Consider the following 115343-nt stretch of genomic DNA (forward strand, 5'->3'; position numbering starts at 1 on the left):
CCGTCGCCCGCTACCGCGAGCGCCACACGATGGCCCGCGCGAAGTCCGATCATGCCGACGCGATGACATTGGCCAACATCTTGCGCGTCGATGCCATATGCACCGAACCATGCCCGCTGACACCGAACTCGTCCAGGCTATCGCGGTGCTGGCCCGGGCCCAGCAAGACGCGGTCTGGCGCCGCACCAAAGCCAGCAACGAAGTGCGATGCCTGCTGCGCGAATACCACCCCGCGTTCCTGACGACGTTCGCCGACAAGTCCGCCACCAACCTCGCCAAACCCGAAGCCCGAGCGATCCTTGCGATCGCCTCGACCCCAGCCGCGGCGGCGAAGCTCACCAAGGCACGCGTCGCGGCCGCGCTGCGTAAAGCTGGGCGCAAACGCGGCATCGACGAACTGGCTACCGAACTCGTCGAACGTCTGCGTCGTCCCGGCCTGCGCCAACCCGAGCTCGTGGAGAAGGCGATGGGACAGCAAGCCCTCGCCCTGCTTGCCGCCCTCGACGCCGCCTGCGCCGGGGCCGACGACCTCGAACAAGCCGCCGCCGAAGAATTCCGCAAACACCCCGACTACGCGATCATCACGAGCTTCCCGGGTTTGGCTGACCTCGCCGGCGCACGCGTCCTGGCCGAGATAGGTGATGACCGAAAACGATTCGCCGATGCCCGAGCATTGAAGGCCTACGCCGGATCCGCACCGGTCACCCGAGCATCCGGGCGAACTACATCGATTACCTTTCGCCGGGTCAAGAACGACCGCCTAGCCGCAGCGGGATGGGTGTGGGCGTTCGGTGCCATGACCCACCAGGGGCCGCCTCGTGAGCATTATCTCGCTCGCCGAGCACACGGAGACCGCTACGCCGCCGCTCTACGGCATCTGTTCAACAAGCTGCTCGGTCAGCTTCATTACTGCCTCCGAACCGGCGAGTTGTTCGATCCAGCCAAGGCTTTCGCGATTCCCGTCCGTTTCACGCCAGAACCGGTCGCCGCTTGACTCTTAGCGATATCGGAGGTCTGACGGGCGACGACTGCGCGAGTAAGGCGCATCACCCGCACAACTCGCCCGGGCGCACAGCGGCAAGGGGGGAGGTTGGCGGAGACGCCAGAATCATCGGTAGGCTTCCTGCCTACGGCGGTGAGTCTGCTGATACCAGATTCTCGCCCAGGGCCTCGGCGGTGTTCGTAGCACCACCGGGGCCTGACTTGTGCGCCGACCGTACCATAGCCGTCGGCTATCCAAGAAACGTCGTCAAATCCTCAGACCACCGATCCTGGTCCGACACAGCCCTTTTCCACCCTTTGGGCGGCGGCCATGGCACATCCCACCCAGTCAACACGGCCTGCGTGAACCCGCCCTTCGGCGTCTGGTTGGCGATCAGCTCATCCGGAGAGACATACCGCGTCGGCACCCATTCGGTCACGGCGTCAAGTATGCCCAGGACGCCGGCATGGCCTGACTTCGAGCGGTATTCTTGGTCGAGTTGCAGTCATTATGACGGCGAGGGGGCGGCGATGGCGGGTGAACCAGATCGCGGTACGCACAGTTTGCTGCGGACGAATCGCCTTACCTCGGTGGAGTTTTGCGCAGGTGCCGGTGGACTTGCGCTCGGGCTGGAACAAGCCGGGTTCGATCCTGTGCTTCTGCTGGATAACCGCGACGTGGCGTGCGAAACCCTACGAGCAAACCGTCCTGGCTGGAATGTGCTGGATAAGGACCTACTCCAATTCGAGCCCAGATTCGATCTGCCGGGACACCGTGAAATCGACGTTATTGCCGCGGGACTTCCGCGGGTGAAGTCGGCGGCAACAGCGTCGAGACCCAGGGGTAGCGGCTGGGAGTTGGAACTCTTCGAGACAACTGCGCGGCTGACGGTGGAGTTGCGACCGCGTGCCCTGCTGATCGAGAACGTCCCCGACCTGCTGAAACGCGATGAGTACGAGTCGAGTCGAACCCGCGTCGCCAAGAATCTCGAGGACGCCGGATACGAGTGCTGTTGGTGGTTGGTCGATGCTTGCGATTTCGGTGTCCCGCAGCACCGCGAGTACGCCGTGATGGTTGCCCTCCGCGACGGCGGGACCGGCGACTTCGCCGAGAATCTGCATCCCATCCCGCCCGCGCCCGGTCTGACAGTCGGAGCGGTCCTCCGTGGATCGATGAGTGCCCGTGGGTGGCCGCAAGCTACGGAGTGGGCCGCGCAGGCAGGCGGGATATCGCCGACGATCGTCGGCGGTTCGTGGGATCGCGGCGGGGGCGACCTGGGCCCACAGGGTTCAGTTCGTGCATGGGCGAAGTTCGGCGTGAATGGACGCGCGCTTGCCGATGACGTGCCATCGGCCGATTTTGTGTGGGACCCGTCGCAGGGAACCGACCACATGCTGAAGCTCACCGTCGATCAGGTTGCCGCGCTCCAGGGATTCCCGCCGTACTGGACTTTCGAGGGTCGAAAGACAGCCAGGTATCGCCAGGTCGGTAACGCAACCCCGCCGCCGTTCGCGCATGCGCTCGGCATCGCTTTGAGGTCCACCCTGTCAGCTCGCTAACGGCCGGTATCGCGTACCCGTCGCGCCGGCTAAGATCTCGAGTCATGCCCACCGACCAACGCGAGCCGACGCTGCCACGCCGAGCGGACATGGTCGACCTTTTCGCCGGGCCGGGTGGCCTGGACGTAGCGGCGCGTTGGTTGGGTCTTGATGTCTACGGATTCGAGTGGGACCGCAATGCCTGCGCGACCAGGGGCGCCGCCGGCTTGAACGATCGCCCCCACGATGTGCGTCACTTCGGCCCGCAGGACGTGCCGGGAGCGTGGATTCTCGCGGGCGGGCCGCCTTGCCAGACCTTCACTGTTGCGGGTTCCGGAGCAGGTCGCAAAGCGTTGGATGAAGTCTTGACCTTCGTCGACCGCATGGGCGCAGGCGACAACGTGTCCGAGGATCTTGCCGGTCTCGAGGACGAGCGAACGGGCCTAGTTCTGGAGCCACTGCGGTGGGCGCTCGAAGCGAACCGTCGCGGAGACCCGTACAAAGTTATTGTGCTGGAGCAGGTTCCGGCCGTTCTGCCCATCTGGAGGCGGATGGGCAAGGTGCTCGAGGGCATCGGCTATCGAGTCACCGCCGACGTCCTTCGCACCGAACAGTTCGGCGTCCCGCAAACGCGAAGGCGCGCCATCCTTATCGCAAGGCTCCGAGTCGAACCCGAACTTCCGACTGTGACTCATCGTCCCTACCGCAAGGGAGTCGACCGAGCGCATGGCGAGGCGAAGCATCTGCCCTGGGAGACGATGGGCACGGCCCTGAGCCGTGGCTACGATTTTCAGGTCATCTCCAACTATGGCACCGGTGGAGACCCGAAGCTGCGTGGACGCCGCAATTCGCGGGAACCCTCGGCAACGATCACGGGGAAGGTCTCGCGAAACCAGATCGTCGACAACACCGGCTTCCCCTGCCCACGGTTCAGCCTGGCTGAGGCAGGACGGCTGCAAACTTTCCCGCTCGACTATCCCTGGTCGGGTAGCGATATCTCGCAACAGATCGGCAATGCGATCCCGCCTGTCTTGGCGCTCCATGTGCTGTCGGCCGCGTTGGGGAGTCAGGTGAGCCACGAGGAAGCGGCGAAGGTCGTCGACCGCCCGTGGGTCGACACCCGTGACTCGGCCCCGCTCGATCACCTGCAGCGGATGGGCCTGCTGTTCAGCTGACGGTGTAGCGAACCACCGTTGCCCACCGATAGCCCACATCGACCGGGTAACAACTATCGCACTCACTTCCAACTGGTCGGAACGAGCCGATACTGTTACCCACAACACGGGGGAGCGAAACCTCCCATCGTCGACCGAGGGTTAGCGCAGGTGGGAGCTTCCGATGAGTGATCTGATCGATGGGCAGTACGACGTGTTCAAGTCGTTCTTGGACAAGGACACCCCGGTCGAGGCGATCAAGAAGCTCCGGCTGTTTGCTTCCGAAGACGTGATCAAGCGGATCATGGAGCGCTACGACGAGGACATGGTTCGGATCAAGGAGATGCGCGAGCCGCACTCGGTGGTCATCGACAACTACGAAACCTGGTATGCGGGACCGCATCCGGATGACAAGCTGTGGCCTGCGATCGAGGACGATCTAATCAAGCAGGGGTGGCCGAGAGATCCGGCCATCGACAGCCTGGACGACTCGTCGACACGGATCGTGTCGTTGCTCCAGCATCCTCGGAAGAACGAGTTCTCCACTCGGGGGTTGGTGGTCGGCTACGTGCAGTCCGGCAAGACCACCAACTTCACCGCGGTGATGGCGAAGGCCGCCGACCGCGGCTACAAGCTGTTCATCGTGTTGGCCGGCATCCACAACGGCCTGCGCCGTCAGACCCAGGCGCGACTCATTCAGCAGCTGGTGGAACCGAACCCGACGCTGTGGACGCAGATCACCGACCTCGATCGCGATTTCTCGCCGACTGCCAACCCGGCCAGCTTCTTCGGGAAGTCGAACAAGACCCATGTGCTGTGCGTGGTCAAGAAGAACGCCACTGTGCTGCGCAAGCTGGTCAAGTGGCTGGGCGACGCCTCGGAGTACCTGGCGGACTGTCCCGCGTTGATCATCGATGATGAGGCCGACCAGGCGACCGTGGCGACCAAATCGATCAACCCCCTGATCCGCCAAATCCTCAACACGCTGCCCAAATCGGCCTATGTCGGGTACACAGCCTCGCCGTTTGCGAATCTGCTCATCGATCCATCCGCAGACGATCTCTACCCCGAGCATTTCATCGTGAACCTGCCCAAGCCATACGGGCACTTCGGCACCGAGGTGCTGTTCGGTCGCTACGCCCTCGACGGCGAAGATCCGACAGAAGTCGACGATGGCTACGACATGATCCGCACTGTTCCCGACGACGACGTTGCGCTCGTTCGCCCTAAGACCAAGGCAGATGCAGAGGACTTCTATCCGTCGATTACCGACACACTGCGCCAGGCGGTCCTGTACTTCTGGCTGACAACCGCCGCCCGAAGAGTTCGCGGAGGTGGAAATCCCCACTCCACCATGCTGATTCACACCAGCGTGCGGACTGCCGTGCACAACAGTTTCCGAGACCCGCTGATGCTGCTCCGCGCCAAGGTCGGGAACAACTTGTCGGACTCCGTCCTGCGCCGCGAACTCCGCGAGCTGTGGGAGGAGGAGACGTCGAAGGTTTCGGCGACCGAGTTCGATGAGAAGCCGGTCTCCTTCGATGAGCTTGCATCGGAACTGCCTGGGGTCCTGCGTGATTGCCGCATCGTGATGGATAACTCCGAGAGTACCGACCGCCTCGACTACGGGAACGGCCCGATTGTCGCTATTGCGGTCGGCGGCAACACCTTGTCCCGAGGCCTCACCCTGGAAGGTCTCTCGGTCAGCTACTTCGTTCGAGCGGTCTCCACCTACGACACGCTGCTGCAGATGGGTCGTTGGTTCGGCTACCGGACCGGATACGCGGATCTGCCGCGAATCTGGATGACCGAGGAACTCGAGGATTGGTTCCGGCACCTCGCGACGGTCGAGACCGAGATGCGCCGTGACATAGACGTTTACATGACTGAAGGCAAAACTCCGATGACATTCGCGGTGAGACTGCGGACGCATCCTTCGCTCCGGGTGACTGCCGCCGCGAAGATGAAGGACGCGGTGTCGGCGCTGTCGTCCTACGGCGGGCAACGAGTCCAGACCCGATACTTCCGCATGGAATCCGAATGGCTGCTGCGCAATCAGTCGGCTGCACAGGTGCTCGTGAACGCGGCGCTCGGGGTCAGCCGAGCCGAAGGTAACGGCGCTGACGGTCGCTACCTGATTCGCGGTGTGCAGAGTGAGCATGTCCTGGACTTCCTGCGCGACTACCAGTTTCACGAGAAGTCAACGGAGTGCGACGCGAGGTTGATGGCGGGATACATCGAGAAGCGCATCCGAAACGCGGGCACATTGCGCCGCTGGAACGTAGCGATTGTCGGCAAACCAGCTGTGGCGGAACAGGATCTGTTCGACTTCGCGCCCGGAGTCAGTGTAGGTCGTATCGTTCGTTCGCAGTTCGCGTCTGGCATCGACCACGCGGATATCAAGACGTTGATGAGTCGTCGGGATGCCGGGCTGGATCTCGACGGGATCACTTCTGCCACAACAGAAGGCGATATCGCCAAAGCCCGTAAGGCTCAGCAGCCGGATGCAGGCCTACTGGTGCTGTACCCGATCGATAAGGTATCGGAACCCGAGCCGTCCAAGGCGAAGCGTGAATCGCTGAACGCACCAGAGCATGTGATCGGCGTCGGTCTCGTGTTTCCTTCGCCGGCCAACGACGACAGCACCGTTGCTTGGGAATCCGACTACATTTCCGCTGATCTGTCCGGCGTCGAGATCGAGGAGGAGGACTTCAGCCTCCTCGACTCCGAGGACATCTGATGCTGAACGATCTGAAGAAGGTTCTCGACGATCAGTGGCGGCGGCTGGAACGGCGCCCGAGCGTCGAAGCATCCGTCGTCACCGTGTCCGACCTTCCGGTCCCGACTGCGAATGGGGTGTTGGCCGCAGGCCTGGACAGCGAAGGAAACCGCCATCTGCTCGTTCCGATCGGTGCGCACCAGATCGTGCGAAAAGGTCTCAACGGCCCGGTTCTGCGGCTGAGCAAGCGGACGTTGGAACAGGATGGGCGAGTGCAGGACTACGCGGCTCTAGCATGCCTTCGTCGGGATTTGAACGACATCTTCGCGACCGTGTGCGCCGATATTCTCGTCGCTACGGAGGAGTCGCCGGAGAACCCGGTGAAGGTTCTGCACCGCATCCTCGACCGCTGGCGTGCACTGTTTCTCAACCCGGGGCCACCGCTGGGGACGCAGCAGCTCGCCGGTCTATTCGGCGAGCTGGTCGTGTTGGAGCTCCTCCTCGAACACGACAGCGGCGCAATTCGGTTGTGGAAGGGACCGTCTGGTCACCGGCACGATTTCGCCACCGATGCGGGCGCACTCGAGGTGAAGACATCGACGAATCCGGACGGTCGAGCGGTGCGTATCCACGGACTCGACCAGCTGGAGCCACCGCTCGACGGCGTGCTCGGGTTGGTGTGGTTGCGGCTGGAAACCGATGTTCAGGGCGGCATCGGGTTCCTCGAACTGATCAAACGCGTGCTCGACCTCACTGACGACGAGAGCGAGATCCTGACGCGTCTGGCTGCCGTCGGCTATCGCTCCGCCGACAATGATCACTACGCGCATTCGCGGTACTCGATCAACGAACACCGTTGGTACAACGTCGATGTCGCCTTTCCGAGGCTCACAACCGTCGACCTGGCGGCCGCGTCGATCTCCACCAACGTCCGCAACGTCGACTACACGATCGACCTGTCCGGCGAATCACCCGCGCCGATGGAAGCCAATGATGTCGAGAGGCATATCAAAGCGATGCTCGAGGAATCCCGATGACGGCACCTGCCTGGGTCTCCCAACCATTTCCGCCTGAGGGTGCGAGCGCCGCAGAAGGCATCAGGAACCAGTTGGGGAAGCCCGAGTTGGACCATCTAACGATCCTGGTCCGTGAATCGGCCCAGAACAGTTGGGATGCTCGCCAGGCAGAAGGAATCCCCGTCGACTATCGCATCGACCTGCAGACCGTCAGTGCGGCCGACGCTCCGGCATGGCGCGACAATCTCCTACGCAAGGCACCGGCGAAGCAGCGGCTCCCACTTCGAGATGCATTGCAACAACCAACAATTCGTGTGCTGTCGATTTCCGACCGGGGTACTCGCGGGCTCGGCGGCCCGACTCGGGCCGATGCAGTCACCGACCAAGGCCGTGATTTCGTGGCATTCCTGCGCAATATCGGCGAACCTCGCGACCGGGCGTTGGGTGGTGGCACATACGGGTTCGGCAAAGGCATTCTCTACCTCGCATCGGGATCAGGCACCATCCTGGTCCATACCCGCTGTCAGTACCAGGGGAGATACGAGACTCGGCTGATGGCCGCAGCTCTGTGGAAGAGCTACGACGCCAAGGAAGAAGAACGTCGCTACACCGGTCGACACTGGTGGGGCGACGCCTCGGGCGACGTCATCGAGCCATTGGTGGGCGCTGAAGCCGATGCGATGGCGCGCAAGCTGGGTCTTCGGCCATTCGGAGCGACCGAAACCGGAACGACGATATCGATCCTCGATCCGAATCTCGACGGAAGTGAACCATCCGATATCGCGCGGTACTTGGCGGAGACGATTGTCTACCAGCTGTGGCCGAAGATGCTCCCCGACAGCAATGGTGTTCCACCGATGCGCTTCTCGGTGACTTGCGACGGCATCGAGTACCCCGTGCCCGATCCGGCCCGAATGAAGACGCTGAAACTGTTCGTTCAGGCCTACCGGAAGATGGTCGGCAGCGGTGCCGAGGAGCTCTACTGCAGGCGACCCAAGAAGCTGCTCGGGCGCTTCGGATTACATCAGTCGGTTGCGCTCCGATTCGAACCCAGCGACGCCGAACATATGGCCGGCTTCGAGACGGGCATGGTGCATCATGTGTGCCTGATGCGTCCGGCCGAGCTCGTGGTCACCTATTGGCCAGGGCCCAAACCGGCCAGCGAAATCTCAGCTTACGCAGGCGTTTTCCGTGCGGACAAAGAACTCGACGAAGCGTATGCGAAGGCGGAGCCGCCGACACATGACAATTGGAACTATCAGACGCTCGACCTACCTGAATACTCGTTCGTGAAAATGACATTCACACGAATGAAGGAAGAGATCGATAAGGTCATCGGGCCCCGCGGAAGCAGCGGAGTCGAGGTCGCGCAGGTGTCGCTCGGCGCGGCAAGTGACCGGTTGTCTCCGCTCGTCGGTGGTGCCTGGGGCATTGGCGCGGCCACCGATTACGGCAGGCCCGGCGATACCGCGCCGCCGCCTAGACCCGCGCCGAAGCGGCGACCGAGTGGCAGGCGAAACGACCCCGCTGAGTCCGACGATCTCGAAACCTCGGATGCCTTCGAGGCCGGCGGCTCGGGCGGCATTGCCTCCTCGGGCGGCGGTGCCCACGGAGGTCACGAGAGCGGCCAACCGACGGAGCAGACCACGCGGCAGGCACCTGCCCGTCGCCGCCGCCCCAAGATCGAATATGTCGGTGACCCCGAGCCGGACGAACTCTGGGGACACGGCGTTGTCATGCAGCGGTTCAAACTGCCGGTGGCGGTGCCCCAGCGGGTCAGTGCCGATGTTGCCGTTGCGTTGAACAGCGAAGGTGGGCTCGAAATGGACCCGCCCACCGGTGCCGAGATGCCGGGCCTTGTGGGATGGCAGGACCCGCACGGCGAGGTCCACACGACACCCACGTACGTCATCGAAGGTGGCGACGGCGGTGTGTGGAGGGCAGTCGTCAAACCGGCGCCGGACACGATGACCGATATAGTCCTGTACACCGAGGCGGTCGCCTGATGGCCAATCGTGTTCTGCCGTACAAGAAGCCGACTGCCGGCGTAATTCGGGCGGGGGAGTGGTTGCTGACGATCGGCGACGCGGAGATGCCGTTGCCGGAACACCTCCCACACTGGGACTACCAGACGAACTTGGCGCTGCGAAGAGTCGTACGAATCGACCTCGAGCGAGCACTGGCTGAGTCGACGCTCGCGCCCGGCACCGAGTTGGCATTGGCCGCGGTGTGGACATCCACCGGATCCAAGCTGCGCGGAACGGTGTCACGGGCAATTGTCCCCGCTAACGGTGAGGTCGAGCTGCGGGCCGATCTCGTGGGAGCAGATCTGGGTGGTGTCCTGATGCTCGACACCGCGTTGGTACTGGCTCGTCGCAGACATGGCACGGGTCGGCCCGTCGCGCCTCGCCGCGGAGGGTCCGTACTGTGGAGCGATCGCACCCAAATCCGTCTGCAGGGCGATGCTCCCCAATTCCCTATCGCCATTGTCGATTTCGAGAAAACCAACTACCCGGGTGATGCCGCCTGGCACCTCGAGATCGGCACAGACCTCGACGTCGCCACGATGGGGTCACTGCTGCTGCTCGTCAACGAGAAGAAGGCGCTGATCGCAGAAGCATTGCAGCGGGCGGGAAGTCCGCGCCTGCAAGACAAGATGGCGCTTTCGATGCTGTACGCGGACGTGGCTCGAACCATGGTCGACCACGCGCTACGCATCAGTGAATTCGACGACGACGCAACATATATCGACGAGACGCTGGGAGCCACGCTGCAGGAGCTGTTCGGCCGCCTGTTTCCTGGCCGATCCATCACCGACATCCGGCTCGCTGCGCAAGAATCCCCGAACCTCTTTGCCTCGCAATTGCAGGCAGCGGTAAAGATTTTCGAGGGGGTCGCATGACACTCCTCTATCCGCGACTCCTTCGTCACCGCGCCAAACCCCTTGCCGCGGAATACAAGGAACTCGGTCCGATCGAGTTGAACAGTCGTTGGTCGCTTGCCGACAGCTCCGCGGTGTTCGTCGCGACCGGCGGCACCCGGATCGAGCAGGCTAAGCTCCAGCTCCTGCGCGACATCGTCGTCGACTTGGCCAAGGATTCCGGGTTTCCGGAACCACCGGATACCAAGCAGAAGAACAGCTTCGACCTGCGGCTAGCCGTGGCGCTACACAGCGAGATGCGAATTTCGCCCGCCGAGGCGGCCTCCGGCGACGTCTGGGCGTTTCTTGCGCTGATCGTTCTCCCCGATGTCGCGCACTGGCGCTACCCCAAACCCCCTGGCGATCGAGTGCTCGGGTCCGACCTCACGCGCCACGTCCTCGGACGCATGTGGTGGCGAGCCCAACTCGTATACGCCCCCGCCGACTCTGACCCATACACCGCGCTCCACGTGCTCGGCGAAGCGGCATTCGACCAGATCTACGCCCGGCGCGCCGCCCTCGGCGGCAGCCCTCACCTGATCCAATCGATCCTGCGAACCTGGAAACAGATGAACTTCGCCGGCCCCGATCTCACCGAACGCGATGTCCTTCGAGACTTCCTCAAACGACTCCTACGCTTGGCACCGTTCGTCGTCTTCGAGGCGTTGGATAGTCGAGCGTTGGACGAGGAGTTGCTCGAAATCGCGAAGGAAACGGTGGTCGGCTACCTGTCAGAAGTGGGTCGGGTACCGGCGAACGAGGTGGAATCCAGGACGGCACAGGTCTTCGTTTGACTAGAGCCACGGCACCGCTAACCACCTGTACCAAATCTGTGAGGCTTCTATGAGTGACATTTGGACGGTGCTTTCACGGGCCGCCTCCCGTACGACGCCCGCGTGACTCAACGTGTCAAAATGAACCCTCTACGGGATTTATGGCCGTAGCGACCCACGATGCTGATCACGCCAGTGTTGCCGTGGATTGAACGATGAGTCTTCGTGACGTACTGGGCTGACTTGGTGGTCGTATGGCATACCGGCCCAGCGGGTGCAGAGGTCGAGCATGGCGCTGCATCTCGGCACGATCAGATTCGAATCCAGCAGTCCCGCAACAGCATTAACCGCCAAGATGGGGCACGCGAGGTCGAATGTTGATAGCGTGATGGCATCGGCTGACCGATTGTTAGACCGCGCCGCAGCCATCCGGCCGCGCGTAGTGAGGATGATGGTGGGGTTTCGCATGAAGCTACCGGGTTCTAGACTGCCTCCGGGCGGACGGCCTCACGCCAAGGGGCTTCGCTTGTTCGCGATCGCTCTTTTCTGCGGTGTGGGCGCGTACCTGTCGTTGTTCGCCGGGTCCGCTGGGCTTTCTTCGGAGGCACGCATTGTCGTCGGCGTTGCCGCGGCTCTGGTAGTCGGGTATCTGACTTCGGTCCAGGTGGTATTGGCCCTCGACGCACGGACTGGACGGCCATCGTCATCCGAGGAGCGGACACCCAACCAGTTGCCGAGGGATTTGCTCGACTTTACAGGCAGGAATCAGGAAGCGCGTGTCCTGGCGCGTGCGCTTATTCGAGCACCAAAGAGCCGCAATGCGGTGCTAATCACGGCGATCTCGGGGCGCGGTGGTGTAGGGAAGACCGTGCTTGCAGTTCATGTCGCGCATATGGTGGCGGACGCTTTTCCTGACGGTCAGATTTACATAAACCTTAGAGGTCCAGAAGCAGAGGCGCTTGATCCATATGAGGTATTGGGTTCGCTGCTACGTGAGCTGGGCGTAAGCCAGGATGCGGTGCCGATCTCGCTCGATGACCGATCGCGTTTGATGCGTACGATCCTGGGGCGACGCCGCATTCTCATGCTGCTGGATAATGCCCAATCAGAGGCTCAGGTTCAGCCATTGCTTCCAGGCGAGTCGACGAGCGTAGTTCTTATTACCAGCCGTGTACGCCTTGCGGCACTCGATGGAATCACCAGAGTTCGTTTGGATGTGATGGCGGCGGACGAGGCTATCGAGTTTCTGCGAGAGATTTTGGGTCGTGACCGTATCGATCGAGAAATAGACACGGCGAAGAAATTGGTCGAGCTGGCCGCATATCTACCACTTGCAATAAGAATACTCGGGGCTCGATTGGCAGCAGACCCGCGCCGGCCGATCGAAGATCTAGTGCAGCGACTCCTCGAACAGCAGGCGCTGCTACCCTCGCTTGTTAATGGTCAGCGGGCCGTCCGTGCGACACTGGAGATCAGCTACGTTGCGCTTTCACCACAGGCGCGGCTGCTATTCGCCTCGCTCGGAGCGCTTAGCATCAAAGCGTTTCCGGACTGGATTTTCGATCTGCTTGACAATCGCGAGACGCCGATAACCCGTACGGGCCACGACGAGCTTTCGGAAGAGGAAATGATTGAGTCGCTAGGCCCCGACCAGCTCGGGAACAATCGCTTCGGCTACCACGATATACTCCGTGAGTTTTCCGAGGAGAAGCTTGCTGGGCTACCTGATTGCGAAGCGGTAACTGTCGCGACACTCCACGCGGTCGGCGGATCGTACGCGGCAACAGCGCGCGCTGCTGACGTTTGGATTCGCAGAAGTGCGCCGCGCCACAATATTTTTCCGGTACTACAACTACCCCAAGATATGCAGTCACCAGCGGTCCCCCTTGCTTCTTATGCCCGAGCAATTTTATGGTGCGAAACGGAACTAAGGAGCTCGATCGCCCTCGCGAGTCAAATGCTGATTGACGAATGTCTACAGCACGTGACTATCTTGGCCTACTCGCTCAGTTCCTTTTGCGAGCAACATTCATACTGGCGAGAATGGGAGTCACTTGCTAAGTGTGGTTTGTCCGCCGCGATCGGACTCAATGATGGTCCTGCCCGATGTCTATTCCTTTTCCAGCTCGGTCGAGTTCACCATCTCCTCGGTGAGTGGAGCGATGCAATTTCCGAATTCGAACAATCTCTTCAGTTCGCCGAGCAGCACGGACTCCGGTCGCTGGAGGCAGCATCTCTCTGTGCAATTGGGAAAGTTTATCAACTCGGTGATATCGATGCTGCAATCCCGTTGTTCGAACAGGCACGTGCTATCTATCTCGAGGTAGGGGACGATCATGCGTGGGGATATGTAACCGCGAATCTCGCCGACATTTATCACCAGAAGTCTGATTATGATCGGTCGCTGCTTGAGTTCGACCTGGCTCTGCCGATTTTCAGGCACCACGGTGATGATTGGTGGGAGGCGAATGCTGGCGTCTGGATCGGCGACGTATATCGAGGGCTCGGCGAGTATCAAACGGCCGTTGAGCGGCTAAAGAGCAGCTTAGCAACCATGCAGAGCCTCGGCGATGAACGTCGGGGAGCAGTCGCGCGCGTTCACCTAGCCCGCACTTACGCGGACTCAGGGGATGGGCGGCGCGCGATGAGTGCGCTGGGAGCGGCAGTGCCCGTGCTCGAGCGGACTGCAGACCGCTGGTGGAGCGCGATGGCGATGATCGAGATGGGCAAGGCGCAAGTGCTCCTGCGAAACCCTGCCGAGGCATTGCGGTCGTGGAACGCTGCGCTGCCGGTCATCCAAGAACGAGCCAATCCGATCGTGCTGGAAGACCTCACTATTCGGATGGATGCAGCAAGGGCGGCCCTGGGTCACTCCCACGGGAATTGGGGGAGCTGACTTCGCTCCTCGACGACGAAATCCAAGCTGGGAACAGAGGTAGGTTGCCGATAGTACGCTGCGGTTTTCAAGACTGAGACTTGAGCAGCGATCACTGTGGCTGCGTACATCAGGCTCCTGCCGGTCTCTATCGCGTCTTCGACAAGTAGAACCTTGTCAGATGGGCGTAGGCCGCCGGCTGGCGCGTAGATTTCGGGTGTGATCCGCGAAGCGTCAGCGTAGCGGACTCCGATGCTGCCTAGACGTCTTACCTTCAACTTGGAGGCGAGTAACCTCGCAGGTACGAACCCGCCGCGAGACACCGCTACTATGTGATCGATCTCGATATTGGTTGCGTCTACTGCGTCAGCCAATGCTTTGGTGAGTACCTCAACGTCGTTCCATGTGAGTCGTTGCATGGCGTTATACTTTTGTTTCGGATGGGTTGAGTCGCAGGATACTTCAGCGCCGTTGATCTCGTCTCGCGGGGTCATCCGTGCCGCTCCGTCGAATTGTGGGGGGGATCGGTCTCAGGTATCCAACTCTCAGCGACCGAGCAATAGTTGTCAGAGTGTGGATCTCGCTGCAGCGCGTCCAAATGTTCGTGGTCGATCTCCCCGCGAGAGCTCAGTTCAGACCAGGCCTTGTGGGTGGACATGGTATGCGGGATTCGCGATCCGACAGTGCCTAGACAGGTGTAACACCTGTCTATCGGATTGGGTCGTTCGAGAAATTCCGCAAGCCTGCTCCTGAGCGTTGCGCTAGGCTCGATTGGGCAAGATACGCCATGCGGCTGGCCAATTGATATCGGCGTCGATGGGGGGCATAGGTACACGTGCCCGTCTTGGACAACGTGACAACTCTTCGAATGAGCCATCTGGCAGGTCTGGAACACTTGGCGTGCCTCGGTATTGCCTAGTCGTAGCGACGGTCGGCTTGCTCGAAAGGATATGAACCGTTCGACTAGCAATTTGGTGCCGGCAGCCGAACACTCGGTGGCGACCCGATTGAGCGTCGAATCTGAAACGACCGCCCGCGGATACACTGAAACCAGTAGTTCGTCGATATTGTGAAGCCAGTTATTGTTTACCTTGTCGAGTCGGGTGCCATTGGTATATAAACGAAGAATCGAATTCGGCATCGCCGACCTGATCGCCGCTGTCAACGCATGCAACTCTGGATGAAGCAACGGCTCCCCTCCGACGATTCGCACATACGTTGGCGCCACAACGTTGGCAAGCGCTGACAAGTCTCGGCTGACCACCGCGATGTCAGCAGAGCTGACCGCGGCCTCTGGACTTGAGTGGCTGCAACTTACGCACGACAGATTGCAATGCGTTACAGCGTTGACTTCTAGCGCCATCAAGTGCAACACAACAGATCCTCCTTATGACCGCGCGAGCGGCTGTGAGCGCCAATGTTATTGCATCAGCTCCGCCGATGCCGGAAAGCTGGCGTCACGAACAACTTTGGGGTTTCGGGCGAATATTGTGGACACCGCCGGACCTTGAGAGGATTGTTCCGCGGTGATGTTGATCATGAGCTTGCTGGTCCTGTCGAGTTGATAGTCGGTGACTCGTAGGGTTGTCTTCGCCGCGCTGGTCGCAGTGTCGGATTCGCCAACCCCGGACTGATCGACGACAACGGATCGTCCAGGTCCAGGCCCGTCATCGGCGTGCGGGGCGCTGGAGCCGTGCACGGCGTCGTAGATCGCCTGATGCGACATCGTCTGGAACCACTCGGCGGTCTTGGCGTAATCCGGATAGGTGCCCGTACCCTGCCCGGACTACGCGGCTTCGATCGACTGCCAGCGCGACCGGACCCCGCGCAGCTGTCGACACACCACCCTGCAGAATTATGTCGCTCAGCGAAGTCATCGCCACCCCCTAATCGTGGTCCCGGGGAGTATACCGAGGTTCTCGCACCGGTCGGGTGGCTCTGCCGGAAATACAGGTCTGACCACGGCCCAACCTGCCGCCGCAAGATATTGTCATTCGATCCTGAAACGCCTCTTGATCTCTTTGGCGCGAGTGAGGGTGATTCGGTTCCATGGTTCGAGGAATCGCGTGTGCGCCCGGTGGGATACTGGGTTGGATCGTCGTGGATCTGGACAAGCGGGGATCCTACGACGAGACCGAGCTCTACGCCGCCAAGCTTTGGAGCGACAAATTGGACACGGATCTTTCGTTCTTCCGTTCGGAGACGGCTCAGCGGTTGCGTGCTCAGGGTGGTGAGCGGGCACGCGTTGAGGAAGCTGCACAAGCGGTGCTGACTGTATTGACCAGTCGTGGAATCGAACTCTCCGCAGCCCAGCGAAGACTGCTTGCCGAAACCGTCGACCTCGATCGGCTTCGTGCGTGGTTGTCGGACGCGGTCACGGCAACCCGAGCGTCCGAGCTCTTCGTGCGTGAGCCGGCCTGTGAAGAGGCCTTCGAGGAGGGTTGTGCGGAGGGGTACAAGCAAGGGATCGTCGAGGGAGCCGCGCATTCGGTGCGGATCGTAAGTACAGCACGGGGAATCGAGCTATCCGCCACCCAGCAAAAGCGGCTCGCCGATACCACTGACCTCGATCAGCTCAGCGCATGGCTCTTGCGGGCATTGAACGCGACCCAAGCGGGCGAGCTCTTCGACTGAGCGATTCCCCGCGCCGACCCACCGGCCGGGAGCGTGAACTCTTGTGAAAGAAAGAGCGGCCGTCGCGCGTCCTGCTCGATCGGGCTGGGCAGACACTCGAAATGGTCCGCTAGCTCCAGGATCGCGGTGCCGATGCCACGATTGCGAGACATGGTGAGACCGCGTTCTACGCTGAGCTCATCGAGCAAGGAATTTCACACACCGGCGCGGCCCACCTATGGAGGGACAAAATGGAAGCGGATCTGTCGTTCTTCCGGTCGGAATCTGCTCAGCGGCTGCGCGCGCAAGGGCGTGAAGAGGGGCTTGAAGCCGGGCGAGCGAAGGTACGTGAGGAAGCTGCACACGCTGTCCTGACTGTGCTTACCGGCCGGGGAATCGAGCTATCTGCCGCCCAACGGGTCGTGCTCGCTGAGAGTGTCGACCTCGATCAGCTCCGTGCATGGCTGATGCAGGCGGTGACCGCGACCCGCGCGGGAGAGCTCTTCGGTTGAGTTCCAGCCTGCCGTCTGGGTGTTGAACGGCAGGGTTGGTTTGCCAGAACTAATCGTCTACGAGATCACCAGGCGGAGTGGGCCGGGAATCGTGGCCAGTACCCTGCGGCGGCGTTCACCCTCCACATCCCGCAGTAGCCACGAGTAATAGGGCCGAAGTCCGCGGAGTCCGATGCGACGGCGCATCTCTCGGTCGAGTAACGACCATTCTCGATCGTTGATCAGTGGGAGTGTTTCTTGCTCTTCGTGCCGCAGGTGGTTGTGCAATAGCTCGGACAGTGCCACGAGTATTGGTCGCGCGGCGACCGGCCCCGCAGTATCGAAGGCCTGGTTCACCTGGGCAAGGAGCGGATCGATCCGGTCGTGTTCAGCGGCCATCGCCTCGACCAACCGCGCGTCCACGCCGCGGCGGCGCAGACTCGGCCAGAGTACGACGTCCTCCGCAGTGTGGTGGACGGATAGTTGGGTGCGAAACTGCGTCCAGCGTTCACGATCCGGGGCAGTGGCGAGCGCCCGGAGATCACGCCGGAATGCGTCATGTGCTGCGTACATCATGGCCAAATCGCGTTCAGACATCTGACTTACCTTTCGTCATGCGGGTGATCCGCCTCATGGACCAATTACATCCGCGCAAGATGAGCCAGGACATCGTTCATTCGCCCAAGTCCATACGTGAGCGTCTCAGGATCGCTGGAGTGCGCCCGCAGGGACCTCGGAGTCCACAGCGGGGAACTCCCGGCGGGGGACGGGGCGTGGGTTGCCCCAGAACGTGCTGCTGGGATCTAGCGGTGACCCGCAGGCAGGGGCTTGATCGTCCGCCGCGGTCGTGACGCCTTCGGTGGGTGTATCGGCAGGACTTCGGATGCTCTAGCCCTCGGTCTGGCGGACTTTGATGGCGTCGCGGGAGATGTACACGTCGTACTCGCCGGGGGTGGCTATGACGGCATTGCCATAAGCGGAGCGGATGAAAGGGGATGTATACCAGCGGTTTTCGTTCATGTCTTCGAAGAAGTCGCGGTCGCCGCCGTTGAGGAAGGTGTGGTCTTGGGTGGGGGATTTGCCGTCGAGGCGCTGGCCGAACAGGCGGCTGATCTTGTAGCCGGAGTGGAAGCCGAGGGCGTTGACCCAGGGTTCGAGTTCGACGATGTTGGACTGTAGGGCAAACAGGTCGCCCTCGACGCGATGGGTTGTCGGCTGGCCCGCGGTTCCGTCTTCGTCGAATTGGGTGAGGACGATGTCGAGTTGGTGTTCTTGGCCCGCAACGGGTTTGGCGACTACGTGCGCGGCTTTGATTTCGCCGGTGAGGCCGAGGTAGGTCTGCAGGAGGGTGGCGATCCAGAGTAGGAGGACCGCGACCAGGAGCAGGGCCGCGCCGGGGACCGCGCGGCCGAGCACGGCCTTGGGTCCGCGGCGGCGGGTGGCGGCCAGTGCGGCCATGACCAGGAGGGCGACGGCGAGGGCGATCATGGCCAGGAGACCGACCTGGGCGAACCCGAAGGACACCGGGAAACTCATGATGTGGGTATACCCCGAAAACATCTGCGGCAGGCGCTGTCTCGAAGTTCCAGGGCGGGGAATTCGATCAGGAGGGGTGACCGTCGAGAAGTATCGGGGCCGGCGTTTTCGGAATAGGGGTGGGAATCGACTAGGGGCTGACGATCTTCGGCGGTGCGGCGCGGAGGCGCATCAGGGTCGCGACGGCAATCGTGCAGCCGAGGGCGACGACTATCGCGACCAGGCCGGGGCCAACGCCGCGATCCACGTCCGCGGTGCGGTACCAGGATGACGAATAGGCGAGGTGTCCGAAACTGCTGTCGCTCAAGGCGACTCCGATCGAGGGCACGAACAGGGTCGCCAGGCCGACGGTCCCGGACGTAGGGCTCTGCGGAACCGAAGTGCCGAGGCAGTACCCGGCGACCGCGCCGAGGGCGAGGCAGCCGAGGGCGGCGGCGAGCGTGGCGTGTGGGGCGAAGACATCGACGGCGAGAACGAAGCAGGCCAGGGCGAGCACGCTCGCCGCGGCCACCACCGGACGTGGTGTGCGCATGCCGATCAGTAGGCCGGCGGCGGTGGCAGCGAGGGTGGCGAGGTCGATCCAGCCCGAGCGCGGCAGCGTGATGACGAGACTGCCCGCGACGGAGAAACTGCTCATCAGCAGGACCAGAATGCCGTCGCGTCCCGGCAGGATCAGCGCGGCGGCGATCGCGGCCGCGATGGCGACGATCGAGGCGACGATCAGATAGGGGGCGCTGGTCTTGTGGGATGCCACGGCGAGCGCGGTGAGGATGGTTGTCGTGAAGGCGACAACGGCGGCGAACACCGGCGCCAGCGGGATGGCGGTTTCGATGGTCGAGCGCGGCGGGACCGCGGTGGTGAGCGCGAAGTAGGCGAGTGCGAGCACGGTGGCCCCGATGAACCAGAGGGGCAGTGCGCCGCCGAGTGCGCCGCTGAAACCGTCGGAGTTCGGGTCGGTGGGGGACTGGGTCAGGTCGCCGAGAATGGTGCCGCCGAGCGCGCCGAACAGGTAGACGGTTCGCAGCAGCCGTTCGTTCCAGACCGCCACCGCCAGCGCCCCGACGACAATGCCCGCGAGCAGAGCGTCGATGAAGTTCAAGGTGGGCAGCGACAGACTGTCGAGGTGACCGTCGGTGCTGTCCGGGATGAAGGCCAGATGGTTCGCCAAGATGCCGACCAGGGCGAGTAGCGCGGTCCAGCGGGCCGTTCGCACGCTGCCGATGGCCACGGTGACGGCGGCGGTGATCACCGCCATGAACGCGGCACCGGTCATCGCCCGCGGAACGTTGAACACCAGCAGGTCGACATGCAGCGACGCGGCCAACGAGGCGAAACTGATCGGCAGCATGATCGCGAGCGCCGCAACCGAGGTGGCGACGAAGATCGTGACGGTTTCGGCCGTGCAGCGAACGGTCGAAGGCTGCACCGAATCCCCGTTCTCGCGGCTGACCGGGTCCGGGCGGACCGTGTCCGGAGCATAGCCATTTCGTCGCAGCCCGATCGGCTCCTCGAACCGAATGCCGTTCGTGTCGCGGGCACCGGCGTGCGACGATTGACGAATCAGGCTGGTGGGCACAGGAGTCGGAAGGTCGGTTGATGCCAAGCGGGGTCGTGACCTGGTTCGACAGCGGCAAGGGTTTCGGATTCATCACCCCCGACGCCGGTGGACCCGACGTGTTCGTGGAGTACACCGCGCTGATCGGCGAGGGATTCCGCACGCTGCGCGACGGTCAGCGCGTGGAATACACCGTCACCGAGACTCGGCGCGGACCCGAAGCACACGATGTGCAGGCGGGTTAGTTCTGCCCGCTCGGCCAGAAGCGGCTCGCGTTCTGATTGTGGACCGGGCGGGTGAGGTTGGGGTCCTCGGCTTCGGTGATGCCGACCTGCATCAGCAGGATCATGGTCACCATGCTGATGCCGATGATCAGCGGAGTGAGCAGCTGGGCGGCGGTGGCGCCGCTGGCATGGGCAACGTGGGCGCTGGTGTGCGCGCTCATCGAGAACATGCCGACGTAGTGCATGCCGGTGACGGCCACGCCCATCAGCAGGGCAGCGCCCATGGTGGCGACGATTCCGTGGATGTGCAGGGCGAACCACAGCGCCGCGATCGAGGCGACCACCGCGATGGCGAGCGACGCGGCGACCACGACGGGGTCGTAGATGATCTCGGCGTCGGTTTTCATCGCGTACATGCCCGCGTAGTGCATGGCACCGACGCCGAGCCCGGTGATCGTGCCGCCGACCGGTAACGCGGCGCTGTCCCAGCTGCGGCGCACCACGATGGACAATCCGAGCCACACCACACCCATGGCGACAGCGGCGCTGAACAAGGTGACGGGAACGTTGTAGCGGATGGTCACGCCGCGTACCGAAAAACCGAGCATCGCGATGAAATGCATGACCCAGATACCGGTGCCACCGAGTGCGATCGCGGCCGCGGTGAGCCAGCCGCCGTGCATGCCCGAAGCGCGCGAGCGAACCATGCAACGCAGCGCCAGCATCGACCCGATGACCGACATGGCATAGGCCAGCAGGGGGGTCACCCAGCCGTAAGTGAAATGGTTGATATCCAGCACCGTCTGCTCCTAGCGTGATTTCCGGCGAGGCGTGCGATCCCTCACGAACTCGGAAAATACGCTGGTAGGGAATTTGCCGTACTAGGTTTCTCGAAAATGTATAGGGTTGCTGACGGTGGCGCGTCACTATTGCGTAGAGTTCTCGATGGTGAAGCGTGCCAGTCGGTTTGATGCGCCTGTCCAGCTAATCCGGCATCCTTGGAGCAACTATCTCGGCATACGCCGAGCATCCACCCGATAGCGGGCTGCGTCACGTCCGTGGCAGCACCGGTCGGCAGTATCCGGGGGTTGCCTTCCTCACAGTTCGCACACTTTGCACGGTGGGATGTGGCCGAATTCGTCGGATCATGGCATGGTGGACACCGAGACCAGGACCGGACTATTAGGACCTAGCTCATCTACAGAAGGTTTTTGAAATGGCACAGGGTGTTGTTAAGTGGTTCAACGGCGAAAAGGGCTTCGGCTTCATCGCCCAAGACGGAGGCGGCCCGGACGTCTTCGTTCACTACTCCGCCATCGGCGGCTCGGGCTTCAAGTCCCTCGAAGAGGGTCAGCGCGTGGAGTTCGAGGTCGGTCAGGGTCAGAAGGGCCCCCAGGCTCAGGACGTTCGCGCCATCTGATTCTGCGCTGACCAGCGTACGAATGTGAAGCTCCGCACCGGATGGTGCGGAGTTTCTGCTATCTCAGGGCCTTTTGCTATCTCAGCGCTTCGGCGCGGAAGAACTCGCCCGTGATCGCCATCGACGCGGTGAGATCACGCGGCCCGCGGGAGTCGAATGCCGTGGTGGCCCGCTCGAATTCGGCGTCGATGAACGCCGTGATCAGCGCGGGCGGTGCGGCCGAGCCCATCTCTCTGGTCTTCGACTTGAGATCTGTCAGCTCGGTGATCGCCGACACCAGGTCGGACGGCAGCTCGCACTCGGCGAGCAGCGTCGGCAGGTGCATCGGCGCTACCGCGGCGCCGGGATGCTCACGCAGCCAGCGCAGCGCCATCGCGGGTCGCAGCGCGTAGAACACCTTCTTCAAGCCGCCGTTGCGCTCGAACAGCGCCCACTGGCGCGCGCCGAGGTGCAGGTAGTGCCGGGCGATCCGGTCGCGATCGGCCACCTCCGTGGCCACCTCGCGCAGCCGGGTACGAAACGCCTCGTCGCCGCGGTAGACGATCGGCGACATCAACCATTCGACGAGCACCGCGTTGCCCGCCACTAGCAGGCGCAGCGCTTTCGCCAGATCCCACCCGTTCACGTCGAGCAGACCGATCAGCGGTGTTTCGATCACATCGCGGGTGCGCCACGGGGACAGATAGGTATCCAGGCCTGCCACGTAGACGAAACGGCAGTCGTAGTCGGAGTCCGGCGAGGGGAAACCCCAAGCACGGCTGCCGCTTTCGATAGCGAGACGGATGGACACGTTGTGCTCGGCCGCCACCTTGTCGAGCTCTGCGTCGACCGCGGCCACCACAGCCGGGTCCATCGATTCGGGGACGGTGCGCAATGACATGTGGTGATGTTAGAGGCGTCGGTGCGCAGGGTTCACCCGGTTTTCGGGCAGGGGGGTAAGGGCAGCCGAAGTTCGGGCGACTATTCTGGTTCGCGGTAACTGCCGACCCCCTTTCTTCCCCAGGAGTACCCCACAGTGAGCCAAGCAGGCCGTCCTGTAGTTCTGATCGCCGACAAGCTCGCCCAGTCGACCGTCGACGCACTCGGTGACGGTGTCGAGGTTCGCTGGGTCGACGGACCCGACCGCCCGGCGCTGCTCGCCGCGGTCCCCGAGGCCGACGCGATTCTCGTGCGCTCCGCCACCACCGTCGACGCCGAGGTGCTCGACGCGGGCAAGAAGCTGCAGATCGTCGCCCGTGCCGGTGTCGGCCTCGACAATGTCGACGTGCCCGCCGCCACCGAGCGTGGCGTGATGGTCGTCAACGCGCCGACCTCCAACATCCACACCGCCGCCGAGCACGCTGTCACGCTGCTGCTCTCGGCCGCGCGGCAGATCCCGGCCGCCGACGCGACCCTGCGTGAGAAGACCTGGAAGCGCAGCAAGTTCAACGGTGTCGAGATCCTCGGCAAGACCGTCGGCGTCATCGGCCTCGGCCGGATCGGCCAGCTGTTCGCGCAGCGTCTCGCCGCCTTCGAGACCAAGATCGTCGCGTACGACCCCTACACCTCGCCCGCTCGCGCCGCCCAGCTCGGCATCGAGCTGCTGACCCTGGACGAGGTGCTCGAGCGCGCCGACTTCATCTCGATCCACCTGCCGAAGACGCCCGAGACCAAGGGCATGCTCAACGCCGAGACCCTGGCCAAGACCAAGCCGGGCGTCATCATCGTCAACGCCGCGCGCGGTGGCCTGATCGACGAGCAGGCGCTCGCCGACGCCATCAAGTCCGGCCACGTGCGTGCCGCCGGTCTTGACGTGTTCGAGACCGAGCCGTGCACCGACAGCCCGCTGTTCGACCTGCCCGAGGTCGTCGTGACCCCGCACCTGGGCGCCTCCACCTCGGAGGCCCAGGACCGCGCGGGCACCGATGTCGCCAAGTCGGTGCTGCTCGCGCTGGCCGGTGAGTTCGTGCCCGGCGCGGTGAACGTCACCGGTGGCGCGGTCAACGATGTCGTCGCCCCGTGGCTCGACGTGGTGCGCAAGCAGGGTGCCCTGCTCGGCGCCATCGCCAGCGAGCTGCCGGTCAGCGTCGAGGTGCAGGTGCGCGGTGAGCTCGCCTCGCAGGACGTCGCGGTGCTGGAGCTGTCGGCGCTGCGCGGTGTGTTCTCGGCGCTGGTCGAGGACCAGGTCACCTTCGTCAACGCCCCGGCGCTGGCCAAGGAGCGTGGCATCACCGCCACCGTCACCACGGCCACCGAGAGCCCGAACCACCGCAGCGTGGTCGACCTGCGCGCCGTGTTCGGCGACGGTTCGACGCTGAACGTGGCGGGCACGCTGACCGAGCCGAACCTGGTCGAGAAGATCGTCAACATCAACGGCCGCAACTACGACATGCGCGCCGAGGGCCTGAACCTGGCCGTGCTGAACTACAGCGACAAGCCGGGCGCGCTCGGCAAGATCGGCACCAAGCTGGGCGAGGCGGAGATCGACATCCTGGCCGCGCAGCTGAGCCAGGACATCGACGCCGAAGGTGCCACCGTTGTGCTGCGCGTCAACGCCGAGGTCTCGGCCGAGGTGCAGACCGCGATCGCCGAGGCTGTTGGTGCGTCGAAGGTTGTGCTGGTCGATCTGGCTTAAGACTCGAAGCGCCCAGCGTCCCAGGCAGGTTTGACGCTGTGTTTATTGGCGCGCTGGCGCGCGCGTGTCCGCGGCCCCAAGGGGCCGCCGATCAGGGCTCGAGACTAGAGCCTTCGGCTCAGCGCTTTCGAGCCCTGATCGGCGACCCGGCCGCGGACCGGCCACTTCGTGGCCGCCGCTCCCTATGGGTCGCGGGTGCGGGGTTGGGAGTGCGGTCATGGCGGATTGGGGTTTGACGGTGTGGCCGGCTGAGTGTGCGGTCATGGCGGACTCGTTGCGTGGCGGTGGCGGCACGCTTTCCTTTGAACGGAGTTAGTTGATGAAGCTCGCAGTAATCGCCGGTGACGGCATCGGTCCCGAGGTCATCGCCGAGGCGCTCAAGGTGCTCGACGTGGTGTTGCCCGGTGTGCAGAAGACCGAGTACGACCTGGGCGCCGCGCGCTACCACCGCACCGGGGAGATCCTGCCGGAGTCGGTGCTGCCCGAGCTCAAGCAGCACGACGCGATTCTGCTCGGCGCGATCGGCGATCCGTCGGTGCCCAGCGGTGTGCTCGAGCGTGGGCTGCTGCTCAAGACCCGTTTCGCGCTGGATCACCACGTGAACCTGCGTCCGTCGAAGCTGCACGCCGGCGTCACCAGCCCGCTCGCGGGCAACCCGGATATCGACTTCGTGGTGGTGCGTGAGGGCACCGAGGGCCCCTACACCGGCACCGGCGGCGCGATCCGCGTCGGCACGCCGCACGAGGTGGCGACCGAGGTCTCCAACAACACCCGCTTCGGCATCGAGCGCGTGGTGCGCTACGCCTTCGCCACCGCGCAGGCCCGCCGCAAGCACCTCACCCTGGTGCACAAGAACAATGTGCTCGCCTTCGCCGGCTCGCTGTGGCAGCGCACCGTCGACGAGGTCGCCGTCGAGTTCCCCGAGGTGACCACGGCATACCAGCACATCGACGCCGCCACCATCCACATGGTGACCGACCCGGGCCGCTTCGATGTGATCGTCACCGACAACCTGTTCGGCGACATCATCACCGACCTCGCCGCCGCCGTCAGTGGTGGCATCGGTCTGGCCGCCTCGGGCAACATCGACGCCTCGGGCGTCAACCCGTCGATGTTCGAGCCGGTCCACGGCAGTGCCCCCGACATCGCGGGCCAGTCCAAGGCCGACCCGACCGCCGCCATTCTCTCGGTCTCGCTGCTGCTCAACCACCTGGGCAATACCGAGGGCGCGGCCCGTATCGAATCCGCGGTAGCCAAGGACCTGGCCTCGCGCACCGGCGCCGCCTCCACCGTGGAGGTCGGCGACCGCATCGCGGCCATCGTCTGATCCCCTCGCACGCGAAAGGCTCGCTCCGGCTGAATGCTGGAGCGAGCCTTTGTCATCGGCGCGCCGATCGAATCGCGTTCGGCGAGTGGGGGATATAGGTATTCGCCTGTGCCGGAATGCAATTCGCGGGCAGGGCTGGAACCCCTGCCGTGCAGCTACTTTCGGGATCCGCTGGGGACCAACGGCACCGCTGCCACAGCAGCGAGCGCTGCCAAGGCATACACCACGGGGAAGCCGGTCGCTGTGATGACGGCACCGAAAAGTGGTGGGACGGCGGCTATCGCGAGGTTCTGACCGGTGTTCTGGATGCCGAGGCCCCGGCCGCTCCAGAAAGGGCCCGCTATTTCGGCCACGGCCGTGAACGCCAATCCGTTGTCGGACACCGAGATCACCGACGCCGCGACCATCAAGGGGACCGCGGCCCACCACCAGTCGGTCCAGGCGGTGATCGTCAGGGCGGCCATGGCGACGGCGGCGCCGATGGCCACCTGTCGCAGGGGACCGAGGCGGGAGCCGACTCGGTCGGACCAGGCCCCCGCGCCGATTCTTCCTGCGGCGCCGAGGAATTGGGTGACGGTCATCAGCGCGCCCGCGGCGGCCAGTGACCAGCCCAGGTCGACGTGCAGCCACAGCAGACCGAAGGTCCACAGGGTGGCCTGGGGGACGACCAGCAGGATCGAGACACTGTGGATGCGCCACAGCGTGGAGTCGCCGCCGCGGTAGGGGTTGGCTCGGTCGGCCGCCTTCGCGGCTGGTCGCGGTGGGTCGATGATGCCGACCAGGCAGCCGATCGCGGCCACCCCGGCCATCAGCGCGGGCACCAGCATCGCCGCGGGAATGCCATGGTGCGCGGCCACCCAGGGGATGGTGAGCGCGGCGATCCCGACACCGAGCGGTTGCGCGGTCTGGCGGATACCCATGGCCAGTCCACGCCGGTCCGGCGGGAACCAGCCGACGATCACCCGGCCACTGGCGCCGTTGGAGCTGGCAGCGCCGATACCGCCCACGAACAGCAACACTCCGAACGCGACGGGGTTGTCCACCACGGCCGCGGCGACACCTGCCACGAACATCAGCAGCGTGCCCGCCACCAGCACGATGCGTTCGCCGATCCGGTCTACGACGTACCCCCAGGCGATCAGCGTGCAGACCAGACCTACGGTCGGTAGTGCCACCAGCGCACCGGCGGAGGCGAGCGAATCGCCACGAGCGGTGAGCGCGGGCAGCAGGAACGGGGTGCCGTGGATGAAGATCGAACTGGAGGTCTGCGCGAACACGCCGAGCGCGAGCATCAACCAGCGTCTGCCGCTACCGAGCTGCGTCACTTCGACCATCGGCCCCGCGTCTGTCACGATTCTCACCTCGCCGGATTGCACGATTTCATCTCAATATATGAGATTGATGTCTCATTGTTTGAACATCACTGATCACGCTACACCGATGACCCTCCGATGTTGCCCACCGGTGAGGTGTCTGACAGGTCACATCGCCACACACGTGAATCCCGCACGCGGGCAGTGCCTTCGAATCACATCGGTGTGAGCTTGGACGCACTTCGCCCGAGTTGCTATCGAAGGACTCCTGTCGCATCACGGGCGCGTTCGGGCAGGTAGCCCCGTCTCGATAGACTCCGGGGCATGCGCTTAGGTCGAGTTGCCAGTCCCGATGGAGTCGCTTTCGTCAGCATCGAAGGCGACGGTGGCGACGCCGTCGCCAAGGAGATCGCCGAACATCCGTTCGGCTCGCCGACGTTCACCGGGCGGAGCTGGCCGCTGGCCGATATCCGCCTGCTGGCGCCGATCCTGGCGAGCAAAGTGATCTGCATCGGCAAGAACTACGCCGCCCACGCGGCCGAAATGGGTGGCGAGGCACCGGTGGACCCGGTCATCTTCATCAAGCCGAACACCTCGATCATCGGCCCGAACGCATCGATCATCCTGCCGCCCAGCTCTTCTCAGGTCGACTACGAGGGCGAGCTGGCCGTGGTGATCGGCCGTCCGTGCAAGGACGTGTCCGCGGCGAAGGCGTCCGAGGTGATCCTGGGCTACACCATCGCCAACGATGTCACCGCTCGTGATCAGCAGCGCCACGACGGGCAGTGGACCAGGGCCAAGGGCTACGACACGTTCTGCCCGCTCGGCCCGTGGATCGAAACCACGCTGGACCCAAGCGATCTGGAGATCGTCACCGAAGTAGACGGTGAGGTCCGCCAGCGCAGCCGCACTTCGCTGTTCCTGCACGACATTCCGAAGATCATCGAATGGATCAGCTCGGTGATGACCCTGCTGCCCGGTGACGTGATCCTCACCGGCACACCGGAAGGCGTCGGTCCGCTGCGGGCCGGGCAGAACGTGTCGGTCACCGTCGAGGGCATCGGCACCCTCACCAATCCTGTTGCCACCAAGCGCTGATACCGCGAAAGAAGAGAGTCATGACTGAAGTACGGGTCCGTTTCTGCCCGTCGCCGACCGGTACGCCGCACGTCGGCCTGGTGCGCACGGCGCTGTTCAACTGGGCGTACGCGCGCCACCACGGCGGCAAGTTCGTGTTCCGCATCGAAGACACCGATGCCGCACGCGATTCCGAGGATTCCTACCGCGCGCTCCTCGACGCGTTGCGCTGGCTGGGGCTCACCTGGGACGAGGGCCCGGAGGTCGGCGGACCCTACGAGCCCTACCGGCAGTCGCAGCGGCGCGGTCAGCATCTCGACGTGGTACGCAAGCTGCTCGAGGCGGGCGAGGCCTATGAGGCGTTCTCGACGCCGGAGGAAGTCGAGGCCCGTCACCGTGCCGTCGGCCGTGATCCGAAACTCGGTTACGACAATTTCGATCGCGACCTCAGCGCCGAGCAGATCGCGGCGTACAAATCCGAGGGTCGCCCCGCCGTGGTCCGTTTGCGGATGCCCGACGAAGATCTCGGATGGAATGATCTGGTCCGCGGGGAAACTACCTTCAAAGCCGGTACCGTCCCCGATTTCGCCCTCACCCGTGGCAATGGCGACCCGCTCTACACATTGGTGAATCCGGTCGACGACGCGATGATGCGGATCACCCATGTGTTGCGGGGCGAGGATCTGCTCTCCTCGACCCCACGTCAGCTCGCGCTGTATGCCGCGCTGCAGCGTATCGGGGTTGCCGAGTTCACGCCCGAGTTCGGCCATCTGCCGTTCGTCATGGGCCAGGGCAACAAGAAACTGTCCAAGCGCGACCCGGAATCGAATCTGTTTCTGCACCGCGACCGCGGATTCATCCCCGAGGGTTTGCTGAATTACCTCGCTCTGCTCGGCTGGAGTATCGGCGAGGATCGCGATGTGTTCTCCATGCTGGAAATGGTCGCGGCTTTCGATATCTCCTCGGTGAATTCGAATCCGGCCCGCTTCGATCAGAAGAAGGCCGACGCCATCAATGCCGAGCAGATTCGCCTTCTCGAGCCCGGCGATTTCGGTCACCGCTTGCGCGAGTTCCTCACCGCGCAGGGCCACATCGGCGCCGAAATCGACGAGAAGACCTTCCTGGTCGCCGCCGAACTCGTGCAGACCCGCATCGTGGTGCTCGGTGACGCGTGGGACCTGCTGAAGTTCCTGTTCGTCGCGCCCGAGGACTTCGCGATCGACCAGGCGGCCGGCACCAAGAATCTCGGCGCCGAGGCCGATCCGGTGCTCGACGCCGCGATTGCCGCTGTGGAGCCGCTGGGCGAGTGGACCACCCCGGCACTGGAGGAAGCGCTGAAAAAGGCGCTGATCGACGATCTGGGGCTCAAGCCGCGTAAGGCGTTCGCGCCGGTGCGGGTCGCGGTGACGGGCTCGCACATCAGCCCGCCGCTGTACGAGTCGATGGAGCTGCTCGGCCGCGAGGTCTCGCTCGACCGGCTGCGTGCCGCGCGTGGTTGGGCTCCTGCCGCGCAGTAGCCGTGGGGAGCGGGTGCGGCGACTGCGCCGCATCCGCTTCGACAAGGTGTTAAATCGGCCGAAAAGCGGCTTCTGACCAGGCGATTTGTAGTTTACCCCCTAGTGTTTGGTAATCTTCTCATCGCCGCGGAACACGGCCTCGCAACACCGACAACCACTCGGTGGAGATTGCAAGGTCGGGCGTTTCGGTCTTTGGGGTATGGTGTAATTGGCAACACAGCTGTTTCTGGTACAGCCATTCTAGGTTCGAGTCCTGGTACCCCAGCAAGGTTTCACTCTGTGAGATCGTCCTGGCCCCGTCGTCTAGCGGCCTAGGACGCCGCCCTCTCAAGGCGGTAGCGCGGGTTCGAATCCCGTCGGGGCTACAAAGCAAAGTAAGGCTCCCGGTCGAATCCGACCGGGGGCCTTCTTCGTTTCTACAACCGCTTGTGCAGTGCCTCGGCGGCCGCGACCAGATCGGCGGCCCAGCGCGCGCCCGGCCTGCGACCCATCCGATCGATCGGCCCCGATACCGACACGGCGGCCACGATCACCCCGCCCGCATCGCGCACCGGCGCCGAGACACTCGCCACGCCCTGCGCGCGCTCGGCGGCACTCTGCGCCCAGCCGCGCTTGCGTACCTCGGCCAGTGCCCGGTCGCCGAACACCGCGTCGGCCAGGACCGTGCGCTGCAGCTCGGGGTCGGCCCACGCCAGCAACACCTTCGCCGCCGAACCCGCGGTGAGTGGTAGCCGCGAACCGACCGGCACCGTGTCACGCAGGCCGACCGGCGGCTCCAGTGCGGCGACGCAGACGCGCGCGTGCCCGTCGCGGCAGTACAACTGGACGCTCTCGCCGGTGATCTCACGCAGGCGGGGCAGAATGGCACTCGCGGCCTCCACCAGTGGATCGGCCGCCCCCGCCGACAACTCGGTGAGCGCGGGTCCCGGCCGCCACAATCCGTTGCCGTCACGGGCCAGCAGCCGATGCGTCTCCAGCCCGACCGCCAGCCGATGCGCGGTGGCACGTGGCAGGCCGGTGCGGGTGCACAGGTCGTTGAGACCGCAGGGCTCGTCGGCGACGGCGTAGAGCACCGCCACGGCTTTGTCGAGAACACCGATACCGCTATGCTGTCTCATAGAACGATACTAACGTCTCAAATGCTGAGATACCAAGTATGCCCGTCGAAAGGTGATCATGCAATGGCCGAGCGCGCTCGCACACTGGCCGAGAAGGTGTGGGAACAGCACGTCGTCGCCAAAGGCGAAGGCGAAGGTTCCTCCCGCGAACCCGACCTGATCTACATCGATCTGCACCTCGTGCACGAGGTGACCAGCCCGCAGGCCTTCGACGGGCTACGCGCGGCGGGCCGTCCGGTGCGCAGAACCGATCTCACCATCGCCACCGAGGACCACAACGTCCCCACCATCGATATCGACAAGCCGATCGCCGACCCGATCTCGCGCACCCAGGTGGAGACGCTGCGCCGCAACTGTGCCGAATTCGGCGTGCGCTTGCACTCGATGGGCGACGTGGAGCAGGGCATCGTGCACGTCGTCGGTCCGCAGCTGGGTCTCACCCAGCCCGGCATGACCGTCGTCTGCGGTGACAGTCACACCTCCACCCACGGCGCGTTCGGCGCGCTGGCGATGGGCATCGGCACCAGTGAGGTCGAGCACGTGCTCGCCACCCAGACGCTGTCGCTGCGCCCGTTCAAGACGATGGCCATCACCGTCGACGGTGAACTGGCGCACGGCGTCACGAGCAAGGATCTGATCCTGGCCGTGATCGCCCAAATCGGCACCGGCGGCGGCCAGGGCTATGTGCTGGAGTACCGCGGCGAGGCGATCCGCAAGCTGTCGATGGACGCGCGGATGACGATCTGCAACATGTCCATCGAAGCGGGCGCGCGCGCCGGCATGATCGCCCCCGACGAGGTCACCTACGAATTCCTGAAGGGCCGCCCGCACGCGCCGCAGGGAGCCGACTGGGATGCCGCAGTGGCCTCCTGGGACGCGCTGGTCACCGACGAAGGCGCGCAGTTCGACGCCGAGGTCCACATCGACGCGAACACGCTGACCCCGTTCGTCACGTGGGGCACCAATCCCGGCCAGGGCCTGCCGCTGGGCGCGAATGTGCCAGACCCGGCCGAGATCGCCGACGAGAACGAGCGCGAATCCGCCGAGAAGGCCTTGCGCTACATGGACCTGACGCCGGGAATGCCGCTGCGTGAGGTGAGCGTCGACACCGTATTCGTCGGCTCCTGCACCAATGGCCGGATCGAGGATCTGCGCGAGGTCGCCGATGTTTTGAAGGGCCGCCAGGTCGCCGACGGCGTGCGAATGCTGGTTGTACCCGGCTCGATGCGGGTGCGCGCGCAGGCGGAAAAAGAAGGACTCGGCGAGATTTTCACCGCCGCGGGCGCGGAATGGCGGCAGGCGGGCTGCTCGATGTGCCTCGGTATGAATCCCGATCAGCTCGAACCGGGCCAGCGCTGCGCGTCTACCTCGAACCGTAATTTCGAGGGCAGGCAGGGCAAGGGCGGTCGCACGCACCTGGTCTCGCCGCTGGTCGCGGCCGCGACGGCGGTCCGTGGAACCCTGTCCTCGCCCGCTGATCTGGCCTGAGTCACCGATCACCTACAGATCGAAAGGGAATCGTTATGGAAGCCTTCACCGTTCACAAAGGCATCGGTGTGCCGCTGCGCCGGTCCAATGTCGACACCGATCAGATCATCCCCGCCGTTTACCTGAAGCGCGTGACCCGAACGGGTTTCGAGGACGGCTTGTTCGCCGGCTGGCGTACCGATCCGGAGTTCATTCTCAACACCGAGCCGTACAACCGTGGCAGCGTGCTGGTGGCGGGCCCGGATTTCGGCACCGGTTCTTCGCGTGAGCACGCGGTGTGGGCGCTGTCGGACTACGGCTTTCGGGTGGTCATCTCGTCTCGTTTCGCCGACATCTTCCGGGGAAATGCGGGTAAGGGCGGGCTGTTGGCCGCGCAGATGTCACAGAACGATGTCGAAATGCTCTGGAAGCTGATCGAGGAACAGCCCGGCATCGAATTGGTTGTCGACCTGTCCGCACGCACCGTCACGGCGGGAACCGTCGTGTTGCCGTTCGATATTGACGACTACACCCGCTGGCGTCTGCTGGAGGGTTTGGACGACATCGGCCTCACCCTGCGACAGGCCGACGTCATCGGCGAGTTCGAAAAGGGAAGGCCGTCATGGAAACCCGTGACGCTGCCGGAGCCTATTTCGCGGGCGTAATCAGCTGGGGCGCTTAGGGGCGCATCCCGGGCGGCGGTAGCTGGACGTGTGCTAAACCACATGAATTTTGGCGTGGCACATAGACTCTTGCTCAAACTGGGTTTACCGTGGTACCTAGTCGGTCCGACGACGGGCCATTAGTCTGCGGAGGATTCAATGAACAAGGCGGAACTGATCGACGTTCTGACCGAAAAGTTGGGTACGGACAGGCGGACGGCTACCGCGGCTGTCGAGAATGTTGTCGACACCATCGTCCGTGCCGTGCACAAGGGTCAGAGCGTCACCATCACCGGATTCGGTGTGTTCGAACAGCGCAAGCGTGCCCCCCGGGTTGCCCGTAACCCGCGTACCGGTGAAACCGTGAAGGTGAAGGCCACTTCGGTGCCTGCCTTCCGGCCGGGCGCGCAGTTCAAGGCGGTCATCGCGGGTAAGCAGAAGCTGGCCTCGTCCGGGCCTGCCGTCAAGCGAGGCGTGAATGCCCCGGTGGCGGCGAAGAAGGCGGCAGCCAAGAAGACCGCGGCCAAGAAGACCGCGGCCAAGAAGGCGACGCCGTCGAAGGGTCCCGCGAAGACCACGGCCCGCAAGGCCGCCACCAAGGCACCTGCCGCCAAGAAGACCACGGCGGCAAAGAAAGTGACGGCGGCCAAGAAGGCGCCCGCCAAGAAGGTGACGGCGGCCAAGAAGGCGCCTGCCAAGAAGGTCACGGCCGCCAAGACCACGGCGGTCAAGAAGACCACTGCTGCGAAGAAGGCTCCCGCTAAGAAGACTGCTGCCAAGAAGACTGCCGCCCGTCGTGCTCGTTGATCCTGCCGCAGCGGGATCAGGTCGGGGAATGTGCACGTAACGCCGCATCACCCACCACTGGACCGAGAACGGCCCCGGGAATCCCGGGGCCGTTTCGGCTGTTTCGAGCCGGTCCGGGCGACTCAGGTGGTGACGATTGCCGTCGACAGCGAACGGTCCATATGGTTCGCCGCGACCAATCGGTCGCCGACGAACGACAATGCCCAGACGCTGCCCTTGCGATTGCGCGCCGAGGGCAGCGTGAGCCCGCCCTGCTCGGCCAGCCACTGTGTCAGATCGGGAATCACCCCGCCTTGACTACACACGACCGGCACCCCCCGATCCGTTACCAACGACAGAAATCGTTGCCGCGCCGCGCTTTTCGCTGAATCGTAACCTTGCTCGGAAAACATTGGCTCGCAATTGATTTCGGCATCGAGCTGTTCCGCCAACGGGGTCACGGTTTGGACGCAGCGCAGCGGATCGGCGGAATAGATCTCGGATGCGCCGAACGCCAACAGATTCGGCGTCAATCCCTTCGCCTGCTGTTCTCCGGCGGCCTCGAGCGGACGTAACTCGTCGGGTCCGTCGAAGCGGTGGCGCTTGCCCGCCTTGGCGTGGCGCACCAGCAGCACCGTGTTGGTGCGGGCAGGCAGTCGGGCGAAGATCCGGACGATCTGGCGATCCATCGGATACGACAACTGGTCCATCACCTCGGCGAGGGGGAACCAGCGCAACTGGTCGACTTCGTCGTTCACGGCGAAGTCGCCGTCGGCGGCCTCGGCGGCCCAGTAGTCGACCCGCTTGAGCTGACGGTGGCCCGGGATCGGATAGGTGACGTGGCCGAGATAGCGCCCCAGCGTGGCGGGCAGGCCGGTTTCCTCGCCTACCTCGCGCACGGCCGCGACCACCGGGGTCTCGCCGGGATCGAGCTTGCCCTTGGGCAGCGACCAGTCACCGTATTTCGGTCGGTGGATGACGCCGATCTCCGGGCCCGCGGCGCCCGCACGCCACAGAACCGCTCCCGCCGCATGGATGTTGGGCCGTACCCGCGGGTCGCGCAACGACTCGTCCTTGCTCTGTGCGCTCACGGCTGATCGGGGCGACGCAAACGCATCAGGAAGGCTTGGTGATCACGCACCTGGTCGGCCTCGACATCGGTCGGACTGGCCTGCCAGGTCCCGTCCGGCAGCAGGATCCAGCAGCGGGTCGCCGGGTCGAGCGCGGAATCGAACACCTTCGCGAGCTGATCGACGAGCTTGGGATCTTTCACCTGCACCATCACTTCGACGCGGCGGTCGAGATTGCGGTGCATCATGTCGGCGCTGCCGATCCACGTCTGCTCCTGCGCACCGAATTCCATGACCCGCGAATGTTCGAGGAACCGGCCGAGGATCGAGCGCACCTCGATGTTCTCGCTCAGGCCGGGCACGCCGGCGCGCAGGCCGCAGATGCCGCGCACCACGATCTGCACCGGCACGCCCGCCTGGGAGGCGCGGTAGAGCGCGTCGATGATCTGCTCGTCGACGATCGCGTTGGCCTTGATCCGGATCCGGGCAGCGCGACCCTGTCCGGCCAGCTCGATTTCGCGATCGATCCGCTCGATGATGCCCGCGCGCACACCGAGTGGCGCGACCATCAGGTTGCGGTAGTCCTCCTTGCGGGAGTATCCGGTCAGCGAGTTGAACAGGTCGGTGAGATCGGCACCGATTTCCGGTGCGGCGGTGAATAATCCGACGTCCTCGTACAGGCGCGCGGTCTTCGGGTTGTAGTTACCGGTGCCGATGTGGCAGTAGCGGCGGATCGTGGAACCCTCGCGACGCACCACCAGGCAGGTCTTGCAGTGGGTCTTGAGGCCGACCAGGCCGTAGACCACGTGCACGCCCGCCTGTTCCAGTTCGCGCGCCCATTTGATGTTGGCCTGCTCGTCGAAGCGGGCCTTGATCTCGACCAGCGCGACGACCTGCTTGCCCGCCTCGGCGGCCTCGATCAGCGAGTTGATGATGGGGGAGTCACCGGAGGTGCGGTAGAGCGTCTGCTTGATCGCCAGCACCTGCGGGTCGGCCGCGGCCTGTTCGATGAAGCGCTGCACGCTGGTGGAGAAGGAGTCGTAGGGGTGGTGCACCAGCACGTCGCCCTCGCGCAGGGCGGCGAAGACATTGCGCGGGGTCTCGCGCTCACCGAAGGCCGCCGGGGTGGCCGGGACATAGGGCGCGTCTTTGAGTTCGGGGCGGTCGACACCGTAGACCTGCCACAGGCAGGACAGGTCGAGCAGGCCCGGCACCTGGATGACGTCGGCGGGGTCGACCTCCAACTCACGTAGTAGCAACTCCAGCATGTGCTCGGTCATGTCGTCGGAGACCTCGAGGCGCACCGGCTTGCCGAAGCGGCGGCGGGCGAGTTCGCGCTCCATCGCCTGCAGCAGGTCTTCGTCGCGGTCCTCGTCGACCTCGAAATCGGCGTTGCGGGTGATCCGGAACGAATGTGTCTCCACCACGGTGAGACCGGGGAACAACAGGTCGAGGTGGGCGGCGATGAGGTCTTCCATCGGCAGGAACGCCGCGATCGCCGACGGGGCGCCGGTGCGGCGCACGCGCACGAAGCGGTCGACGTTGTCGGGCACCTTCACGCGGGCGAAGTGCTCGCCGCCGGTGCCGGTGTCGCTCACGGTGACGGCGAGGTTGAGGCTCAGACCGGAGATGTAGGGGAACGGGTGCGCCGGGTCGACGGCGAGCGGGGTGAGGACCGGGAACACCTGGTCGGTGAAGTAGTTCGAGAGGCGTTGGCGCTCATCGTCGTCGAGGTCGCTCCAGAGAATGATGTCGATGCCCTCGGCGGCCAGTGCCGGGTTCACCTCGTCGATGAAGACGCGTGCGTGGCGGTCGGCGAGTTCCTGGGCGCGGGCGGTGATCATCTCCAGCTGTTCCGACGGTGAGCGACCGTCGGCCGAGCGCACGGACAGGCCGGTTTCGGCACGGCGTTTCAAGCCGGCCACGCGCACCATGTAGAACTCGTCGAGATTGGACGCGAAGATCGCGAGGAACTTGGCCCGCTCCAGCAACGGCAGCGAGGCGTCTTCGGCAAGGGCGAGGACGCGGGCATTGAAGTCGAGCCAGCTCAACTCGCGGTTGAGGTAGCGATCTCGGGGCAACCGTTGTGACGTCGCGTTACCGCCAGAGGTGATCGCGGCCGCGGGTGGCGGGGAAATCGGGGGCAGTTGCTTGATGGTTTCCGTATCGCTCACGGGATCAATCATCCCTCGAGGAAGGGGCACCGCGCATCACGACATCGCACGGATCGTTGCGTCCGGTCCGCAGGTGGCGATCAGCTAGCACACAGTGCGAACGGGATCACTTCTGTGCGGCGAGAATCCGAATTCGCGCAGGGTCGACGCGGTGAATTCGCCGACTCCGAGCGCGCGGACGATGTCGAGATCCTCGGGGGTGTCGACATCGCGGCGCAGGCCGGGCCAGTGCCCGAGCAGTGGCGCGGCACCACCGTCGCGGTGTGCGTGCGCGGAATCGGCACCGAAGCGGGGCGACAGCGGCGCGGCGGTATCGCGGACCAGCAATGCGGCGGTGCCGGTGCCCGTGTGATCGATCACCACCGATCGAGTGCCGACGGCGACGGCGAGTACGTCGGCGAGCTCGGACGGGCGCAGGGCGGGCAGGTCCGCCTGCAGCGCGAGCAGGTGGGCAGGGCCGTGGCGATCGCGCACGTCGGCGGCGCCGGCGGCGAGCGCGGTATTGAGCGGATCGTCACCGGCCGGGGGTTCATCGAGCACGTGCGCGCCGAGCTCGCGGGCGCGGGCGGCGACCAGCGGATCGGGGGTGACCACGGTCAGCGACAACAGCTCGGGCACAGCGGTAGCGGCCACCACGGTGTCGGTGAACATGGCCAGCACGAGCTGGGCGCGCTGCTCGGTGCTCAGCATGCTCGCCAGCCTGCTCTTGGCCCGGCCGATGTGTTTGACCGCCATTACGGCGTGCACGGTGTGCATGGCTCCGATCCTTGCATGGCATATTGGGCTGATGACGAGGGCGGCGGTTATGGGTGCGGGGTCGTGGGGTACGGCGTTCGCGAAGGTGTTGGCCGATGCGGGGACCGACGTGACGATCTGGGCCAGGCGGGCCGAGGTCGCGCAGGCGCTCGACACCGAGCACCGCAATCCGTTCTACCTGCCCGGCGTGCAGTTGCCGCCGGTGCGGGGGACCGATGATCATCGGGTCGCGCTGGACGGCGCGGATCTGGTGGTGCTCGCGGTGCCATCGCAGTCGTTGCGGGCGAATCTGGATCTGTGGAAGGGCGATATCGGGTCCGACGCCACGTTGTTGAGTGTGGCCAAGGGGATCGAGACCGGAACGCTGTTGCGGATGAGTCAGGTGATCGCGGAGGTCACCGGGGCCGAGCCGGGGCGCATCGCGGTGCTGTCGGGCCCGAATCTGGCGCACGAGATCGTGGAACGTCAGCCCGCGGCGACGGTGATCGCGTGCACCGATACCGAGCGTGCCGGGGTCGTGCAGCGGGCGTGTGCCACCGGGTATTTCCGGCCGTACACCAATACCGATGTGATCGGCTGCGAGATCGGTGGTGCGTGCAAGAACGTCATCGCGCTCGCGTGCGGCATCGCCTCGGGAATGGGTCTGGGCGACAACTCGGTCGCGAGTCTGATCACGCGCGGGCTCGCCGAGGTGATGCGGCTCGGTGTGGCGCTGGGTGCCCAGCCGGTGACGCTGGCCGGGCTCGCGGGTGTCGGCGATCTGGTGGCTACCTGTACCTCGCCGTTGTCGCGCAACCGGTCCTTCGGGTTCGCGCTCGGTGCCGGTGGCACGATGGCCGCCGCGCAGGAAGCGACTAATGGGCAGGTGGCCGAAGGTGTGAAGTCGTGCACATCGGTGCGGGCCCTGGCCGCCGAACACGGAGTGGAGATGCCGCTCACCGACGCGGTGCACAAGGTGTGCCATGAGGGGCTATCGGTGAGCGAGGCGGTCGGCAGCCTGCTCGGCAGGCGGATCAAGCCCGAATAAGGGCGATAGCGCCATGGCGGCGAGAACCTACTACGGTGACGTTCATGACGGAACGGATCAGGGTAGCTGTGGTGTTCGGCGGGCGCAGCAGCGAGCACGCCGTCTCGTGCGTGTCGGCGAGCAGTGTGCTGCGCAACCTCGATCCGACGCGCTACGAGGTGGTGCCGATCGGCATCACCCCCACCGGCGGCTGGGTGCTGGCCGACGGGATCGGCGAATTGGCGCTGAGCCACGGTGTGCAGCCGCAGGTCGACGCGTCGGGGACCGCCCTCACACTGGCCGCTGACCCCGGCCGCTCGGGTGCGCTGGTGGCGCTCGACTCGAGCGTCGTGCTGGGCAACATCGATGTCGTGTTCCCGATCCTGCACGGTCCCTTCGGTGAGGACGGCACGCTGCAGGGCATGCTCGAATTGGCCGGGATTCCCTATGTCGGCGCGGGCGTGCTGGCCAGCGCGGCGGGCATGGACAAGGAGTTCACCAAGAAATTGCTGGCCGCCGAATCGTTGCCCGTCGGCGTGCAAGTTGTGTTGCGCCCAGGCGTCGAAACCCTGTCCGACGCGGACCGGGCCCGGATCGGCCTGCCTGCCTTCGTGAAGCCCGCGCGCGGTGGTTCCTCGATCGGCATCACCAAGATCACCGACTGGGCCGATCTCGGTGCGGCCATCGCCGCCGCCCGCGCGCACGACCCCAAGGTGATCATCGAAGCGGGCATCGTCGGACGCGAAGTCGAGTGTGGCGTACTGGAATTCGCCGACGGTGAGGTACGGGGCAGCGTCGTCTCCGAGATCCGGATGCCCGATGCCGACGCGGCCGCGCCCGAGTTCTACGACTTCGCCACCAAATACCTCGACGACGTGTGCGAATTCGATGTGCCCGCCAAGCTCGACGACGATGTCGCCGACGAGATCCGTGAGCTGTCGGTGCGGGCGTTCCGTGCGCTGGACTGCCAGGGACTGGCCCGGGTCGACTTCTTCGTCACCGAGAACGGCCCGGTGATCAACGAGATCAACACGATGCCCGGCTTCACACCGATCTCGCAGTACCCGCGGATGTGGGAAGCCACCGGCATCGACTACCCGACGCTGGTGTCGACGCTGATCGAGACGGCGGTCGCGCGCGGAACCGGGCTGCGGTAGCAGTTCTGTTCGGCCGCAGGGCTTTCGGCCGGGTTGTGCTCGAAAATCCTACGGCGCCAGTCGGTTAGCTCAGAGTTCGCCCGGAGTCGGTTCGCGGGCAGGCAGATTCGCGTTGATCGTCTCGGACACGGTCTGCAACGCACTGGTGCCGGAGCCGTCGGGGACGGTCAGGGCGATGTAGGTCTCGCGGTCGACGGCGAACCAGGTGCCGGTCTTGCCGACTTCATCGCGGACCTGGAACCACTTCACGCCGTCGATGACTGTCAGCGGGGACGCACGGTTGAATTCGAGGGGGCGATCCAGACCGCAGCGCAGCGTGATCGGGTCGCCGCCGTCGGGGAGCTGCCAGGCGCGGGTGGCAGGCGGGGCGGGTTCGACGAGGGTGGCCTTGGTGTGGTCGCCGAGGTCGGCGGGCAGGGCGGGAAGCAGGGCCTGGCAGGCCGGACCGTCGGCGGCGGGGGCCGGGACCGGGCCGAGGGCGAGGGGTTCGCGTTCGACAGGGGCGCGCAGGGCGATGAAGGCGGCGACCAGTACGGCGACGATCAGTACGACCGGTAGGGCGACCGCTGTGGCGATGAGCGCGGGGGAGTGGTGCGACTCGGTGTCGGAGTCCGCGTCTTCGGTGTCGGTGTCGGCGCCTGGGTTCACCGCCGTCGCGTCCACGTCGACGTCGCCGGGCGTGGTAGACGCCGCTGATCGAGCGTCGGTCGGATCCGCCGCGGCCTGTTGCGCGGCTGCGTCGGTGTTCGCGGCGGACGCCGGCTTGTCGACGGGGGATTTCGCGTCGGTGGTGGCGGTGTCGTCGGGGGCGGTCGCCTCGTCGCGATCCTCCGGTGTCGAGTCCGCCATAGCTGTGTGGTCCTTCCGTTCGGGGGTTCGCCTGCACCGTCGGTGGTGCCCGATCGCCTTCGAAAGGGTACCGTCGGGGCGATTTCGTCGGTCAGCAGCACAGCGGGAAGGGGTCGGTCATCAGCGAGGACAGCCGTCCACAGACGGTGCGTGAGCTGGGCGAATTCGCCTTGATCGACCGGATCAACGCCGGTCGGGAGCAGGCCGCGCACGTTCTGATCGGACCAGGTGACGATGCCGCGCTGGTCGCCGCGCCCGACGGACGGTTCGTGGTGAGCACCGACATGCTCGTCGAAGGTAGGCACTTCCGGCTCGACTGGTCCTCGCCCGTCGACATCGGCCGCAAGGCCATCGCGCAGAATGCCGCCGATGTGGTGGCGATGGGCGCGCGGCCGACGGCCTTCGTGGTCGCGCTCGGCTGCCCTGCCGAAACCCCCGTGTCGGTGGTCGAGGGGATCGCCGACGGGATGTGGATCGAGGCGAGCCGCGCCGGGGGTTCCATCGCGGGCGGCGATCTGGTGCACAGCGAACAACTGGTTGTCTCGGTGACCGCGTTCGGCGACCTCGGCGGGCAAGGCGCGATCACTCGATCCGGTGCCGGCGTCGGCGATATCGTCGCTGTCGCAGGCGAACTCGGCTGGTCGGGTGCTGGGCTGGCCGTATTGACCGGTGGCGCAGACCTTTCCGATCCGGACTTCGCCTATGCCCTTGCGACACACCGTGTTCCGCAACCGCCCTACGCCGCGGTCCTCGACGCTTTCGGCACTCACCCCCCGAGCGCCCTCACCGATATCTCCGACGGATTGCTCGCCGATCTCGGGCATCTCGCCGCCGCCTCGAACGTCGCGATCGATGTCCACCGCGCGGCACTGACCGACCCCGAACTGGCGGCCGTCGCGACATTGCTCGATGCCGATGCCGCGCAATGGATTCTGGCCGGCGGCGAAGACCACGCCTTCGCCGGAACCTGGCCCGCCGGTGTCGCGCTGCCCGCGGGCTGGCGGCCGATCGGTGTCGTCACCGCAGGTAGCGGCGTCACCGTCGACGGCACGGCACCCACCGGCGGCACCGGCTGGGAATCGTTCCGTGGGGCGGACGCCATGCCCACCGACGACGAACGATAGGTTGTGCGGTCATGGGTGCCAAACCACTGTCGGAGATCATCGATCCGGGCTGGGCCCGGGCACTGGAGCCGGTCAACGACCGCATCAGCGAAATGGGCGAGTTCCTACGCGAGGAGAACGCGGCAGGCCGCGGCTACCTTCCCGAAGGGGAGAACGTGCTGCGCGCATTCCAGCGACCGTTCGACGCGGTGCGCGTACTCATCGTCGGCCAGGACCCGTACCCGACACCCGGCCACGCGATGGGGCTGAGCTTCTCTGTCACACCGCAGGTTTCGCCGGTCCCGCGCAGCCTGTCCAACATCTTCGCCGAATACAGCAAAGACCTCGGCTTCGATACGCCGACCTGTGGTGACCTGAGCCCCTGGTCGGATCAAGGTGTGCTGCTGCTGAACCGAGTACTCACCGTCACCCCGGGTGCGCCTGCCTCGCATCGCGGCAAAGGCTGGGAAGCCGTCACCGAGCAGGCGATCCGGGCGCTGGTCGCCCGCGACGAACCACTCGTCGCCGTGCTGTGGGGCAACGATGCTCGCTCGCTCAAGCCAACGCTCGTCGATGCCGAGGTGCCCTACGTCGAATCGGCGCACCCCTCACCGCTTTCCGCCTCACGCGGGTTCTTCGGTTCACGCCCGTTCTCCCGGGTCAACGAACTGCTCGACGAACTCGGCGCCGACCCCGTCGACTGGCGGCTGCCCTGACCCGGGGTGTCGCCTGCACCAGAAGAGAATGATGAAGGAGCACAACCCGATGCACATCACCACCGTTCGCGCTGCCCTCGCGACCGTCGCCGTGGCCGCCGCAATCACCGCAGGCGCAGGCTCGGCCACCGCCGCGGGCCTGCAGCTCGAGCCCTACAACGAGCAGGCCGCACCGGTGGCCACCACCCAGGTCGGCGAGGAATGGACCTCCACCGGCACCTCCACCATCTCTTCCGGCGTGAACGCGAAGGTGACCTGCCTGCTGCAGAACACCTTCAGCGCTCTCGGCGCTGCGTGTTAAAGCGGCTGGCGCCGCTGGGTTTTCGGCCCTGATTGCCGCACATCCGAAGGGCGATACTGTGCCTTCGGTGTTGTCGTCTCGCCCTTCGGATGCGAGGCGGCCGAAAACCCGTGGTGGCTGATTTTCCGGCGTGGCGTTGTCGCGTCGGAGGGTCAGTTCAGTCGCGGGAGTTGGTCGCCGATCAGGTGAGCCCTACGTAATTCGGTTTCCTCTTGGCGATGAAGGCATCGACGCCTTCCTGGCCTGTCTTGCTGTTCGCGGCGGCGGAGATGCTGTCGCGTTCGGCGTCGAGCTGCTGGTCCAATGTCGCCGTCGGCGACTGGGCCAGCAGCTTTTTCATGGCCGTGTAGGTGGCGCGGGGGCCGTTGACGAAGGTCTGCGCGACGCGGAGGGCCTCGGTGCGGATGTCCGCGTCGTCGACTGTGCGGCTCAGGATGCCGAGGCGGACAGCTTCTTCGGCGTCGAGGACGGCGTCGGTGAGCAGGATCTCGTTGGCGCGGCTCTGGCCGACGATGCGGGAGAGCGACCAGGACATGCCGCCGTCGGGGGACAGGCCGATGCCGGGGTAGGCGGGGCGCAGTTTCGTCGACGGGCCGCCGATCGCGATGTCGGCGGTGCAGACCAGGCTCATACCGGCGCCTGCCGCCCAGCCCTGCACGGCGGCGACCACGGGGAGGTGGGTGTCTCGCAGCGCGCGGACGAAATCATGGAGTTCGTCGGCCAGCTTGTGGAGGTAGGCGCCGCGGTCGTCGGCGGCGGCGAAATCGCGCACATTGCCGCCCGCGCAGAAATTCGCGCCTGCACCGGTGAGCAGCACGGCGCCGACCGTTGGGTCGAGTGCGCGCAGGGCGGCGGTGCCCGCGTTGATCAGGTCGAAATCCATCGAGGTGCCTGCGGCGGCGGTGGCGATCGTCAGCTGCAGCACGCCGTCGATGATCTCGGTGGCGGGGACCGATTCGGTGGTACTCATAGGCGTCACCTTAATGGGGCCATGACGCGCAGGGTTTCGCAGTCCTTACTCGGAGGTACGCGCAATGGGCGCAGTCGCGGCAGCGTTCGTCAGTTGCGCACGGCCGGAGCGAAGGCGGAGGTACGCCTAATTCAGGTCGCGGCGCCACAATTGTTCGGGCAGGAGGGTGAACGGGTCGGTTCGGCGGATGCCGGTGTCGGTGAAGCCGTGCCTGCGGTAGAAGGCGTGGGCGCGCGGATAGTCGGCGAAGACCCAGAGGGTGCACGGTGATCCGGGGGCGGCGGCTTCGATCAGGGCGTCGGCGATACCGGTGCCGTGCCAGGCGCTGCGGACGTAGAGCGCTTCGAGTTCGGCGGTGGGGGCGGACCCGTCCGCCTGCCGACCGGGTGAGGGCGAATTCGTCCCGGAGGCGAAGCCGACCAGGCGGTCGCCGACCAGCGCGACCGGCAACTCGTGGGTGCCGTCGGCACGGCGACGTTCCCAGGTGAGCGCGGAGCGTTCGAGGTCGAAGCCGTGGAGGATGTGACCGGGGACGAGGGTTCCGTAGGCTTCGCGCCAGCTGGCGATGTGGCAGGCGGCGAGTTCGGTGACCCGGTTCGCCGTCAGCGGCGCGATCTGCCAGTCAGGCACGGTGAGCCCGTTCGACGATGCTCGGCCGTGGTACGACAAAGCCCCGGATCACCCGCGAGGGGTGCCGGGGCACTGTCGGCAGAATGTACGGGCTGAAAATCAGCCGCGGACGACCTTGCCCGCCTTCAGGCAGGAGGTGCACACGTTCATCCGGCGGGTGTTGCCAGGGGCAACCTGCGCACGCACGGTCTGGATGTTCGGGTTCCAGCGACGGTTGGTGCGCCGGTGCGAGTGCGAGACCGACTTCCCGAAACCGGGGCCCTTGGCGCAGACGTCGCAAACGGCAGCCATGTCGCGAGCTCCTTCATGTCATAAGCGGACAGCGGCGCACGTATGCCCGCTGAACCGGAAACTGATGTCATCAAATGCCTTGCCGACTGACGTCGGCCAGCGCAGACCCACGTGGGCCGCACGAGGCAACCCTGCAAGACTAGCGGGCCGGGCCTCGAAGTTCCAAACCGGGTGCCCCGGTCGACCCGCCGAGCACAGCCCGGCTGAGAGCCCGTCCGAGGTCAGCGTACCTCGGTCGGTTGCTGCCGCTAACCTGGCTTGCGTGCTCGGCGCGCGGGTACGCAGAACGGGGAGCGAGGTGGCGGTGTCGCACGTGCGGGAGTCTCTCGACGGTCCCGATCTGCTGGTCTGGGCCCGCAGGTGCCGCACCGATCTGGAACTACGTCGCGCCGAGATCGACGCGCTCAATGTCTTCCCCATCGCCGACTCCGACACCGGAACCAATCTTCTCGCCACCATGCGCGCCGCGGTCGCGACGGCGGACCGGGCTGTGCTCGGCGTCGAGTCCGCCACGTCCGGTGCCCACGAACGGCACGGCCTCAGCGGGCTCGCGAGCCTCGGCGACCACCAACCGGAAGCCAGCGTCGACGGGCCCTCGGCTCACCTCGTCGCCCAGGCCTTGGCCCGTGGTGCCACCACGGGTGCGCGCGGAAACTCGGGCATCATCCTGTCGCAGGTCTTGCGCGGGGTCGCGGAGGCCGTTGTCGCTGGTCCGCTGACCGGCGCGCGGCTGCAGGTGGCGTTGCGGCGGTCGGCGGTGCTCGTGCGCACGGGACTGAGTGCCCCGGTCGAGGGCACGATCCTGACCGTTCTCGACCGCGCCGCGGCCGCTGCCGCCGAGGCAGCCGAACCCACGCTGGCCGCGGTTGCCCAGTGCGCCGCCGAGGGTGCCGCGCGTGCGCTGAGCGAGACCCCGACCCAACTGGGCGTGCTGCGCGCGGCCGGAGTGGTCGATGCGGGGGCGCGCGGACTGCTGGTGCTGCTCGATTGCCTCGTGGCCGAAGTCTGCGGCGAGCCGCCGGAGCGAGTCAGATACACGCGGGGCGAACGCGGGGATCATGGGCCGCATCGGCGACCCGTTGGTACCGACGAAGACAACAACGCCCAAGGCCGCGGGTACGGACCGAATCCACGACACGACACGGACGGCGCCTCCCCGATCGGTGCACTGGTCGGTCCAGGGCCGACACGGGATCGGCGAGACACACAGATCGGCACTCTTGACGGCCTGACCGGTGACCTCGAACAGGCGACCGTCGGACTTCAACGCCCCATCGAAGCAGGTCAGGAGCGCCGGACTCCCGACTTCCTCGACGACCGCGATCGTCGGGAGCAGACGGCCGATCCGCATTTCGAGGTCATGTACGTGATCTCCGGCACCGATGAGGCGGCCGCGAGTGGGCTGCGGGATCGGCTCGCGGTGTTGGGTGACTCGGTGGTGGTGGTCGGTGACGGTGCGACCACCTGGTCGGCCCATGTGCACTGTCGCGACGCGGGCGCGGCCATCGAGGCGGGCCTCGCGCTCGGCACTGTGACGGGCATTCGGATCGAGAGTTTCGCGGTGACCGCGCCCCACAGCGGCAACCACGGGCACGGTGCCGACGAGCTCGACGCCACCCACAACGGGGACGGTGCGCGCGTGCCGAGCGAGGCACGTGCGGGCGACGACCGGCCACCTGGTCTCGTCGACCGCCAGATCGTCGCCGGCGATGACCTCGCGGACCGCGGTGTCCTCGCGGTGGTGGGCGGTGCCGCTGCCGCGCGCCTGTTCGAGGACGCGGGCGCGGTGGTGTTGCGTGGGGATCGGCAAGTCGATACGAGCGCCCTGCTGCGGGCGATCCGCGGGATGCCGAATCGGGAGGTGCTGGTCTTGCCCAACGGCGCATTGCCCGCGCAGGAACTCGTCGCGGTCGGTGTGGCCGCGCGTGACGGGTCGCGTGATGTGTTGCTGCTGCCGAGTGCGTCGATGGTGCAGGGCCTCGCGGCGCTGGCGGTGCACGATCGGGGGCGGATCGCGGTGGATGACGCGTTCGCGATGTCGGAGGCGGCGGCGACCACCCGGTGGGGTGCCTTGCGGGCGGCGCGGGTGCGGGCCTTGACCATGGTCGGAATGTGTTCTCCCGGTGACGGACTCGGCCTCGTCGGCCACGATGTGGTGGTGATCGACCCCGATGTGGTCGGCGCCGGACGCATCCTTTTGGACCGAATGCTCGGCCTCGGTGGGGAATTGGTGACATTACTGATGGGCGCCGATGCGGGGCCCGAGCTGGCCCAGGTGCTCGCCGAGCATGTGACGGCCGGTTTCCCCGGCGTCGAGGTGGTCGTGTATTCCGGTGGACAGCAAGCGGATCTGGTGCAGATAGGGGTCGAGTAGATGGCGACGTTGAGTGATCGGCTCGACCACGTGCTGGGTATCAAGGCGGCCGACCGGCTGACCGAGGCGTTCGACATGGCCACCGTCGAGGATCTGTTGCGCCACTATCCGGTGCGCTACGCGACCCAGGGTCAGCCCCTCACCGAGGAGGAACCCGAGGAGGGCGCGCACATCACCGTCATCGGCCGCATCGCGAAAACCGAACTGCGCCCGATGAAGAACCGCCGCGGCTCGCTGTTGAAGGTGCAGCTCGACACCGGCGCCCAGCGTCCGCTCGAGGCCACCTTCTTCAACGGTGACAAGGTGCGCTATCTGGTGAAAGAAGGTGTGCGAGCGATGATGTCGGGCACCGTGCACTGGTGGCGTCCCGACCGCTGGAACCTCTCGCACCCCGACTACCTGATCCTGCCCGACAAGCCGGAAGCGGGCGTGGAGGAACTCACGTCCGTGCGTGGCAGCGGTGCGCTGCGCGGCCTCGCCCAGAGCGCGAAAGGCGCGGGGGGAGTGGATGCCTCGTTCTTCGAGCGCGAGTTCGTCCCCGTGTACCCGGCGACCGCCAAGGTCCAGAGCTGGGATCTGCTGGCCTGCATTCGCCAGGTGCTCGACCAGCTCGACCCCATCGAGGACCCACTGCCCGCCGACCTGCGCGAGGACCGCCGACTCCTGCCGCTCTCGGAGGCGCTCCGCCTGATCCACCTCCCCGAGCACAAGCTGGATATCGAAAAGGCAAGGGACAGACTCCGTTTCGATGAGGCGCTGGCCCTGCAACTCGTGCTGGCCGAACGCCGCCACGAGGTGGAGGGCCGCACCGCACCGGCCTGTCCGCCATCGACCGACGGTATCGCCGCGGCCTTCGACGAACGCTTGCCCTTCGAGCTCACCGAAGGTCAGCAGCAGGTGCTGAAGGAGATCTCGCAAGACCTGTCACGCACCCGCCCGATGCACCGGTTGCTGCAAGGCGAGGTGGGCTCGGGCAAAACGATCGTGGCGCTGAACGCCATGCTGCAGGTAGTCGACTCGGGCCGCCAGTGCGCGCTGCTCGCACCGACCGAAGTTCTCGCCGCGCAGCACTATCGGTCCTTGCGCGCCATGCTCGGCGACCTCGGAAACGCGGGCGAACTCGGTGCCGCCGAGAACTCGACCAAGGTCGTCCTGCTCACCGGATCGATGTCGACGGCCGCGAAGAAGGCGGCGCTGCTCGACGCGATGACCGGTGAGGCAGGCATCGTCATCGGCACCCACGCGCTGATCCAGGACGCGGTCGAGTTCTACGACCTCGGCCTCGTGGTGGTCGACGAACAGCACCGCTTCGGCGTCGAGCAGCGAGACGCGTTGCGCGCCAAGGCGAAAGACGGCATCAGCCCGCACCTGCTGGTGATGACCGCGACACCGATCCCACGCACCATCGCGATGACCACCCTCGGCGACCTCGAGACCTCCACTCTCACCCAGCTGCCCAAGGGCCGCTCGCCGATCGTGTCGAAAGTCGTTCCGCGCAAACTACATCCAGGCTGGGTGGAGCGCGCCTGGGAACGCATCGTCGAGGAGGTCGGCCAGGGCAGGCAGGCCTATGTCGTGTGCTCGCGCATCGGCGAGGACCCAGACGCGCCACCGGCGAAGGGCAAGAAGGCGGAGAAGGAAGGACCGACCACCGCGGCCGCCGTCGAGATGTACGAGACGCTCAGTGCCGGTCCGCTCGCCGGTGTGCGCGTCGGCCTGTTGCACGGCAGGCTGCCGTCCGACGAAAAAGACCACGTGATGCGCCAATTCAACGACGGTGCGATCGACGTCCTGGTCTGCACCACCGTTGTCGAGGTCGGTGTCGACGTGCCGAACGCGACCGTGATGGTGATCGTCGACGCCGACCGATTCGGCGTGAGTCAGCTGCACCAGTTGCGCGGTCGCATCGGCCGTGGCAAGCATCCCGGCCTGTGCCTGCTGGTCACCGATGCCGCGCCCGGCGGGACCGCGATGGCGCGGCTCGAGGCGGTGGCGGCGACCACCGACGGCTTCGAACTGTCGGTGCTCGACCTGCGGCAGCGGCGCGAAGGTGATGTCCTCGGCGCGGCGCAGTCCGGTACCGCCCGGTCGCTGCGACTGCTCTCGCTGCTCGACGACCTCGAGGTGATCACCGCCGCGCAGGAACTCGCCCGACAGGTCGTCGCCGAGGACCCGGGTCTGGTGAACCATCCTGGCTTGGCGGGCATGATGCACGCCGCCGTGGACGGCGAACGTATCGAGTACCTCGCCAAGTCCTGACCGTCCACCAGGCGTTGTGGCCTGGTGGACGCGGACGGGGAGCGCTGCGCTTTCGATGCACCCACGGCGCGGTGTCAGCGAGGTAGGCGCGGGTACGGCAGGTCGGTGCTGGTGTGTTCGGCGACGGCCAAGGGGCGTCCGATCTGCGGGAACGCGCGCTGCGGGCACGCGGGCCGCTCGCATACCTTGCACCCGGCCCCGATCGGTACCGCCACCTGCGGATCGTCCAACTGCAGTCCCTGCGAATACACCAGCCGGTCGGCGTATTCGATATCGCAGCCGAGCCCGATGACGAAGTTCTTCGATGCCGCCCCGAACCCCTGCGCGGCAGGGGGAGTGGTGCGAGCGATCCACAGATATCGCCGCCCATCGGGCATCTCCGAGATCTGGGTGAGAATGCGGCCGGGGTGCGCGAACGCCTCGTGGGTGACCCACAGCGGGCAGCTGCCGCCCACTCGAGAGAAGTGGAACGCGGTGGCGGACTGACGTTTCGAGATATTGCCCGCTCGGTCGGTACGCACCAGGAAGAACGGCACACCGCGCTGCCCCTGCCGCTGCAAGGTACTGAGCCGATGGCAGACCGTCTCGAAACCGACCTCGAAACGCAGCGCGAGCAGGTCGACGTCGTAGCGCAGTTCCTCGGCCGAGCGCAGGAACCGCCCGTAGGGCAGGATCAGCGCACCGGCGAAGTAGTTGGCCAGCCCGACTCTGGCCAGCGTGCGGGATTCGCCGGTGAGCGCGCGGGATTCGGCGAGCACGTTGTCGATCTCGCGGCCGTAGAGCAGCAGGCCGAGCGTGGTCGCGATCTGGAAGGCGCGCTGCCCGGGGCGCAGGCGCCTGGCCAGGGTGAGGGTTCGGGTGTCGGGGTCGTAGTGACGTTTCGGGATGGTCGGGTCGGCGCCGTCGCCGCGGACCAGCACCGTGACGCCCGCGCGTTCCTCGGCGATCCTGGCCAGCTGACGATCCAGCGAGCCGATACTCAGACCGGATTCCTCGAACAGTTGCTCGGCGGCGTGGTCGAGGGTCGAGATGTGGTTGCGATGGTCGTAGAAGAAGTCGCGCACGTCCTCGTACGGCATGGGTGTGCCCGGCGCGCCCGCGGGCGTGTCGACGCGCGAGGACAGCAGGTCGAGCTGGTCGGTCGCCGCGCGCAGCCGCCGGTGCATCGCGATCACGATGCGCGCCACCTCGGGCAGCCTGGTCGCCAGTTCCTCGACCTCGGTGATCGGCGCGGTATCGCCGCCGCCCGCGGCTTCCACCAGCACCTCGTGCAGGTCCGAGACCAGCCGCGCGTCGGAGTCGGCGGCGAAGAACTGCACGTCGAGGTCGAAGGTCGAGTTGAGTTTCAGCAGCACGGGAATGGTCAGCGGACGCTGATCACGTTCGAGCTGATTGAGATAGCTGGGTGAGAGGTCAAGCGATTTCGCGAGCGCTGCCTGGGTCATCCGCCGTTCTTCGCGCAGCCTTCGTAGCCTGGCCCCCGCGTACATCTTCCGCACGCCGCAGATCTTAACGCGACCTGTTCGCAATGTTTGCTGAAAGTGGCGAATGCCTCGGGAGAAGTCCAGTCCTGCAAGGGATTTTACCTGTGGCTACCCGTGCGTAACATGCGAAGGAACAGGCCGGGGCATGGGGAAGTTCACTTGCCGCCCACGTGTTCGCCGCGAGAAATCACCATAGCGCTTCGGTATCACCGATTCGGTGCTGATCACCGATCTTCGCAATAGTTGCTGATTCGTCGTCCATCGCACGCAAAAATACGCTTGTTCAGCTCATATCCAGCTGTTGCTCCGGTGCGTAGCGTGCGAACCATGTCATTGAAAACCCATATCGTTCGCAGCGTCGGGGCCGCCGAGGACTTCCCGCGGTCACAGCATCTGGCCACCCTGATCGCCGAGGTTGCTGCCGATCCGGTGGCGGTGTCCGGCGAGGTCGCCGAGATGATCGTCAACCGAATCATCGACAATGCCGCGGTGGCCGCGGCGTCGGTGCTGCGCGGTCCGGTCCGGACCGCCCGTGCCCAGGCTTGGGCGCATCCGCTGTCCGCCGCTTCGCCACGCCATGGCGCCGCCGTCTTCGGACTGCCCGGCGCACAGCGTGTTTCGCCCGAGTGGGCGGCGTGGGCGAACGGGGTCGCGGTGCGCGAGCTCGACTTCCACGACACTTTCCTCGCGGCGGAGTACTCGCATCCAGGCGACAATATCCCGCCGATTCTGTCCGTTGCCCAGCACGCGGGGTGCGGCGGTGCCGAGCTGATCCGCGGTCTTGCCACCGGCTACGAGATCCAGATCGACCTGGTGCGCGCGATCTGCCTGCACGAGCACAAGATCGATCACGTCGCTCACCTCGGCCCGTCGGCCGCCGCGGGCATCGGAACCTTGCTCGGCCTCGACACCGAAACCATCTATCAAGCCATCGGTCAAGCACTGCACACCACGACCGCGACCCGGCAGTCACGCAAGGGCGAGATCTCCAGCTGGAAGGCGTACGCGCCCGCGTTCGCCGGGAAGATGGCCGTCGAGGCGGTCGACCGGGCGATGCGCGGTGAAGGCGCGCCCGCGCCGATCTGGGAGGGCGCCGACGGTGTGATTGCGTGGCTGCTCGGTGGGACGGCGGCCGAATATCAGGTGCCGCTGCCGTGTCCGGGCGAGGCCAAGCGCGCCATATTGGACAGCTACACCAAGGAGCACTCGGCCGAGTATCAGAGCCAGGCCCCGATCGATCTCGCGCGCCGACTCCGCGACCGGATCACCGACACCGCCCGCATCGCCTCGATCGTGCTGCACACCAGCCACCACACGCACTACGTGATCGGCACCGGATCCGGCGACCCGCAGAAGTTCGATCCGCACGCCAGCCGCGAGACCCTCGACCACTCGCTCCCCTACATTTTCGCGGTCGCCTTGCAGGACGGCACCTGGCACCACGAGCGCTCCTATGCGCCCGAACGCGCCGAGCGGCCCGACACAGTCGCGCTGTGGCGCAAGATCTCCACGGTCGAGGACCCCGAGTGGACTCGCCGCTACCACGCGACCGATCCGGCCGAGAAGGCCTTCGGCGCGCGCGCGGTGGTGACCCTCGACGACGGTGAGGTGATCGTCGACGAACTCGCGGTCGCCGACGCGCATCCGCTGGGCGCGCGGCCGTTCGCGCGCGAGCAGTACCTCGAGAAGTTCCGCGCCCTCGCCGACGGTGTCGTCACGCCCGCCGAACAAGACCGTTTCCTCGATGCCGCCCAGCGCACCCAGGAACTCGGCCCGGGAGAGCTCGATCAGCTCACCTTCGTAGTCGACCCCGCGCTGTTCGACCGGCTGCCCGCCGCACGGGAAGGGCTGTTCTGATGACTGTTTCGGGACTGCTCGCCGCGCACACCACTGCCGCACAGAAGCGCGCGACCTTCCGCGCCGGGCTGGCCTCCGGTCGGCTGCAACGACTGCCCGGAGCGGTGAACCCGCTGGTGGCCAAGCTGATCCAGGAGATCGGCTTCGACGGCGTCTACGTGTCGGGCGCGGTGATCTCGGCGGAGCTGGCACTGCCCGATATCGGCCTGACCACCCTCACCGAGGTCGTCGAGCGTGGCCGCCAGATCGCGCGCGTCACCGATCTGCCCGTGTTCATCGACGCCGACACCGGCTTCGGTGAACCGATGAACGCGGCCCGCACGGTGAGCCTCCTGGAAGACGCGGGCCTGGCCGGCTGTCATCTCGAGGACCAGGTCAACCCGAAGCGATGCGGGCATCTCGACGGTAAGGCGGTCGTCGATACCGACGAGATGGTGCGCCGCATCCGGGCCGCCGTGGCGGTGCGCCGCGATCCGGGCTTCGTGATCTGCGCCCGCACCGACGCGCGCGCGATCGAGGGTCTCGACGCGGCGATCAACAGAGCCAAAGCCTATGCCGACGCGGGCGCGGATCTGATCTTCACCGAGGCACTCGCCGAGGAAGGCGAGTTCGCGAAGTTCCGTGCGGCCGTGGAAATCCCGCTGCTCGCGAACATGACCGAATTCGGCAAGACCCCGCTGCTGAACGCACGCGCACTGACCGATCTCGGCTACAACGCGGTGATCTACCCGGTCACCACATTGCGACTGGCGATGGGCGCGATCGAAGACGGTCTGCGCGAGATAGCCACGGCCGGAACGCAATCGGCACTGCTGGACCGCATGCAGCACCGGTCGCGGCTCTATGAGCTGCTCGGCTACCGGCACTACAACGAATTCGACTCCGGCATCTTCGATTTCACGGTGAGTGAGTGACGCTATGACCAGTGCGCAGAATCCCACCATCGCCAAAGGTCTGGCCGGAGTGGTGGTCGACACGACCAGCATCTCCAAGGTGGTCGCCGAGACCAACTCGCTGACCTATCGCGGCTACCCGGTGCAGGACCTGGCCGCACGCTGCGGTTTCGAGGAGGTCGCCTACCTGCTGTGGTACGGCGAACTCCCCGACGAGGGCCAGCTGCAATTGCTCAGCCAGCGCGAACGCGCCCAGCGCCGGATCGATCGGTCGGTGCTCGCGCTACTGGAGAAGATGCCCGACACCTGCCACCCGATGGACGCGGTCCGCACGGTCGTCAGCTACCTGGGCACCGAGGACGCCGCATCCGAGAGTGCGAGCGAGCGCGAAAGACTGGACGCCGCACTGCGATTGACTGCCCTGCTGCCCACGGTGATCGCCACGGCGATGCGCAGGCGGCGCGGCCTCGACCCGATCGCACCGCACTCCCAGCTCGGGTTCGCCGAGAACTTCCTGTATATGTGCTTCGGCGCGGTACCGGAACCGCGGATCGTGCGCGCGTTCGAGATCTCGCTGATCCTCTACGCCGAGCACGGTTTCAACGCCTCGACCTTCGCCGCGCGCGTGGTGACCTCCACCGGCTCGGACTCCTACAGTGCGATCACCGCGGCGATCGGCGCCTTGAAGGGTCGCCTGCACGGCGGCGCCAACGAGGCGGTGATGCACACGATGCTGGAGATCGCCGATCCCGCACTCGCGACGGCATGGGTCGCCGAAACCCTCACCGCCAAGCGCAAAGTGATGGGCTTCGGGCATCGGGTGTACCGGCACGGCGACTCCAGGGTGCCGACCATGAAGGCCGCCCTCGACGAGGTCGCGGCGGTAACCGGTGGGCAGCAGTGGGTTCGGATGTACGACGAGCTCGCCGCCGCGATGGCGGAGAAGACCGGCATAGCACCGAATCTCGACTTCCCCGCGGGACCGGCCTACTACCTGATGGGCTTCGATATCGAGATGTTCACGCCCATCTTCGTGATGAGCCGGATCACTGGCTGGACCGCGCACATCGCCGAGCAGTCGGCCGCTAATGCCCTGATCCGGCCGCTGTCGGAATACCGCGGCGTGCCACAGCGGCCGGTTCCGGTCGTGCGCGTCAGCTGACCGGAAACCTTGCCTTCCGGCGCGTTTCGCTCCCCGTATCGAACGCGAATCGCGTCGGGTACTCGCGTGACTGAGCCAACTCCGGGATCGGCGGTGGCCACTGCCCCGGGCGAGAACATGGCGCCCGGGGCAGTGGCCTGTCCCGACTCTCAGATCACCGCAGCGCTGCCGCGGCTGTCACCAAGTTGCGCAACGACGCCTCCACCTCGACCGGCCCGCGGGTCTTGAGACCGCAGTCCGGGTTCACCCAGAGGCGTTCGGCAGGTACCGCTTTCAGCGCGGCGGCCAGGGAGACCGTGATCTCTTCGACCGACGGCACCCGCGGCGAGTGGATGTCGTAGACGCCCGGCCCGACGCCGAGCGCGAAACCGGCCGCGTTCAGATCGTCGAGAACCTCCATGTGCGAGCGCGCCGCCTCGATCGAGGTGACATCGGCGTCCAGGCCCGCGATCGCCGAGATGACCTCGCCGAACTCCGAGTAGCACAGGTGGGTGTGCACCTGGGTGGTGTCAGCGACGCCCGCGGTGGCGAGGCGGAACGAATCCACCGACCACCGCAGGTACGCGGGCTGTTCGGCGGCACGCAGTGGCAGCAGCTCGCGCAGGGCGGGCTCGTCGACCTGGATGATCCGCGCGCCCTGGGCTTCCAGGTCGACGGTCTCGTCCCGGATGGCGAGCGCGACCTGGCGGGCCGACTCACCCAGCGGCTGGTCGTCGCGGACGAACGACCACGCCAGGATGGTGACCGGGCCGGTGAGCATGCCCTTGACCGGCTTGGTGGTCAGCGACTGGGCGTAGCCGATCCAGGACAACGTCATCGCCTCGGGCCGGGTGACGTCGCCGAACAGGATCGGCGGGCGCACGCAGCGAGTGCCGTAGGACTGCACCCAGCCCGCCTCGGTGACGGCGAAACCGTCGAGCAGTTCGGCGAAGTACTGCACCATGTCGTTGCGTTCGGGTTCGCCGTGCACCAGCACGTCGAGGCCGAGTTCTTCCTGCAGGGTGATCACGTCGGCGATCTCGGCCCGCATCCGCCGCACATATTCGCACCTGTCGATCTCGCCCTTGCGCAGCGCGGCGCGGGCCAGCCGGATGGTCGAGGTCTGCGGGTAGGAGCCGATGGTGGTGGTCGGCAGCACCGGCAGGTCGAGGTGATCGCGTTGCAGGACGCGACGCTCGTCGGCGGGGGAGCGGGTCAGGTCGTTGTCGTCGAGCGCGGCCAATCGAGCCCGGACCTGGTCGTTGTGCAGGCGCGGGTCGCTCCGGCGGGAGTCGGCGGCGGCGCGGGCCGCACCCAGTTCGTCGGCGACGGTGTCGACACCGGCGGTGAGGGCGGTGGCCAGGACTCGCACCTCGCCGACCTTCTCGGTGCCGAACGCCAGCCACGAGCGCAGCCGCTCGTCCAGTCCGGTCTCGGGAGTCAGCGAATACGGCACGTGCAGCAGCGAGCACGAACTCGACACCGCCACCGCGTCGGCGCTGCCGAGCAGGGAGCCGAGGGTGGCGAGGGCGGCGTCGAGGTCGGCACGCCAGATATTGCGGCCGTCGACCACGCCCGCCACCACCAGCTTGCGAGCCAGAGCGGGCAGCGCCGCGACCGCCGAGATATCGGTGCCCGCGGTGAGATCGAGCGCGACACCCTCGATCTCGGTCTCGGCCAGCACCGCCAATGCGGCATCGGGGTGCCCGAAGTAGGTGGCGACCAGGATCGCGGGCCGGTTCTGCGCGGCCGAGAGCACGCTGTAGGTCTGGCCGACCAGGGCGATCTCCGCCTCGGTCAGGTCGGTGACCAGCACCGGCTCATCGATCTGCACCCACTGCGCGCCCGCGTCCGCCAGTTGGGCCAGCAGGTCCAGGTACAGCCCCAGCAGCTCGGGCAGCCGCTCCAGCGCGGCGCCGTCAGCGGCCTTGGCGAGTTTCAGGAAGGTGATCGGACCGATCACCACCGGACGCGCGGGCACACCGAGCTCGATCGCCTCGTCGAGTTCGGTCAGCAGCTTGCCGGGATGCAGCGAAAAGGTGGTGGCCGCGTCGATCTCGGGCACCAGGTAGTGGTAGTTGGTGTCGAACCACTTGGTCATCTCCAGCGGCGCGACCGTGTCGGTGCCACGCGCCGCCGCGAAATAGCGATCGAGCGGATCGGCGATCCCGGCCACGCGCGGCGGCAGTGCGCCGAGCAGTTCAGCGGTGTCGAGCATCTGGTCGTAGTAGGAGAAGGTGCCCACCGGCACCGAATCCAGTCCCGCCGCGGCCAGTTCGGTGAGCTGGGCGCGACGGAGCTGACGGCCGACCGCGTGCAAGTGCGCGGCATCGGCACGGCCCGCCCAGTAGGACTCGGTGGCGCGCTTGAGTTCCCGGTTCGGGCCGACGCGCGGTAGGCCGAGAACCGTTGCGGTGAAAGGAGTATGCGAAACAGTCACGGAGATTCTCCAGTGTCGTGCAGGGAGAGCCGTCGCCTTTTCGCGGGCACACGCCACCCGGCCGGACCAGGTCGCGAAAGGTGCGACGAGTAGGCATCGGTGGTCCGCGCGCCCGATCCACGAGGCGGTGGCCGCCGGATACGGCGTATCCGGCACAGTCGGCAGGTCTTCGGACTCGCGGGCACCGGTCGTGTGATCGACCGACCTACTGGCCGTCGCTTCCCAGGCATGATGCCCAGTGCTGATGACGGCGGTCGTTCCTGCTCACCGCTGCGGGACAGTCCCGGATTCTCACCGGGTTCCCTCTCACCCGGTGCGGAACATGATCCGCACCCGGGTTTCGACACCTGTGCGGGAGGTCGGGGCTCCGACTCTTCCACCGCGCAGGCGAACCAGCTGCGTGCCCAGCATAGGCCCTCAACGCCGGGCGCGGGTCACCGCCCCGTGGTGAACAGCGCCGTGACCTGCGGTTGCGCCCACGTTGTCCACGCGCACCGCAGGCCGCTCCCCGCGGTGAGATGTGACGGCCTGATGAACGCAACTTCGCAGGTAGGCGGGTGTGCGGTGTGAAGATTGCTGCGAAGCCACCTTGCGTGTCCGTCCCCGGCTCATGGCCGGGTACCGTAGGCCAATGTTCTCGAAAGTCTTGGTCGCAAATCGTGGTGAGATCGCTATCCGTGCCTTCCGCGCGGCCTACGAACTCGGCATCGGAACGGTCGCGGTGTTCCCGTACGAGGATCGCAACTCCGTGCATCGCCTCAAGGCGGCCGAGTCGTATCAGATCGGCGAAGAGGGCCACCCGGTTCGCGCGTATCTGTCGATCGAGGCGATCATCGACGCCGCGGTGGCCGCAGGCGCCGACGCGATCTACCCCGGCTACGGATTCCTGTCGGAGAACCCCGACCTCGCCGCGGCCTGTGCCGCCGCGGGCATCACGTTCATCGGCCCCACTGCCCAGATCCTCGAGATGGCGGGCAACAAGGCCACGGCGATCGCCGCGGCCAAGGCGGCCGGCCTGCCGACGCTGAAGTCCAGCGAACCCTCGGCCGACATCGACGAATTGCTCACCGCCTCGGCCGAACTCGAATACCCGATCTTCGTCAAGGCCGTCGCCGGTGGTGGCGGTCGTGGCATGCGCCGGGTCGCCGCGCCCGAGCAGTTGCGTGAGTCGATCGAAGCGGCCTCGCGCGAAGCGGAGTCGGCGTTCGGTGACCCGACGGTGTTCCTCGAGCAGGCGGTGGTGAATCCGCGCCACATCGAGGTGCAGATCCTGGCCGACCAGCACGGCAATGTGATGCACCTGTTCGAGCGGGACTGTTCGTTGCAGCGCCGCCACCAGAAGGTGATCGAGCTCGCGCCCGCCCCGAACCTGTCTCCGGAACTGCGCGAGCGGATCTGCGCCGACGCGGTGGCGTTCGCCCGCCAGATCGGTTACATCAACGCGGGCACCGTGGAGTTCCTCCTGGACGAGCGTGGCAACCACGTGTTCATCGAGATGAACCCGCGCATCCAGGTGGAGCACACGGTCACCGAGGAGATCACCGACGTCGACCTGGTGCAGTCGCAGCTTCGGATCGCCGCCGGTGAGACCCTCGCGGACCTGGGCTTGAGTCAGGAAACGGTGCAGATTCGCGGTGCCGCGCTGCAGTGCCGCATCACCACCGAGGACCCGGCCAACGGATTCCGCCCCGACACCGGCCGCATCACCGCCTACCGCACGCCGGGTGGCGCGGGCATCCGTCTCGACGGTGGCGCGAACCTGGGCGCGGAGATCGGCGCCTACTTCGACTCCATGCTGGTGAAGCTCACCTGTCGTGGTCGCGACCTGCCCGCCGCCGCCGCGCGCGCCCAGCGCGCGCTCGCCGAATTCCGTATTCGTGGCGTGACGACCAACATTCCGTTCCTGCTGTCGGTGCTCGACGATCCCGATTTCCAGGCGGGCCGGGTGACCACCTCGTTCATCGACGAGCGTCCCGAGCTGCTCACCTCGCGCGGATCGGCCGACCGTGGCACCAAGATCCTGACCTATCTGGCCGACGTCACCGTCAACAAGCCCAACGGCGACCGCCCGACCACGGTGTACCCCTACGACAAGCTGCCCGCCGTCGACCTGACGCTGCCGCCGCCGGACGGTTCGCGCCAGCGGCTGCTCACCCTCGGACCGGAGGGTTTCGCGCGTGCGCTGCGCGAACAGAAGGCGCTCGGCGTCACCGACACCACCTTCCGTGACGCGCACCAGTCGCTGCTGGCGACCCGCGTGCGCACCAACGGTCTGCTCGGTGTGGCGGGACACGTCGCGCGGCTGACCCCGGAGCTGCTCTCGATCGAGGCGTGGGGCGGCGCGACTTACGATGTGGCACTGCGGTTCCTGCACGAGGACCCGTGGGAACGCCTGGCCGCCTTGCGGGAAGCCGTGCCGAACATCTGCCTGCAGATGCTGCTGCGCGGTCGCAACACCGTCGGCTACACGCCCTACCCCGAACAGGTCACGCGCGCTTTCGTTTCCGAAGCCGCTACGACCGGTATCGATATCTTCCGCATCTTCGACGCACTCAACAACGTCGACCAGATGCGTCCGGCGATCGACGCGGTCCGCGAAACCGGTACTGCCGTAGCCGAAGTCGCCCTGTCCTACACCGGTGACCTGCTCGACCCGAACGAGTCGCTCTACACCCTCGACTACTACCTGAAGCTGGCCGAACAGATCGTCGACGCGGGCGCGCATGTCCTCGCGATCAAGGACATGGCCGGTCTGCTGCGCGCCCCCGCGGCCGCGAAACTCGTTACCGCACTGCGCAGTAACTTCGATCTGCCGGTGCACGTGCACACCCACGACACCCCCGGCGGACAGCTGGCCACCTACCTGGCGGCCTGGCAGGCCGGTGCCGACGCGGTCGACGGCGCGTCCGCGGCCATGGCGGGCACCACGAGTCAGCCCGCGCTGTCGGCGATCGTGGCCGCCACCGCGCACACCGATCACGACACCGGCCTGAACCTGCAGAACGTGTGCGATCTCGAGCCGTACTGGGAGGCGCTGCGCAAGGTCTACGCGCCGTTCGAGTCGGGTCTGCCCGCGCCGACCGGTCGGGTGTACACCCACGAGATCCCCGGTGGTCAGCTGTCGAACCTGCGTCAGCAGGCGATCGCGCTCGGCCTGGGTGACCGGTTCGAAGAGGTCGAGGCCAAGTACGCGGCCGCCGACCGGCTGCTCGGCCGCCTGATCAAGGTGACCCCGTCGTCGAAGGTCGTGGGTGACCTCGCGCTGGCCCTGGTCGGCACCGGAGTCGACATCGAAGATTTTGCCGCCGATCCGGGCCGCTTCGACATCCCCGATTCGGTGATCGGCTTCCTGCGCGGCGAGCTCGGCACCCCCGCGGGCGGCTGGCCCGAGCCGTTCCGCAGCAAGGCACTGGCGGGGCGCAACGAACCCAAGCCCGAGACGCCGCTGAGCCCGGCTGACCAGAAGGCACTCGACGGCTCGTCCGCCGAGCGCCGCGAAACGCTGAACCGGCTGCTGTTCCCCGGCCCGACCGCCGAGTTCAACAACCATCGCGAGAAGTACGGCGACACCACCGGGCTGTCGGAGAACCAGTTCTTCTACGGCCTGCGCCGCGGCGAGGAACACCGCGTGCAGCTGGAGAAGGGTGTCACCCTGCTCATCGGCCTCGAAGCGATCTCCGAGCCCGACGAGAAGGGCATGCGCACGGTGATGTGCATCATGAACGGGCAGTTGCGCCCGGTCGCGGTGCGGGACCGTTCGGTTGCCTCCGAGGTGCCCGCGGCCGAGAAGGCCGACAAGAACAACGCAGGCCACATCGCGGCACCGTTCGCCGGTGTGGTCACCCTGGCGGTGTCGGAGGGCGATGAGATCCACGCCGGTGACACCGTCGGCACCATCGAGGCGATGAAGATGGAAGCGGCCATCACCGCGCCGCGCGGTGGCGTGGTCGGTCGGATCGCGACCACCAAAGTGGCCCAGGTCGAGGGCGGGGACCTGCTGGTGGAACTGGTCGCACGCGAGTCGGAATGACACGCATCGTCGCGGGTGTGGCAGGCGGGCGGCGCTTGAAGGTGCCGCCCGCCGGTACCCGGCCCACCTCCGATCGGGTGCGTGAAGCGCTGTTCAGCGCGATCGACGCTCGCCTCGATCTGGACGGGACAACGGTCCTCGACCTGTACGCGGGCTCGGGTGCGCTGGGATTGGAGGCGCTCTCGCGCGGGGCCGAGCGGGCATTGCTGGTGGAATCCGACCGCAAGGCGGCCGACGTGGTGCGCGCCAACATCGCCGAGCTGGGTCTGCCCGGTGCGGAACTGCGGCTCGGCAGTGTGTCCTCGGTGCTGAAGCAAGCCGCGCCGCGGGCCTACGACGTGGTGTTCTCGGATCCGCCCTACGACGTGAGCACCGAGGACGTGATCGCCGACCTCACGGCCTTGGCGAGCAACGGCTGGCTCGCCACGGAGGCGTTGGTGGTGGTGGAACGGTCGAGTCGTTCACCCGAAATCACTTGGCCCGCAGGCTATGTGGCGCTGAAGGCACGCAAGTACGGGGAGACCAGAGTCGAGCTGGCCGAGTTCGGTGCTAGCGTCTGAGGTATGGCTGCAGCACTGTGCCCCGGCTCCTTCGACCCGGTCACCAACGGTCACCTCGACGTGTTCGCCCGCGCGGCCGCACAGTTCGACGAGGTGATCGTCACGGTGAACGTGAATCCCAAGAAACAGGGCATGTTCACCGTCGAAGAGCGCATGGAACTCCTGCGCGAATCGGTCTCGCACCTCCCGAACGTGCGCGTGGCGTCCTGGCAGGGTCTGACGGTCGATTTCGCCAAGCAGGAAGGCGTCAGCGCGATCGTCAAGGGTCTGCGCGACGCGGGCGACTTCGGCTACGAGCTCCAAATGGCCCAGATGAACCACAAACTGGCCGGCGTCGACACCTTCTTCATCGCCACCAACCCGTCCCTGAGCTTCCTGTCCAGCTCCTTGGTCAAAGAAGTAGCGGCCTACGGCGGCGACGTGAGCGACATGCTCCCCCCCGCCGTCCACAAGCGCCTCCTCGCCCGCCTCGCGGAACGCAAAAACTGACCGAGAAAACAAGCGCAAGAACTGTCCTCGCGAGAACAAGCGCAAGAACTGATCTCGCGAGAACATGGGTAACTCACCAGCCAACAGCTAACCGAGCCCCATACCCCAACCGCTGGCCGCCAACGCGACTCCTCAACCGACTAACGGTGGCTAGATGTCGCGGGGAGGCGGGACAGCGAGGCGGAACAAGCCTCGCAGTGCGAGGAAGCGCATGCCGCCGACCGCGGCCGTGATGGCGAGGATCGTCAGCGCTTGGGTGATGTCACCCAGACCGGGCGCCCAGAAATCCAGTCCGGCCAGGCACGCGGTGGTGATCGCGAGTCCGATCAACGCGATCCCGCCGCCTTCCCACTGCGCGGTGAACCAGGTGACCCGGTCCGTGGCGTGGAAGGTGAGCTGACGGTGGAATTCGTTGGCGATGATCGTGCTGACCACCGAGCCGGCCACATTGGCGACCAGCGGGCCGATGCCGTGCATCGCGAAGAACAGCAGCACATAGGCGATATTGCTCGACCCGCCGACGAGGGCGAAGCGGAAGAGCTGGGGCAGGGCGCGGTCGCCGCGCAGATAGGTGAGCGCGCCCTCGAGCTGCGGGCGCAGCGCGGGTGCGACTTCACTCGGCGTCACCACGGGGAACGGACCGGTCCAGGGAGTGAACATGCCCGCCACGTGCGACACCGGACTCCTAGGAGTTTCCAGGAGGGTCATGTTCGACTCCGATCCCCAAATGAACAGACGTCAAGAAGAACAGCCTCGTACAGGCACAGCTCTACTTCGTGGACGACCGTCTCTGTCGAGGAGTACAACAGCGAAAAGGTTGCGGTGCTTCCCGGCGGACGGCGTTGTCGTGCCTACCGATGGTAGCCGAAGTGGAGGGCTGCACTCCACTTGATAACTGTGCGATCTTGGACACTGTCGCGACACACCGCAACGACATTCGGCACAGCCGCCGAGGACGGGCACACTGGGCGTCGGCGGTAGTGGTTTCGCCGTGAGTCCGCAGGAGGGTAGTGAGCATGTATCGCGTATTCGAAGCACTCGACGAACTGGTCGCCATCGTCGAAGAGGCGCGCGGCATCCCGCCGACCCGCAGCTGCATCGTGCCGCGCGGCGACGTCCTCGAACTCCTCGACGACGTCCGCGACGCGCTACCCGGTGAACTCGACGACGCCCAGGATGTGCTCGATCACCGCGACAAGATCGTCGGCGACGCCCGCAGTGGCGCCGAGACGACGGTCACCACGGCCAACGAGCAGGCACGCACCACCATCGACAAGGCTCGCGCCGAGGCCGATCGCATCCTCGCCGACGCCAAGGACCACGCCGACCGGATGGTCGCCGAAGCCACCGCCCATGCCGACCGCCTGGTGACTTCGGCCCAGGCGGAGGCCGATCAGGTCGTGGCCGACGGCAATGCCGAGTACGACGAGCTCACCGGCCGCGCCCAGATCGACGCCGACCGGGCCATCGACGCGGGCAAGGCCTCGTATGAGCGCTCGGTCGCCGACGGCAAGGCCGAACAGGCCCGGCTGGTCGCGCAGACCGAGGTGGTGCGGGTCGCGCACGCCGAATCCGCCCGGCTGATCGATGATGCGCAGGCCGAGTCCGACCGGGTGCGCACCGAATGCGACGACTATGTCGATGAGCAGATGGCCGATTTCGGCAGCAGGCTCGCCGCCGTGGAAGAGACGCTCAACACCACCCGGCGCTCGATCACCCGTGGTCGTCAGCAGATGCGCGGCGCACCGGGCGCCGAATACCCCGAATACGCTGCCGACCACCGCCGCTGAGCCGAGCGCGCGTTTTGAGTTCCGGCGGGGTCCTGCCGTACTGTTGAGTGGTTGCCCATTATCCCCTCAACGGTAAGTGAGTCCGTGATGTCCGCCGGTTCCGGTTCGCCTGCGCGTCCACGCAAGACCAGTGGTCCTGTGTCCGACGCGGGTTTTGTGCTGGATGTCCGCAATCTCGGCCGTCGGCCGGGAACCATGCGGGAGCTGCGTCGCACGGTCACCGACCATGAGCGGCTGGGTCTGGACCTGATCGCCATCCCGGCCGATGCCGAGGTGGAACTCGACCTGCAGCTGCAGGCGGTCTCGGAGGGTGTGCTGATCACCGGCACGGCGTCCGGGCCGACGGCCGGGGAGTGCTCGCGCTGCCTCGAACCGTTCGACGGCCAGGTGCAGGTTCGTCTGACGGAGTTGTTCGCGTATCCGGACAGCACCACCGAGCAGACGACCGAGGACGCCGAGGTCTACCGCATGGAAGACGACCTCGTCGATCTCGAGCCGGTGATCCTCGACGCCATCGGGCTGGAGCTTCCGCTGCAGCCGCTGTGTTCGCCGGACTGCGCGGGCCTGTGCCCCGAGTGCGGTGTGCGGATGGCGATTGCGGGTCCTGATCATGGGCATGAGATACTGGACCCTCGCTGGGCGAAGTTGGCGAATTTCGCCACTGACGAGCCCGGTACCGGCGACCCCGCCTGAGGGTTCCACCACCAAGACCAAACCGCTGCCGCGGCATCTGATGCCGATGTTGTCAGCGAAAACCAAGAGGAGAAGTAGCCGTGGCTGTTCCCAAGCGTCGGATGTCGCGTTCCAACACCCGGTCGCGGCGCAGCCAGTGGAAGGCCACTGCGCCGACCCTGGTCACCTGCCCGAACCGCGCGTGTGGTGAGAAGACCCTCCCGCACATCGCGTGCCCGTCCTGCGGTACCTACAAGGGCCGCCAGGTCACCTCTGCAGTCTGATCGTTGTAGATCATTCCTAGCAACGTGACAGCCAGTAAAGACAATGTGGGCGCGGCGGATCACGCCAGCCTGCTCACCGCCCTCGGTGTCGACGTACGACCGGAGCTTCTGCGCCTAGCGCTGACGCACCGGTCGTACGCGTACGAGAACGGCGGTTTGCCGACCAACGAGCGCCTGGAATTCCTCGGCGACTCGGTACTCGGCCTCAGCATCACCGAGCGCCTGTATACCGAGCATCCGGAGAAGTCCGAGGGTGAACTCGCGAAACTGCGCGCCAGCGTGGTGAATATGCACGCGCTCGCCGAGGTGGCGCGTGGTCTCGGCAACGGCGGACTCGGCCAGTATCTGCTGCTCGGTAAGGGCGAAGAGCTCACCGGCGGCCGCGACAAGCCGAGCATCCTCGCCGACGGCATGGAGTCGCTGCTCGGTGCGGTGCACCTCGAGCACGGCATCGAAACCGCGCGCGGTGTGGTGCTACGACTGTTCGCCGAGCTGCTCGAGCGTGGCCCCCGTATGGGCGCCGGCCTCGACTGGAAGACCAGCCTGCAGGAGCTCACCGCCGAACGCGGTCTCGGCGTACCCGCCTACGAGATCACGTCCACCGGACCGGACCACAACAAGGAATTCACCGCCACGACGGTGATCGCCGGTCATCCGTACGGTTCGGGCGTCGGCCGTTCCAAGAAGGAAGCCGAGCAGCAGGCAGCCGGTAACGCCTACAAGGCGCTGACCGACGAATCTACGAACAAAGCCTGAATCCGTGCCCGAACTGCCCGAGGTAGAGGTTGTTCGGCGCGGTCTGGCCGATCACGCTGTCGGCCGGGCGATCGATACCGTCACCGTCACCCACCCGCGTGCCGTGCGTAGGCACGCCGCGGGTGGTGCTGATCTGGCGGCACGACTCACCGGATTGCGGATCGACTCCGCGCAGCGCCGCGGGAAGTATCTCTGGCTCACTTTCGACGAGCCCGATACCGCACTGGTCGTGCATCTGGGCATGAGCGGTCAGATGCTGGTGCAACCCGCTGACGCGCCCATCGAAAAACACGCGCATATCCGGGCCGTGCTCGGTGACGGTGCCGAATTGCGGTTCGTCGATCAACGCACCTTCGGTGGCTGGGCACTGGGCGAACTCGTCGAGGTGGACGGGACCGTGGTGCCCGATTCCGTGGCCCATATCGCGCGTGATCCGCTCGACCCGCTGTTCGACCGCGACGCCGTGGTCGCGGCCATCCGCGCCAAGAACACCGAGATCAAACGCGTGCTGCTCGATCAGACGGTGATCTCGGGCATCGGCAATATCTACGCCGACGAGGCGCTGTGGCGGTCGGGTCTGCACGGCACCCGCGTCGCCGCCGAACTCACCCGCCCGGTCCTGCGCACGCTGCTCGACGGGGTCACCGCGGTCATGACCGAGGCGCTGGCCGTCGGCGGCACCTCCTTCGACGCCCTGTACGTGAATGTGAACGGTGAATCCGGCTATTTCGCCAGGTCATTGGCCGCGTACGGGCGCGAGAACGAACCGTGCGATCGGTGCGCGACGTTGCTGGTACGGGAACAATTCATGAATCGGTCGTCGTTTTCCTGTCCGAAGTGTCAACGGAAGCCGCGCCGCCGCTGATCCGGGCACGCTAACGTTTCCTCTGACAGGTCGTGACAGACCGGGTCCGTGCAGGGAGGACGTTATGCGCAAGCTGACCTATTTCGTGGCATCGACAATCGACGGTTTCATCGCCGCCGAGGATGGAACGCTGGATTTCTTCCCGGTAGGCGGTGACCACGGGCCCGCGATCATCTCGCAGTACCCGGAAACCCTGCCGACCAAGGTGCGCGAGGCGCGCGGGATCGCGGCGGGCAACATCTACTTCGACACCGTGATCATGGGCCGCAAGACCCACGACTTCGGGGTCCGCACCGGCACCGCCAGCCCCTATGCGCACCTCCGCCAATACGTGGTGTCCACGACACTGCCCGAAGCGCCCGCGCCGGGGGTGGAACTGATCGCCGAGGATCCGGCCGCCGCGGTGCGTGAACTCAAACGCGAAGACGGACTGGGTATCTGGCTCTGCGGCGGCGGTCAACTGGCGCAGGCGCTGCTGCCCGAGATCGACCAGGTGTTCCTGAAGCTGCACCCGGTGGTACTCGGCACCGGCAGGCCGTTGTTCGGCGGTGGGGCGAAACTGCCTGCGCCGGAACGGTTTCGGGTGATCACCAGCCGGGTGTACGCCGACGGCGTCGCGTTCCTCAAGTACGGCCGGATCAAGTAGTCGCGATGACATCGGCGGCGAGTCCGGGTCCGGTGGCGGCACTGCGTGAGGTCGGGTTCTGGCTCGAACGCGGTCGTGCCGAAACGCACCGGGTAAAGGCTTACCGCCGCGCCGCCGATGTCGTCGCCGGGTTGCCGGCGAGCGAATATGCCACCCGCGCGGCCGAACACAGCTGGCGTGAACTGGCCGGCATCGGACCGAAAACGGCAGCCATCATCGAACAGGCATGTGCGGGTGAGGTTCCCGACTACCTGGCCTTGCTCCGCAAGGACGCACAGCCGATCGCGCCCGCAGGCGAGGAGTTGCGCGGTGCGCTGCGTGGCGATCTGCACACACATTCGGACTGGTCCGACGGTGGCAGTCCGATCGCCGAGATGATGGGCGTCGCGGCGGCACTGGGACACGAATACTGTGCGCTGACAGACCATTCACCCCGCCTCAAGGTCGCCAACGGCCTGTCCGCCGACCGGCTGGCGCGCCAACTCGACGTGATCGCCGAACTCAACGAGCAGATGGCACCGTTTCGCATCCTCACCGGCATCGAGGTCGACATCCTCGACGACGGCACCCTCGACCAGCGCGCCGATCTCCTCGAACGCCTGGATGTCGTTGTCGCCAGCGTGCATTCACACCTGCGCGACGACAGCGCCACCATGACCAAGCGGATGGTCTACGCCGTCGCGAACCCGAATGTCGACATCCTGGGCCACTGCACCGGCAGGCTCGTCGAAGGGGCACGCGGCACCCGCCCGGAGTCGTCGTTCGACGCCGAACTCGTCTTCGAGGCCTGCCGCCGCTACGGCACCGCCGTCGAAATCAACAGTCGTCCCGAACGCCGCGACCCACCCGGACGATTGATCGAGCTGGCCGTCGAGATGGACTGCGTCTTCAGCATCGACACCGACGCGCACGCCCCGGGGCAATTGGCCTGGCAGGGTTATGGATGCGAGCGGGCACTGGCACACGGCGTCACCGCCGATAAGGTGATCGACACCTGGCCGGTCGACGAGCTGCTTGCGTGGTGTGGAGAGTCCGGTGGGTGAAATGGTGCCCAACAACTGATTCCGTGTCGCTGGGTTCTGTTCTCGTCTGGTACAAACGACTCGCTGTGTACGGGGAGTGAGTGGGGGACCGGATGAGTGACTTTCCGATCGAGATCGTGCTCTCGCTGATCGCCCTCGCCGTGGCTGTCGCTACGTATCTGCAGCAGTTCGTGTTCATCGAGCGAAAGCGGCTCGGCTATCGGGTCCAGATGAACACGCCGGCGAGCAAGATCTTCACCGATCCGAATGGGGCGCCGCAGGCGAACAACAACGGGACGGCATCCAAGTCGGTGGTCCTGATCCGCATCGAGAACTCTGGCACCGCCGAGATCGTCGCGGGTGATTACTACTCGAGTCGGCCGAGATTGGTTTTCCCCGCGCACACGGTGCACCTGATCGAGGTCACCGAGCGCGTCAACCTCCAGGGGCGGGTCGATACCGGTGCGACCCTGGACGCGATCCAGACGGTCACCAGAGCCGACGGTGGCTCGGAGATCTTCCTGCCGGCCGAAAATCTCGCAGTCGGTGAACATTACAAGGTGCTCGCGGTACTCGAAGGGCCGGTGGCCGCACCGGATGACCACGACGGTGAACAGGTGGTGACGCACCTGGGCAGTATCAAGAGCGGCACGTTCGAGGCGACCCCCAGTCATTCCAGCGGTATTCGACCCGCACGCGCACTGCTCGGACTGAGCCTGTTCCTCGCCGTGGTCGTCACGATTCAGCTCGTCGCGTCCATCGTGCGACCGGAACCCCTGCCGGACTACTGCGCCACCGGCACACTCGACCTCGTCGGCTCGACCGCGATGGCGCCGATGATCCGCAAGGCCGCGGCATCGTTCGAGAACCACTGCCCCGGAGCGAAATTCGCGTTCGACTTCACCGGGACGACCGACGGCCTCGAGGATCTGGATGCGCCGGAGTCGGCGCCGAACACCGTGGCCATCGGTGAAGGGCCGAAGCACAAGACCTTCCCTGACCTGTCCGAGAGTGCGTTCGCGGTGGCGCCGTTCTCGGTGGTAGTTCACCCGGACCTCGGGGTCGCGGATCTGACCACAGACCAGATTCAGCGACTGTTCCGTGGGCAGATCAGCAACTGGCTCGAGATCGGTGGCCCGGATCTGCCTGTCGTGGTGGTGGATCGGGAATACGGATCGGGGTCAAGGTTCGCCATCGAGCACCGCTTGCTCGACTGGAACCGGCCGCTGTATCAGCCCGAACCCTGTGCGGGACGGCAGCGACTGGTCCATTGCGAAGTACGGTCGACCACCGCGATGGCCGATGTCGTCGCCGACAACCCCGGCGCGGTCGGCTATCTCGAGTCGTCGGCGGTTCGCGACGCTGCGATCAAATCGGTGAAGATCAACGGAGTGGAGGCGACCAAGGACAACATGCGCGCCAAGGCCTACCCGTTCTACTCTGCCGAGTTCGCCTTCAACGACTATCCCGGCGGTCGAATTCCGGCGGAATCGCTGGCGGCGAAGTTCATCGATTATCTCACCCATGGTCAGGGCAGGCTCATCGTCGCCGAGTTCGGTGGCATCGCCTGCGTGGATTGGGATGTTCGAACGGACTGCGCGCCCTGACTATCGGATAGATCGCCGGTGATTCGCTGGGTTCCCCATTTTGCGATCGGCAAACGTGCGGTATGGCCGGGCTCATTGATCCCGGTATCGGAAGGATTCTTGGCCCTGACCCCGGTGATCTTGAAATCTATACGGCGTAGAGTGTATCTGACCGCGTAATCTCCTGCCCTGGTAGAGAATCGATATCGAACATTTCCAGCAACACGCTGGTTTACTCTCCGGTAGCGGGGTACGTTCCTTGACGGCCCCTCTGTTCAGGCGGGCACCGGAAAAGGTGCGCATTGCGTCTGGCCAGGCCAACCATGCCCCATGGACGGCGGTGAAGCTCTCGTCTCCACCTCCGCCGAGGCGGCCATCTCTTGTTCGCGCAAGTGTTGCGAGGTTGCGTCCCTGGAAGGAAGGTCATGAGTACAGACACGTCGGCAATGTCGCCGACCGGTTTGTCCGCGTCCGATCTCTACTCGATCGATCACCACGGAGGTCCACTGCGGATCGCCATGGTTGTTCCACCGTATTTCGATGTTCCACCCAAGGCCTACGGCGGTGTCGAGGCCGTAGTCGCCGATCTGGTCGACTCACTGTGTGAGCGTGGCCATCACGTCACCCTGTTCGGCGCAGGCGTAGACGGCACCCAGGCGGATTTCGTCCCGCTGTGGGACCGGATCCAGCCCGAACGGCTGGGCGACCCGTTCCCGGAAATCGTGCACGCGCTGCGGGTGCGTCGCGCCATCGAGCGGCTGGCCGATACCGAAGGCATCGATCTGGTCCACGACCACACTTTCGCGGGCCCGCTGAACGCGCCCGCCTACGCCAATCTCGGGTTGCCGACGGTGGTCACCGTGCACGGCCCGGTGCAGGACGACTGCTACCGCTATTACAAGGAACTGGGCCAGGAGTGCTCGCTCGTCGCGATCAGCGACCGTCAGCGCGCGCTGGCCCCCGATCTGCCATGGGCGGGCCGGGTCCACAACGCACTGTGTCCCGAACAGTGGCCCTACGAGACCGAGAAGCAGGACTACGCGCTGTTCCTCGGTCGTTTCAGCAACGACAAGGGCCCGCATCTGGCGCTCGACGCCGCCCACGCCGCCGGCATGCCGCTGATCCTGGCGGGCAAGTGCAGTGAGCCGCCCGAGAAGGCCTACTTCGAGGAGTTCGTGCAGCCACGGATGACCGACCAGGATCAGATGTTCGGTCTCGCCGACGCGGCCGCCAAGCGTAAACTGCTCTCCGGAGCTAAGTGTCTGCTGTTCCCCATTCGATGGGAGGAGCCGTTCGGCATGGTGATGATCGAGGCGATGATCTGTGGCACGCCGGTGGTGGCGTTGCGCGGCGGTGCGGTGAGCGAAGTGGTGGTAGACGGGGTAACGGGCCGGATCTGTGACGATCCGGCCGAACTGCCCGCCGCCATCGCCGAAGTGCAGACCTACGATCCGGCCCTGTGCCGCAAACACGTGGTCGACAACTTCAGCGCCGACACCCTCGGCCGCGGCTACGAACAGGTGTACCGGGAGCTGCTCGCCCGCACCACGATCGGGTACGACACCGCGTATGCGATGCCGATGCCCGTCGGGGTGGCAGCCAACGGGCGCGCATGAGCACCGACAGCGCCTCGGCGCCGAGCCCCCTCAACGCGGGGGAACCCGCGGGGCTCGGTGGCGGCGGCGGCAACATCACCCTTGTCGAAGGCGGCACGTTCTGCCTGTCCGACCGGCTCGGCGATATCGAGCCGGGCAAGCCGCAGGGCCTGTTCTTCCGTGACGCCAGGGTGATTTCGCGCTGGGAGCTGATGATCGACGGCAAACGGCCCGAGGCGCTGTCGGTGCTGAGTCCGGAGGCCTTCGCGGCACGGTTCGTGTTGCGCAGGCCTCCGCAGCAGGGTCGGGCCGACAGCACCTTGCTGGTGGTGCGCGATCGGCTCGTCGCCGAGGGCATGCACGAGGTGATCACCCTGGAGAACATGAGCCGCGAGGCGACGGCGGTGGTACTCGAACTGCATGTCGACGCCGATTTCGTCGACCTGTTCGCGGTGAAGGAAGGCCGCACCAACGGGCGCCGGGCGGAGATGACAACCGCCGACGGCGAACTGCTGCTGCACGACCGCGAGGATCTATCCCGTGGGCTCGCGCTCACCTCGACCGTCGAGCCGATGGTGCTGCCCGGCACCATGATCTGGCGGGTGGTGGTGCCTGCGGGTGCGCGCTGGCAAACCGAGATCACCGCGCAACCGGCAGGCGCCGCGCAACGCCCGCAGACCTCCGGCTCGGTGGGCGAGCGCTACCGGGCCAGTGAGCCGGTACGCAAGATCCAGGCGTGGCGGGCCACCGCCACCGATATCTCCGCCGACTCGGGCCTGCTCAACCAGATCCTGCGCCGCAGCGAAAGCGATCTGGGCGCCTTGCAGATCCACACCGATTCGGGCACCAATCGGCCGTTCGTCGCGGCGGGCGCGCCGTGGTTCATGACGCTGTTCGGCCGGGACTCGCTGCTCACCGCATGGATGTCGCTGCCGCTGGAAACCGATCTGGCACTGGGCACTTTGCAGCAGCTGGCCGAATTGCAGGGCCAGACGATCGACCCGCTCGTCGAGGAGGAGCCGGGCCGGATCATGCACGAGATGCGGCGCGGGCCCTCGGTCGGGCAGGTGCTCGGTGGGCAGATCTACTACGGAACCGTCGACGCCACACCACTGTTCGTGATGCTGCTCGCCGAATGTCTACGGTGGGGCGCGGATCCGGGATCGATCGCCACCCTGTTACCCGCCGCCGACGCCGCGATCAGCTGGATCACCGATTTCGGGGACCGTGACGACGACGGTTTCGTCGAGTACGTGCGCGCCACCGACCGCGGCCTGATCAATCAGGGGTGGAAGGACAGTTTCGACGGAATCAACGACGCCGCAGGGCATATCGCCGAAGCGCCGATCGCGCTGGCCGAGGTGCAGGGGTATGTGTACGCGGCGTTCCTGGCCCGCGCGGAACTGGCCGACCAGTTCGACGACCCCGAGCTGGCCGTGCGGATGCGGGAGCGGGCCGACGAGTTGCAAACCAAGTTCGCCGAGCAGTTCTGGCTACCCCACTACGGGTGGTACGCGGTGGCGTTGGACGGCCGCAAGCGGCAGGTCGACGCGTTGACCAGCAACGCCGCGCACTGTCTGTGGTCGGGCATCGCGACCGACGAACATGCCGAGATCCTCATCCGGAATCTATCTCGGGCAGAGATGGATTCGGGATTCGGGCTGCGCACCTTGGCGTCGGATATGGGCGCTTACAACCCGATGAGTTACCACAGCGGGTCGATCTGGCCGCACGACACGGCGATCGCCGTCGCCGGGTTGATGCGGTACCAGCATGTGCCGGGCGCGGTGGAACTGGCCACGAAGCTGTCGGGTGGTCTGCTCGATGCGGCCGCCGCGTTCGACGGTCGATTGCCCGAACTGTTCTGTGGTTTCCCGCGGTCGAGATTCGCCGCACCCGTGCCGTATCCGACGTCGTGTTCGCCGCAGGCATGGGCGAGTGCGGCGCCGTTGCTGCTGGTTCGGTCTTTCCTCGGGCTCGATCCCGATGTGCCTGCCAAGACGTTGACGTTGCGGCCGCAGGTGCCACCGGCATGGGGGTGCGTGCGGATGTCGGAGTTCCGGCTGGGCGATGGGGTGACGGTGGATCTCGAGGTGTGTGGGTCAGCGGTGACCGTGACCGGTCTGCCCGATGGTTGGGCTCTGGTCACAGACGAGGACTAGCGCAGAATGACGAAAGGGGCCGGATCCGTGGTGGATCCGGCCCCGATCGCTGTATTCAGCCTGGGAACGGGTAGCGGGCGTCGAGGTCGAGGTTGAGTTCGACGACGTTCACCCGCGGCTCGCCGAGGAATCCGAGCGTGCGCCCCTCGGTGTGCGCGTCGAGCAGTTCACGCACCTGGGTGGTGGTGATGCCGCGCGCCGTCGCCACCCGCTCGACCTGGATGGTCGCGTATTCGGGGGAGATGTGCGGGTCGAGTCCGCTGCCGCTCGCGGTCACCGCGTCGGCGGGGACGGCGGCCTCGGCCGGTGCGTCACCGAGGATCGGGATGATCCGGCCGACGGAGTAGTCCTCGCCCTCCTTCGCGCACTCCACGGCGACGCCGCGGAACGTGGCCACGAACGGCTGCGCGGGGCACAGTTCGTTGACGCTGACCACCTGCACCGGCTGCGACACATCGCCGTCGGCATCACGCGGACCGATCACCGAGAGCACCGCGCCCACGCCGTCTTTCGTGCAGAACTGCCGGGTGCCGTCGACCCCCTCACGGTCGCCGACCTCCTTCGAGCGGGTGCACACCGTGGTGAGCAGGCTGGTGCGGTCGGCGGTGTCGACGATGTCTTCCGGGCCGAGATTGCTCGCGGCGGTGGACAGCGGGTCGTAGCCGTCGCCCGCGGCCGACGGGCGGCTCTGGAAGTACTGCGCCATGGCGTTGCCGTCGGCGTCGGTGAACGACTGCCCGATCAGGCTGGAGCCCACCACTTTTCCGTCCCGCTCGATGAGCGACCCATCGGCTCGCTCGCTGAGCCCCGGCAGCTGGGCGATCGCGAAGACGGCGACGGGATACACGATTCCGGTGATCGCGGTCAGCACCAGCAGGGCGCGCAGGGCGGCCAGGTGCTGGCGGATCCAGGTTGACATACGCATTTCAGGACATCCCGGGGAGGAGTTGGACGAACAGGTCGATGATCTTGATGCCGACGAACGGGGCGATGATGCCGCCGAGGCCGTAGATCGTCAGGTTGCGGCTCAACAGTTTCGAGGCATTGCTCGCCCGGTAGTTGACGCCGCGTAGCGCCAGCGGAATGAGCGCCACGATGATGATCGCGTTGAAGATGACCGCGGACAGGATCGCCGACTGCGGACTGGCCAGGCGCATGATGTTCAGCGCGTCCAGGCCGGGGAACAGCACCACGAACAGCGCGGGAATGATCGCGAAGTACTTGGCGATGTCGTTGGCGATGGAGAACGTGGTGAGCGCGCCACGGGTGATCAGCAACTGCTTGCCGATCTCGACGATCTCGATCAACTTGGTCGGGTCCGAGTCCAGATCGACCATGTTGCCCGCCTCTTTGGCGGCCGAGGTGCCGGTGTTCATGGCCACACCCACGTCGGCCTGCGCGAGCGCGGGGGCGTCGTTGGTGCCGTCGCCGGTCATCGCTACGAGGCGGCCGCCGTCCTGTTCGGACTTGATCAGGGCGAGCTTGTCCTCCGGTGTGGCTTCGGCGAGGAAGTCGTCCACACCCGCCTCGTCGGCGATCGCCTTGGCGGTCAGCGGATTGTCGCCGGTGATCATCACGGTGCGGATGCCCATGCGGCGCATCTCGTCGAAGCGTTCCCGCATGCCTTGCTTGACAACGTCTTTGAGGTGGATGACACCGACAAGGCGCGGGGTGCCGTCCTTGACCTCACCGACCACCAGCGGCGTGCCACCGGAGGCGGAGATGCCGTCGACGATCACCGCGGCCTGCTCGGGGATCGAACCGCCCTGGGCGCGAACCCATTCCGTCACGGCACCGGCTGCCCCCTTGCGCAGCTGGTGCCCGTCGGCGAGGTCGACGCCCGACATGCGGGTCTGTGCGGTGAACTCCACCCAGGTCGCGCCCGGCAGTTCACCCGCGCTGCGTTCGCGCTTGTTGAACACCTCCTTGGCGAACACGACGATCGAGCGGCCCTCCGGTGTTTCGTCGGCAAGACTCGACAGCTGTGCCGCGTCGGCCAGTTCGTCGTCGAGCACGCCCGGCACCGGGATGAACTCGGCGGCCTGCCGGTTGCCGAGGGTGATGGTGCCGGTCTTGTCGAGCAGCAGGGTGTTCACATCGCCCGCGGCTTCCACCGCACGACCCGACATCGCCAGCACATTGCGCTGCACGAGGCGGTCCATGCCCGCGATGCCGATGGCCGAGAGCAGCGCGCCGATGGTGGTCGGAATGAGGCAGACCAGCAGCGAGACCATCACGATGCCGGTGATGCCGTGCGCGTCCAGTGCCGAGGTATCCGGCACGCCGGGGTTGTTCGACTTGGCGAAGATGGCCAGCGGCTGCAGGGTGGTCACCGCGAACACGAAGATGATCGTGAGCGCGGCCAGCAGGATATTGAGCGCGATCTCGTTCGGTGTCTTCTGCCTGCTCGCACCCTCGACGAGCGCGATCATCTTGTCGATGAAGCTGGCGCCGGGTTCCTGGGTGATCCGCACGACGATCCGGTCCGAGAGCACCGTGGTGCCACCGGTGACGGCCGAGCGGTCGCCGCCGGATTCCCGGATCACGGGCGCGGACTCACCGGTGATGGCCGATTCGTCCACCGAGGCGATGCCTTCGACGACGTCACCGTCGCCGGGGATGATCTGGCCCGCTTCGACGACGACGTAGTCGCCGCGACGCAGCTCGGGGGCGGCGACGCGTTCCTCGACGATGCGCCCACCCGGTGCCCAGTCGGCCAGGCGCCGGGCGATGGTGTCGGTCTTGGCTTTGCGCAGCGAGTCGGCCTGCGCCTTGCCGCGCCCTTCCGCGACGGCTTCGGCCAGGTTCGCGAAAACGACGGTGAGCCAGAGCCACACCACGATCGCCCAGGCGAAGAAGCTCGGGTCGGCGATGGCGAGGATGGTCGACCACACGGCGCCGATCTCGACGATCAGCATCACCGGGTTCTTCCACAGCGTGCGCGGATCGAGCTTGCGCACGGCGTCGGGAAGGGAGGTGAGCAGCAATTTCGGGTCGAGGACGCCGCGTTGCACGCCCTTGCTTCGGTGTTCGGGCCGCGGTGCGGTTTCTAGTGTGGGAGTGGTCATTTCAGTGAATTCCTTCGGCGAGCGGCCCGAGTGCGAGAGCGGGCAGGAAGGTGAGCGCGACCAGGATCACCGTGGTGCCGACGACCATGCCGACGAACTGCGGCCGGTGCGTCGGCAGTGTGCCGATCGACGCGGGAGTGGTGCCCTGCTGGGCCAGCGAACCCGCCAGTGCCAGCACGATGATGATCGGCAGGAATCGGCCGAACAGCATCGCGAGGCCGAGGGCGGTGTTGTACCACTCGGTGTTGCCGGTGAGACCGGCGAAGGCGGAACCGTTGTTGTTGGCCGCGGAGGTGAAGGCGTAGAGCACCTCCGACATGCCGTGCGGGCCGCCGTTGAGCATGCTCGCTCGTTGTCCCGGTAAGGCCATGGCCACCGCGGTGCCGACCAGCACGATCAGCGGGCTCACCAGGAAATACGTTGCCGCCAGCTTGATTTCGCGCGGGGTGATCTTCTTGCCGAGATATTCCGGGGTGCGCCCGACCATCAGGCCCGCGACGAACACCGTGATCACGGCCAGGATCAACATGCCGTAGAGACCGGAGCCGACCCCACCGGGCGCCACCTCGCCGAGCTGCATGTTGAACATCGTCATCATGCCGCCGAGGCTGGTGTAGGAATCGTGGAACGAGTTCACCGCGCCCGTCGAGGTGAGGGTGGTCGCGCCGGCGAAGGTGGCCGAATCGGCAACGCCGAAGCGGGTTTCCACGCCCTCCATCGACGCACCGATCGCGGTCGGGACCGTGCCGTGGTGCTGGAGCTGGAACAGATTGGTCAGCGAGATGCTGGCCAGGGCGATCGTGCCCATCACCGCCACGATCGCGTAGCCCTGCTTGGTGGAGCCGACCATCCGGCCGAAGGTGCGCGGCAGCGAGAACGCGATCACCATCAGCAGGAAGATCTCGATGAAGTTCGTCCAGGTGTTCGGGTTCTCGAACGGGTGCGAAGAGTTCGCGTTGTAGAAGCCGCCGCCGTTGGTGCCGAGTTCCTTGATGACCTCCTGGCTCGCCACCGGACCGCCGGTGATCGTCTGTTCGGCGCCGCCGATGGTCTGCGCGACCTGATCGTGGAGGTGGAAGTTCTGGATGACGCCGCCCGCGACCAGCACGATCGCGAAAACGAACGCCAGCGGCAGCAGAATGCGCAGGGTGCCGCGCACCAGGTCGACCCAGAAGTTGCCGAGGTCGCCGGTGTGGCGGCGGGCGAAGCCGCGCACCAGGGCTACCGCCACCGCCATGCCGACGGCCGCGGAGACGAAGTTCTGTACCGCGAGACCGGCCATCTGCACCAGGTGACCCTGGGTGGACTCACCGGAGTAGTTCTGCCAGTTGGTGTTGGTGACGAAGCTGACCGCGGTGTTCCACGCGAGCGCGGGGGTCATCTCGGTGCCGGGGTCGTTGAGGTGCAGTGGCAGTGCGCCCTGGACCAGCTGGAAGAAGAACAGCAACAGCACGCTGACCGCCGAGAACGCCAGCACGCTGCGGGCGTAGACGGGCCAGGTCTGCTCGACCTCGGGCTTCGCGCCGATGGCGCGGAAGATCAGCCGCTCGACGCGGGAGTGCTTGTCGCTGCTGTAGACCCGGTACATGTAGTCGCCCAGCGGTACATGCACCAGGGCCAGCGCGAGAACCAGGGCCGCCACGAAGACGATCCCCGCAGTAGTCGTGTTCACCTAGAACCTCTCGGGGAAAAGCAGCGCCGCGATCATGAAGACGGCGACTCCGGCAGCCAGTGCGAGACCGACAAGGTTCGCGATCACAGCTTCTCCACCCCTCGCTGGATCAAGCCCAGCAGCGCGAAGATCGCCACGGTGAGCACCGTGAACACCACGACAGACATTTCCAACCTCCTTGTGCTCCGACGTGGAGCACCTAGGTGAGTGAAACGCCGGATCGCGGCTCGGCGTGGCTTCCTTACGACTCCTTAGCGCCCGGCGGCCATGCCTTTGCGGAATGTTGACGCGACGGGTGCGTGACGGGTGTGAGGATGCCGTCAAAGCGGGCCCGATAGCCGTCAACACACCGTAAAGATCGAGATCAGGCGTTTGTTCGCGCGGTAGAAAGTGGGCACCGGTCGGCGAACGGCCGCCGGTTCCCCTGTGCACGGAAAGTGAGATCGCGGTGTCGGTAGTGACCCTTGCGGTGATCTTCGGTTTTGTCGGATCGTTGCTGCTGATCCGGGTGCTCGGTCGGCTGAACACCTCGCACACGCCGATGGTGACGGTCGGCGTGTTGCCGGTGCGCCCTACAGGCGAGGCTCGTCGACACGCGATGATGGGCAGGTGAAACGCGGACAACTGCGCATCTATCTCGGTGCGGCGCCGGGCGTTGGCAAGACCTACGCCATGCTCGGCGAAGCGCACCGGCGGCTCGAGCGCGGCCGTGATGTGGTGGCCGCGCTGGTGGAGACGCACGGTCGCGCGAAGACCGCGCAACTGCTCGATGGCATCGAACGGATCCCGACGAAGCTGGTCGGGTATCGGGGGACCGAGTTGCCCGAACTCGACGTCGACGCGGTGCTCGCGCGCAAGCCCGCCGTGGTGCTCGTCGACGAGCTCGCGCACACCAACGCGCCGGGGAGCGTGCACGAAAAGCGCTGGCAGGACATCGAACAGCTCCTCGACGCTGGTATCGATGTCATCTCGACGGTGAACGTGCAGCACCTCGAGAGCCTCAACGATGTGGTCGCCCAGATCACCGGGATCGAGCAGCGCGAGACGGTGCCCGATGCGGTGGTGCGCGCGGCCGATCAGGTGGAGCTGGTCGATCTCACACCGGAAGCATTGCGGCGCAGGCTGTCACACGGAAATGTGTACGCGGCGGACAAGGTGGATGCCGCGCTGCGTAACTACTTCCGGCCCGGAAATCTCACCGCGCTCCGGGAACTCGCGCTGCTCTGGCTGGCCGATCAGGTCGACGCCGCGCTCGCCAAGTACCGGGCCGACCACAAGATCACCGAGCTGTGGGAGGCGCGCGAACGGGTCGTCGTCGCGGTCACCGGCGGGGCGGAATCGGAGACGGTCGTGCGCCGGGCGGGGCGGATCGCGTCCAAGTCCAGCGCCGATCTCGTGGTCGTGCACGTGGTGCGTGGTGACGGGCTTGCCGGTGTGTCGACGCAGCGGATGGTTCGGCTGCGTGAACTCGCGGCCGGGCTCGGTGCCTCGCTACATACCGTGACCGGCGACGATGTGCCCGGCGCGCTGCTGGAATTCGCGCGGGAGGTCAACGCGACGCAGTTGGTGCTGGGGACCTCGCGACGGTCGCGGTGGGCGCGGATGCTCGACGAGGGCATCGGGTCGACGGTGGTGCAGCGTTCGGGCAAGATCGACGTCCACATGGTGACCCATGAGCAGGCCAACCAGGGTGTGCGCCGCAACCCGCTGCGCGTCCGTCAGCCGCTGTTCGCCTGGATCGCCGCACTGCTGGTGCCGGTGCTGGTGAGCGTGGTCTGCTGGGCGACGCTCGACGGATTCCTCGAACTCGGCGGGCTCAGCGCGATGTTCTTCGTCGGTGTCGTCGCGGTCGCGCTGCTCGGCGGTGTCGTGCCCGCCTCGGTGTCGGCGCTGCTGTCAGGGCTGTTGCTGAACTGGTTCTTCACCTCACCGCGCTACAGCCTCACCATCGCCGAACCGGACAACTTCGTCACCGTGGTGGTGCTGCTGATCGTGGCGGTCGCGGTCGCCGCGCTGGTGGATGTCGCGGCGAAGCGAACCAGGCAGGCGCGCAAGGCATCCCGTGAAGCCGAGCTGCTCACCCTGTTCGCCGGTGCGGTGCTGCACGGCGCCGACCTGCCCAATCTGCTGGAACAGGTGCGGGAGGCCTATGGCCAGCGGGCGGTGAGCATGCTGTGCGGTGACGTGGTGGTCGCCGAGGTCGGTACGGATCCACCGCGCCGTTCCGGCGATGCCGAGACGGCCATCGAAGCAGGCGATGCGACGAGCCTGCTGTTGCTGGCCGGGCACCCACTCGACCCGGGGGAGCGGCCGGTGCTCAACGCGGTGGCCAATCAAGCCGCCGGGCTGGTCCGGCAGGAACGACTCGCCGAAGAAGCCAGTGCCGCGGCGGCTTTGCTGGAGGCCGATCGGTTGCGCCGGGCGCTGCTCTCGGCAGTCAGCCACGACCTGCGCACGCCGTTGGCCGGTGCCAAGGCCGCCGTGTCGAGTCTGCGCAGCGACGATGTGGAGTTCTCCGCCGAGGACACCGGCGAACTGCTCGAAGCGATCGAGGAATCGGTCGACCAGCTGACCGCGCTGGTCGGCAACCTACTCGATTCGTCGCGCCTGGCCGTCGGTGTGGTGAGCCCGCAGTTGCGGCAGGTCTACATGGACGAGGCGGTGCACCGCGCGCTGGTGAGCGTCGGGATGGGTGCGCGGGGATTGCGGCGCGCGGCGATGGACCGGGTGAAAGTCGAGGTCGGCGAGGTTTCGGTACTCGCCGACAGCGGTCTTCTCGAACGCGTGCTGGCGAACCTGCTCGACAACGCCCTGCACCACTCCGGTCGTGACACACCCGTTCGTGTCACCGCCGAACACGTTGGCGACCGGGTGTCGATCGCGGTCGTCGACACCGGACGCGGCGTTCCCGCGGGCACCGAGGAGGACCTGTTCGAGCCGTTTCAGCGCCTCGGCGACCGGGACAACACCACCGGCGTCGGGCTCGGCCTCTCGGTCGTGCGCGGTTTCGTCGAGGCGATGGGCGGTACCGTCCACGCCGAACCCACACCGGGCGGCGGTCTGACCATGCTGGTCGACCTGCCCTCCCCCTTCACAGGAAACAACGATGCCGACAAGTGAGCACATGGGTAACTCCGGCGGGACCGGCGAACCCACCGCTACGCCGAAACCGGCGCCCGCCCGCACGACGGCCGTCCCACCTGAGTCCGACCGGAATACGCGCAGTGGCGGAACTGTGAAAGTTCTGGTGGTCGATGACGAGCCGCAGATCGTGCGGGCGTTGCGGATCAATCTGTCGGTGCGTGGCTACGAGGTGATCACCGCGGGCAATGGTGCCGCGGCGTTGCGTGCCGCCGCCGAGAAGCATCCCGACGTGGTGATTCTCGATCTCGGGCTGCCCGATATGGATGGCATCGAGGTGCTCGCGGGGCTGCGTGGCTGGAGTAGCGCGCCGGTGCTCGTGCTCTCGGCGCGCACCGACTCCGCCGACAAGGTCGAGGCGCTCGACGCGGGGGCCGACGACTACGTCACCAAGCCGTTCGGGATGGACGAGTTGCTGGCCCGGTTGCGTGCGGCGGTTCGGCGTGGGGCCGCCGATGCCGGGAGCGACGACCCGGTGGTGGTGACCGATTCGTTCACCGTCGACCTGGCCGCGAAGAAGGTCACCAAGCAGGGCGTGGCCGTGCACCTCACACCCACCGAGTGGGGAATGCTCGAGATGCTGGTGCGCAATCGCGGAAAACTGGTGGGGCGCAAGGAATTATTGCGCGAGGTATGGGGTCCGGCCTATGCCACTGAGACCCACTACCTGCGCGTCTACCTCGCGCAGTTGCGGCGCAAACTCGAGGACGATCCGGCGAACCCGCGCCACCTGCTCACCGAGGCGGGGATGGGCTATCGCTTCCAGGAGTGAGCGTGCGCCGGGTCACGTGCTCGGAATGCCGGGGGCGGCGGGGGCGTTCCCAGGCGTGGATCGTCTTCGAGCGAATGGCAGGATCAAGGCATGGCTGAGCAGACTGCACCCGTGAACAACGCGCCCACCGAACTGTGGGTCGAGCGCACCGGAACCCGTGCCTACACCGGGCGCAGTAACCGCGGCGCGGAGGTTCTGATCGCCTCCCAGGGTGTTCCCGGCGCCTTCACACCCGGTGAGCTGCTCAAGATCGCGCTCGCCGGTTGCACCGGGCTCAGTTCGGATCTGCCGTTGTCGCGTCGCCTCGGCGACGAGTTCGACGCCACCATCCGCGTCTCCGGTGATGCCGACCGCGAGAACGAGCTCTACCCGCAGCTCGACGAGGTACTCGAACTGGACCTGTCCGAACTCGACGAGGCCGCCCGCGAACGACTACTGGTCACCGTGCAGCGCGCCGTCGACAAGGTGTGCACCGTGGGTCGCACGCTCAAAGCGGGCACGAAAGTGACGCTGACTTTCAACATCGACGCATGAGTTCGGAGCCGGTTCGGCTGAGTGCGTGGGTGCACGGATACGTGCAGGGCGTGGGGTTTCGGTGGTGGACGCGCTCGCGCGCACTGGAACTCGGGCTGGTCGGTTACGCGCGCAACCACCGCGACGGTCGCGTCCATGTTGTCGCCGAAGGGCCACGAACGGCGGGCGAGAAATTGCTGGAACTGCTACGGTCCGGCGAAGCGCCCGATAGTTCGCAACCCGTCGGGCACGTGAGACATGCTCTGTCCGGGCCGGCTCCCGGGCGGGTAGACCTGGTTGTGGAAAGCTGGGAGCCCGCGCGGGGCGACATGACGGGATTCGAGGAGCGCTAGTGGTGACTTCGGGGGCAAGGGGGCGGCAGCGGTGAGCACACAGAACCCTGGACCGCCCGATCGACCGGACCAACCCTCGAACGGCGAGCCCGGCAGGTCTCCGTGGACGCCACCCGATCCCGGCGCGGGATGGTCGGCACCGGAGGCGAGTTCGACACCGCCCGACCCGAACGCAGGGTCGACGCCGCCTGTTTTCGGCGCGGGCGGGCATCCCGTCGAACCGCCGCGTCCCGGTCGGATGGCCAGGCAGGAACCCGGCGTCACCCAGCCGCGTCCGCCGACCGTCGGCGAAGCGCGTGCCAGAGACAAGGCCCGCAAGCAAGCAGACGCGGCCGAGCGGCAGGCGGCCGCGGCGGCAGAGGAGAAGCGGCGCAACCGCAAACGCGTGATGATCGGCGGTGTCGCCATCGTCGGCGTGGCCGCGCTCGTCGGTGGTGGCTACCTCGCCTACCGAGCGATCACCGCGCCCGAACAGGTGACGGCCTCGTGCGTGCGGATCGACGAGAACGGGCAGGAAGTCGTTGTCCCCGATGAGAACTGCGGCGACGGCAAGACCAATTTCCGCAGTGACAGCTCCGGTGGCCACGGCGGCGGGCTGCTGATTCTGGGCTGGCCGCAGTACCGCTACCACTACGGCGGCACACCGACGATCGGCAAGCCACCGACGGGCGGCACCTCGGTGAAACCGCGCAATGCCCAGATCACGACCAAGAGCGGCACCACGGTGCAGCGCGGCGGACTCGGCAGCAAGTCGACCGGGGGGAGTGGGTCGTAGATGCGGCGCAACACGAGCACACCACGCCAGGACTGGCAGCAGATCGTCGAGAAGCAAGGTCTCGTCTACGGCGCGCCGGGGCGCGATGCCAGCGGTCAGCCGCGGCCGTACTGGGACGAGTCGGTGCACTACGAGTTCTCGATGGACGAGATCCTCGCGCTGGAAGCCGATGTGGAACTGCTGCAGTCGATGTGCCTGCACGCGGTCGAACACGTGGTACTCACCGAGCGCTTCGCCGATTTCGGTCTGCCGGAATGGACTTGGGGCCCGATCGCCGAATCCTGGCGTCGCAGTGACCCTTACGTGTACGGCCGCTTCGACCTGCGCTACGACGCGCGGCGCCCGGCCAAGCTGCTGGAATACAACGCCGACACCCCCACCTCGTTGCTCGAGGCCGGGATCATCCAGTGGCACTGGCTGCAGCAGGTGTATCCCGGTGGCGACCAATGGAATTCGCTGCACGAGAAACTGGTGGAGCGCTGGACCGAACTGCGCGACGTGTTGCCCGGTACCGAACTGCACTTCACCTGGTCGGGCGCCGACGCGACCGGCGAGGACAACGTCACGACTGCCTACATGCAGGAGACGGCGGCCGAAGCCGGTTTCGACACGGTCGCGCTGCCGATCGAGGAGATCGGGTTCGACACCGAACTGAACCGGTTCGTCGATCTGGCCGAGGCGCCGATCGAGGCGATCTTCAAGTTGTATCCGTGGGAGTGGATCATCGACGACGATTTCGGCAAGCGCGTCGTCGCCAGCCTGCCCGCGACCGCGTGGATCGAACCGCTGTGGACCACGCTGCTGAGCAACAAGGCGATCCTGGCGATCCTGTGGGAGATGTATCCCGGTCACCCCAACCTGCTGCCCGCATACCTCGACGACCCGCACGAGCTCACCGAATACATTCGCAAACCCAAGCTCGGCCGCGAGGGCGCGAACATGACCATCGTCGGCCCTGGCATGGAGACCGCGACCGGTGGCGTCTACGGCGCCGAGGGTTTCGTCTACCAATTGCTCGACCCGCTACCGGAATTCGACGGGATGCGCCCCGTGCTCGGCGCCTGGGTCGTCGGTGACACCGCGGCGGGGCTCGGTATTCGAGAGACCGCCGGCCTGATCACCGATGACGGCGCGGCGTTCGTGCCACACCGCATCGTCGACTGACACCTGACCTCACAACATTGTTCGAAAGGACCACGATGACCGCCCTCGCCCTGGAATCGGGTTATTGGAGTGCGCTCGGTGAAGGCGTCGGCGCCATCATCCTGTACTGCCTGATCGGCCTCGTGCTGATGCTCATCGGCTTCTTCGCCATCGACCTGACCACGCCCGGCAAGCTGCGCGACCTGGTGATCGCGGGCAAGCCGAACGCGATCATCGTCTCGGCGGCCGGAATGATCAGCATGGCGTTCATCGTCGTGTTCGCGATATTCGCCACCGGCGGCAGCGGCAAACTGTCGGAAGGGCTGATCGCGGCGATCGTGTTCGGCCTGGTCGGCATCGTCGCGCAGGTGATCTCGGTGCGGGTGATCGAGAAGGTCACCGGTATCGATATCGGCCGCACGCTGCACGCCGACGCCTACACCCCCGAGGTCCTCCTCGTCGCCGCCGCGCACTTCGCGCTGGGTCTCGTGGTGGCTTTCGCCATCCTCTGAGCCAGCGCGAGTGGTTGACATCGCACTGTGGAGGGTGGACGCTGGAAACCAGCACTCCACCGTGGATGTTGACCGAGAGGACGTCGGCATGGATATCACCCCGGGTACGCGCGCGTCCGACGCCGAACGCAACGCGATCGTCGCCCAGCTGGGTACGCATCTGGCCGACGGCAGGCTCGACCTGGGCGAATACGACCTGCGCGTAGCCAAGGTCTACGCGACCACCACGCGCGACGACCTCGCCCTCGTCCTGTCGGACCTGCCGCCGCTGACCAAACAGCAGCAGGCCGTGGCGCCCACCGAACGCAAGTCCGGTACGCGCTTCCCGATCTGGCAGCGCATCGAGGCGGGCAGCTGGCTCGGCGTCAGCGTGATCGTGCTGGTCATCTGGGGCCTGATCTCGCTCACCGCGGGCGAGCTCACCTACTTCTGGCCGATGTGGGTGATCGGCCCATGGGGCGCGGTCCTGGTCTTCCGCGTCATCACCGGCTGGGAAGCTACCCCCGGCACCCAGACTCATCTCCGTCAGCTGCAGAAGCAGATGAACCACCTCGACCCGCACGCGAAGCCCGAAGACCCGCACCGACTCTGAAGAACCTGCATTCTGGCCGACATGCCGAAGCGAGTACATCGGTAACTCACCGGGCACGGGCTGACCGGCCCAGCTAGATGACCGCTGCTCGCCTGCGGCAAGCACCACGCACCTAGGTCTGGCCCGAGTCCCGGGGAGGCGGGTTAGCATGGTTGCTCGCGCGCAGGAAGGGTCCTTGGTAGTGCATTTGAAGAGTTTGACGTTGAAGGGGTTCAAGTCCTTCGCGTCTGCGACCACTTTGCGCTTCGAACCTGGCATTACCTGCGTCGTCGGGCCGAACGGGTCCGGTAAATCCAATGTCGTCGACGCGCTCTCCTGGGTGATGGGTGAGCAGGGTGCCAAAGCGTTGCGGGGCGGGAAGATGCAGGACGTCATCTTCGCCGGGACCGTCGGGCGGGCACCGCTCGGGCGCGCCGAGGTGACGCTGACCATCGACAACTCCGACGGCGCGCTGCCCATCGACTATGCCGAGGTGTCGATCACCCGGCGCATGTTCCGCGACGGCGCGGGCGAGTACGAGATCAACGGCAGCACGTGCAGGCTGATGGATGTGCAGGAACTGCTGTCGGACTCCGGTATCGGGCGCGAGATGCACGTCATCGTGGGTCAGGGCAGGCTGTCGGCGATCCTGGAATCGCGGCCGGAGGACCGGCGCGCGTTCGTCGAAGAGGCCGCGGGTGTGCTCAAGCACCGCAGGCGCAAGGAGAAAGCGGTCCGCAAGCTCGACGCGATGCAGGCCAACCTCGCCCGGCTCACCGACCTCACCACCGAATTGCGACGCCAGCTCAAGCCGCTCAGCCGTCAGGCCGAGGTCGCCCGCCGCGCGCAGACCGTGCAGGCCGACCTGCGCGATGCCCGGCTGCGGCTGGCCGCCGACGACCTGGTCACCCGCCGTGGCGAACTGGAGTCCCAGCTCAGCAAAGAGGCGTACGCCCGCGAACAGCAGATCACTGTGCAGACCGAACTCGACGCCGCCAATGCCGCGCTCGCGCAGCAGGAGTTCCAGCTGTCCCGGCTGAGTCCCAGCGCCGAGGCTGCCGCGCAGACCTGGTTCCAGCTTTCGGCACTGGCCGAACGGGTGAACGCCACCATCCGGATCGCGAGTGACCGGGCCAGGCACCTGCACACCGAGGTGCCGGTCGGCACAGGCCGCGACCCGGAGCAGCTCGAGGCCGAGGCCGACCGGATCGAGGCCGAAGAGGCCGAACTGCGGTACGCGGTCGAGATGGCCACCGAGACCCTCGAAGCCGCGCGCGAAGCCCTCGCCGAGCGGGAACACGCCGCCAAGGCCGCCGAGCAGGCGCACCTGGCGGCCGTGCGCGCGATCGCCGACCGGCGTGAGGGGCTGGCGCGGCTGTCGGGCCAGGTCGACACGTTGCGCACCCGCGCCCAGTCCGTGGACGCCGAGATCGCGCGCCTGTCCGTGGCCATCGCCGATGCCCGGCACCGTGGTGAGACCGCGCAGGTCGAATACGACTCGGTGCAGGACGAACTCGGCGAGCTCGACGCGGGGGAAAAGGGCCTGGACGCCCAGCACGAACACGCCGTCGCCGCGCAGGGACTGGCCGACGAGCGGGTGCGGGAACTGCGTGAACTCGACCGGGAGGCGAGCAAGCTCGTCGCCCGGCTCGGTGCCCGCATCGAAGCGCTCGGTATGAACCTGGCCCGCAAGGACGGCGCGGCCTGGCTGCTCGAACACGGAGTGAGCGGGCTCGGCGGACGCTTGTCGGGTCTGTTGCGCGTGCAGCCCGGATTCGAGGCCGCTGTCGCCGCGCTGCTCGGTCCGCTCGCCGATGCCATCACGGCCGATACCGCGACGACTGCCGACTCGGCGGTCCGGGAATTGCGTAGCGGTGACGGTGGTCGGGTGGCATTCGTCTTCGCGACCGGCGCGACGATTGCGGCCGAGCGTTCCGCGTTGCCCGCCGGTGCGCAGTGGCTCGCCGACGTGCTCGATGGCGAGGATCAGGTGCGGCCCGCGCTGGCCGCGCTCACCGCCGACGTCGTGGTCGTCGACGATCTGGCGACCGCCACGGAGCTCGTCGCGTTGCGCCCGGAACTACGGGTGGTTACCCGTGACGGCGATCTGGCCGGTGCGGGCTGGATCGTCGGCGGTTCGGAACGGATGCCGAGCCAGCTCGAGGTCCAGGCCGACATCGACACCGCCACAGCGGAACTGGCGGCCGCGCAACGGCGGGCCGAGGAGCTGGAGGCGGCGCTGGCCGGAGCGCTGGCCGAACAGACCGACCGCAAGGACGCCGCCGACCACGCGCTGATGGCGCTGCACGAATCCGATCAGGCGCTGCTGGCGATCTACGACCGGCTGGCCCGCGTCGGGCAGAGTGCGCGCGCCGCGCAGACCGAGGGGGAGCGGCTGGCCACCCAGCGCGCGGAAGCCGAAGCGGCGCGGGAGAAGTCGCTGGCCTCGCTGGCCGAACTCGAGGACCGGTTGCGGCATGCCGAGATCGAACACGACGGCAGCGATGACAGTTTCGGCGCCGCGAGCACCGAGACCGCGGGGTACGCCCGTGAAGAAGCCGCTGCCGCGCTCGCCGAGGCCCGGACGATGGAGGTCGAGGCCCGGTTGTCCGTGCGCACCTCGGAGGAACGGGCGGAATCCGTTCGCGGCAAGGCGGATTCGCTGCGCAGGGCCGCGCGTGGCGAGCGGGAGGCCAGAGCTCGCGCCGAACGTGCGCAAGCCGCTCGGCGTCAAGCGGCCGCTGTAGCCGCGGCGGTCGCCGAGTCGGGTAGCAAGATCAAGCACGAACTCGAGCAGGTGGTGGCCACCGCCGCGGCACGACGTGACGAATTGGTCCGTCGCCGTGGCGAATGCGCCGCCGCGCTGGAACAGGTGAAGGAGCGCGCACGCGCGCTGAACACCCAGCTGGCCCAGCTCACCGATGCCGTGCACCGCGACGAAGTCGCCAAAGCTCAAGCGGCACTGCGCATCGAACAGCTCGAGACGACCATCTCCGAACAGTTCGGCATCGCACTGGCCGAGCTCGTCGCCGAATACGGGCCCGATGTGGTGCTGCCGCCCTCGGCGCTGGAGATGCACGAGTACGAGCAGGCCAAGGAACGCGGCGAACAGGTCAGCGCACCGCAACCGATGCCCTACGACCGGCCGACCCAGGAGCGCCGCGCCAAGCGTGCCGAGAAGGACCTCACCACGCTCGGCAAGGTGAATCCTCTTGCGCTGGAAGAGTTCGCGGCGCTCGAGGAGCGCTACACCTTCCTCGCCACCCAGCTCGAAGACGTGAAGAACGCGCGCAAGGATCTCCTCGACGTGGTCGCCGAGGTCGACGCCCGCATCCTGCAGGTGTTCACCGAGGCCTACGCCGATGTGGAACGCGAATTCGTCGGCGTCTTCGGGAAACTGTTCCCCGGCGGCGAGGGCAGGCTGGTCCTCACCGACCCGTCGGACATGCTCACCACCGGTATCGAGGTCGAGGCCCGTCCGCCAGGCAAGAAAGTCAAGCGCCTCTCGCTGCTCTCCGGCGGCGAGAAGTCGCTCACCGCGGTGGCTTTGCTCGTCGCCATCTTCCGCGCCCGCCCCTCTCCGTTCTACGTGATGGACGAGGTCGAAGCGGCGCTGGACGACACCAACCTGCGCCGCCTCATCGGCCTGTTCGAGCAGCTGCGCGAGAAGAGCCAGCTGATCGTGATCACCCACCAGAAGCCCACCATGGAGATCGCCGACGCCCTCTACGGCGTGAGCATGCGTGGCGACGGCATCACCCAGGTGATCTCGCAACGCCTGAACCGAGCCGAGGTCACCGACCCCGACAAGGTGGCGGCTTCGGTCTGAGGCTGGATCGGCGGAGCGCTGTCGAGGTGGTTCTCCGGCCAACTCACGGTTGACGTCGCGGCCCGGCTCGCGAAGCCGACCGGATCGGGCGCTGTGTCCAGGACGTGTCCCGCCGCTGGTTCGGGCAGAGTGTTCAGCGGAGCCGGCTCGCCGGAACCGTGGCGTCGATCCGGTCGAGGATCCGTTGTGTGCCGCCGCGTGCCAACCAGTCGCGCAGCGAGGTCAGCTCTGGGTGCAGCGAGCGCAACGCGGGGATGTCGGCGTGCCAGCCGCCTGTTTCGCGGATCAGGCGCCAGGTGTTGCCGAGTTGGGGTCCGATCGCGTCGGCTTCCTTCTCGGTGACCTCGCGGTAGTGGATAGGGCGGCCGATGGCGGCGCCGATCGTGGCGGCCGCCTCGACGGGGGTGATGGCCTCGCCCGCGAGCTCGAGGGTGCGGGCGTGCCAGGTGTCCGGGTCGGCGAAGGCCAGGGCGGCGAAGGCGGCGATGTCGTCGACGGCGATCATCTGGAGCGGGCGATCGGCGGGGAACAGGTGCGCGTGTTCGCCGCCTTCGCGGATGCCGTCTACGGGGGAGTCGTGGAGGAGATAGTTCTCCATGAATCGCACGGGGCGCAGCACGGTGTAGCGCAGGCCGGATTCGGCCATGGCCGCTTCGATCTGACGCTTGCCCTCCTGGCCCCATGATTGCGCGGCGCCCATCGTGGCGACGCCGGTGAACACGATCTGCTCGACACCGGTGGCGCGGGCCGCGTCGATCACGGCCGTACCGCGGCGGGCCTCGGTCCCCTCGCCCCAGCCTTCCGCGCTGTAATCGGCTGGTGGAACGAGGAATACGGCTCGGGTACCGGCTGCCGCAACACGCAGAGATGCGGGGTCGTCTAGGTCGCCGACCGCCAATTCGGCGCCGAGGATGGCCAGTGCGCGGGCAGCGGGGGAGTCGGTGTCGCGGACCAGGGCGCGGACCGGATGTCCTTCGGTGAGCAACCGGCGGGCGGTCGCGCCGCCCTGCTTGCCGGTGGCGCCGGTGATCAGGACGGGAAGTGCTGACGTCATTGCGGAGGGGCTCCGTTTCGTGATCGATCGTGTGCCTACAATCGGGTCGGTCAACCCGTATGCCGGACGTTACGGGCGGTCGCACCCGGTTGGCGAGGTCACGTAGCGGAAAGGCGTAACGAAATGACGGTCGTCAACGGTACGGAACCCGCGATCCGAGCCGACGCGCGCCGCAACCGCGCACAGATTCTGGCCGCCGCCCAGCGCGCGCTCGCGGAACGAGGGACCACCGTCTCGCTGGCCGAAGTGGCCCGCCGCGCCGGTGTCGGCGCCGGCACCGTCCACCGGCACTTTCCGACGAAAACCGATCTGCTGGAAGCGGTGATGCAGCAGCGCGTCGACGGATTGGCCGCGCTGGCCGCCGAACGCCTCACCGATCCGGACCCGGGCTCGGCCTTTTTCGCCCTGTGCGCCCACGTCATCATCACGACGCCCGGCAACAAGGACCTCTGCGACCTGGTGCAATCCGACGACGGCTGGCCCCGCGCCCTACTTCGCGGCGCAGGTAACCGCTTCCACCGCGCACTGGGCGCGCTCCTCGCCTCGGCTCAACGTCAGGGCGCGGTCCGAGCCGACGTGGTCGTCACCGACGTGCTCGACATCTTCACCGGATGCGTTGCCATCCAACGACATCGACGCGCGGACGACCCCCTCGCCCCGGCCGTCGCCCTCATCCTCGACGCCCTGCGAACCCGCCCGTCACCCGTAACGGAACCCAGGAAGGTCATCCGTAACGAAACTGGGGAGAGTAGCGAAACTCCGTCAGCCTGTCCCGTCTGCGACGCTCGTCTGCGTCGCTCCACCACCGGAAGGCCTGCCCGCTACTGCTCAGCAGCGTGCCGCCAGAAAGCGCATCGCCAACGCCACCCCTGACCGCGCGCGATCACGATGATGCCAAGCACCTGGCCCCGCCGCCTACCGTCCAGATGCGCACAGCCACCCACCCGCCACCGCCGCAACGGTGTGGCCCGTGGTGAACGGCGGCGGCGCCATGCCGGAGCAGAACGCAAAGTCGGAGCAGGTGGGTCGAGTCCACGCCGGACCGGCGTGGCCAGGGTGCGGAGGTCTACAACAGGTCGCTGACGTCGTCGGGGACGTCGACGGCGTATTTGCGCAGGATGTCCACCGAGATGACCTCCAGCGCGTTCTCGTGGGTTGCGGCCAGCACCACGGGTGCGGCGACGCCGTCCTCGTGGGCGTGCAACCAGCGAACCGCCACCACGCACCAGCGGTCGCCCGGTTGCAGGCCGGGGAAATTGTTCTCTGGGCGGGGGGTGCTGAGGTCGTTGCCGATGGAGGCCTGATGCTCCAGGAATTCGGCCGTCACGACGGTGCACACGGTGTGGCTGCCGAGATCCTCCGGACCGGTGCTGCAGCAGCCGTCCCGGTAGAAGCCCGTGAGAGGATCGGCGCCGCACTCTTCCAGCGGCCCCCCAAGCACGTTTCGATCGGTCACTCCGCCGATCCTATGGGGCAAGTGCCAGAAGTTCCGCAGGACAACGAATCTGTAGTGTTTCCGCCACACCGCGACGCGCCCGGAGACGTCTCCCCGACCTGCCGCGCAGACGCCGCCGACGTGCGGTAACTCCCCGCACGAATAGACTCGCCGGGTGAGTTCGCAAGCGTGGATCCTGATCGCCGCGATCGCCGCCGTGCTGTTGGTGGCGCTCGTCGCGGGTTTCGTCCTGTACAAGCGACGCCAGATTTCGCTGGCCCCGCCCGAGCCGGACAAGGAGTTGACGGACCGCTCCGGTGGTTACACCGCCTCCGGTGGGTTCAACTTCAGCCAGGGCGGTTCGACGGCGACATTGCCGAAGCCCGAACCCGTCCCGGAACGCACCGACACCGACGGCCAACCGCACGTCGGCGACGACGCCGCTATCCCGCGTGACGCCCCGCGCCGCGGCATCACCGATGTCGCGCTGCCCGAGGGCGACGTCGCCGTCGACGAGACCGTGGTCGTCCCCGACGACGCGTCCACTCTCGACACGGTCGCACCGGCCGAGCCCGACACCGCGATCGCGCCTACCGACTCCGCGCCAGCCACCGCTGCGCCCACCGCGCCCGCGCCCACTGCGCCCGCGGACACAGCGCCCACCGCGCCCGCGCCCAGCGCAGCGCCCACCGAGGCCGAGACCGCAGCGCCCGACGCCACCACCACCGCGATCGAAGAGATCGACCCCACCACCGGCCGCCTCGTCCGCCTGCGCGGGCGCCTGGCTCGCTCCCAGAACGCGGTCGGCAAGAGCCTGCTCGGCCTGCTCGGCGGCGGCGACCTCGACGAGGATTCGTGGGAGGAGATCGAAGACACCCTGGTGCTGGCAGATATCGGCACCGCGAGCACCGCGAAGATCGTCGAACGCCTGCGCGAAGAGATGGCCTCGCGCAGCGTGCGCACACCCGAGCAGGCCCGCGGCGCCCTGCGCGACGTGCTCATCGAGGCGCTGCGCCCCGAGCTGGACCGTTCCATCCATGCCCTCCCGCACGGCGACAAGCCCGCGATCCTGCTCGTCGTCGGTGTCAACGGCACCGGCAAGACCACCACCACCGGCAAACTGGCCCGCGTGCTCGTCGCCGACGGCCGCCGCGTGCTGCTCGGCGCCGCCGACACCTTCCGCGCCGCCGCCGCCGATCAGCTGCAGACCTGGGGCGAACGGGTCGGCGCCGAGACCGTGCGCGGTAAAGAGGCCGCCGACCCGGCCGCCGTCGCCTTCGACGCGGTCACCGCGGGTATCGACGGTGGTGTCGACGCGGTGCTCATCGACACCGCGGGCCGCCTGCACACCAAGACCGGCCTGATGGACGAGCTGGGCAAGGTCAAGCGGGTCGTGGAGAAGAAGGGTGAGGTCGACGAGGTGCTGCTGGTCCTCGACGCGACCGTCGGCCAGAACGGCCTGATGCAGGCGCGGGTGTTCGCCGACGTCGTCGACATCACCGGCGTGGTGCTCACCAAGCTCGACGGCACCGCCAAGGGCGGCATCGTGTTCCAGGTGCAGCACGAACTCGGTGTGCCGGTGAAACTCGTCGGCCTCGGCGAGGGTGCCGACGATCTGGCCCCGTTCGAGCCCGGTGCGTTCGTCGACGCCCTGCTCGGTGGTACCGCGTAGCGATTCTCGTAGATGCCCGTCCGATCCAGCGATCGGGCGGGCATCGCTGTTTTTCGCGGCTGACATCCCGGTTTCCGGGAAACGACGCCGCGGCGAATCGCCGCGCGAACTCGCGGCGAATCCCACCTCCGTACCAACCTCACCGTGAGCTGACAGGCTCATGCCAACCACACGAAACGTGGATGCAACACAACAGCGCTATCCGTTCACTCAGGCGAAACACCACAGCTCAACGGATGAAACACCGAGTGGCGACCCTTCTGTACAGGTCCTTTTGCCGTAATCGGCGAGGCCCGAGATGAGGAGGAAGACAAGGTGGCATTTCCACTGATCGGTACACCGGATACCGGTGATACCGCTTGGATGCTGGCGTCGGCAGCGCTCGTGCTGTTGATGACGCCGGGTTTGGCGTTCTTCTACGGCGGCATGGTCCGCGGTAAGAACGTGCTGAACATGATCATGATGAGCGTCTCCGCGATGGGCCTGGTCACCATCCTGTGGTGTCTATACGGCTTCTCGATGACGTTCGGCGAGGACAAGGGCAACCTGATCGGTGATCCTCTCCAGTACTTCGGTCTGAAGAGCATCTTCGGTGGCACCGCCGCGGATTCGGCGGGCATCCCGCTGTTCACGGCGACGCCGGAGGACCCGACGGCCCCGATCACCGCGGGTATCCCGCTGACGGTCTTCGTCGCCTTCCAGCTCATGTTCGCGATCATCACGGTCGCACTCATCTCGGGCGCGGTCGCCGACCGCCTGAAGTTCGGCTCGTGGCTCGTATTTGCCGGAATCTGGGCCACCGTCGTCTACTTCCCCGTCGCGCACTGGGTCTTCGCCTTCGACGGTTACACCGCTGAGGCCGGTGGCTGGATCGCCAACAACCTCAAGGCGATCGACTTCGCCGGTGGTACCGCGGTCCACATCAACGCCGGCGCCGCCGGTCTGGTCCTGTGCCTCATCCTGGGCAAGCGCAAGGGCTGGCCGAAGACGCCGTTCCGTCCGCACAACCTGCCGTTCGTGATGCTCGGCGCCGGTCTGCTGTGGTTCGGCTGGTACGGCTTCAACGCCGGTTCGGCGCTGGGCGCCAACGGCATCGCCGGTGCCACCTTCCTCACCACCACGATCGCGACCGCTGCCGCGATGATGGCCTGGCTGCTCGTGGAGAAGATCCGCGACGGTCACCCGACCTCGCTCGGTGCTGCCTCGGGCATCGTCGCCGGTCTGGTCGCCATCACCCCGGCTTGTTCCTCGGTGAACGTGGTCGGCGCCCTGGCCATCGGCGTGGTCGCCGGTGCGCTGTGCGCCCTGGCTGTCGGCCTGAAGTTCCGCTTCGGCTTCGACGATTCGCTCGACGTGGTCGGCGTCCACCTGGTCGGTGGTCTGGTCGGCACCCTGATGGTCGGTTTGGTCGCTGCGAGCGAAGCTCCGGCGGGCGTCACCGGCTTGTTCTACGGTGGTGGAGTCGAGCAGTTGAAGCTGCAGGCTGTCGGTGCTTTCGTCGTCTTGGCCTACTCGCTGGTCGCCACGGCCATCATCGCGTACGCGATCAAGTTCACGATCGGCCTGCGCGCCAGTGAAGAGTCCGAGGCTGCGGGCCTGGACGAGGCCGAGCACGCGGAAACCGCATACGATTTCGCTGCTGTGGGTGGCACGGCACGCTCGCTCGTCAAGGAGGCATGACGAACATGAAACTGGTTACCGCAATCGTCAAACCGTTCACGCTCGAAGATGTGAAGACCGGGCTGGAACAGGCAGGCGTGCTCGGCATGACCGTCAGCGAAGTCCAGGGATACGGCCGGCAGAAGGGCCACACCGAGGTCTACCGCGGTGCTGAGTACTCGGTGGATTTCGTTCCCAAGGTCAGGGTCGAGGTCGTCGTGGACGATGCGTCGGTCGAGAAGGTCGTCGAGGTGATCGTCGAAGCCTCGCGGACCGGCAAGATCGGCGACGGCAAGGTGTGGGTGACCCCGGTGGACACCATCATCCGCGTCCGTACCGGCGAACGCGGAAGCGACGCACTGTAATTCGGTAGGGAACGCACGACAATCGATCGAGCGGCGGCCCCGCTCCCACCGGTGAGAATCCGGTCGGGGCGGGGCCGCCCGCATGAAATGGTGGTGTGGGCTGTGGCACAGCGGAACGGCGGTACTCAGAACAACGGAGCGGCGGATCTGGTCAAGGCCAGGGCGCAACTGCTCGACGGAGCGGGCACTCGCAATCCACGGCTCGATCCGGAATCGCTGCGCGAGGCCCTGGTCGACCTGTTCGAACTGTGGCTCACCGGCAAGGGCAACGAACTCGGCATCACCGCCGACAGCGGCCTCTCGGTCGTGGCGGTCGGCGGACTCGGCCGCCGCGAGATGCTGCCGTATTCCGATCTCGACCTCGTGCTGCTGCACGACGACGTCGACCCCAAGGTGGTCTCCGAGGTCGCCGATCAACTCTGGTATCCGCTGTGGGACGCCCACATCAAGCTCGACCACAGCGTGCGCACCGTGCCGCAGGCGCTGCGGGTGGCCGCCGACGACATGATCGCCGCGCTCGGCCTGCTCGAAGCCCGCCACATCGTCGGCGACGAAGACCTCAGCAATCTGCTCATCGGCGGCGTGCGCCGGGAATGGCGCACCGGAATCCGGTCCCGCTTCGACGATCTCATCGACCGGACCACCGCACGCTGGCAGCGCAGCGGCGAGATCGCCCACCGCGCCGAACCCGATCTCAAGAACGGTCGCGGCGGCCTGCGCGATATCCAGCTGCTCGACGCGCTCTCGATCGCCCAGCTGACCGACGCCATGCCGGGATTGGGCCCCGAGGTCCCCGGCGGCGGCCTGAAACAGGCACACCGCCGACTCCTCGACGTGCGCACCGAACTGCACCGGGTCGCCGGCCGGGCCCGCGATCAGCTGCGCGCCCAGGACGCCGACGAGATCGGCGCCGCGCTGCGCATCGGTGACCGTTTCGATCTCGCCCGGACATTGACCGATTCGGCGCGTACGGTGAGCTATTCATGCGACGTCGGTCTGCGTACGGCCGCCAACGCGCTACCGCGGCGCGGCCTGGCCAGACTGCGCCGGATGCCGGTGCGCCGACCACTCGATGAGGGGGTGGTCGAGCACTCCGGCGAGGTGGTGCTGGCCAGAGACGCCCGCCCGCAACGCGATCCCGGGCTGATCCTTCGGGTGGCCGCGGCGTCGGCGCAGACCGGGCTGCCGATGTCGGCGACCACGCTCAATCGCTTGTCCGAGGACGCGCCCGAACTGCGCGAACCGTGGCCCAAGGACGCGCTCAACGACCTGCTCGTGCTGCTCGGCGCGGGCCGCGGCAGCATCGACGCGGTCGAGGCGCTCGATCGAACGGGTTTGTGGGGCAGGCTTTTTCCCGAATGGGGAGCGGTCCGCGACCTACCGCCGCGCGACGCGCTGCACACCTGGACCGTCGATCGGCACCTGATGGAGACGGTCTCCTTCGCGAGTGGCCTGAGCACCAGGGTCGCCCGGCCCGACCTGCTCGCCCTCGGCGCGCTGCTGCACGACATCGGCAAGGGCCGAACAGGCGACCACAGCATCGTCGGCGCCGAACTGGCCACCCACATCGGCCGCAGGCTCGGCCTGTGGCCCTCGGATGTGCGCACCCTCAGCGCGATCGTGCGCCACCACCTGCTGTTGCCCGACACCGCTACCCGGCGCGACCTCGACGACCCGGCGACCGTGCAGAATGTCGCCGACGCGCTCGGCGGTGACGTCGGCCTGCTCGAACTGCTGCACGCGCTGGCCGAGGCCGACTCGATGGCCACCGGCCCCGGCGTCTGGGGTGACTGGAAGGCCTCGCTGATCGGCGAGCTGGTGCGCCGCTGCCGGCTCGTCATGGCGGGCGAGCCGCTGCCGCAACCGGAACCCATCGACCCGGAGCTCTCGGACAAGGCCGCGGCGGGCGGCGTGCACGTCAGCCTCGCGCCCGGCGACGGCAAACACACCTTCGTGGTGACGGTGATCGCCCCCGACGAGCCCGGTCTGCTCTCCGACGCCGCCGGTGTCCTGGCATTGCACGCGCTGCGCGTGCTCTCGGCCTCGCTGGGCAGTGCGGGGGACTCGGCGATCAACACCTTCGTGGTGATGCCGAAATTCGGCGACCCGCCGGACGCGGGTCTGCTGCGTCAGGAACTGATCCGAGCCACCACCGGCGCGCTCGACCTGCCCGCAGTGCTGGCCAAACGCGAAGCCGAAGCAGTCGGGACCGGGCCCGGCCGGTACGCGCGTGCTGCGCCGCGGCTGATCTGGTCACCTGTCAGCACACCAGGACAGGTGATCTTGGAGCTGCGTGCCGACGATCGGATCGGTTTGCTGAGCAGACTGGCCGGTGCCTTCGCCGCGACGGGAGCGAATGTCCGGTGGGCCAAGGTGGTCACGATGGGCTCGGCCGTGGTCGACGCCTTCTGCCTCGATCTGGGCGACTCCGACAGCCCCGCCCTGCGCGACCGCATCGAAAAGGCCGTCCTCGACGTGGTTCCCCGGCCCGCGCCCACTCCGCCGCCGACCGCAACCGACGGGACCGCCTGACAGTGTAAGGACACGGTTTACTCACCGATTGCTATCAGGTTGCTACACAGCGATCTCGCGGCCCGATAAGTCGAGATAGGACCTATAGCATTTCTCTGGTCTGGCTGTCACTCGTTCGAGGGGAGCTGATCCGTGGCTATCGAAGTCGTTTCCGCGTCAATGATGACCAGCGACGCGACCGCGCACATCGCGCGCTGCGTCGGTGGTGACCTGTGGGTGGTTTCGTGGTTGCCGGGGCGCACCCTCAGTGGTGCGCAGGCGCTGGCCGCGATGACCATCGCCTCGACCGCCGCCCACCACGCCGACAGCGCCGATTCCGAATGGCTTCGCATCGAGGCGCTCTCCCGGGAACTCGGCCTCACCGGCAGGGAAGCGGTGTACCTGGTGAACATCGAATCGCACGAGTTGCGCCGCACGGCGCCACCGCACGTGCGGCATACCGAATAACCTCCATTACCCTGGGAGGGCAATAGACGTCCGACTTCGGTCTGACGACCTGAGACCCTTTCAGATCAGGAGCGCGATCGGTGTTCGAATCCCTGTCCGACCGGCTTACCGGTGCATTGCAGGATCTGCGCGGTAAGGGGCGTCTGTCACCGGCCGACATCGACGCCACCGCGCGCGAGATCCGCCTCGCACTCCTCGAGGCCGACGTCGCGCTGCCCGTGGTGCGCGGCTTCATCGCCAACGTCAAAGAGCGCGCCAAGGGCGCGGAGGTCTCCGGCGCGCTCAATCCCGCGCAGCAGGTCGTCAAGATCGTCAACGAGGAACTCGTCGCGATCCTCGGCGGCGAGACCCGTCGCCTCAACCTCGCCAAGAACCCGCCGACGGTGATCATGCTGGCCGGTCTGCAGGGTGCGGGTAAGACCACCCTCGCCGGCAAGCTGGCCAAATGGCTCAAGGGTCAGGGACACCAGCCGTTGCTGGTGGCCTGTGACCTCCAGCGTCCCGGCGCGGTCACCCAGCTGCAGGTCGTCGGTGAGCGCGCGGGTGTGCCCGTGTTCGCCCCGCACGGCGGCACCTCCATCGGTGGCGGCGAGAATCCGCTCGGGATCACCGCGGCCGACCCGGTCGCCGTCGCCGCGGCCGGTATCGAAGAGGCCAAGGCCAAGCAGTACGACGTGGTCATCGTCGATACCGCCGGTCGCCTCGGTATCGACGCCGAGCTGATGCGCCAGGCCGCCGGTATCCGCGATGCCGTGCAGCCGGACGAGACGCTGTTCGTACTCGACGCGATGATCGGTCAGGACGCGGTCAGCACCGCCGAAGCCTTCCGCGACGGTGTCGGGTTCACCGGTGTCGTGCTCACCAAGCTCGACGGTGACGCCCGCGGTGGCGCGGCGCTGTCGGTGCGCAATGTCACCGGCGCGCCGATCATGTTCGCCTCCACCGGTGAGAAGCTCGAGGACTTCGACGTCTTCCACCCCGACCGGATGGCCTCGCGCATCCTCGGCATGGGCGATGTGCTCACCCTCATCGAGCAGGCCGAACAGGTCTACGACGCCGAGCAGGCCGAGGAGACCGCGCGCAAGATCGGCAGCGGCGAACTCACGCTAGAGGACTTCCTCGACCAGATGCTGGCCATCCGCAAGATGGGCCCGATCGGCAACCTGCTCGGGATGCTGCCCGGTGCGGGTCAGATGAAGGACGCGCTGGCCGCGGTCGACGACAAGCAGCTCGATCGGGTGCAGGCGATCATCCGGGGCATGACTCGCGCCGAGCGCGACAACCCGAAGATCATCAACGCCTCGCGGCGCCTGCGCATCGCCAATGGTTCCGGAGTGCAGGTTTCCGAGGTCAACCAGCTCGTCGACCGCTTCTTCGAAGCCAAGAAGATGATGGCGATGATGGGCAGGCAGATGGGGATGCCCGGCGCACGCCGCAGCAGCACCAAAAAGGGCGGCAAGAAGGGCAAAAAGGGTGGGCGTGGGCCTACCCCGCCGAAGGTGCGTGGTGGGTTCCCCGGAATGCCCGCCGGGATGCCGGGGTTGCCGCCGGGCATGGATCTGTCGAACATGCCGCCCGGTCTCGATCAGCTGCCGCCCGGCCTGGACGGAATCGATCTGTCACAGCTGAAGTTCCCCAAGAACTGAGTTTTTGGCGCGCTGGCGCGCGCGTGTCCGCGGCCCTGAGGGGTCGCCGGTTAGCGCTCGAGACTAGAGCCTTCGGCTCAGCGCTTTCGAGCGCTAACCGGCGACCCGGCCGCGGACCGGCCACTGCGTGGCCGCCGCTCCCCAGGGGTCGCGGGTGCGGGGTTGGTGTCAGATCACGCCGGGGATCAACGCCTTGCGGGTTGGGGGGTAGTCGGCGAACTTCTCCCGGTACCAACGATGGGTTGCGAAGGCGCGCGGCACCAGGTTCCCCGCGGTGATCAAGAAGATCACGACACCGGCCAGCGACCAGGTGAGCAGCGCGAACCCGGCCCAGGCGATCAGTTCGCCGAGGTAGGCCGGGCTGGTGACGAACCGGAAGCCCGCGCCGTGCGGGATGCGGTACTCGGCGGCGCCGGGGTTGTTCTTGTCCCGCAGATTGCGCACGATCGCCTCGGACCGGACCAGCAGGCCGAAGCCGCACAGGTACACGAGGACTCCGATCAGGAAGCGTGGATCGGTGAACCAGGCGGTGCTGTACTGGTTGTTGTAGTCGTTGCTGAAGAACGCGCCGTTGAGATAGCCGTGCAGGGCCGTCACGAACACGCCCGCCGCGACCACCGAGACGTTGAAACTGCTCTTCTTGCCCGGCACCTGCCGGATGGACAGCGGGAAGAACCAGCCGCGGTTGCTGTAGTGCAGCAGCCAGATGGCGGCCAATACCAGCGGCACCGGTTCGAAGCGATCGGGGCCGCTGAGATAGAACACCGCGAACACGACGGTCGCGGGCAGCTCCATCAGCCACCAGCCCAGTTTGGGGTTGAGATTGAAGCCGACTTTGTTCGACGCGAAGCGGCCGTAGGGGCTCTGCGCGAACAGTCCGCCGACGATCACGAACGCGGCGAAGGCGAAGGCGATGGTCAGCACGGTGTCGTAGGTGGTGTTCCCGGTGTACCAGTCCATCGAGATCCTCTTGTTCAACAGGCGCCGGGCACGATCGCCGACGCAAAACTAGAACACGTTCTATCATGGATCGCGCAGGGTGAGCACGACTATGGAGGACGTACATGCCGTTGGATCGGACCGATGAAGACCTGCTCGCGGCCGTGCGCGAGTCACCGCGAGCCGTGGCCGCGCACGACAAGGACGGCTGGGTCGGATTGTTCGCCGGGAACGCCGCGGTGCACGACCCGTACGGCTCGCGCGAGCACATCGGCCCCGACGCGATCTCGCGCTTCTACAACGTCTTCATCGCGCCGAACTCCATCGCGTTCAGCGTCGACCGCGATCTCGTCGCAGGGCACACGGTGGTGCGTGACCTGCACATCGAGACCACGATGTCGACCGGCGCGACCGTCACCGTGCCGATGCATCTGCGCTACGACCTGGTCGCCGCGGCTGGCGGCTGGCGGATCGCCCGGCTCGCCGCGCACTGGGAGCTCGCGGTGATGATCGCGCGACTGCTGCGCACCGGGCCGACCGGTCTGCTCGCGGGCGCGAAGCTCGGTCCGCAACTCGTCGCCGAGCTGGGCGTGGGCGGGGCGATGGGCATGATGCGGGCGTTGCGGGGTGTGGGCGGGGCGGGGAAACGTGTCGTCCGCGGGCTGTTCGAAGCGGCTGCCGCCGGTGACTCGGACGGTGTGCGCGCGCTGCTCGATGAGCGGGCGGTGGTCGAGTTGCCTGCCGGTCACCCGATCGCGGCGGCGGACTTCGCCGAGCGCGCGCGAGACATCGAGTGGGACAAGATGATCGCCGCGGGGCGCACCGTCAGCGTGAGCGTGCGGGTCGGTGCGTCGCGCGGTGTGGCCTTCGTCGACTTCGCGCCGGATCGGCCGCGGGTCACCGCCGTGCGGGTCTTTCTCGATGGCGATCCGGTAGGCGACTGACGGCGCCCGCGAAGGGTTCGCGGTCGGCGCCGAGTTCCGCCGCGGGGTCGTGTGCGTGCATCGATCGCGCGCGGTAGGTTCGATCTCAGGCCGACGTCTGGAGGTTCGTGTGCATCTGCGTGGTGTGGTCCTGCCCGGTGACGAGGAGCGCGACCTCTGGGTTGTCGACGGGGTCGTGACATTCGAGCCCGTGCGTGAGGCCGAGACCCTGTGTCGCACAGGATGGATCGTGCCGGGCCTCGTCGATGCCCATTGCCATGTCGGCATCCGCTACGGCGGCGGGGACGAGACCCACGAGGGCGCGATCGAGCAGGCCGAGACCGAACGCGATGTGGGCGCGCTGCTCCTGCGCGACGCGGGCTCGCCGATCGACACCCGTTTCATCGACGAGCACGCCGAGCTGCCGCGGATCATCCGCGCGGGTCGCCACATCGCCCGCCCCAAGCGCTATATCCGCGAACTCGGCATCGAACTCGACGACGAACGCGACCTGCCCGAGATCGTCGCCGAGCAGGCCCGCTTCGGCGACGGCTGGGTGAAGATCGTCGGCGACTGGATCGACCGTTCGGTCGGCGACCTGCGGCCGCTGTGGAGTGACGACATCCTGAAGCAGGCCATCGACGCGGCCCACGCGAACGGGGCTCGGGTCACCGCGCACGTGTTCGGTGAGGACGCGCTGCCGGGTCTGATCAACGCCGGCATCGACTGCCTCGAACACGGCACCGGCATCACCGACGACACCATCGAGCTGATGGTGGCCAACGGCACCGCCCTGGTCCCCACCCTGATCAACATCGACACCTTCCCCGGCATCGCCGACAGCGCCACGAAGTTCCCGGTCTACGCCGCCCACATGCGCGATCTGCACCGCCGCGTCCGCGACACCGTCGGCAACGCCCACGAGGCGGGCGTTCCGATCTACGCGGGCACCGACGCGGGCGGCTCCATCCGCCACGGCCGCATCGCCGACGAGATCACCGCCCTGTCCGGGGCCGGCTTGTCACCCCACGAGGCTCTCGGCGCCGCCTCCTGGAACGCCCGCACCTGGCTCGGCCGCCCCAGCATCGAAGAAGGAGCCCCGGCCGACTTCGTCGTTTACGCCGAAGACCCTCGCACCAATCCCGCCGCCCTCACCGATCCCCTATGGGTGGTCCTCCGCGGCATGGTCGTCAAAACCCCCAACCCCGTCACCGGCCACCGCTGAGCCCCGGCTCCATCTCACCGTTCGGTGTGAAATACGCGCAAACCGTGCGAACTTCGCGCATAACGCTCACCAGTTTCGCGCGAAACGCTCACCAGGCTTATATACAGTGGAGTCGAGCGGTCGGCCGGTGGCTACCACAAAGTTCGTTGCCCGCCGCCTACCCTGGTTGACCGCACGAGTTCGGTTCGAGCGAGCGCCAAGCGAACGGGAGATCGGACGGAATGACCATGAGCGCTGAGGTTTCGATGTTCCACCCGCTGGGCCCGAAGACTGTGCAAGACTGGCTCGCCGAAGAGCAGCCGGTCGATGGATCTCGACTCGAACTCATCTGGGGGTACCTGCACATGACGCCGCCGCCAGGTGGTCCACATCAGTACGCTGCGGGTGAGTTGTTCGTCGCTCTACGCGCTGCTGTTCGTGCGGCGGGTCGCCCGGATCTCACGGCGCTCCTCGCTGTGGGTGTCCGGATCAGTACGCCTTTTCGTATCGGGATAATTCCCGATATCGCGGTGGTCAGCGTTCCGCCCGACCGCGTCAATTTTGCGGCGGACGATGTGGTACTCGCGGTGGAGGTGTGGTCCCCGGGCAACAGCCGCGAGGAACGGGACACCAAAATTGCGGCCTACGCATCGGCGCGGGTGCCGTATCTGTGGATCATCGAACTTCCAGACGGCAAGCCCGCGCGCTTCTGGGGCTACACGCTGGGCGAGTCCGGCTACCGCCAGGAAGTGTTCGCCACCGACGGTGAGACGGTGAAGGCGCCCGGTCCGGTACCGGTGCTGGTCGACACCTCGCAGTTGCGGTGAGATAGCGCGTCACCGAGGGAGGCGATTTCCGGGCTCGCCTGGTCGTCTGGCAGAATGAACCCTCGTCCTTCCTGGACAGTGTCAGCCCGTCTCCGGTTACGTACCGCGCGGCGGTCACGCACACATGCGCGAAACCGGACCCGCAGACCATGCGGGTCGCTGAATCGCGTGGTGACCAAACTAGTGAAAGAGGCAGATCAGCATGGCTGTTCGCATCAAGCTCACCCGCCTGGGCAAGATCCGCAACCCGCAGTACCGCGTCGTCATCGCCGACGCCCGCACCCGTCGTGACGGCCGGGCCATCGAGTCCATCGGCCTGTACCACCCGAAGGAAGAGCCTTCGCTGATCCAGATCGACGCCGAGCGCGTCGCGTACTGGCTGTCCGTCGGCGCGCAGCCGACCGAGTCGGTGCAGCGTCTGCTGGAGATCACCGGCGACTGGCAGAAGTTCAAGGGCCTGCCGGGCACCGAGGGCACCCTGAAGGTCAAGGCCCCGAAGACCTCCAAGCTGGACCTGTTCAACGCCGCGCTCGCCGCCGCCGACAACGCGCCGACCACCGAGGCCGTCACCCCGAAGAAGAAGGCCGCCAAGAAGGACGAGGCTGCCGCTGAGGAAGCCGCCACCGAGGCTGCCGAGTAATGACTGCTGTTGTTGCCGATGCCGTCGAACATCTGGTTCGCGGCATCGTCGCCAACCCTGACGACGTCCGTGTCGAGCTGCTCACCGGACGTCGTGGGCGCACCGTCGAGGTGCACGTCCATCCTGAAGATCTGGGCAAGGTGATCGGGCGCGGTGGTCGTACCGCGACCGCGCTGCGCACCCTGGTCGCCGGCATCGGTGGCCGTGGGATCCGGGTCGACGTGGTCGATACCGACGCCTAGATGGAACTCGTCGTAGGTCGGGTCGCCAAGTCGCACGGCGTGCGCGGCGAACTCGTCGTCGATGTTCGCACCGACGAGCCGGACGTCCGGTTCGCGCCGGGCGCTACGTTGCGCGGCAGGCTGCCGAAGTCCGCGGCGACCCGTGACTACACCGTGAAGTCGGCCCGAGAGCACTCGGGCCGACTTCTGGTGTACGTCGATGGAATCGACGACCGCACCGCCGCCGACGCCCTGCGTGGCACCTTGTTCGTCGTCGACAGCGATTCACTGCCGCCGTCGGATGATGACGACGCCTTCTACGACCACGAACTCGAAGGCCTTCGGGTCGAGTTCGCCGACGGCACCGCAGTCGGCACGGTCACCGAGGTGCTGCATTCGGCCGCGGGCGAACTGCTGTCGGTGCGTGCCGCCGACGACGGTCGCGAAATTCTCATTCCCTTTGTCACCGCCATCGTGCCGACGGTTTCGCTCGCCGATGGACTGGTGGTCATCACACCGCCCGAGGGCCTGCTCGATCCGGAGTAATTCGTGCAACTCGATGTCGTCACGATCTTCCCGGAGTATCTCGAGCCGCTGCGTACCGCGCTGCTCGGCAAAGCCGTCGACAAGGGCCTGATCTCGGTCGGTGTGCACGACCTGCGCAATTGGACGCACGACGTGCACAAGTCGGTCGACGACTCGCCCTACGGCGGTGGTCCCGGCATGGTCATGAAGCCCACCGTCTGGGGCGATGCCTTGGACGAGGTGTGCCCCGACGACGCGTTGCTCGTCGTCCCCACCCCGGCCGGTGTGCCGTTCACCCAGGCCACCGCGCAGCGCTGGGCCACCGAGAAACACCTCGTCTTCGCCTGCGGGCGCTACGAGGGCATCGATCAGCGCGTGTTCGATGACGCCGCCCGCCGCGTCCGTGTCGAAGAGGTGAGTATCGGCGACTACGTGCTCATCGGCGGCGAGGCCGCGGTGCTCGTGATGACCGAGGCCGTGGTGCGCCTGATCCCCGGCGTGCTCGGCAATCAGCAGTCCCACCAGGAGGATTCGTTCTCCGACGGACTCCTCGAGGGCCCCAGCTACACCCGGCCGGTGTCGTGGCGGGGCCTCGACGTGCCCCCGATCCTGCTCTCGGGCGACCACGCCAAGGTAGCCGCGTGGCGCCACGAACAGTCACTGGAACGAACAGCGCAGCGTCGTCCCGATCTGCTGCCCTGACCTATCCCGCGATCACGCGGGTGGTGATGCAGAACGGATGCCCGGCAGGGTCGAGCAACACGCGCCAGCGCGGATCCGGTTGCACCGGTGCGGGTTTCGCGCCGATCGCGAGGGCGTGCTGTTCGCAGAGATCCAGGTCGGCGTCGGCGGCGAGGTCCAGGTGTACCGCGGCTGTGCCGGGCCACTGCGGCGGATAATAGTCCTCGACGCGTTGCGCGGCGACCGTCAGTCCCGACGGAATACGGATACCGACGCTGTGCGCGTCGTTCCACAGGACACGGCCACCGAGCAGCCCGAGATAGAAGCGGGCGAGGGACTCGGGGTCGTCACAGTCCAGTGAGAGGCCGGCCAGTTGAAAAGGCTCCGTCATCGGACCGACGGTACCGGGCCGGATGCGCGCCGAGATTGTTTTGCCTAAAGACAGTTGGGTATCCATTGCGGTCATGCGTTGTGCGATCGTCCAACCTGAGACTTGCTGGTTCCATTCGGAATGGGTTCGGTACCTGCGTCTTTCGGCGCGATCGGGTCCGGCGCGGTGAATCCGAACGGGCTGCGCGCCGATGTTCCCAGTACAGGCATTGCGTCCGTGGGTGATCGGCTGTTACCGACGTAGGTGTGTTGCGAGTTTCGATGCCGGTGTCTCGTGCCGCCGTGGGCGATCGGGTCCGTCCGCGTGACTGTTCCAGGGCATTGGAACACTCATGGCGGTCGAATAAAAGTGATATATCGCACATAGGGGACAGTGCGTGAAGGGGGCGGTGACGGCCGTTCAGGGCAGCAAGCCGTGCCGCCGTGCCAGCGCCACCGCCTCGTGTCGAGTGCTCGCATCGAGCTTGCTCATCGCCTGCCGCAGATAACTCTTCACGGTTTCGGCGCCGAGCGAGAGCCGAAGCGCCGCTTCCTGATTCGTGCAGCCGAGCGCGATCTGGGCGAGCACATCGAGCTCACGCCGCGACAGTCGCGGCGCGTCGCCGCCGGGCGCGCCGGTCAACACCTCGGTCAATCGTTCGCACACCCCGGAAAGCCGGTCGCGCAGGGCGAGATCGCCGGTCGCGGTCGCGAGGGCGCGCAGTTCGGCGTGGATCTCGCGCAGTTCCTCGGTCGCCGCCGGCGTGGACGCCGGCGGCGGCGCCGCGAGGTCGAGCAGCCGGACCCGCCGGTCCACCTCATCGCGGACGGTGATCTCGGCGGCGAGCCGCCGACTCGCTTGCAGGATCACCTCGGCGGTGCGGTCGCCGAGCGGGGTCGCGCCACGAGTGGCCGCGTAGAGCACCGCGCGAGGTTGATCGGAGACCAGGACCGGCACGGCGATCACCGACCGCAGTCCCTCGCCGAGAACCGCGGCGTCGTAGTGGTGGGTGATGGTGGGCGCGCCCCGATAGTCGGCCACCGACGCGGGCCTGCGGTACTCCATAGCCTGTCCGCCGAGACCGGAGGTGCGCAGCACCGACAGCCCGCGCATGCCCGTGGTGACGGTGCCCGCGAACTCGGTGAGCAGCAGGGTGTCCTCGTCCACCGCGCCGCCGAACACCACCGGGACGCCCGCCCGGCGCGCCACCCAGCGGATCTCGGCGCGCAGCGCGTCACCGTCGCGCGGGCGCAACAGGGAAGTCATGGATCACCCCTTTTCGGGGGTAGTGGTCGTCGTGAGCTATGCCACATTCTAGGTCAGACCCGGCAGACGATGCCCGGGTGTTGAGGAGAAGCTGCGATGACTACCGACCTGGACGCGCGGGTGCGCGACCTGCTCGACGACTACGACGGACCCGGGGCCTGCGCGGCCGAACTGCTCTGCGATCGGCATCCGGCCGAGCAGATCGCGTTCACGGTGGTCGAAGCCGATCTGAGCGCGCACGAGTTGACCTACGGCGAGCTGCGGGAGCGCTCGACCCGATTCGCCGCCGCGCTGGCCGAACTCGGCGTCGAGCCAGGCGACCGGGTGGGGACGCTGATGGGGAAGTCCGCTGAGCTCGTGGTGGCCCTGCTCGGTATCTGGCGCCGTGGCGCGGTGCACGTGCCGTTGTTCACCGCGTTCGCCGCACCCGCCATCGAGCTCCGGCTGAGCGCGAGTCACGCGAAAGTCGTTGTCGCCGATGCCGACCAGGCGCCGAAACTCGCCGCGGCCGGCTACCGGACGATCATCGTCGGCGACGCCGAGATCCCCGGCGCGCTGCGCTTCGACGATCTGCTCGCCGCGCACCGGCCCGACGATCCGCGCGCGCGGCCGGTGGCGGTCGGCGGCGACGGCCTGCTGGTCCAGTTGTTCACCAGCGGCACCACCGGAACACCCAAGGGCGTGCCGATCCCCGTCCGCGCGCTGGCGTCCTTCCACGCCTACCAGGAATTCGCCCTGGACGTGCGCCCAGCGGACGTCTTCTGGAACGCGGCCGACCCGGGCTGGGCGTACGGCCTCTACTACGCGATCCTGGGGCCGCTGGCCACCGGCGTGCGCAGCCTGCTGCTGCACGCGGGCTTCTCGGCGCCACTCACCTGGGACGTGCTGCAGCGCTTCGGCGTCACCAACTTCGCCGCGGCGCCGACCGTCTACCGGGCGTTGCGCGCCGACAGCGGTCCGGTCCCGGACGGATTCGTCCTGCGCAGGGCGTCGTCGGCGGGGGAGCCGTTGACCCCGGACGTGGTGGCGTGGTCGCAGCGCACCCTCGGTGTGGCGGTGCGTGATCACTACGGCCAGACCGAGCACGGCATGGTCATCTGCCACGCGTGGCATCCAGCCCTCGACGTCGCCGCCCCGCTCGGTTCGATGGGCAGACAGCTGCCCGGGTGGACCTGTGCGGTCCTGGCCGAGGACGCCGACATCGAGGCAGCACCCGGTGAGATCGGCCGGGTCGCCATCGACACCGACCACAGTCCGCTGCTGTGGTTCCTGGGCTACCTCGACGATCCGGAACGCACCGCGAGCCGATTCACCGCCGACGGACGTTGGTATCTGACCGGTGACGTCGGCGCCCGCGACGCCGACGGCTGCTTCCGCTTCAGTGCCCGCGACGACGACGTGATCATCATGGCGGGCTACCGGATCGGCCCGTTCGAAGTCGAGAGCGTGCTGGTCCTGCACGAGCAGGTCGCCGAGGCCGCCGTGGTCGGGATGCCCGACGAACTCCGCGGCGAGGTGCTCGAGGCCTTCGTGGTGACCCGCGCCGGCACCGAGGGCAGTGCCGAGCTGACCGCCGAACTGCAGCAACTCGTCAAGGACAAGTTCGCCGCCCACGCCTATCCGAGAAGGGTTCACTTCGTGGACAGCCTGCCCAAGACCCCGAGTGGCAAGGTGCAGCGATTCCTGCTGCGCAAGGAGATCCGCTGATGCCCGAACTCAGCTACACCTGCGGGCCCGCCGAAACCCCGCTGCTCGGTGACACCATCGGCGCGAACCTCGACCGCACCGTCGCGGCCCACCCGACGCGCGACGCGCTCATCGACTGTCCGACGGGGCGCCGCTGGACCTACCGCGAGCTGGGCGCCGCTGTCGACGCCGTCGCGACCGGTCTCGCCGCGCACGGCATCGGCCCCGGTGACCGGGTCGGCATCTGGGCGCCCAACTGCGCGGAATGGCTTCTCGTGCAGTACGCCACGGCGAAGATCGGCGCGATCCTGGTCAATATCAATCCCGCCTATCGCACCAGCGAACTCGACTTCGTCCTCCGCCAGGCCGGAGTGCGCCTGCTGATCGCCGCACCGGAGTTCAAGACCTCGGACTACGTCGCGATGATCGAGCAGGTCCGACCGAACTGTCCAGCCCTGGAACAGGTGCTGATCCTCGGCACCGCGCCGTGGCAGCAGGTGGCCGAGACGGTGCCCGACGCCGGACGGTTGGCCGCGATCGCCGAGACGCTGTCGGCCGACGATCCGATCAATATCCAATACACCTCGGGCACAACGGGTTTCCCGAAGGGCGCGACGCTCAGTCACCACAACATCCTCAACAACGGGTTCTTCGTCGGCGAGCTCTGCGGATACACCGAAGCCGACCGGGTCTGCATCCCGGTTCCGTATTACCACTGCTTCGGGATGGTGATGGGCAATCTCGCGGTCACCTCACACGGTGCGGCCGTGGTGATTCCGGCGCCGTCGTTCGATCCGGCCGCGACGCTGGCCGCCGTCGCCGCCGAACGCTGCACCTCGCTCTACGGCGTGCCGACGATGTTCATCGCGATGCTGGCCGAACTCGACAGCGGTGCCGCGCCGGAGCTGTCCAGCCTGCGCACCGGCATCATGGCGGGCTCACCGTGCCCGGTCGAGGTGATGAAACGAGTGATCGACCGGCTCGGCATGGCCGAGGTCGCGATCTGCTACGGCATGACCGAGACCTCGCCGGTCTCCACACAGACCCGTCGCGACGACAGCATCGACCGCCGCACCGCCACTGTCGGCCGGGTCGGCCCCCACCTCGAGGTCAAGGTGGTCGACCCGGAGACCGGGCGCACCGTGTCACGCGGCGAACCGGGTGAACTGTGCACCCGCGGCTACTCGGTGATGCTCGGTTACTGGGAGCAGCCGGACAAGACCGCCGAGGCGATCGACGCAGCCCGCTGGATGCACACCGGCGACATCGGTGTGATGGACGAGGACGGCTACCTCGCGGTCACCGGCCGGATCAAGGACATGGTCATCCGCGGTGGCGAGAACATCTATCCCCGCGAGATCGAGGAGTTCCTCTACACACATCCCGATATCGTCGACGCCCAGGTCATCGGCGTCCCCGACGACAAATACGGCGAGGAACTCATGGTGTGGATTCGGTTGCGCGAGGGCGCGTCACCCCTCGATGCCGCTGCCGTCCGAGCCTTCTGCACCGGTCGCCTCGCTCACTACAAGATCCCGCGCTACGTCCACGTGGTCGACGAGTTCCCGATGACGGTCACCGGCAAGGTCCGCAAGGCCGAGATGCGCGAACTCGCCAGGGAGATTCTCGGCTGAGTGACTGCGGCGCACGATGATTCGATCCATCACCGATCGCACGGTTTGCTAGCGTGTTCGCGACAGTCGGGCTGTTCGCGGCCCCGGCTGCGAATGATGATGGGGGAGACGGTGTTCCGTCGCGCGCTTGTGGTCTCGTTGTCGGTCTGTGCGCTGGTCGCGACGAGCGCGGGTGCCGCCGATGCCGGGCCGGGTGGTGTCGCTGTGCTGCCGAGCCCGAGTGGCGCCCTGCCGGTCGGCACGACGACATTGCACCTGATCGACGGCGCCCGGCCGGATCCGTTCCAGCCGGACCGGTCGAGGGAGCTGACGTTCTCGGTGTTCTACCCGGCGACCGACGTGGACCGGTACCTGCGGGCGCACTACGCGTCGACCGAGCTGATTCCCGGACTGGAGCAGAAGCTGGGCATCGAGCTTCCCGGCGCACTGGTACATGCCCGTCGGGGCGCGCCCGCACAGGCCGCGGGCACCTATCCGGTCGTGCTCTACACGCCCGGTGGCGGTGTCTCGCGGATTCTGGGCACGGGGATCGCCGAGGATCTGGCTTCGCGCGGCTATGCGGTGGTGACGGTCGACCACACCTACGAATCCGGCCCGGCCGTCGAATTCCCCGGCGGCCGGATCGTGCGGCCCGCCGCGGCACCGAACGGCTTCGACACCGCCATCCGGGAGAAGTACGTCGCCGCGCGATTGCTCGACTTCCGGTTCGTTCTCGACTCGCTCGCCGGGCTGGATGCCAACCCCTCCCTCGATGCTTTCTGGCAGCGGGCCACCGGTTGGAAACGTCATCTGGCCATTGCCGATTCGGCGCACTACGACTTCACCGATATGCCGTCGCTGGTGCCCGCCGTAGCCCGGCCCGCCGCGTCGACCTACATCGGCGCCATCGACCCGGATCGGATGGCGATGTTGGTGCGGGGTTACGTCGCGGCCATGTTCGACAAGTTTCTGCGCGGGCAGGCCGACACTGTGCTGGATCGGCCGGTGACCGAACCTGAGGTGACGACAATCCGCTGACCTGGGTGCCAGCGGGGTGTCGGTGCGGAGCTGTAGTCTCTGCGGCTGTGACGACAGCGCCTGAGATCGCCGACAGCACGACCACCATCGCCAGCGTAGGCAGGCGGATCGCCGATGAACTGGGGGTGCGCGAGACCCAGGTCCGCGCCGCCGTCGAACTGCTCGATGGCGGTTCGACGGTTCCGTTCATCGCGCGATACCGCAAGGAGGTCACCGACGGGCTCGACGATGCCCAGTTGCGTCAGCTCGAGGAACGGCTCGGCTATCTGCGTGAGCTCGACGAGCGCCGCGGCGCGATCATCGAATCCATCCGCGGCCAGGGCAAACTCGATCCCGCTCTGCACTCGCAGCTCATGCTCGCCGAGACCAAGGCGCGCCTGGAAGACATCTACCTGCCGTACAAACCCAAGCGCCGCACCAAGGCTCAGATCGCGCGCGAAGCCGGACACGAGCCGGTGGCCGACGCACTGATCGGCGACCCGAGCACCGATCCGGCCGGATACACCGCCGAACAGCTCGACGGTGCCCGCTCGATCCTCGTCGAACGCTTCGCCGAAGACGCCGACCTGGTCGGTGAGCTGCGTGAACTGATGTGGAACCGCGGCCAGGTCACCTCCACGGTGCGCGCGGGCAAGGAGGAGGCGGGGGCCAAGTTCTCCGACTACTTCGAGTTCAGCGAGCCTTTCCAGAAGCTGCCATCGCACCGGATCCTGGCGCTGCTGCGCGGGGAGAAGGAAGAGATGCTCACGCTGCACCTCGAAGCCGACACCGAAGAGCCGGTGCCCGGCGAGCGCACGATCTATGAGGGCCGCATCGCGGTCGCCTTCGGCATCGCCGACAAGGGCCGTCCGGCCGATTCCTGGCTGCTCGACACCGTCCGCTGGGCTTGGCGCACGAAGCTGGCGGTGAGCCTGGGTATCGATACCAGGATGCGGTTGCGTCAGGCCGCGGAGAAGGACGCGGTCGACGTGTTCGCCGCGAACCTGCGTGACCTGCTGCTCGCCGCGCCCGCGGGTACCCGCACCACCATGGGCCTCGACCCGGGTTACCGCACCGGTGTGAAGGTCGCCGTCGTCGACGCCACGGGTAAGGCCGTCGCGACCGAGGTCATCTACCCGCACAAGCCGCAGGGTCAGACCGAGAAATCCCTTGCCGTGCTGGCCGCGCTCGTCGCCCGCTTCAACGTGGAGCTCATCGCGATCGGCAACGGCACCGCCTCGCGCGAGACCGATGCCCTTGCAGTGGAACTGATCTCGCGGATCCCGGAGGACAAGCCGACCAAGATCGTGGTCTCGGAGGCGGGCGCCTCGGTGTACTCCGCCTCGGCCTACGCCTCGGCCGAACTGCCCGACATGGACGTGTCGCTGCGCGGCGCGGTCTCCATCGCCCGGCGTCTGCAGGACCCGCTCGCCGAACTGGTGAAGATCGATCCCAAGTCGATCGGTGTCGGCCAGTACCAGCACGACGTGTCCGAGACGCTGCTGGCGCGCTCGCTGGGCGCGGTCGTCGAAGACGCGGTGAACGCCGTCGGTGTCGACGTGAACACCGCCTCGGTGCCGCTGCTGTCGCGGGTGTCGGGAGTGTCGGGGTCGGTGGCGGAAAGCATTGTGGCCCACCGTGATCAGAACGGTCCGTTCCGCAGCCGTACGGCCTTGCTCGAGGTACCGCGCCTGGGCCCCAAGGCTTTCGAACAGTGCGCGGGCTTCCTGCGCATTCGTGGCGGTGCCGACCCCCTCGACACCTCCGCCGTGCACCCCGAGGCCTACCCGGTGGTGCGCCGCATTCTCGAACACACCGGCCGGGAGATGGCCGAGGTCATCGGCAACACCAGCACCTTGCGTGCGCTGAAGCCCGGCGACTTCACCGATGAGAAGTTCGGTGTGCCCACGGTCAGCGACATCATCGCCGAGCTGGAGAAGCCGGGCCTCGACCCGCGCCCGGAATTCAAGACCGCCGAATTCGCCGCCGGCATCGAGAAGGTCGCCGATCTGAAGCCGGGGATGGTGCTCGAAGGCGTCGTCACGAATGTGGCCGCGTTCGGCGCGTTCGTCGATGTCGGCGTGCACCAGGACGGTCTCGTGCACGTGTCGGCGCTGTCGCACAACTTCGTCAAGGATCCGCGCGAAGTGGTGAAGTCCGGTGACGTGGTGAAGGTGAAGGTGCTCGAGGTCGATGTCGCGCGTCAGCGGATCGGACTCACCCTGCGTCTCGACGACGAGCCGGGCAAGCCTGCGCAGGGGGACAATCGTGGTGGTGGTGGGCCGCGCGGTCAGGGTCGTGGACAGGGCGGTCGCGGCCAGGCGCCTGCTCGCAATCAGGGACAGGCTCGTCAGGGCAACGGGAACGGTGGCGGCAACCAGCGCAAGCCGGCTGCCGCACCGACGGGATCGATGGCCGACGCGCTGCGCAAGGCCGGTTTCGGCAACAAGTAGGCACTCGACGACAGGGCAGGCGGCATGGGACGGTGGCTCGAACACGAGGTGATCGCGCACGGCCGCCTGCCCCTGCTCTGTTTCCTGCTGGGGTTCATCCTCGGTTTCGTGGTGATCCGGGTCAGCGTGCGGATGATCCGGGCCAAGGTGCGCTGGTGGCCGGGCAATGTGAAGGCAGGCGACACCCATATCCA

Annotated in this window: 100 protein-coding genes, 2 tRNA genes and 1 riboswitch (1 of these 103 running past the window's edge); of the genes, 74 read left to right on the forward strand and 28 right to left on the reverse strand. The window is 66.6% G+C overall.

Features of this window, described 5'->3' with window-relative positions:
• The first annotated feature begins 109 nt into the window (after positions 1–109).
• The 9 genes from ACFWO8_RS26725 to ACFWO8_RS26765 all read left to right on the forward strand — a co-directional run bounded on the left by ACFWO8_RS26725 (position 110) and on the right by ACFWO8_RS26765 (position 13998).
• Positions 110–994: a transposase gene (locus ACFWO8_RS26725; protein WP_378964901.1), complete on the forward strand. Its 885-nt coding sequence runs from the start codon at positions 110–112 to the stop codon at positions 992–994.
• Between the two features lie 518 nt (positions 995–1512).
• Positions 1513–2541, forward strand: a complete 1029-nt coding sequence (locus ACFWO8_RS26730; RefSeq protein WP_378964908.1) for a DNA cytosine methyltransferase — start codon at positions 1513–1515, stop codon at positions 2539–2541.
• Between the two features lie 44 nt (positions 2542–2585).
• Complete coding sequence (locus tag ACFWO8_RS26735) at positions 2586–3695, forward strand: DNA cytosine methyltransferase (protein ID WP_378964915.1); 1110 nt, start codon at positions 2586–2588, stop codon at positions 3693–3695.
• 163 nt (positions 3696–3858) lie between these two features.
• The gene (locus ACFWO8_RS26740; RefSeq protein ID WP_378964918.1) at positions 3859–6414 is read left to right on the forward strand and encodes a Z1 domain-containing protein; all 2556 of its coding nucleotides are present in this window, start codon (positions 3859–3861) and stop codon (positions 6412–6414) included.
• On the forward strand, positions 6414–7430 hold the full coding sequence (locus ACFWO8_RS26745) for a PD-(D/E)XK motif protein (protein WP_378964922.1): 1017 nt from the start codon (positions 6414–6416) through the stop codon (positions 7428–7430). Before ACFWO8_RS26740 ends, ACFWO8_RS26745 begins: the two co-directional genes overlap by 1 nt.
• Positions 7427–9415, forward strand: a complete 1989-nt coding sequence (locus tag ACFWO8_RS26750) for a hypothetical protein (protein ID WP_378964926.1) — start codon at positions 7427–7429, stop codon at positions 9413–9415. The genes ACFWO8_RS26745 and ACFWO8_RS26750 overlap by 4 nt, the downstream gene beginning before the upstream one ends.
• Before the next feature lie 62 nt (positions 9416–9477).
• Positions 9478–10311, forward strand: coding sequence for a hypothetical protein (locus ACFWO8_RS26755; protein ID WP_378964928.1), 834 nt, complete (start codon positions 9478–9480; stop codon positions 10309–10311).
• On the forward strand, positions 10308–11123 hold the full coding sequence (locus tag ACFWO8_RS26760; RefSeq protein ID WP_378964932.1) for a DUF6339 family protein: 816 nt from the start codon (positions 10308–10310) through the stop codon (positions 11121–11123). The genes ACFWO8_RS26755 and ACFWO8_RS26760 overlap by 4 nt, the downstream gene beginning before the upstream one ends.
• A gap of 268 nt (positions 11124–11391) precedes the next feature.
• Positions 11392–13998 carry an ATP-binding protein gene (locus ACFWO8_RS26765; RefSeq protein WP_378964938.1) on the forward strand — a complete coding sequence of 869 codons (2607 nt, stop codon included), beginning with the start codon at positions 11392–11394 and terminating at the stop codon, positions 13996–13998.
• On the opposite strand, the gene ACFWO8_RS26770 is transcribed toward ACFWO8_RS26765, so the two are convergent.
• Together ACFWO8_RS26770 and ACFWO8_RS26775 are read right to left on the reverse strand one after the other, a co-directional pair.
• Positions 13971–14471, reverse strand: a complete 501-nt coding sequence (locus ACFWO8_RS26770) for a phosphoribosyltransferase (protein ID WP_378964942.1) — start codon at positions 14469–14471, stop codon at positions 13971–13973. The genes ACFWO8_RS26765 and ACFWO8_RS26770 overlap by 28 nt on opposite strands.
• Before the next feature lie 926 nt (positions 14472–15397).
• A complete protein-coding gene (locus ACFWO8_RS26775) occupies positions 15398–15703 on the reverse strand; it encodes a hypothetical protein (protein ID WP_378964949.1) in 306 nt (101 codons plus the stop codon).
• A gap of 374 nt (positions 15704–16077) precedes the next feature.
• Here ACFWO8_RS26775 and ACFWO8_RS26780 point away from each other — a divergent pair, with 374 nt between their 5' ends.
• Positions 16078–16611, forward strand: coding sequence for a hypothetical protein (locus ACFWO8_RS26780; protein WP_378964952.1), 534 nt, complete (start codon positions 16078–16080; stop codon positions 16609–16611).
• 230 nt (positions 16612–16841) lie between these two features.
• A complete protein-coding gene (locus ACFWO8_RS26785; RefSeq protein WP_378964954.1) occupies positions 16842–17102 on the forward strand; it encodes a hypothetical protein in 261 nt (86 codons plus the stop codon).
• A gap of 57 nt (positions 17103–17159) precedes the next feature.
• Here ACFWO8_RS26785 and ACFWO8_RS26790 read toward each other — a convergent pair whose 3' ends face one another.
• From ACFWO8_RS26790 to ACFWO8_RS26800, 3 genes are all read right to left on the reverse strand, one after another.
• A complete protein-coding gene (locus ACFWO8_RS26790) occupies positions 17160–17678 on the reverse strand; it encodes a hemerythrin domain-containing protein (protein ID WP_378964958.1) in 519 nt (172 codons plus the stop codon).
• A gap of 291 nt (positions 17679–17969) precedes the next feature.
• On the reverse strand, positions 17970–18617 hold the full coding sequence (locus ACFWO8_RS26795) for a hypothetical protein (RefSeq protein ID WP_378964963.1): 648 nt from the start codon (positions 18615–18617) through the stop codon (positions 17970–17972).
• A 130-nt stretch (positions 18618–18747) separates the two neighbouring features.
• Positions 18748–20043, reverse strand: a complete 1296-nt coding sequence (locus tag ACFWO8_RS26800; protein WP_378964967.1) for a hypothetical protein — start codon at positions 20041–20043, stop codon at positions 18748–18750.
• A gap of 170 nt (positions 20044–20213) precedes the next feature.
• On the opposite strand from ACFWO8_RS26800, the gene ACFWO8_RS26805 reads away from it, so the two are divergent.
• On the forward strand, positions 20214–20417 hold the full coding sequence (locus ACFWO8_RS26805; protein WP_378927543.1) for a cold-shock protein: 204 nt from the start codon (positions 20214–20216) through the stop codon (positions 20415–20417).
• Here the strand turns inward: ACFWO8_RS26805 and ACFWO8_RS26810 are convergent.
• A complete protein-coding gene (locus ACFWO8_RS26810) occupies positions 20414–21196 on the reverse strand; it encodes an MHYT domain-containing protein (RefSeq protein ID WP_378964978.1) in 783 nt (260 codons plus the stop codon). The two genes, ACFWO8_RS26805 and ACFWO8_RS26810, sit on opposite strands and share 4 nt — an antisense overlap.
• Positions 21197–21612: 416 nt before the next feature.
• Here ACFWO8_RS26810 and ACFWO8_RS26815 point away from each other — a divergent pair, with 416 nt between their 5' ends.
• A complete protein-coding gene (locus tag ACFWO8_RS26815) occupies positions 21613–21816 on the forward strand; it encodes a cold-shock protein (RefSeq protein ID WP_056812000.1) in 204 nt (67 codons plus the stop codon).
• A gap of 76 nt (positions 21817–21892) precedes the next feature.
• Here the strand turns inward: ACFWO8_RS26815 and ACFWO8_RS26820 are convergent, their stop codons facing one another.
• On the reverse strand, positions 21893–22696 hold the full coding sequence (locus ACFWO8_RS26820; RefSeq protein WP_378964987.1) for a DNA polymerase beta superfamily protein: 804 nt from the start codon (positions 22694–22696) through the stop codon (positions 21893–21895).
• Positions 22697–22831: 135 nt separating this feature from the next.
• Between ACFWO8_RS26820 and serA the strand changes: the two genes are divergently transcribed.
• Both serA and ACFWO8_RS26830 read left to right on the forward strand, forming a co-directional pair.
• Complete coding sequence (serA, locus tag ACFWO8_RS26825; RefSeq protein ID WP_378964993.1) at positions 22832–24430, forward strand: phosphoglycerate dehydrogenase; 1599 nt, start codon at positions 22832–22834, stop codon at positions 24428–24430.
• Positions 24431–24749: 319 nt separating this feature from the next.
• Positions 24750–25757 carry a 3-isopropylmalate dehydrogenase gene (locus tag ACFWO8_RS26830; RefSeq protein ID WP_378965001.1) on the forward strand — a complete coding sequence of 336 codons (1008 nt, stop codon included), beginning with the start codon at positions 24750–24752 and terminating at the stop codon, positions 25755–25757.
• A gap of 155 nt (positions 25758–25912) precedes the next feature.
• On the opposite strand, the gene ACFWO8_RS26835 is transcribed toward ACFWO8_RS26830, so the two are convergent.
• Positions 25913–27091, reverse strand: coding sequence for an MFS transporter (locus ACFWO8_RS26835; RefSeq protein WP_378965506.1), 1179 nt, complete (start codon positions 27089–27091; stop codon positions 25913–25915).
• A gap of 303 nt (positions 27092–27394) precedes the next feature.
• On the opposite strand from ACFWO8_RS26835, the gene ACFWO8_RS26840 reads away from it, so the two are divergent.
• From ACFWO8_RS26840 to ACFWO8_RS26855, 4 genes are all read left to right on the forward strand, one after another.
• Positions 27395–28168, forward strand: a complete 774-nt coding sequence (locus tag ACFWO8_RS26840) for a fumarylacetoacetate hydrolase family protein (protein ID WP_378965008.1) — start codon at positions 27395–27397, stop codon at positions 28166–28168.
• Between the two features lie 20 nt (positions 28169–28188).
• On the forward strand, positions 28189–29664 hold the full coding sequence (gltX, locus tag ACFWO8_RS26845; protein ID WP_378965014.1) for a glutamate--tRNA ligase: 1476 nt from the start codon (positions 28189–28191) through the stop codon (positions 29662–29664).
• Between the two features lie 193 nt (positions 29665–29857).
• A tRNA-Gln gene (locus ACFWO8_RS26850) sits at positions 29858–29929 on the forward strand.
• A 27-nt stretch (positions 29930–29956) separates the two neighbouring features.
• Positions 29957–30029: transfer RNA gene (locus ACFWO8_RS26855), tRNA-Glu, on the forward strand.
• A 51-nt stretch (positions 30030–30080) separates the two neighbouring features.
• On the opposite strand, the gene ACFWO8_RS26860 is transcribed toward ACFWO8_RS26855, so the two are convergent.
• Positions 30081–30782 (reverse strand): IclR family transcriptional regulator, encoded by a 702-nt coding sequence (locus tag ACFWO8_RS26860; RefSeq protein WP_378965024.1) that lies wholly within the window; start codon positions 30780–30782, stop codon positions 30081–30083.
• A gap of 63 nt (positions 30783–30845) precedes the next feature.
• Here ACFWO8_RS26860 and leuC point away from each other — a divergent pair, with 63 nt between their 5' ends.
• The 3 genes from leuC to ACFWO8_RS26875 all read left to right on the forward strand — a co-directional run bounded on the left by leuC (position 30846) and on the right by ACFWO8_RS26875 (position 33718).
• On the forward strand, positions 30846–32270 hold the full coding sequence (gene leuC / locus ACFWO8_RS26865) for a 3-isopropylmalate dehydratase large subunit (protein WP_378965034.1): 1425 nt from the start codon (positions 30846–30848) through the stop codon (positions 32268–32270).
• Between the two features lie 35 nt (positions 32271–32305).
• Positions 32306–32914 carry a 3-isopropylmalate dehydratase small subunit gene (leuD, locus tag ACFWO8_RS26870; protein ID WP_378965041.1) on the forward strand — a complete coding sequence of 203 codons (609 nt, stop codon included), beginning with the start codon at positions 32306–32308 and terminating at the stop codon, positions 32912–32914.
• A 156-nt stretch (positions 32915–33070) separates the two neighbouring features.
• Positions 33071–33718 carry an HU family DNA-binding protein gene (locus ACFWO8_RS26875; protein WP_056811975.1) on the forward strand — a complete coding sequence of 216 codons (648 nt, stop codon included), beginning with the start codon at positions 33071–33073 and terminating at the stop codon, positions 33716–33718.
• Between the two features lie 122 nt (positions 33719–33840).
• On the opposite strand, the gene ACFWO8_RS26880 is transcribed toward ACFWO8_RS26875, so the two are convergent.
• From ACFWO8_RS26880 to cofC, 3 genes are all read right to left on the reverse strand, one after another.
• A complete protein-coding gene (locus tag ACFWO8_RS26880; protein WP_378965050.1) occupies positions 33841–34788 on the reverse strand; it encodes an NUDIX domain-containing protein in 948 nt (315 codons plus the stop codon).
• Positions 34785–36953 (reverse strand): RNA degradosome polyphosphate kinase, encoded by a 2169-nt coding sequence (locus ACFWO8_RS26885; RefSeq protein WP_378965054.1) that lies wholly within the window; start codon positions 36951–36953, stop codon positions 34785–34787. The genes ACFWO8_RS26880 and ACFWO8_RS26885 overlap by 4 nt, the downstream gene beginning before the upstream one ends.
• A 72-nt stretch (positions 36954–37025) precedes the next feature.
• Positions 37026–37697, reverse strand: coding sequence for a 2-phospho-L-lactate guanylyltransferase (gene cofC / locus ACFWO8_RS26890; protein WP_378965061.1), 672 nt, complete (start codon positions 37695–37697; stop codon positions 37026–37028).
• A 31-nt stretch (positions 37698–37728) separates the two neighbouring features.
• Here cofC and ACFWO8_RS26895 point away from each other — a divergent pair, with 31 nt between their 5' ends.
• Both ACFWO8_RS26895 and ACFWO8_RS26900 read left to right on the forward strand, forming a co-directional pair.
• Positions 37729–38724 carry an NAD(P)H-dependent glycerol-3-phosphate dehydrogenase gene (locus ACFWO8_RS26895; RefSeq protein WP_378965069.1) on the forward strand — a complete coding sequence of 332 codons (996 nt, stop codon included), beginning with the start codon at positions 37729–37731 and terminating at the stop codon, positions 38722–38724.
• Between the two features lie 44 nt (positions 38725–38768).
• Entirely contained in the window at positions 38769–39860 is a 1092-nt protein-coding gene (locus ACFWO8_RS26900) for a D-alanine--D-alanine ligase family protein (RefSeq protein ID WP_378965073.1), read from the forward strand.
• Positions 39861–39929: 69 nt separating this feature from the next.
• On the opposite strand, the gene ACFWO8_RS26905 is transcribed toward ACFWO8_RS26900, so the two are convergent.
• Entirely contained in the window at positions 39930–40709 is a 780-nt protein-coding gene (locus ACFWO8_RS26905; protein ID WP_378965078.1) for a DUF3515 domain-containing protein, read from the reverse strand.
• 119 nt (positions 40710–40828) lie between these two features.
• Here ACFWO8_RS26905 and ACFWO8_RS26910 point away from each other — a divergent pair, with 119 nt between their 5' ends.
• Genes ACFWO8_RS26910 through ACFWO8_RS26920 form a run of 3 tightly spaced genes read left to right on the forward strand, consistent with a single transcriptional unit; the run spans position 40829 to position 42829 of the window.
• A complete protein-coding gene (locus ACFWO8_RS26910) occupies positions 40829–41833 on the forward strand; it encodes a thiamine-phosphate kinase (RefSeq protein ID WP_378965510.1) in 1005 nt (334 codons plus the stop codon).
• Between the two features lie 11 nt (positions 41834–41844).
• Positions 41845–42528 carry a uracil-DNA glycosylase gene (locus tag ACFWO8_RS26915; RefSeq protein ID WP_378965084.1) on the forward strand — a complete coding sequence of 228 codons (684 nt, stop codon included), beginning with the start codon at positions 41845–41847 and terminating at the stop codon, positions 42526–42528.
• 49 nt (positions 42529–42577) lie between these two features.
• The gene (locus ACFWO8_RS26920) at positions 42578–42829 is read left to right on the forward strand and encodes a hypothetical protein (RefSeq protein ID WP_378912457.1); all 252 of its coding nucleotides are present in this window, start codon (positions 42578–42580) and stop codon (positions 42827–42829) included.
• 181 nt (positions 42830–43010) lie between these two features.
• Here the strand turns inward: ACFWO8_RS26920 and ACFWO8_RS26925 are convergent, their stop codons facing one another.
• The 3 genes from ACFWO8_RS26925 to rpmB form a co-directional block, all read right to left on the reverse strand.
• Positions 43011–43799: an enoyl-CoA hydratase/isomerase family protein gene (locus ACFWO8_RS26925; RefSeq protein ID WP_378965089.1), complete on the reverse strand. Its 789-nt coding sequence runs from the start codon at positions 43797–43799 to the stop codon at positions 43011–43013.
• A 126-nt stretch (positions 43800–43925) separates the two neighbouring features.
• Positions 43926–44429 (reverse strand): GNAT family N-acetyltransferase, encoded by a 504-nt coding sequence (locus ACFWO8_RS26930; protein WP_378965102.1) that lies wholly within the window; start codon positions 44427–44429, stop codon positions 43926–43928.
• A 99-nt stretch (positions 44430–44528) separates the two neighbouring features.
• A complete protein-coding gene (gene rpmB / locus ACFWO8_RS26935) occupies positions 44529–44720 on the reverse strand; it encodes a 50S ribosomal protein L28 (RefSeq protein ID WP_011210730.1) in 192 nt (63 codons plus the stop codon).
• A 313-nt stretch (positions 44721–45033) separates the two neighbouring features.
• Between rpmB and ACFWO8_RS26940 the strand changes: the two genes are divergently transcribed.
• Positions 45034–47094, forward strand: coding sequence for a DAK2 domain-containing protein (locus ACFWO8_RS26940; RefSeq protein WP_378965109.1), 2061 nt, complete (start codon positions 45034–45036; stop codon positions 47092–47094).
• Positions 47095–49353, forward strand: a complete 2259-nt coding sequence (recG, locus tag ACFWO8_RS26945) for an ATP-dependent DNA helicase RecG (RefSeq protein ID WP_378965113.1) — start codon at positions 47095–47097, stop codon at positions 49351–49353.
• A 74-nt stretch (positions 49354–49427) separates the two neighbouring features.
• Here recG and ACFWO8_RS26950 read toward each other — a convergent pair whose 3' ends face one another.
• Complete coding sequence (locus tag ACFWO8_RS26950; RefSeq protein ID WP_378965119.1) at positions 49428–50852, reverse strand: short-chain fatty acyl-CoA regulator family protein; 1425 nt, start codon at positions 50850–50852, stop codon at positions 49428–49430.
• A 318-nt stretch (positions 50853–51170) separates the two neighbouring features.
• On the opposite strand from ACFWO8_RS26950, the gene ACFWO8_RS26955 reads away from it, so the two are divergent.
• From ACFWO8_RS26955 to ACFWO8_RS26965, 3 genes are read left to right on the forward strand one after another with little or no spacing between them, the layout of a single operon-like run.
• Positions 51171–52694 carry an MmgE/PrpD family protein gene (locus ACFWO8_RS26955; protein WP_378965514.1) on the forward strand — a complete coding sequence of 508 codons (1524 nt, stop codon included), beginning with the start codon at positions 51171–51173 and terminating at the stop codon, positions 52692–52694.
• Positions 52694–53608: a methylisocitrate lyase gene (prpB, locus tag ACFWO8_RS26960; protein WP_378965124.1), complete on the forward strand. Its 915-nt coding sequence runs from the start codon at positions 52694–52696 to the stop codon at positions 53606–53608. Before ACFWO8_RS26955 ends, prpB begins: the two co-directional genes overlap by 1 nt.
• Positions 53609–53612: 4 nt before the next feature.
• Positions 53613–54749 carry a bifunctional 2-methylcitrate synthase/citrate synthase gene (locus tag ACFWO8_RS26965; RefSeq protein WP_378965129.1) on the forward strand — a complete coding sequence of 379 codons (1137 nt, stop codon included), beginning with the start codon at positions 53613–53615 and terminating at the stop codon, positions 54747–54749.
• A gap of 154 nt (positions 54750–54903) precedes the next feature.
• Here ACFWO8_RS26965 and metE read toward each other — a convergent pair whose 3' ends face one another.
• A complete protein-coding gene (gene metE, locus ACFWO8_RS26970) occupies positions 54904–57168 on the reverse strand; it encodes a 5-methyltetrahydropteroyltriglutamate--homocysteine S-methyltransferase (RefSeq protein ID WP_378965133.1) in 2265 nt (754 codons plus the stop codon).
• 142 nt (positions 57169–57310) lie between these two features.
• Positions 57311–57520, reverse strand: a riboswitch (cobalamin riboswitch).
• A 279-nt stretch (positions 57521–57799) separates the two neighbouring features.
• Here metE and ACFWO8_RS26975 point away from each other — a divergent pair.
• From ACFWO8_RS26975 to coaD, 3 genes are read left to right on the forward strand one after another with little or no spacing between them, the layout of a single operon-like run.
• Complete coding sequence (locus tag ACFWO8_RS26975; protein ID WP_378965138.1) at positions 57800–61198, forward strand: pyruvate carboxylase; 3399 nt, start codon at positions 57800–57802, stop codon at positions 61196–61198.
• A complete protein-coding gene (gene rsmD, locus ACFWO8_RS26980) occupies positions 61195–61758 on the forward strand; it encodes a 16S rRNA (guanine(966)-N(2))-methyltransferase RsmD (RefSeq protein WP_378965147.1) in 564 nt (187 codons plus the stop codon). Before ACFWO8_RS26975 ends, rsmD begins: the two co-directional genes overlap by 4 nt.
• Before the next feature lie 3 nt (positions 61759–61761).
• A complete protein-coding gene (gene coaD, locus ACFWO8_RS26985; RefSeq protein ID WP_378965153.1) occupies positions 61762–62247 on the forward strand; it encodes a pantetheine-phosphate adenylyltransferase in 486 nt (161 codons plus the stop codon).
• Positions 62248–62397: 150 nt separating this feature from the next.
• On the opposite strand, the gene ACFWO8_RS26990 is transcribed toward coaD, so the two are convergent.
• A complete protein-coding gene (locus ACFWO8_RS26990; protein ID WP_378965158.1) occupies positions 62398–62955 on the reverse strand; it encodes a GtrA family protein in 558 nt (185 codons plus the stop codon).
• Between the two features lie 308 nt (positions 62956–63263).
• Here ACFWO8_RS26990 and ACFWO8_RS26995 point away from each other — a divergent pair, with 308 nt between their 5' ends.
• From ACFWO8_RS26995 to ACFWO8_RS27040, 10 genes are all read left to right on the forward strand, one after another.
• The gene (locus tag ACFWO8_RS26995; RefSeq protein WP_378965162.1) at positions 63264–64037 is read left to right on the forward strand and encodes a DivIVA domain-containing protein; all 774 of its coding nucleotides are present in this window, start codon (positions 63264–63266) and stop codon (positions 64035–64037) included.
• An 87-nt stretch (positions 64038–64124) separates the two neighbouring features.
• Positions 64125–64730, forward strand: coding sequence for a YceD family protein (locus ACFWO8_RS27000; protein ID WP_378965166.1), 606 nt, complete (start codon positions 64125–64127; stop codon positions 64728–64730).
• Between the two features lie 80 nt (positions 64731–64810).
• Complete coding sequence (rpmF, locus tag ACFWO8_RS27005) at positions 64811–64993, forward strand: 50S ribosomal protein L32 (protein ID WP_040708879.1); 183 nt, start codon at positions 64811–64813, stop codon at positions 64991–64993.
• 24 nt (positions 64994–65017) lie between these two features.
• Positions 65018–65749, forward strand: coding sequence for a ribonuclease III (gene rnc, locus ACFWO8_RS27010; RefSeq protein WP_378965176.1), 732 nt, complete (start codon positions 65018–65020; stop codon positions 65747–65749).
• A 4-nt stretch (positions 65750–65753) separates the two neighbouring features.
• Complete coding sequence (mutM, locus tag ACFWO8_RS27015) at positions 65754–66614, forward strand: bifunctional DNA-formamidopyrimidine glycosylase/DNA-(apurinic or apyrimidinic site) lyase (protein WP_378965183.1); 861 nt, start codon at positions 65754–65756, stop codon at positions 66612–66614.
• Between the two features lie 64 nt (positions 66615–66678).
• Positions 66679–67260 carry a dihydrofolate reductase family protein gene (locus ACFWO8_RS27020; RefSeq protein ID WP_378965187.1) on the forward strand — a complete coding sequence of 194 codons (582 nt, stop codon included), beginning with the start codon at positions 66679–66681 and terminating at the stop codon, positions 67258–67260.
• A 5-nt stretch (positions 67261–67265) separates the two neighbouring features.
• Positions 67266–68303 (forward strand): PHP domain-containing protein, encoded by a 1038-nt coding sequence (locus tag ACFWO8_RS27025; protein WP_378965190.1) that lies wholly within the window; start codon positions 67266–67268, stop codon positions 68301–68303.
• A 92-nt stretch (positions 68304–68395) separates the two neighbouring features.
• The gene (locus tag ACFWO8_RS27030) at positions 68396–69889 is read left to right on the forward strand and encodes a substrate-binding domain-containing protein (protein ID WP_378965193.1); all 1494 of its coding nucleotides are present in this window, start codon (positions 68396–68398) and stop codon (positions 69887–69889) included.
• Positions 69890–70314: 425 nt separating this feature from the next.
• Complete coding sequence (locus ACFWO8_RS27035) at positions 70315–71484, forward strand: glycosyltransferase family 4 protein (protein WP_378965518.1); 1170 nt, start codon at positions 70315–70317, stop codon at positions 71482–71484.
• Positions 71481–73625 (forward strand): glycogen debranching N-terminal domain-containing protein, encoded by a 2145-nt coding sequence (locus ACFWO8_RS27040; RefSeq protein ID WP_378965196.1) that lies wholly within the window; start codon positions 71481–71483, stop codon positions 73623–73625. The genes ACFWO8_RS27035 and ACFWO8_RS27040 overlap by 4 nt, the downstream gene beginning before the upstream one ends.
• A 55-nt stretch (positions 73626–73680) precedes the next feature.
• Here the strand turns inward: ACFWO8_RS27040 and ACFWO8_RS27045 are convergent, their stop codons facing one another.
• The 4 genes from ACFWO8_RS27045 to ACFWO8_RS27060 all read right to left on the reverse strand — a co-directional run bounded on the left by ACFWO8_RS27045 (position 73681) and on the right by ACFWO8_RS27060 (position 78532).
• On the reverse strand, positions 73681–74550 hold the full coding sequence (locus tag ACFWO8_RS27045) for a potassium-transporting ATPase subunit C (protein ID WP_378965198.1): 870 nt from the start codon (positions 74548–74550) through the stop codon (positions 73681–73683).
• 1 nt (position 74551) lies between these two features.
• A complete protein-coding gene (kdpB, locus tag ACFWO8_RS27050; RefSeq protein ID WP_378965203.1) occupies positions 74552–76693 on the reverse strand; it encodes a potassium-transporting ATPase subunit KdpB in 2142 nt (713 codons plus the stop codon).
• A gap of 1 nt (position 76694) precedes the next feature.
• A complete protein-coding gene (gene kdpA, locus ACFWO8_RS27055; RefSeq protein WP_378965210.1) occupies positions 76695–78365 on the reverse strand; it encodes a potassium-transporting ATPase subunit KdpA in 1671 nt (556 codons plus the stop codon).
• 83 nt (positions 78366–78448) lie between these two features.
• Positions 78449–78532 (reverse strand): potassium-transporting ATPase, encoded by an 84-nt coding sequence (locus ACFWO8_RS27060; RefSeq protein ID WP_067449012.1) that lies wholly within the window; start codon positions 78530–78532, stop codon positions 78449–78451.
• A gap of 281 nt (positions 78533–78813) precedes the next feature.
• Between ACFWO8_RS27060 and ACFWO8_RS27065 the strand changes: the two genes are divergently transcribed.
• The 10 genes from ACFWO8_RS27065 to smc all read left to right on the forward strand — a co-directional run bounded on the left by ACFWO8_RS27065 (position 78814) and on the right by smc (position 89974).
• On the forward strand, positions 78814–78978 hold the full coding sequence (locus ACFWO8_RS27065; protein WP_378965212.1) for a hypothetical protein: 165 nt from the start codon (positions 78814–78816) through the stop codon (positions 78976–78978).
• Complete coding sequence (locus tag ACFWO8_RS27070) at positions 78975–81485, forward strand: ATP-binding protein (RefSeq protein WP_378965216.1); 2511 nt, start codon at positions 78975–78977, stop codon at positions 81483–81485. The genes ACFWO8_RS27065 and ACFWO8_RS27070 overlap by 4 nt, the downstream gene beginning before the upstream one ends.
• Positions 81472–82278: a response regulator gene (locus tag ACFWO8_RS27075; RefSeq protein WP_378965224.1), complete on the forward strand. Its 807-nt coding sequence runs from the start codon at positions 81472–81474 to the stop codon at positions 82276–82278. The genes ACFWO8_RS27070 and ACFWO8_RS27075 overlap by 14 nt, the downstream gene beginning before the upstream one ends.
• A 90-nt stretch (positions 82279–82368) precedes the next feature.
• Positions 82369–82812: an OsmC family protein gene (locus tag ACFWO8_RS27080; RefSeq protein ID WP_378626344.1), complete on the forward strand. Its 444-nt coding sequence runs from the start codon at positions 82369–82371 to the stop codon at positions 82810–82812.
• On the forward strand, positions 82809–83144 hold the full coding sequence (locus ACFWO8_RS27085; RefSeq protein ID WP_378965236.1) for an acylphosphatase: 336 nt from the start codon (positions 82809–82811) through the stop codon (positions 83142–83144). Before ACFWO8_RS27080 ends, ACFWO8_RS27085 begins: the two co-directional genes overlap by 4 nt.
• A 31-nt stretch (positions 83145–83175) precedes the next feature.
• The gene (locus ACFWO8_RS27090) at positions 83176–83919 is read left to right on the forward strand and encodes a hypothetical protein (protein WP_378965239.1); all 744 of its coding nucleotides are present in this window, start codon (positions 83176–83178) and stop codon (positions 83917–83919) included.
• Positions 83920–85083 carry a glutathionylspermidine synthase family protein gene (locus ACFWO8_RS27095; RefSeq protein ID WP_378965244.1) on the forward strand — a complete coding sequence of 388 codons (1164 nt, stop codon included), beginning with the start codon at positions 83920–83922 and terminating at the stop codon, positions 85081–85083.
• 35 nt (positions 85084–85118) lie between these two features.
• Positions 85119–85574 (forward strand): DUF350 domain-containing protein, encoded by a 456-nt coding sequence (locus ACFWO8_RS27100; RefSeq protein WP_378965247.1) that lies wholly within the window; start codon positions 85119–85121, stop codon positions 85572–85574.
• A gap of 88 nt (positions 85575–85662) precedes the next feature.
• Positions 85663–86166 (forward strand): DUF1707 domain-containing protein, encoded by a 504-nt coding sequence (locus ACFWO8_RS27105; RefSeq protein WP_378965250.1) that lies wholly within the window; start codon positions 85663–85665, stop codon positions 86164–86166.
• Between the two features lie 181 nt (positions 86167–86347).
• Positions 86348–89974, forward strand: a complete 3627-nt coding sequence (gene smc, locus ACFWO8_RS27110) for a chromosome segregation protein SMC (protein ID WP_378965256.1) — start codon at positions 86348–86350, stop codon at positions 89972–89974.
• 133 nt (positions 89975–90107) lie between these two features.
• On the opposite strand, the gene ACFWO8_RS27115 is transcribed toward smc, so the two are convergent.
• Positions 90108–91028 carry an NmrA family NAD(P)-binding protein gene (locus ACFWO8_RS27115; RefSeq protein WP_378965260.1) on the reverse strand — a complete coding sequence of 307 codons (921 nt, stop codon included), beginning with the start codon at positions 91026–91028 and terminating at the stop codon, positions 90108–90110.
• Between the two features lie 123 nt (positions 91029–91151).
• Here ACFWO8_RS27115 and ACFWO8_RS27120 point away from each other — a divergent pair, with 123 nt between their 5' ends.
• Positions 91152–91901 (forward strand): TetR/AcrR family transcriptional regulator, encoded by a 750-nt coding sequence (locus tag ACFWO8_RS27120; RefSeq protein ID WP_378965266.1) that lies wholly within the window; start codon positions 91152–91154, stop codon positions 91899–91901.
• Between the two features lie 193 nt (positions 91902–92094).
• On the opposite strand, the gene ACFWO8_RS27125 is transcribed toward ACFWO8_RS27120, so the two are convergent.
• On the reverse strand, positions 92095–92484 hold the full coding sequence (locus ACFWO8_RS27125; protein WP_067448994.1) for a DUF2237 family protein: 390 nt from the start codon (positions 92482–92484) through the stop codon (positions 92095–92097).
• A gap of 154 nt (positions 92485–92638) precedes the next feature.
• Here ACFWO8_RS27125 and ftsY point away from each other — a divergent pair, with 154 nt between their 5' ends.
• From ftsY to ffh, 6 genes are all read left to right on the forward strand, one after another.
• Complete coding sequence (gene ftsY, locus ACFWO8_RS27130; RefSeq protein WP_378965275.1) at positions 92639–94135, forward strand: signal recognition particle-docking protein FtsY; 1497 nt, start codon at positions 92639–92641, stop codon at positions 94133–94135.
• 315 nt (positions 94136–94450) lie between these two features.
• A complete protein-coding gene (locus tag ACFWO8_RS27135) occupies positions 94451–95815 on the forward strand; it encodes an ammonium transporter (RefSeq protein ID WP_378965278.1) in 1365 nt (454 codons plus the stop codon).
• Positions 95816–95820: 5 nt separating this feature from the next.
• A complete protein-coding gene (locus tag ACFWO8_RS27140; RefSeq protein ID WP_110036141.1) occupies positions 95821–96159 on the forward strand; it encodes a P-II family nitrogen regulator in 339 nt (112 codons plus the stop codon).
• Between the two features lie 87 nt (positions 96160–96246).
• Complete coding sequence (locus ACFWO8_RS27145; RefSeq protein ID WP_378965285.1) at positions 96247–98691, forward strand: [protein-PII] uridylyltransferase; 2445 nt, start codon at positions 96247–96249, stop codon at positions 98689–98691.
• Positions 98692–98823: 132 nt separating this feature from the next.
• Entirely contained in the window at positions 98824–99138 is a 315-nt protein-coding gene (locus ACFWO8_RS27150) for a hypothetical protein (protein ID WP_378900511.1), read from the forward strand.
• An 80-nt stretch (positions 99139–99218) separates the two neighbouring features.
• A complete protein-coding gene (gene ffh / locus ACFWO8_RS27155) occupies positions 99219–100784 on the forward strand; it encodes a signal recognition particle protein (RefSeq protein WP_378965298.1) in 1566 nt (521 codons plus the stop codon).
• A 168-nt stretch (positions 100785–100952) separates the two neighbouring features.
• Here the strand turns inward: ffh and ACFWO8_RS27160 are convergent, their stop codons facing one another.
• Positions 100953–101744, reverse strand: a complete 792-nt coding sequence (locus ACFWO8_RS27160) for a 3-oxo-5-alpha-steroid 4-dehydrogenase (protein ID WP_378965302.1) — start codon at positions 101742–101744, stop codon at positions 100953–100955.
• Between the two features lie 104 nt (positions 101745–101848).
• Between ACFWO8_RS27160 and ACFWO8_RS27165 the strand changes: the two genes are divergently transcribed.
• From ACFWO8_RS27165 to trmD, 7 genes are all read left to right on the forward strand, one after another.
• Positions 101849–102667 (forward strand): nuclear transport factor 2 family protein, encoded by an 819-nt coding sequence (locus ACFWO8_RS27165; RefSeq protein WP_378965308.1) that lies wholly within the window; start codon positions 101849–101851, stop codon positions 102665–102667.
• Between the two features lie 109 nt (positions 102668–102776).
• The gene (locus ACFWO8_RS27170; RefSeq protein ID WP_378965313.1) at positions 102777–103871 is read left to right on the forward strand and encodes an amidohydrolase family protein; all 1095 of its coding nucleotides are present in this window, start codon (positions 102777–102779) and stop codon (positions 103869–103871) included.
• Between the two features lie 227 nt (positions 103872–104098).
• Complete coding sequence (locus ACFWO8_RS27175; protein ID WP_378965316.1) at positions 104099–104677, forward strand: Uma2 family endonuclease; 579 nt, start codon at positions 104099–104101, stop codon at positions 104675–104677.
• 202 nt (positions 104678–104879) lie between these two features.
• Entirely contained in the window at positions 104880–105317 is a 438-nt protein-coding gene (gene rpsP, locus ACFWO8_RS27180; RefSeq protein ID WP_378965320.1) for a 30S ribosomal protein S16, read from the forward strand.
• On the forward strand, positions 105317–105559 hold the full coding sequence (locus ACFWO8_RS27185) for an RNA-binding protein (protein ID WP_056811833.1): 243 nt from the start codon (positions 105317–105319) through the stop codon (positions 105557–105559). Before rpsP ends, ACFWO8_RS27185 begins: the two co-directional genes overlap by 1 nt.
• Positions 105560–106084, forward strand: coding sequence for a ribosome maturation factor RimM (gene rimM / locus ACFWO8_RS27190; RefSeq protein ID WP_378965330.1), 525 nt, complete (start codon positions 105560–105562; stop codon positions 106082–106084).
• A 3-nt stretch (positions 106085–106087) separates the two neighbouring features.
• Positions 106088–106765: a tRNA (guanosine(37)-N1)-methyltransferase TrmD gene (gene trmD, locus ACFWO8_RS27195; protein WP_378965338.1), complete on the forward strand. Its 678-nt coding sequence runs from the start codon at positions 106088–106090 to the stop codon at positions 106763–106765.
• A gap of 1 nt (position 106766) precedes the next feature.
• Here trmD and ACFWO8_RS27200 read toward each other — a convergent pair whose 3' ends face one another.
• Entirely contained in the window at positions 106767–107135 is a 369-nt protein-coding gene (locus ACFWO8_RS27200; protein ID WP_378626370.1) for a VOC family protein, read from the reverse strand.
• A gap of 399 nt (positions 107136–107534) precedes the next feature.
• Positions 107535–108380, reverse strand: coding sequence for a response regulator transcription factor (locus tag ACFWO8_RS27205; protein WP_378965345.1), 846 nt, complete (start codon positions 108378–108380; stop codon positions 107535–107537).
• A gap of 96 nt (positions 108381–108476) precedes the next feature.
• Between ACFWO8_RS27205 and ACFWO8_RS27210 the strand changes: the two genes are divergently transcribed.
• The 5 genes from ACFWO8_RS27210 to ACFWO8_RS27230 all read left to right on the forward strand — a co-directional run.
• Complete coding sequence (locus ACFWO8_RS27210; protein WP_378965349.1) at positions 108477–110087, forward strand: AMP-binding protein; 1611 nt, start codon at positions 108477–108479, stop codon at positions 110085–110087.
• Positions 110087–111700, forward strand: coding sequence for an AMP-binding protein (locus ACFWO8_RS27215; RefSeq protein WP_378965354.1), 1614 nt, complete (start codon positions 110087–110089; stop codon positions 111698–111700). Before ACFWO8_RS27210 ends, ACFWO8_RS27215 begins: the two co-directional genes overlap by 1 nt.
• 96 nt (positions 111701–111796) lie before the next feature.
• Entirely contained in the window at positions 111797–112717 is a 921-nt protein-coding gene (locus ACFWO8_RS27220; protein WP_378965358.1) for a hypothetical protein, read from the forward strand.
• A 47-nt stretch (positions 112718–112764) separates the two neighbouring features.
• Positions 112765–115149 (forward strand): Tex family protein, encoded by a 2385-nt coding sequence (locus ACFWO8_RS27225; RefSeq protein WP_378965366.1) that lies wholly within the window; start codon positions 112765–112767, stop codon positions 115147–115149.
• A gap of 24 nt (positions 115150–115173) precedes the next feature.
• Positions 115174–115343 carry the start of a hypothetical protein gene (locus ACFWO8_RS27230; protein WP_378965371.1) on the forward strand. The gene runs 721 nt beyond the window's last position, so the window shows 170 of its 891 coding nt (coding positions 1–170); the start codon lies at positions 115174–115176; the stop codon falls past the right edge of the window.

This window comes from Nocardia sp. NPDC058480, from assembly GCF_042720495.1.
Taxonomy (GTDB): Bacteria; Actinomycetota; Actinomycetes; order Mycobacteriales; family Mycobacteriaceae; genus Nocardia.

Coding starts and splice junctions, on each gene's coding strand:
- ACFWO8_RS26860 (WP_378965024.1), bottom strand. CDS start 30,782: ATGAGACAGCATAGCGGTATCGGTGTTCTCGACAAAGCCGTGGCGGTG.
- kdpB (WP_378965203.1), bottom strand. CDS start 76,693: ATGACCACTCCCACACTAGAAACCGCACCGCGGCCCGAACACCGAAGC.
- ACFWO8_RS26725 (WP_378964901.1), top strand. CDS start 110: ATGCCCGCTGACACCGAACTCGTCCAGGCTATCGCGGTGCTGGCCCGG.
- gltX (WP_378965014.1), top strand. CDS start 28,189: ATGACTGAAGTACGGGTCCGTTTCTGCCCGTCGCCGACCGGTACGCCG.
- ACFWO8_RS26835 (WP_378965506.1), bottom strand. CDS start 27,091: ATGGTCGAAGTGACGCAGCTCGGTAGCGGCAGACGCTGGTTGATGCTC.
- ACFWO8_RS26745 (WP_378964922.1), top strand. CDS start 6,414: ATGCTGAACGATCTGAAGAAGGTTCTCGACGATCAGTGGCGGCGGCTG.
- ACFWO8_RS27020 (WP_378965187.1), top strand. CDS start 66,679: ATGCGCAAGCTGACCTATTTCGTGGCATCGACAATCGACGGTTTCATC.
- ACFWO8_RS27165 (WP_378965308.1), top strand. CDS start 101,849: ATGCCGTTGGATCGGACCGATGAAGACCTGCTCGCGGCCGTGCGCGAG.
- recG (WP_378965113.1), top strand. CDS start 47,095: ATGGCGACGTTGAGTGATCGGCTCGACCACGTGCTGGGTATCAAGGCG.
- ACFWO8_RS27095 (WP_378965244.1), top strand. CDS start 83,920: ATGCGGCGCAACACGAGCACACCACGCCAGGACTGGCAGCAGATCGTC.
- ACFWO8_RS27105 (WP_378965250.1), top strand. CDS start 85,663: ATGGATATCACCCCGGGTACGCGCGCGTCCGACGCCGAACGCAACGCG.
- ACFWO8_RS26915 (WP_378965084.1), top strand. CDS start 41,845: ATGGGTGCCAAACCACTGTCGGAGATCATCGATCCGGGCTGGGCCCGG.
- leuC (WP_378965034.1), top strand. CDS start 30,846: ATGGCCGAGCGCGCTCGCACACTGGCCGAGAAGGTGTGGGAACAGCAC.
- ACFWO8_RS26770 (WP_378964942.1), bottom strand. CDS start 14,471: ATGACCCCGCGAGACGAGATCAACGGCGCTGAAGTATCCTGCGACTCA.
- rimM (WP_378965330.1), top strand. CDS start 105,560: ATGGAACTCGTCGTAGGTCGGGTCGCCAAGTCGCACGGCGTGCGCGGC.
- ACFWO8_RS26765 (WP_378964938.1), top strand. CDS start 11,392: ATGGCGCTGCATCTCGGCACGATCAGATTCGAATCCAGCAGTCCCGCA.
- ACFWO8_RS27085 (WP_378965236.1), top strand. CDS start 82,809: ATGAGTTCGGAGCCGGTTCGGCTGAGTGCGTGGGTGCACGGATACGTG.
- ACFWO8_RS26790 (WP_378964958.1), bottom strand. CDS start 17,678: ATGTCTGAACGCGATTTGGCCATGATGTACGCAGCACATGACGCATTC.
- ACFWO8_RS27045 (WP_378965198.1), bottom strand. CDS start 74,550: ATGCGTATGTCAACCTGGATCCGCCAGCACCTGGCCGCCCTGCGCGCC.
- ACFWO8_RS27100 (WP_378965247.1), top strand. CDS start 85,119: ATGACCGCCCTCGCCCTGGAATCGGGTTATTGGAGTGCGCTCGGTGAA.
- ACFWO8_RS26735 (WP_378964915.1), top strand. CDS start 2,586: ATGCCCACCGACCAACGCGAGCCGACGCTGCCACGCCGAGCGGACATG.
- ACFWO8_RS26875 (WP_056811975.1), top strand. CDS start 33,071: ATGAACAAGGCGGAACTGATCGACGTTCTGACCGAAAAGTTGGGTACG.
- ACFWO8_RS26895 (WP_378965069.1), top strand. CDS start 37,729: ATGACGAGGGCGGCGGTTATGGGTGCGGGGTCGTGGGGTACGGCGTTC.
- ACFWO8_RS26965 (WP_378965129.1), top strand. CDS start 53,613: ATGACCAGTGCGCAGAATCCCACCATCGCCAAAGGTCTGGCCGGAGTG.
- ACFWO8_RS26805 (WP_378927543.1), top strand. CDS start 20,214: ATGCCAAGCGGGGTCGTGACCTGGTTCGACAGCGGCAAGGGTTTCGGA.
- rpmB (WP_011210730.1), bottom strand. CDS start 44,720: ATGGCTGCCGTTTGCGACGTCTGCGCCAAGGGCCCCGGTTTCGGGAAG.
- leuD (WP_378965041.1), top strand. CDS start 32,306: ATGGAAGCCTTCACCGTTCACAAAGGCATCGGTGTGCCGCTGCGCCGG.
- ACFWO8_RS27145 (WP_378965285.1), top strand. CDS start 96,247: ATGGTGGTGTGGGCTGTGGCACAGCGGAACGGCGGTACTCAGAACAAC.
- rpsP (WP_378965320.1), top strand. CDS start 104,880: ATGGCTGTTCGCATCAAGCTCACCCGCCTGGGCAAGATCCGCAACCCG.
- ACFWO8_RS26820 (WP_378964987.1), bottom strand. CDS start 22,696: ATGTCATTGCGCACCGTCCCCGAATCGATGGACCCGGCTGTGGTGGCC.
- ACFWO8_RS27000 (WP_378965166.1), top strand. CDS start 64,125: ATGTCCGCCGGTTCCGGTTCGCCTGCGCGTCCACGCAAGACCAGTGGT.
- ACFWO8_RS26995 (WP_378965162.1), top strand. CDS start 63,264: ATGTATCGCGTATTCGAAGCACTCGACGAACTGGTCGCCATCGTCGAA.
- rsmD (WP_378965147.1), top strand. CDS start 61,195: ATGACACGCATCGTCGCGGGTGTGGCAGGCGGGCGGCGCTTGAAGGTG.
- ACFWO8_RS27200 (WP_378626370.1), bottom strand. CDS start 107,135: ATGACGGAGCCTTTTCAACTGGCCGGCCTCTCACTGGACTGTGACGAC.
- coaD (WP_378965153.1), top strand. CDS start 61,762: ATGGCTGCAGCACTGTGCCCCGGCTCCTTCGACCCGGTCACCAACGGT.
- ACFWO8_RS27220 (WP_378965358.1), top strand. CDS start 111,797: ATGATGGGGGAGACGGTGTTCCGTCGCGCGCTTGTGGTCTCGTTGTCG.
- ACFWO8_RS27140 (WP_110036141.1), top strand. CDS start 95,821: ATGAAACTGGTTACCGCAATCGTCAAACCGTTCACGCTCGAAGATGTG.
- ACFWO8_RS26840 (WP_378965008.1), top strand. CDS start 27,395: ATGCGCTTAGGTCGAGTTGCCAGTCCCGATGGAGTCGCTTTCGTCAGC.
- ACFWO8_RS26925 (WP_378965089.1), bottom strand. CDS start 43,799: ATGAGTACCACCGAATCGGTCCCCGCCACCGAGATCATCGACGGCGTG.
- prpB (WP_378965124.1), top strand. CDS start 52,694: ATGACTGTTTCGGGACTGCTCGCCGCGCACACCACTGCCGCACAGAAG.
- ACFWO8_RS26750 (WP_378964926.1), top strand. CDS start 7,427: ATGACGGCACCTGCCTGGGTCTCCCAACCATTTCCGCCTGAGGGTGCG.
- ACFWO8_RS27185 (WP_056811833.1), top strand. CDS start 105,317: ATGACTGCTGTTGTTGCCGATGCCGTCGAACATCTGGTTCGCGGCATC.
- ACFWO8_RS26740 (WP_378964918.1), top strand. CDS start 3,859: ATGAGTGATCTGATCGATGGGCAGTACGACGTGTTCAAGTCGTTCTTG.
- ACFWO8_RS27025 (WP_378965190.1), top strand. CDS start 67,266: ATGACATCGGCGGCGAGTCCGGGTCCGGTGGCGGCACTGCGTGAGGTC.
- ACFWO8_RS26775 (WP_378964949.1), bottom strand. CDS start 15,703: ATGTCGCATCAGGCGATCTACGACGCCGTGCACGGCTCCAGCGCCCCG.
- ACFWO8_RS27075 (WP_378965224.1), top strand. CDS start 81,472: ATGCCGACAAGTGAGCACATGGGTAACTCCGGCGGGACCGGCGAACCC.
- ACFWO8_RS26830 (WP_378965001.1), top strand. CDS start 24,750: ATGAAGCTCGCAGTAATCGCCGGTGACGGCATCGGTCCCGAGGTCATC.
- ACFWO8_RS27120 (WP_378965266.1), top strand. CDS start 91,152: ATGACGGTCGTCAACGGTACGGAACCCGCGATCCGAGCCGACGCGCGC.
- ACFWO8_RS26885 (WP_378965054.1), bottom strand. CDS start 36,953: ATGATTGATCCCGTGAGCGATACGGAAACCATCAAGCAACTGCCCCCG.
- ACFWO8_RS27035 (WP_378965518.1), top strand. CDS start 70,315: ATGTCGCCGACCGGTTTGTCCGCGTCCGATCTCTACTCGATCGATCAC.
- ACFWO8_RS26905 (WP_378965078.1), bottom strand. CDS start 40,709: ATGGCGGACTCGACACCGGAGGATCGCGACGAGGCGACCGCCCCCGAC.
- ACFWO8_RS26815 (WP_056812000.1), top strand. CDS start 21,613: ATGGCACAGGGTGTTGTTAAGTGGTTCAACGGCGAAAAGGGCTTCGGC.
- ACFWO8_RS26795 (WP_378964963.1), bottom strand. CDS start 18,617: ATGAGTTTCCCGGTGTCCTTCGGGTTCGCCCAGGTCGGTCTCCTGGCC.
- ACFWO8_RS26975 (WP_378965138.1), top strand. CDS start 57,800: ATGTTCTCGAAAGTCTTGGTCGCAAATCGTGGTGAGATCGCTATCCGT.
- ACFWO8_RS27210 (WP_378965349.1), top strand. CDS start 108,477: ATGACTACCGACCTGGACGCGCGGGTGCGCGACCTGCTCGACGACTAC.
- ACFWO8_RS27175 (WP_378965316.1), top strand. CDS start 104,099: ATGAGCGCTGAGGTTTCGATGTTCCACCCGCTGGGCCCGAAGACTGTG.
- ACFWO8_RS27115 (WP_378965260.1), bottom strand. CDS start 91,028: ATGACGTCAGCACTTCCCGTCCTGATCACCGGCGCCACCGGCAAGCAG.
- ACFWO8_RS27060 (WP_067449012.1), bottom strand. CDS start 78,532: ATGTCTGTCGTGGTGTTCACGGTGCTCACCGTGGCGATCTTCGCGCTG.
- ACFWO8_RS26760 (WP_378964932.1), top strand. CDS start 10,308: ATGACACTCCTCTATCCGCGACTCCTTCGTCACCGCGCCAAACCCCTT.
- ACFWO8_RS26920 (WP_378912457.1), top strand. CDS start 42,578: ATGCACATCACCACCGTTCGCGCTGCCCTCGCGACCGTCGCCGTGGCC.
- ACFWO8_RS27205 (WP_378965345.1), bottom strand. CDS start 108,380: ATGACTTCCCTGTTGCGCCCGCGCGACGGTGACGCGCTGCGCGCCGAG.
- ACFWO8_RS27215 (WP_378965354.1), top strand. CDS start 110,087: ATGCCCGAACTCAGCTACACCTGCGGGCCCGCCGAAACCCCGCTGCTC.
- ACFWO8_RS27040 (WP_378965196.1), top strand. CDS start 71,481: ATGAGCACCGACAGCGCCTCGGCGCCGAGCCCCCTCAACGCGGGGGAA.
- ACFWO8_RS26990 (WP_378965158.1), bottom strand. CDS start 62,955: ATGACCCTCCTGGAAACTCCTAGGAGTCCGGTGTCGCACGTGGCGGGC.
- cofC (WP_378965061.1), bottom strand. CDS start 37,697: ATGCACACCGTGCACGCCGTAATGGCGGTCAAACACATCGGCCGGGCC.
- ACFWO8_RS27160 (WP_378965302.1), bottom strand. CDS start 101,744: ATGGACTGGTACACCGGGAACACCACCTACGACACCGTGCTGACCATC.
- ACFWO8_RS26730 (WP_378964908.1), top strand. CDS start 1,513: ATGGCGGGTGAACCAGATCGCGGTACGCACAGTTTGCTGCGGACGAAT.
- ACFWO8_RS26785 (WP_378964954.1), top strand. CDS start 16,842: ATGGAAGCGGATCTGTCGTTCTTCCGGTCGGAATCTGCTCAGCGGCTG.
- ACFWO8_RS26900 (WP_378965073.1), top strand. CDS start 38,769: ATGACGGAACGGATCAGGGTAGCTGTGGTGTTCGGCGGGCGCAGCAGC.
- ACFWO8_RS27080 (WP_378626344.1), top strand. CDS start 82,369: ATGGCTGAGCAGACTGCACCCGTGAACAACGCGCCCACCGAACTGTGG.
- ACFWO8_RS27030 (WP_378965193.1), top strand. CDS start 68,396: ATGAGTGACTTTCCGATCGAGATCGTGCTCTCGCTGATCGCCCTCGCC.